Source organism: Exiguobacterium acetylicum (assembly GCF_022170825.1).
In the GTDB taxonomy this organism is placed as follows: Bacteria; Bacillota; Bacilli; order Exiguobacteriales; family Exiguobacteriaceae; genus Exiguobacterium_A; species Exiguobacterium_A acetylicum_B.
This window is the reverse complement of record NZ_CP081878.1, coordinates 784,387-899,729: the sequence shown is the minus strand read 5'-3', so window position 1 is coordinate 899,729 and position 115,343 is coordinate 784,387. Positions and strand designations below refer to the sequence as shown.

107 protein-coding genes and 1 pseudogene (2 of these 108 only partly in view) are annotated in these 115,343 nt (G+C 46.0%); 18 read left to right on the top strand and 90 right to left on the bottom strand.

The features are described from left to right. From K6T22_RS04595 to K6T22_RS04575, 5 genes are all read right to left on the bottom strand, one after another. Window positions 1-476: the 5' portion of a hypothetical protein gene (locus K6T22_RS04595; RefSeq protein WP_238239143.1), read on the bottom strand. It extends 142 nt beyond the left edge of the window; only the first 476 of its 618 coding nucleotides appear in the window; it begins with the start codon at window positions 474-476; its stop codon lies beyond the left edge, outside the window. A gap of 21 nt (window positions 477-497) precedes the next feature. After that, entirely contained in the window at window positions 498-1,400 is a 903-nt protein-coding gene (locus K6T22_RS04590) for a deoxyribonuclease IV (protein WP_238239141.1), read from the bottom strand. 98 nt (window positions 1,401-1,498) lie between these two features. Further along, window positions 1,499-2,851: a DEAD/DEAH box helicase gene (locus tag K6T22_RS04585; RefSeq protein ID WP_238239140.1), complete on the bottom strand. Its 1,353-nt coding sequence runs from the start codon at window positions 2,849-2,851 to the stop codon at window positions 1,499-1,501. 47 nt (window positions 2,852-2,898) lie between these two features. After that, the gene (locus tag K6T22_RS04580) at window positions 2,899-3,852 is read right to left on the bottom strand and encodes a sugar ABC transporter substrate-binding protein (RefSeq protein ID WP_238239138.1); all 954 of its coding nucleotides are present in this window, start codon (window positions 3,850-3,852) and stop codon (window positions 2,899-2,901) included. Continuing rightward, complete coding sequence (locus tag K6T22_RS04575) at window positions 3,849-5,612, bottom strand: two-component system sensor histidine kinase NtrB (protein ID WP_238239137.1); 1,764 nt, start codon at window positions 5,610-5,612, stop codon at window positions 3,849-3,851. The genes K6T22_RS04580 and K6T22_RS04575 overlap by 4 nt, the downstream gene beginning before the upstream one ends. Window positions 5,613-5,757: 145 nt before the next feature. Here K6T22_RS04575 and K6T22_RS04570 point away from each other — a divergent pair, with 145 nt between their 5' ends. After that, on the top strand, window positions 5,758-6,705 hold the full coding sequence (locus K6T22_RS04570; RefSeq protein WP_238239135.1) for a 4-hydroxy-3-methylbut-2-enyl diphosphate reductase: 948 nt from the start codon (window positions 5,758-5,760) through the stop codon (window positions 6,703-6,705). Between the two features lie 88 nt (window positions 6,706-6,793). Here K6T22_RS04570 and K6T22_RS04565 read toward each other — a convergent pair whose 3' ends face one another. The 21 genes from K6T22_RS04565 to rpsU form a co-directional block, all read right to left on the bottom strand. Further along, a complete protein-coding gene (locus K6T22_RS04565) occupies window positions 6,794-7,906 on the bottom strand; it encodes a Nif3-like dinuclear metal center hexameric protein (protein ID WP_238239133.1) in 1,113 nt (370 codons plus the stop codon). Then, window positions 7,906-8,625: a tRNA (adenine(22)-N(1))-methyltransferase gene (locus tag K6T22_RS04560; RefSeq protein WP_337927107.1), complete on the bottom strand. Its 720-nt coding sequence runs from the start codon at window positions 8,623-8,625 to the stop codon at window positions 7,906-7,908. Before K6T22_RS04560 ends, K6T22_RS04565 begins: the two co-directional genes overlap by 1 nt. Before the next feature lie 117 nt (window positions 8,626-8,742). Then, entirely contained in the window at window positions 8,743-9,084 is a 342-nt protein-coding gene (gene cccA / locus K6T22_RS04555; RefSeq protein ID WP_238239132.1) for a cytochrome c550, read from the bottom strand. A gap of 153 nt (window positions 9,085-9,237) precedes the next feature. After that, entirely contained in the window at window positions 9,238-10,323 is a 1,086-nt protein-coding gene (gene rpoD / locus K6T22_RS04550) for an RNA polymerase sigma factor RpoD (protein WP_023467512.1), read from the bottom strand. A 34-nt stretch (window positions 10,324-10,357) separates the two neighbouring features. Next, a complete protein-coding gene (gene dnaG, locus K6T22_RS04545) occupies window positions 10,358-12,154 on the bottom strand; it encodes a DNA primase (protein ID WP_238239131.1) in 1,797 nt (598 codons plus the stop codon). A gap of 146 nt (window positions 12,155-12,300) precedes the next feature. Beyond that, complete coding sequence (locus K6T22_RS04540; protein ID WP_053452749.1) at window positions 12,301-13,110, bottom strand: pyruvate, water dikinase regulatory protein; 810 nt, start codon at window positions 13,108-13,110, stop codon at window positions 12,301-12,303. Window positions 13,111-13,122: 12 nt separating this feature from the next. Further along, on the bottom strand, window positions 13,123-13,752 hold the full coding sequence (locus tag K6T22_RS04535) for a transcriptional regulator CcpN (protein WP_029341036.1): 630 nt from the start codon (window positions 13,750-13,752) through the stop codon (window positions 13,123-13,125). A gap of 21 nt (window positions 13,753-13,773) precedes the next feature. Continuing rightward, window positions 13,774-15,834, bottom strand: a complete 2,061-nt coding sequence (gene glyS, locus K6T22_RS04530) for a glycine--tRNA ligase subunit beta (protein ID WP_238239130.1) — start codon at window positions 15,832-15,834, stop codon at window positions 13,774-13,776. Then, a complete protein-coding gene (gene glyQ, locus K6T22_RS04525) occupies window positions 15,827-16,717 on the bottom strand; it encodes a glycine--tRNA ligase subunit alpha (protein WP_029341034.1) in 891 nt (296 codons plus the stop codon). Before glyQ ends, glyS begins: the two co-directional genes overlap by 8 nt. 288 nt (window positions 16,718-17,005) lie before the next feature. Beyond that, window positions 17,006-17,755, bottom strand: coding sequence for a DNA repair protein RecO (gene recO, locus K6T22_RS04520; RefSeq protein ID WP_238239129.1), 750 nt, complete (start codon window positions 17,753-17,755; stop codon window positions 17,006-17,008). A 3-nt stretch (window positions 17,756-17,758) separates the two neighbouring features. Further along, complete coding sequence (gene era, locus K6T22_RS04515; protein ID WP_023467500.1) at window positions 17,759-18,667, bottom strand: GTPase Era; 909 nt, start codon at window positions 18,665-18,667, stop codon at window positions 17,759-17,761. Further along, window positions 18,660-19,058 (bottom strand): cytidine deaminase, encoded by a 399-nt coding sequence (locus K6T22_RS04510; RefSeq protein WP_023467498.1) that lies wholly within the window; start codon window positions 19,056-19,058, stop codon window positions 18,660-18,662. The genes era and K6T22_RS04510 overlap by 8 nt, the downstream gene beginning before the upstream one ends. 49 nt (window positions 19,059-19,107) lie before the next feature. After that, entirely contained in the window at window positions 19,108-19,458 is a 351-nt protein-coding gene (locus K6T22_RS04505) for a diacylglycerol kinase family protein (protein WP_283205700.1), read from the bottom strand. Further along, a complete protein-coding gene (gene ybeY / locus K6T22_RS04500; protein WP_238239127.1) occupies window positions 19,455-19,931 on the bottom strand; it encodes an rRNA maturation RNase YbeY in 477 nt (158 codons plus the stop codon). Before ybeY ends, K6T22_RS04505 begins: the two co-directional genes overlap by 4 nt. Further along, window positions 19,928-21,985, bottom strand: coding sequence for an HD family phosphohydrolase (locus tag K6T22_RS04495; protein WP_238239126.1), 2,058 nt, complete (start codon window positions 21,983-21,985; stop codon window positions 19,928-19,930). The genes ybeY and K6T22_RS04495 overlap by 4 nt, the downstream gene beginning before the upstream one ends. Before the next feature lie 36 nt (window positions 21,986-22,021). Next, a complete protein-coding gene (locus tag K6T22_RS04490) occupies window positions 22,022-22,984 on the bottom strand; it encodes a PhoH family protein (protein ID WP_053452742.1) in 963 nt (320 codons plus the stop codon). A 170-nt stretch (window positions 22,985-23,154) separates the two neighbouring features. Further along, window positions 23,155-23,625, bottom strand: a complete 471-nt coding sequence (locus K6T22_RS04485; RefSeq protein ID WP_238239125.1) for a hypothetical protein — start codon at window positions 23,623-23,625, stop codon at window positions 23,155-23,157. 13 nt (window positions 23,626-23,638) lie between these two features. Next, window positions 23,639-24,622, bottom strand: a complete 984-nt coding sequence (gene floA, locus K6T22_RS04480; RefSeq protein ID WP_053452740.1) for a flotillin-like protein FloA — start codon at window positions 24,620-24,622, stop codon at window positions 23,639-23,641. Further along, a complete protein-coding gene (locus K6T22_RS04475) occupies window positions 24,619-25,128 on the bottom strand; it encodes an NfeD family protein (RefSeq protein WP_238239123.1) in 510 nt (169 codons plus the stop codon). The genes floA and K6T22_RS04475 overlap by 4 nt, the downstream gene beginning before the upstream one ends. A 180-nt stretch (window positions 25,129-25,308) precedes the next feature. Then, entirely contained in the window at window positions 25,309-25,755 is a 447-nt protein-coding gene (locus tag K6T22_RS04470; protein ID WP_238239121.1) for a GatB/YqeY domain-containing protein, read from the bottom strand. Window positions 25,756-25,776: 21 nt separating this feature from the next. Then, on the bottom strand, window positions 25,777-25,950 hold the full coding sequence (gene rpsU, locus K6T22_RS04465; RefSeq protein ID WP_012369719.1) for a 30S ribosomal protein S21: 174 nt from the start codon (window positions 25,948-25,950) through the stop codon (window positions 25,777-25,779). Window positions 25,951-26,263: 313 nt separating this feature from the next. Between rpsU and K6T22_RS04460 the strand changes: the two genes are divergently transcribed. Then, complete coding sequence (locus K6T22_RS04460) at window positions 26,264-27,523, top strand: dicarboxylate/amino acid:cation symporter (protein WP_238239120.1); 1,260 nt, start codon at window positions 26,264-26,266, stop codon at window positions 27,521-27,523. Between the two features lie 69 nt (window positions 27,524-27,592). On the opposite strand, the gene pulA is transcribed toward K6T22_RS04460, so the two are convergent. The 13 genes and pseudogenes from pulA to K6T22_RS04395 form a co-directional block, all read right to left on the bottom strand. Then, a complete protein-coding gene (gene pulA, locus K6T22_RS04455; protein WP_238239118.1) occupies window positions 27,593-30,505 on the bottom strand; it encodes a type I pullulanase in 2,913 nt (970 codons plus the stop codon). Between the two features lie 226 nt (window positions 30,506-30,731). Then, window positions 30,732-31,658, bottom strand: a complete 927-nt coding sequence (locus K6T22_RS04450) for an LCP family protein (RefSeq protein ID WP_238239116.1) — start codon at window positions 31,656-31,658, stop codon at window positions 30,732-30,734. A 13-nt stretch (window positions 31,659-31,671) separates the two neighbouring features. Continuing rightward, window positions 31,672-32,847: a DHHW family protein gene (locus tag K6T22_RS04445; RefSeq protein WP_238239115.1), complete on the bottom strand. Its 1,176-nt coding sequence runs from the start codon at window positions 32,845-32,847 to the stop codon at window positions 31,672-31,674. A 15-nt stretch (window positions 32,848-32,862) separates the two neighbouring features. Continuing rightward, the gene (locus K6T22_RS04440) at window positions 32,863-34,251 is read right to left on the bottom strand and encodes an MBOAT family O-acyltransferase (protein WP_238239114.1); all 1,389 of its coding nucleotides are present in this window, start codon (window positions 34,249-34,251) and stop codon (window positions 32,863-32,865) included. Beyond that, a complete protein-coding gene (locus K6T22_RS04435) occupies window positions 34,241-34,726 on the bottom strand; it encodes a hypothetical protein (RefSeq protein ID WP_238239113.1) in 486 nt (161 codons plus the stop codon). The genes K6T22_RS04440 and K6T22_RS04435 overlap by 11 nt, the downstream gene beginning before the upstream one ends. Continuing rightward, entirely contained in the window at window positions 34,723-35,823 is a 1,101-nt protein-coding gene (gene wecB / locus K6T22_RS04430) for a non-hydrolyzing UDP-N-acetylglucosamine 2-epimerase (RefSeq protein ID WP_238239112.1), read from the bottom strand. Before wecB ends, K6T22_RS04435 begins: the two co-directional genes overlap by 4 nt. A gap of 112 nt (window positions 35,824-35,935) precedes the next feature. Then, window positions 35,936-36,676, bottom strand: a pseudogene (locus tag K6T22_RS04425) (ABC transporter ATP-binding protein); the annotation flags it as partial. A gap of 11 nt (window positions 36,677-36,687) precedes the next feature. Further along, window positions 36,688-37,488, bottom strand: coding sequence for an ABC transporter permease (locus K6T22_RS04420; protein ID WP_238239110.1), 801 nt, complete (start codon window positions 37,486-37,488; stop codon window positions 36,688-36,690). Then, window positions 37,485-38,777 carry a nucleotide sugar dehydrogenase gene (locus tag K6T22_RS04415; protein WP_238239109.1) on the bottom strand — a complete coding sequence of 431 codons (1,293 nt, stop codon included), beginning with the start codon at window positions 38,775-38,777 and terminating at the stop codon, window positions 37,485-37,487. Before K6T22_RS04415 ends, K6T22_RS04420 begins: the two co-directional genes overlap by 4 nt. 278 nt (window positions 38,778-39,055) lie before the next feature. Beyond that, entirely contained in the window at window positions 39,056-40,309 is a 1,254-nt protein-coding gene (locus K6T22_RS04410; protein WP_238239108.1) for a glycosyltransferase, read from the bottom strand. Continuing rightward, a complete protein-coding gene (locus tag K6T22_RS04405; protein ID WP_238239106.1) occupies window positions 40,306-41,622 on the bottom strand; it encodes a glycosyltransferase family 4 protein in 1,317 nt (438 codons plus the stop codon). Before K6T22_RS04405 ends, K6T22_RS04410 begins: the two co-directional genes overlap by 4 nt. After that, the gene (locus K6T22_RS04400) at window positions 41,517-42,521 is read right to left on the bottom strand and encodes a class I SAM-dependent methyltransferase (RefSeq protein ID WP_238239104.1); all 1,005 of its coding nucleotides are present in this window, start codon (window positions 42,519-42,521) and stop codon (window positions 41,517-41,519) included. The genes K6T22_RS04405 and K6T22_RS04400 overlap by 106 nt, the downstream gene beginning before the upstream one ends. Next, entirely contained in the window at window positions 42,518-45,142 is a 2,625-nt protein-coding gene (locus K6T22_RS04395) for a glycosyltransferase (RefSeq protein WP_238239102.1), read from the bottom strand. Before K6T22_RS04395 ends, K6T22_RS04400 begins: the two co-directional genes overlap by 4 nt. 287 nt (window positions 45,143-45,429) lie before the next feature. Here K6T22_RS04395 and K6T22_RS04390 point away from each other — a divergent pair, with 287 nt between their 5' ends. Next, window positions 45,430-45,594, top strand: coding sequence for a hypothetical protein (locus K6T22_RS04390; protein WP_238239100.1), 165 nt, complete (start codon window positions 45,430-45,432; stop codon window positions 45,592-45,594). A 56-nt stretch (window positions 45,595-45,650) separates the two neighbouring features. Here the strand turns inward: K6T22_RS04390 and K6T22_RS04385 are convergent, their stop codons facing one another. Continuing rightward, window positions 45,651-46,646: an NADP-dependent oxidoreductase gene (locus tag K6T22_RS04385; RefSeq protein ID WP_238239099.1), complete on the bottom strand. Its 996-nt coding sequence runs from the start codon at window positions 46,644-46,646 to the stop codon at window positions 45,651-45,653. Window positions 46,647-46,834: 188 nt separating this feature from the next. On the opposite strand from K6T22_RS04385, the gene K6T22_RS04380 reads away from it, so the two are divergent. Then, on the top strand, window positions 46,835-47,893 hold the full coding sequence (locus tag K6T22_RS04380) for a PTS sugar transporter subunit IIC (RefSeq protein WP_238239097.1): 1,059 nt from the start codon (window positions 46,835-46,837) through the stop codon (window positions 47,891-47,893). 88 nt (window positions 47,894-47,981) lie between these two features. Here K6T22_RS04380 and K6T22_RS04375 read toward each other — a convergent pair whose 3' ends face one another. The 3 genes from K6T22_RS04375 to K6T22_RS04365 form a co-directional block, all read right to left on the bottom strand. Beyond that, entirely contained in the window at window positions 47,982-48,614 is a 633-nt protein-coding gene (locus K6T22_RS04375) for an HAD family hydrolase (protein WP_238239095.1), read from the bottom strand. A 13-nt stretch (window positions 48,615-48,627) separates the two neighbouring features. Beyond that, window positions 48,628-49,191, bottom strand: a complete 564-nt coding sequence (locus K6T22_RS04370; protein ID WP_238239093.1) for a DedA family protein — start codon at window positions 49,189-49,191, stop codon at window positions 48,628-48,630. 135 nt (window positions 49,192-49,326) lie between these two features. Beyond that, window positions 49,327-49,761 carry a YkvA family protein gene (locus K6T22_RS04365; protein WP_238239091.1) on the bottom strand — a complete coding sequence of 145 codons (435 nt, stop codon included), beginning with the start codon at window positions 49,759-49,761 and terminating at the stop codon, window positions 49,327-49,329. A gap of 137 nt (window positions 49,762-49,898) precedes the next feature. On the opposite strand from K6T22_RS04365, the gene K6T22_RS04360 reads away from it, so the two are divergent. Together K6T22_RS04360 and K6T22_RS04355 are read left to right on the top strand one after the other, a co-directional pair. Further along, entirely contained in the window at window positions 49,899-50,648 is a 750-nt protein-coding gene (locus K6T22_RS04360; protein WP_238239089.1) for an SDR family NAD(P)-dependent oxidoreductase, read from the top strand. A gap of 343 nt (window positions 50,649-50,991) precedes the next feature. Next, window positions 50,992-52,251: a murein hydrolase activator EnvC family protein gene (locus tag K6T22_RS04355; RefSeq protein WP_238239087.1), complete on the top strand. Its 1,260-nt coding sequence runs from the start codon at window positions 50,992-50,994 to the stop codon at window positions 52,249-52,251. Window positions 52,252-52,315: 64 nt separating this feature from the next. On the opposite strand, the gene K6T22_RS04350 is transcribed toward K6T22_RS04355, so the two are convergent. From K6T22_RS04350 to lepA, 16 genes are all read right to left on the bottom strand, one after another. Further along, entirely contained in the window at window positions 52,316-53,965 is a 1,650-nt protein-coding gene (locus tag K6T22_RS04350) for a methyl-accepting chemotaxis protein (protein WP_238239086.1), read from the bottom strand. Then, window positions 53,962-54,936 carry a BMP family lipoprotein gene (locus tag K6T22_RS04345; RefSeq protein ID WP_058704806.1) on the bottom strand — a complete coding sequence of 325 codons (975 nt, stop codon included), beginning with the start codon at window positions 54,934-54,936 and terminating at the stop codon, window positions 53,962-53,964. The genes K6T22_RS04350 and K6T22_RS04345 overlap by 4 nt, the downstream gene beginning before the upstream one ends. Before the next feature lie 137 nt (window positions 54,937-55,073). Beyond that, the gene (deoC, locus tag K6T22_RS04340; protein ID WP_023467449.1) at window positions 55,074-55,739 is read right to left on the bottom strand and encodes a deoxyribose-phosphate aldolase; all 666 of its coding nucleotides are present in this window, start codon (window positions 55,737-55,739) and stop codon (window positions 55,074-55,076) included. 76 nt (window positions 55,740-55,815) lie between these two features. After that, entirely contained in the window at window positions 55,816-56,700 is an 885-nt protein-coding gene (rarD, locus tag K6T22_RS04335; RefSeq protein WP_238239085.1) for an EamA family transporter RarD, read from the bottom strand. Between the two features lie 16 nt (window positions 56,701-56,716). After that, a complete protein-coding gene (gene rarD / locus K6T22_RS04330) occupies window positions 56,717-57,598 on the bottom strand; it encodes an EamA family transporter RarD (protein WP_238239084.1) in 882 nt (293 codons plus the stop codon). Between the two features lie 47 nt (window positions 57,599-57,645). Further along, on the bottom strand, window positions 57,646-58,341 hold the full coding sequence (rluF, locus tag K6T22_RS04325) for a 23S rRNA pseudouridine(2604) synthase RluF (RefSeq protein WP_023467446.1): 696 nt from the start codon (window positions 58,339-58,341) through the stop codon (window positions 57,646-57,648). A gap of 136 nt (window positions 58,342-58,477) precedes the next feature. Continuing rightward, entirely contained in the window at window positions 58,478-58,642 is a 165-nt protein-coding gene (locus K6T22_RS04320; RefSeq protein WP_238239083.1) for a hypothetical protein, read from the bottom strand. Between the two features lie 224 nt (window positions 58,643-58,866). Then, complete coding sequence (gene mtaB / locus K6T22_RS04315) at window positions 58,867-60,201, bottom strand: tRNA (N(6)-L-threonylcarbamoyladenosine(37)-C(2))-methylthiotransferase MtaB (RefSeq protein ID WP_023467445.1); 1,335 nt, start codon at window positions 60,199-60,201, stop codon at window positions 58,867-58,869. Window positions 60,202-60,206: 5 nt separating this feature from the next. Beyond that, window positions 60,207-60,953, bottom strand: coding sequence for a 16S rRNA (uracil(1498)-N(3))-methyltransferase (locus K6T22_RS04310; protein ID WP_238239082.1), 747 nt, complete (start codon window positions 60,951-60,953; stop codon window positions 60,207-60,209). 4 nt (window positions 60,954-60,957) lie between these two features. After that, window positions 60,958-61,905, bottom strand: a complete 948-nt coding sequence (gene prmA / locus K6T22_RS04305; RefSeq protein WP_238239081.1) for a 50S ribosomal protein L11 methyltransferase — start codon at window positions 61,903-61,905, stop codon at window positions 60,958-60,960. A gap of 25 nt (window positions 61,906-61,930) precedes the next feature. Continuing rightward, window positions 61,931-63,037 (bottom strand): molecular chaperone DnaJ, encoded by a 1,107-nt coding sequence (gene dnaJ / locus K6T22_RS04300; RefSeq protein WP_023467442.1) that lies wholly within the window; start codon window positions 63,035-63,037, stop codon window positions 61,931-61,933. A 132-nt stretch (window positions 63,038-63,169) separates the two neighbouring features. Continuing rightward, complete coding sequence (gene dnaK, locus K6T22_RS04295) at window positions 63,170-64,996, bottom strand: molecular chaperone DnaK (protein ID WP_238239080.1); 1,827 nt, start codon at window positions 64,994-64,996, stop codon at window positions 63,170-63,172. 52 nt (window positions 64,997-65,048) lie between these two features. Beyond that, window positions 65,049-65,606 carry a nucleotide exchange factor GrpE gene (gene grpE / locus K6T22_RS04290; RefSeq protein WP_238239078.1) on the bottom strand — a complete coding sequence of 186 codons (558 nt, stop codon included), beginning with the start codon at window positions 65,604-65,606 and terminating at the stop codon, window positions 65,049-65,051. Between the two features lie 24 nt (window positions 65,607-65,630). Beyond that, on the bottom strand, window positions 65,631-66,665 hold the full coding sequence (hrcA, locus tag K6T22_RS04285) for a heat-inducible transcriptional repressor HrcA (RefSeq protein ID WP_053452709.1): 1,035 nt from the start codon (window positions 66,663-66,665) through the stop codon (window positions 65,631-65,633). A 646-nt stretch (window positions 66,666-67,311) separates the two neighbouring features. After that, complete coding sequence (gene hemW / locus K6T22_RS04280) at window positions 67,312-68,451, bottom strand: radical SAM family heme chaperone HemW (RefSeq protein ID WP_238240021.1); 1,140 nt, start codon at window positions 68,449-68,451, stop codon at window positions 67,312-67,314. A 64-nt stretch (window positions 68,452-68,515) separates the two neighbouring features. Then, window positions 68,516-70,339 carry a translation elongation factor 4 gene (gene lepA / locus K6T22_RS04275; protein ID WP_029340997.1) on the bottom strand — a complete coding sequence of 608 codons (1,824 nt, stop codon included), beginning with the start codon at window positions 70,337-70,339 and terminating at the stop codon, window positions 68,516-68,518. 232 nt (window positions 70,340-70,571) lie between these two features. Here lepA and rpsT point away from each other — a divergent pair, with 232 nt between their 5' ends. Next, window positions 70,572-70,832, top strand: coding sequence for a 30S ribosomal protein S20 (gene rpsT, locus K6T22_RS04270; RefSeq protein WP_023467434.1), 261 nt, complete (start codon window positions 70,572-70,574; stop codon window positions 70,830-70,832). Window positions 70,833-70,958: 126 nt separating this feature from the next. Here the strand turns inward: rpsT and K6T22_RS04265 are convergent, their stop codons facing one another. Together K6T22_RS04265 and holA are read right to left on the bottom strand one after the other, a co-directional pair. Continuing rightward, window positions 70,959-71,399 (bottom strand): GNAT family N-acetyltransferase, encoded by a 441-nt coding sequence (locus K6T22_RS04265; RefSeq protein ID WP_238239076.1) that lies wholly within the window; start codon window positions 71,397-71,399, stop codon window positions 70,959-70,961. 16 nt (window positions 71,400-71,415) lie between these two features. After that, window positions 71,416-72,417, bottom strand: a complete 1,002-nt coding sequence (gene holA, locus K6T22_RS04260) for a DNA polymerase III subunit delta (RefSeq protein WP_238239075.1) — start codon at window positions 72,415-72,417, stop codon at window positions 71,416-71,418. Window positions 72,418-72,517: 100 nt separating this feature from the next. Between holA and K6T22_RS04255 the strand changes: the two genes are divergently transcribed. After that, complete coding sequence (locus K6T22_RS04255) at window positions 72,518-72,679, top strand: YqzM family protein (RefSeq protein WP_023467431.1); 162 nt, start codon at window positions 72,518-72,520, stop codon at window positions 72,677-72,679. Between the two features lie 36 nt (window positions 72,680-72,715). Here the strand turns inward: K6T22_RS04255 and K6T22_RS04250 are convergent, their stop codons facing one another. From K6T22_RS04250 to K6T22_RS04180, 15 genes are all read right to left on the bottom strand, one after another. Continuing rightward, window positions 72,716-74,878 (bottom strand): DNA internalization-related competence protein ComEC/Rec2, encoded by a 2,163-nt coding sequence (locus K6T22_RS04250; RefSeq protein ID WP_238239073.1) that lies wholly within the window; start codon window positions 74,876-74,878, stop codon window positions 72,716-72,718. Continuing rightward, window positions 74,878-75,486, bottom strand: a complete 609-nt coding sequence (locus tag K6T22_RS04245) for a helix-hairpin-helix domain-containing protein (protein WP_238239071.1) — start codon at window positions 75,484-75,486, stop codon at window positions 74,878-74,880. The genes K6T22_RS04250 and K6T22_RS04245 overlap by 1 nt, the downstream gene beginning before the upstream one ends. A gap of 228 nt (window positions 75,487-75,714) precedes the next feature. After that, on the bottom strand, window positions 75,715-76,443 hold the full coding sequence (locus K6T22_RS04240; protein ID WP_238239070.1) for a class I SAM-dependent DNA methyltransferase: 729 nt from the start codon (window positions 76,441-76,443) through the stop codon (window positions 75,715-75,717). Continuing rightward, on the bottom strand, window positions 76,443-76,790 hold the full coding sequence (gene rsfS / locus K6T22_RS04235; RefSeq protein WP_053452701.1) for a ribosome silencing factor: 348 nt from the start codon (window positions 76,788-76,790) through the stop codon (window positions 76,443-76,445). The genes K6T22_RS04240 and rsfS overlap by 1 nt, the downstream gene beginning before the upstream one ends. Further along, window positions 76,787-77,362, bottom strand: coding sequence for a bis(5'-nucleosyl)-tetraphosphatase (symmetrical) YqeK (gene yqeK / locus K6T22_RS04230; RefSeq protein ID WP_238239068.1), 576 nt, complete (start codon window positions 77,360-77,362; stop codon window positions 76,787-76,789). The genes rsfS and yqeK overlap by 4 nt, the downstream gene beginning before the upstream one ends. Continuing rightward, window positions 77,352-77,921: a nicotinate-nucleotide adenylyltransferase gene (gene nadD / locus K6T22_RS04225; RefSeq protein WP_238239066.1), complete on the bottom strand. Its 570-nt coding sequence runs from the start codon at window positions 77,919-77,921 to the stop codon at window positions 77,352-77,354. The genes yqeK and nadD overlap by 11 nt, the downstream gene beginning before the upstream one ends. Beyond that, window positions 77,918-78,211 carry a ribosome assembly RNA-binding protein YhbY gene (gene yhbY / locus K6T22_RS04220; protein ID WP_023467424.1) on the bottom strand — a complete coding sequence of 98 codons (294 nt, stop codon included), beginning with the start codon at window positions 78,209-78,211 and terminating at the stop codon, window positions 77,918-77,920. The genes nadD and yhbY overlap by 4 nt, the downstream gene beginning before the upstream one ends. A 2-nt stretch (window positions 78,212-78,213) precedes the next feature. Then, window positions 78,214-79,002: a shikimate dehydrogenase gene (aroE, locus tag K6T22_RS04215; protein ID WP_238239065.1), complete on the bottom strand. Its 789-nt coding sequence runs from the start codon at window positions 79,000-79,002 to the stop codon at window positions 78,214-78,216. Continuing rightward, on the bottom strand, window positions 79,002-80,111 hold the full coding sequence (yqeH, locus tag K6T22_RS04210) for a ribosome biogenesis GTPase YqeH (RefSeq protein ID WP_023467421.1): 1,110 nt from the start codon (window positions 80,109-80,111) through the stop codon (window positions 79,002-79,004). Before yqeH ends, aroE begins: the two co-directional genes overlap by 1 nt. 143 nt (window positions 80,112-80,254) lie before the next feature. Beyond that, entirely contained in the window at window positions 80,255-80,839 is a 585-nt protein-coding gene (locus K6T22_RS04205) for a YqeG family HAD IIIA-type phosphatase (protein ID WP_023467420.1), read from the bottom strand. Between the two features lie 136 nt (window positions 80,840-80,975). After that, window positions 80,976-82,325: an ArsB/NhaD family transporter gene (locus K6T22_RS04200; protein WP_238239064.1), complete on the bottom strand. Its 1,350-nt coding sequence runs from the start codon at window positions 82,323-82,325 to the stop codon at window positions 80,976-80,978. 51 nt (window positions 82,326-82,376) lie between these two features. Beyond that, window positions 82,377-83,156: a phosphatidylserine decarboxylase gene (locus K6T22_RS04195; RefSeq protein ID WP_238240014.1), complete on the bottom strand. Its 780-nt coding sequence runs from the start codon at window positions 83,154-83,156 to the stop codon at window positions 82,377-82,379. After that, window positions 83,149-83,637, bottom strand: a complete 489-nt coding sequence (locus tag K6T22_RS04190; RefSeq protein ID WP_238239063.1) for a thioredoxin family protein — start codon at window positions 83,635-83,637, stop codon at window positions 83,149-83,151. The genes K6T22_RS04195 and K6T22_RS04190 overlap by 8 nt, the downstream gene beginning before the upstream one ends. Window positions 83,638-83,650: 13 nt before the next feature. Then, window positions 83,651-84,784 carry a beta-aspartyl-peptidase gene (iadA, locus tag K6T22_RS04185; RefSeq protein WP_238239062.1) on the bottom strand — a complete coding sequence of 378 codons (1,134 nt, stop codon included), beginning with the start codon at window positions 84,782-84,784 and terminating at the stop codon, window positions 83,651-83,653. 63 nt (window positions 84,785-84,847) lie between these two features. Further along, complete coding sequence (locus K6T22_RS04180) at window positions 84,848-85,042, bottom strand: YjzD family protein (protein WP_238239061.1); 195 nt, start codon at window positions 85,040-85,042, stop codon at window positions 84,848-84,850. A gap of 198 nt (window positions 85,043-85,240) precedes the next feature. Between K6T22_RS04180 and K6T22_RS04175 the strand changes: the two genes are divergently transcribed. Further along, window positions 85,241-86,050: a Cof-type HAD-IIB family hydrolase gene (locus tag K6T22_RS04175; protein ID WP_238239060.1), complete on the top strand. Its 810-nt coding sequence runs from the start codon at window positions 85,241-85,243 to the stop codon at window positions 86,048-86,050. A gap of 47 nt (window positions 86,051-86,097) precedes the next feature. Here K6T22_RS04175 and K6T22_RS04170 read toward each other — a convergent pair whose 3' ends face one another. The 7 genes from K6T22_RS04170 to K6T22_RS04140 form a co-directional block, all read right to left on the bottom strand. Beyond that, on the bottom strand, window positions 86,098-86,949 hold the full coding sequence (locus tag K6T22_RS04170; protein WP_238239059.1) for a YitT family protein: 852 nt from the start codon (window positions 86,947-86,949) through the stop codon (window positions 86,098-86,100). A 188-nt stretch (window positions 86,950-87,137) separates the two neighbouring features. Further along, complete coding sequence (locus tag K6T22_RS04165) at window positions 87,138-89,438, bottom strand: glycoside hydrolase family 65 protein (protein WP_238239057.1); 2,301 nt, start codon at window positions 89,436-89,438, stop codon at window positions 87,138-87,140. Between the two features lie 228 nt (window positions 89,439-89,666). Continuing rightward, window positions 89,667-90,698, bottom strand: a complete 1,032-nt coding sequence (locus K6T22_RS04160; RefSeq protein WP_238239056.1) for a LacI family DNA-binding transcriptional regulator — start codon at window positions 90,696-90,698, stop codon at window positions 89,667-89,669. A 35-nt stretch (window positions 90,699-90,733) separates the two neighbouring features. Further along, window positions 90,734-92,257, bottom strand: coding sequence for an alpha-amylase family glycosyl hydrolase (locus tag K6T22_RS04155; protein ID WP_238239054.1), 1,524 nt, complete (start codon window positions 92,255-92,257; stop codon window positions 90,734-90,736). Between the two features lie 22 nt (window positions 92,258-92,279). After that, on the bottom strand, window positions 92,280-93,113 hold the full coding sequence (locus tag K6T22_RS04150; protein ID WP_238239053.1) for a sugar ABC transporter permease: 834 nt from the start codon (window positions 93,111-93,113) through the stop codon (window positions 92,280-92,282). 1 nt (window position 93,114) lies between these two features. Beyond that, window positions 93,115-94,470, bottom strand: coding sequence for a carbohydrate ABC transporter permease (locus tag K6T22_RS04145; RefSeq protein ID WP_238239051.1), 1,356 nt, complete (start codon window positions 94,468-94,470; stop codon window positions 93,115-93,117). A 126-nt stretch (window positions 94,471-94,596) separates the two neighbouring features. Beyond that, a complete protein-coding gene (locus tag K6T22_RS04140; protein ID WP_238240012.1) occupies window positions 94,597-95,853 on the bottom strand; it encodes an extracellular solute-binding protein in 1,257 nt (418 codons plus the stop codon). 455 nt (window positions 95,854-96,308) lie between these two features. On the opposite strand from K6T22_RS04140, the gene K6T22_RS04135 reads away from it, so the two are divergent. Next, window positions 96,309-98,096 carry a glycoside hydrolase family 13 protein gene (locus K6T22_RS04135; protein ID WP_238239049.1) on the top strand — a complete coding sequence of 596 codons (1,788 nt, stop codon included), beginning with the start codon at window positions 96,309-96,311 and terminating at the stop codon, window positions 98,094-98,096. A 140-nt stretch (window positions 98,097-98,236) separates the two neighbouring features. After that, complete coding sequence (locus tag K6T22_RS04130; protein WP_238239048.1) at window positions 98,237-99,388, top strand: cation:proton antiporter; 1,152 nt, start codon at window positions 98,237-98,239, stop codon at window positions 99,386-99,388. Window positions 99,389-99,445: 57 nt separating this feature from the next. Here the strand turns inward: K6T22_RS04130 and K6T22_RS04125 are convergent, their stop codons facing one another. Then, on the bottom strand, window positions 99,446-100,219 hold the full coding sequence (locus tag K6T22_RS04125) for an enoyl-CoA hydratase/isomerase family protein (protein WP_238239046.1): 774 nt from the start codon (window positions 100,217-100,219) through the stop codon (window positions 99,446-99,448). A gap of 193 nt (window positions 100,220-100,412) precedes the next feature. On the opposite strand from K6T22_RS04125, the gene K6T22_RS04120 reads away from it, so the two are divergent. From K6T22_RS04120 to K6T22_RS04090, 7 genes are all read left to right on the top strand, one after another. Beyond that, the gene (locus tag K6T22_RS04120) at window positions 100,413-101,795 is read left to right on the top strand and encodes an MATE family efflux transporter (RefSeq protein ID WP_238239045.1); all 1,383 of its coding nucleotides are present in this window, start codon (window positions 100,413-100,415) and stop codon (window positions 101,793-101,795) included. Continuing rightward, the gene (locus K6T22_RS04115) at window positions 101,755-102,222 is read left to right on the top strand and encodes an aminoacyl-tRNA deacylase (protein WP_238239043.1); all 468 of its coding nucleotides are present in this window, start codon (window positions 101,755-101,757) and stop codon (window positions 102,220-102,222) included. The genes K6T22_RS04120 and K6T22_RS04115 overlap by 41 nt, the downstream gene beginning before the upstream one ends. A 21-nt stretch (window positions 102,223-102,243) precedes the next feature. Continuing rightward, entirely contained in the window at window positions 102,244-102,990 is a 747-nt protein-coding gene (gene pssA, locus K6T22_RS04110) for a CDP-diacylglycerol--serine O-phosphatidyltransferase (protein ID WP_200904889.1), read from the top strand. Between the two features lie 136 nt (window positions 102,991-103,126). Continuing rightward, entirely contained in the window at window positions 103,127-103,882 is a 756-nt protein-coding gene (locus tag K6T22_RS04105) for a carotenoid biosynthesis protein (RefSeq protein ID WP_238239042.1), read from the top strand. Next, entirely contained in the window at window positions 103,851-104,552 is a 702-nt protein-coding gene (locus K6T22_RS04100) for a lysophospholipid acyltransferase family protein (RefSeq protein WP_238239040.1), read from the top strand. Before K6T22_RS04105 ends, K6T22_RS04100 begins: the two co-directional genes overlap by 32 nt. Then, window positions 104,549-105,625 (top strand): glycosyltransferase family 2 protein, encoded by a 1,077-nt coding sequence (locus K6T22_RS04095; RefSeq protein WP_238239038.1) that lies wholly within the window; start codon window positions 104,549-104,551, stop codon window positions 105,623-105,625. Before K6T22_RS04100 ends, K6T22_RS04095 begins: the two co-directional genes overlap by 4 nt. A gap of 15 nt (window positions 105,626-105,640) precedes the next feature. After that, entirely contained in the window at window positions 105,641-107,113 is a 1,473-nt protein-coding gene (locus tag K6T22_RS04090) for a phytoene desaturase family protein (RefSeq protein WP_238239037.1), read from the top strand. A 421-nt stretch (window positions 107,114-107,534) separates the two neighbouring features. On the opposite strand, the gene K6T22_RS04085 is transcribed toward K6T22_RS04090, so the two are convergent. The 6 genes from K6T22_RS04085 to K6T22_RS04060 all read right to left on the bottom strand — a co-directional run. Next, on the bottom strand, window positions 107,535-108,368 hold the full coding sequence (locus tag K6T22_RS04085) for a phytoene/squalene synthase family protein (RefSeq protein ID WP_238239035.1): 834 nt from the start codon (window positions 108,366-108,368) through the stop codon (window positions 107,535-107,537). Next, window positions 108,328-109,809, bottom strand: a complete 1,482-nt coding sequence (locus K6T22_RS04080; RefSeq protein ID WP_238239033.1) for a phytoene desaturase family protein — start codon at window positions 109,807-109,809, stop codon at window positions 108,328-108,330. The genes K6T22_RS04085 and K6T22_RS04080 overlap by 41 nt, the downstream gene beginning before the upstream one ends. Next, a complete protein-coding gene (locus tag K6T22_RS04075; RefSeq protein WP_238239031.1) occupies window positions 109,806-111,296 on the bottom strand; it encodes a phytoene desaturase family protein in 1,491 nt (496 codons plus the stop codon). Before K6T22_RS04075 ends, K6T22_RS04080 begins: the two co-directional genes overlap by 4 nt. A 106-nt stretch (window positions 111,297-111,402) precedes the next feature. Beyond that, the gene (locus K6T22_RS04070) at window positions 111,403-112,401 is read right to left on the bottom strand and encodes a class I SAM-dependent methyltransferase (protein ID WP_050677169.1); all 999 of its coding nucleotides are present in this window, start codon (window positions 112,399-112,401) and stop codon (window positions 111,403-111,405) included. Between the two features lie 139 nt (window positions 112,402-112,540). Continuing rightward, window positions 112,541-112,921, bottom strand: coding sequence for a DUF1516 family protein (locus tag K6T22_RS04065; protein WP_023467392.1), 381 nt, complete (start codon window positions 112,919-112,921; stop codon window positions 112,541-112,543). Window positions 112,922-113,005: 84 nt separating this feature from the next. Further along, window positions 113,006-115,343, bottom strand: partial view of a HAMP domain-containing sensor histidine kinase gene (locus K6T22_RS04060; protein WP_238239030.1) — the 3' portion only. The gene runs 206 nt beyond the window's last position; 2,338 of the gene's 2,544 nt are visible here — the last part of the coding sequence; the start codon falls outside the window, past its right edge — the gene reads right to left on this strand; its stop codon occupies window positions 113,006-113,008.

The following is a 115,343-nucleotide window of genomic DNA, read 5'->3' as shown; positions in this document are numbered from 1 at the left end:
CAATGAATACATTGATCTGCAACCTGTTCCGAATGATTCCGTTCCTTGAATCGCTCGATCCGGCGTTGTTTTGCTTGTTCGAGTGTCAAAACATCCGTTTCAAAATATCCGTACTGCCACGAATCAAGCAGTCGTGTGCGGAATACTCCTTCTATTGGCCCCGTTTTAAGGCCAAGTTGACGGAGCGGTTGACCGAGTAAGGGGTGACGCAAATCCACACTGATGAGATCGAGACACACATATGACCCTTCTGAATCGTCAGCAGTCGTCAACCAAAACGGGTCTTCTGGACGTGTCGTGTACTCCGTAAACAAAGCTTCTGCATACGCAATGACTCCATCGGTCGTCGCAAGAAAAACCTCTTCTCCCTCAGCCAGTTCCCCCGGCAAATAAAACGGTTCCTTTGTTTCATAATAGTGGACAACAGCTTGTCGTATCGCGAAACTTGACTCATCGACGACGAATAGATGACACATCACAGACACCCCTTTATGAGTTTATTCGACCGATGCACCTAGAATCGGCAAACGCCAATCCGCATCAAATGCACCAGAGCGTAACATCTCGATTTCTTCTTTATATGGCGCGACTTTTTTCTTTGGATCGAGACCAATATAAGGTGTTTCTAAAATTTTTGGTAAATGAGCAAGTGCAGGATGATGAACGATACGGTGTAACGTATCAAATCCAATCTCACCAAAGCCGATATTTTCATGACGGTCCTTCCGTGCACCGCGGACGTTTTTCGAGTCGTTTACGTGAATGACTCCAAGGCGATCAAGCCCGACGATCCGGTCGAATTGTTCGAGGACACCATCTAAGTCATGTACAATGTCATATCCCGCGTCATGTACGTGACAAGTATCGAGACAAACGGATAGACGATCCTGATGCGTGACGCCTTCGATAATTTGCGCAAGCTCCTCGAATGTCTTTCCGATCTCCGAACCTTTGCCAGCCATCGTCTCAAGCGCAATCTTGACCTGTTCTTCGCCTGTCAGTACTTCGTTGAGTCCTTCAATGATACGTTTGATCCCGACCTCTTCCCCGGCACCTACGTGTGCACCTGGATGTAATACGATATGCTGTGCCTTCTCTAACGCCTCTGCTCGTTTGATCTCTGCTGCTAAAAACGAGACCGCTAGCTCGAATGTTTCTGGTTTCGTTGTATTTCCTAGATTAATGATATACGGCGCGTGCACGACGATCTCTTCAATCCCGTTTGCGCTCATATGCTGAAGTGCTTCTGGAATGCGTAACTCTTCCATCGGCTTACGGCGTGTATTTTGAGGTGCCCCTGTATAGACCATCATCGTCGTCGCGCCATAAGACGCTGCTTCCTCGCTTGCACCTAACAACATTTTTTTCCCCGAAACGGAGACGTGTGAACCTATTTTCATGTTTTATTCCACCTTTCTCTTTTATCAGTGTACCAAATCTTGAAAACGACAAGACACCCGAAAAATGTTTTTTCATTTCACGGGTGTCATCGATGGTGTTATTTTGATTTACGTGCGTTTTCTTTACGTTGCGCGCGACCGACACCACGTTGTTCTTTGATGCGTTCACGTTTTGCTGTTTCTTTTAATTTATATTGGTGCTTCTTCTTATAACCTGGTTTAACGCGTTTTTTCGCTTTTGCTGCTTCACCAGACAGACGACTATGTGCCGTCTTCGAGACAGCAGTCTTCATATGCGGTTTCGCACGACGACGTTCTTTAACTTCCATGATTTGAGTCCCTTTGACATCAACGTTTGTAAATTGAATGCCGCGATCCTCTAAGCGATTGATCATGCCGTTCTCGTGATCTTCAAACAGTGTATATGCCAATCCGTCTTGATCGACACGTCCTGTCCGACCGACACGGTGAACGTAGAAGTCTAAATCTTTCGGAATGCCATGGTTGATGACGTGTGAGACGCCTGAAATATCAATTCCGCGTGCAGCAAGGTCCGTTACGATGACGTATTGATACTTCGCATCATTGATTTCTTTGATGGCTTGCTTACGACGGCGAGCTGGAAGATCTCCGTGAAGAGAACCAACATTGAGTCCTGCTTCTAAGAACAACGCTTCGACTTCGATTGCTTCCGCTTTTGTGTTCGTAAAGATCAAACAGATATACGGATTCAGCGCTTTTGCGACTTTCAACGTCAGTGCTGAACGCTCACGGTGCTTGACTGGAATCGTATGATGAACGATTTTCTTCGCTGTCTGTTGTTTTGGATCCACATGCGCATAACGCGGGTTGTTCATGTACTTTTTCAAGAACGGTTGTAATTTCTCAGGAATCGTTGCTGAGAAGACCATCATCTGAAGCTGTTCTGGAAGAGCTTGCGCAATCCGGTCAACTTCTGGCAAGAAGCCCATGTCGAGCATTTGATCCGCTTCATCGATGATGTAGTGCTTCACGAAATGCGGTTTCAACGCCTGTTCTTTGAATAAGTCTAGAATACGTCCCGGTGTTCCGATGACGATTTGTGGTGAAACCTTCACACGACCGATTTGACGTTCGCGATCCATTCCACCTGTAATGAGACTCGTCTTGATGAAGTCTGGTTCCTTGACGAGTAATGATTTCAATTCCTCGTGAATTTGCCAAGCGAGTTCACGTGTTGGCGCAACGATGATCGCTTGTAATTCTTGAAGCTTTGGATCAACGTTCTGAACGATTGGAAGAAGAAACGATAACGTTTTCCCTGTGCCGGTTTGTGATTGACCGATGATGTCACGTCCCTTTAATGCAGCTGGGATGATTCGTGACTGAATATCGGTCGGTTTTGTGATGCGGGCGTCATCGAGTGCTTCGATGACGAACGGGTGTAATTGATAATGGCTGAATCCATTCATGAATTGACACCGTCCTTTCCTTATTTGCTGAGGCATCTGCCTCTCGATTAGTTCAACATGGTTATGGGTCTACTACCGTCATACAGATAGGAGTACGTATAAAAACGAGTTGGAATCTTTTTGTTTTTCGTATGAAGCTTCAATGCACTGAAGGCGACTTTCATCATCTCATCAGCACTCTGGACGACCGTCGCATCCATCGATTTCATGTCAACAGCTTCTAATATAGCACGATTCCCGTCAATGCCGACAACTATTTTTCCTTTCATGCCTGCTTTTTTCAATGCTTCAAGGACACCAAGCGCAATATCATCATTGTGACAATACACGGCGTCAAACGGAATACCCGACTCAATGACCTGTGTCATGACCCGTTCCGAAGTGACGGGATCGTAATCACCGTTGACTGATTCAACGATTTTTAGATTCGGCTCCCGCTCAAGACCCGTCATGAATCCCCGGTGCCGTTCATTCGTCGTATTGACGTTTGCCGTACCTGCGACTTCAATGATGTTGGCAGTTGCCTGTCCCGTTTGTTTGATACGTTCATGTTTGATGAACGAGGCGAGTTGTTCTCCAATCAATTGATTGTTCGAAGTAATCGAACTGACGACTGCATCAGAGCGAATCAATCGGTCAATCGCGAAAACCGGAATTCCGGCACGCGCTGCCTCGTCTAACGTACTAGCGATGTAGACATCATCAAGCGTTGTCACAAAAATTGCATCGACCTTCATTCGAATGAACTCTTGAATCTGTTCGCGTTCATTAATGCGTGAGTTATGCGATGTCGCAACGACGGCTTCATATTTATTTAGTTTTGCTTGCGTCTTGAATGCATCAACGAGCCGTTGAGCAAATTCATGTTTATCATTCACGATCGTAAAACCAACAAGATGACGCCGTGGACTTGTGTCTGGATTAACGAACAGATTGGAGATGAACAGAACGGATGAAATCCAGACAATTAAGACGAATAACCAAGCCTTATTGAATTTCATTCCGTTTGCTCCTTTCGTGGTAAGTGGACTTGAATCGTCGTACCAACGCCCGGCTTACTATCGAAGATCATCTTTCCTTTATGATCACGAACGATTTGTTTCGACATGAAGAGTCCAAGACCATTTCCGTCCACTTTCGACGTCTTAAACGCTTGACCGACGTAATCAATCTGGTCTCCGTCCATCCCTACCCCGTTATCCTGAACAATGAAGACGACTTCTTCCGGATAGACGTGGACATGCAGATGACATATGCCATCTGGTCCCTTAAACGCAACAGCTTGAAGGGCATTTCGGACACAGTTTGCTAAAATCTGCAAGATGCCCTCTTCCGATGCATAAATCTTTGGCATGAAGGACGGCGTATAAATCTTGCAGTCCGCCTCGTAATGATGAGCTTCTGCTTCAAGAATATATGTTAGCTTCTTCATTAAATCATTCATGTCGATCGTCGTTTTTTGAAGCGCATTGTTTTCGCCTTTTGACAAATCAAGCATCGTTTGGATCATACCATTCGCCCGATCAAGTTCTGATAAGGCGAGAATCAGCATTTCCGGATCACGATCTTTTTCTGCTGCTAATAACTGTAATGTCATCTTGACCGGCGTTAATGGATTACGAATTTCATGAGCAATCCCTGCTGCTAATTGACCAAGTGATGCTAGTTTTTCTTGATGTAACATCGTTTGTTGTTGACTCAATTGCTCAAGTCGCGCGTTTTCCATCCGCTGTGCGTACTCGTTATACGCGGCAACGAGTGTCTTGACCTCGTTTGATCCGGCACGCTCGAGAACAATCGGTTTAGGGGAGGTACTTTTTTCAATCTTATGCACAAGTTCAAGCATTGGCGCTGTCAACTGCTTCGACATCAAATAGCCGACAATCAAACTGAGGACGAGTGTTAATGCCGCGATGATCAAATACTGCTGTCGTGTCGTATAGACAGGTTCATAAAAGACGCTTCGTGGTGTTCGAACGAGAATCTTCCAATCCGTCACTTTTAAATCTTTCGCAAAATAATACATATCTTGATTCGTACTAAAAATCTCGGAAGGTTCTATCGACTGAAAAGCACGTTCAATGACACTTTTCGATAATACACGCTCTTGATCCGTCACGAGGTTACTCGATGTTGCTAATAGTTCTTTTTTGCTATTGAAAAGATAGGCGATGGTCTGATCGTCAAATGATTCAAGTGAATTCCGAAAGACGACTGAATTCATGACACTTAATCCACCACCAAAGACACCTACTCGCTCATTGCCATCTCGAACCGGAACGAACATATAAGTGACAGCATCCGATTCCATCGTATACAACTTGCTCATATGAAAATCCGTACTCGTCAATGCTTGTAAGAATTCATCATCTTTCAAGATGAGACTGTCCTTTATTTGACGATCATCACTTGAGAACCAAGTAATTTGTTTCGTCTTCCGATCAAAATAGAAGAGGCTCTTAAACCCCGTATCAATATCTAACAGGTTCGATTCCTCAATTTTTTGTTTTAGCTTTTCAGGGTTTTTGACATTCAGCTGCAAGCTCATGATCTCTTCATGCAAATTCCCGATATTGTCGCGAATCGCATTTCCTGAGACCTCGACACTTTTTTCGCTTTGTTTCTCTGTTTGTTGTTCGACCCGGGAAATCGTAACCCGGTCCGCAGTGAAGGCAAGCGCTGATATGACAAGACAAATCAGGATGAATAAAACGGCAGTAATTTGGAAAAAATACGACCGCATCATTTTCTTAGACTCCATCCCTTCGCCTCCCTTTTGAATAATTGACAACTTCATTAGTATAGCATGTTCTGTTGTTCAAACAGACTCCTCTATTTTCATTCAGCTTCAATCAATGGTACACTCTAACTAATCATTCTTTTTCACAAAGGGAGAATCTACAACTATGCTAGTAAAAAAAATCAGCCCCCGCGGCTATTGTTACGGTGTCGTCGATGCAATGAAACTTGCACAACAAGCGGCATTGAATAAAGACCTGCCACGCCCGATCCATATTTTAGGGATGATCGTCCATAATGCTCACGTTACGCGTGAGTTTGAAAACATGGGTGTCGTTACAGTTGATGGTCCCGATCGTCTTGAAGCGTTAGAGACGATTCAAGAAGGAACGGTCATTTTCACTGCACATGGTATCTCACCTGCTGTTTATGCTCGTGCTGCCGAGAAGAACTTACACGTCGTCGATGCAACATGCCCTGACGTGACACGTACCCACGACTTGATTCGCCAAGTCGTCGCAGACGATTATGAAGTCATCTACGTCGGTAAACACGGACACCCGGAACCCGAGGGAGCTGTTGGTGTAGCACCAGAACACGTTCATCTGATTGAAAAAGTCGAAGATATCGATGAACTCCCACCTCAGCTTGCTCACAAGAAAATCATCGTCACGAACCAGACGACGATGAGTCAATGGGACGTCCAAGCGTTGATGGAACATGTCCGTAAAAAATATCCGCATGTTGAAGTACACAATGAAATCTGTAACGCCACACAAGTTCGACAAGAAGCAGTTGCCGATCAAGCAGGAGACTGTGAGCTCGTCATCGTCGTCGGTGATCCGCGTTCAAATAACTCGAACCGTTTGGCACAAGTATCTTTCGATATTGCTGGTACTCCGGCGCATCGAATTGGTGATTTAACAGAACTCGACTTGTCTTGGCTCGAAGGTGTCACACAAGTTGGTGTCACGTCTGGTGCATCGACTCCAACACCTATCACGAAAAAGGTCATCGATTTCCTACAACAATATGATCCAGCTGATATTAGTACGCATGACAAAACACCATTCCTTGAACTACGACGGATTTTACCAAAAGTAAAAATTCTTTAATCTGAATATGGTAGAAGTAAGAATAAAACACCGGACAGCGAATCTTCGCCGTCCGGTGTTTTATTCTTACTTTTTTCTACTTCACATATCATAAAAATTGAAATGGATTCGTATTGGCGGTCGAGACGATGAGCTCTACATCGATCTTCTTCTCTTTGAATCGTCTGCTTAATTCGTTGACGACGCCTTCTTTCATGACTGATTCGACATGGTGTCCTGGGTCAACGACAGCTAACCCGAGTGCCATCGCGTCATGAGCAACATGGAAATAAAGATCACCCGTCACAAGAACATCTGCTCCAGCAAAAGCAGCAGTCGAGACGTACTTATTCCCGTCACCTCCGAGAACAGCGACCTTTTTGATTTCCCGCGCTTCATCTCCAACAAAGCGTAAGTTCTGTACACCAAACGATTTACGAACATGTTCTGCAAATGCCCGTAACGTCATCGCTTCCGGCAATCGTCCGATCCGTCCGAGACCGAGGGGTGCTGCCGCGCGTTCTTGACGAATGAGATCATACGCGACCTCTTCATATGGATGGGCTTGTTTCATTGCTCGAATAACTTGTTTCTGATTCAGTTCCGTCACGATCGTCTCGATCCGAACTTCCGAAACACGCTCCAGTTGTCCTGCTTCTCCAATATACGGGGTCGCGTCCGTCGAAGGTCGGAATTGACCCGTTCCGTTGACATGGAATTGACAATCACTATAATCGCCGTCTTTTCCTGCTCCCGCCTGTGCAAGTGCTGTTGAAACGCGTTCTACAGCTTCAGTCGGTACGAAGACACTTAATTTATATTGCGTATTTTCAAACGTTGGCGCTAACACTTCACAGGACTCAAGACCAAGTGCTTCTGCCATCCAGTCATTGACCCCTCCTGGTGTGACGTCAAGATTCGTATGCGCAGCATAAACGGAAATGTCGTGCTTGATACATTTTGAGACAATCCGTCCCGTCGCGGAACGATCCGTTACATTCGCTAATTTACTAAAAATCGGTGGATGATGCGCGATGATAAGATCTACTTTCTTTTCAATCGCCTCATCGACGACAAACTCCAGGACATCAAGTGTCACAAGTACGCGCTTGATTTCCTTGTTCAGTGTTCCAATTTGTAGACCAATCGGATCTCCCTCGAGTGCGAACTTTTTAGGAGCAAATGCTTCAAACTGCTCAATGACATAGTTACCATTCGCCATTAGTTCGTCACCTCTTCCATCTTTTGAATTAATTGTTCGATGGCTTCGATTTTTTCAGATAAAACCTCCGTTGCTTGTCCTTGTTTCATCTGAGCTAAAATATACTCCCGCTTTTGTTTTTCAAGTTGCCATTTTTGGATGAACTCAGGTGCACGTTCCCGCATTAACTGCGGTCCAAAGAATAGCTCCCATCGACGTGTTATATCGTCCTCTGAATATAGTGTTTCTTCTCCACGTTCCGCAACGAGGATCTCGTAAATCTTTCCATTCTCCTCAACGATTGCTTCTGATAACAACGCATACGAGTTTGCAAGCAACCAGTTCCGAACATCAACTGCATCAACATTTGGTTGAAGAATCAATCGTTCCTCTCCTGACAGTCGATCTTTGCCTTCTTCAAGAATTGAAGCAATCAGTGTTCCTCCCATCCCTGCAATCGTAATCGCTGTAGCTTCGCCCGGATTTAAGACAGATAATCCACTTCCGAGACGGACATCGATTTGTGACTCAAGTCCTACAAGCGCCACTTGCCCTTTTGCTGCTTCCATCGGTCCTTCATTGACTTCCCCTGCAATCGCGCGTTCAACTTTATTTTGTTGAATACAAAAACACGGTACGAATGCATGATCTGATCCAATATCTGCGAGGATGGCTCCTTGTGGAATATACGACACGACTTTTTGGAGTCGTTGATCCAATACGACGTTCATTTGCATCATCTTCATCCTTCCTATTTTCCGAAAAACTCTCTTTTAAAAATAGCGGATTTACGATAAAAAAGATACCGTACACCACAAAAAAACATCCATCTCGTAGCGAGATAGATGCCCTTGTTCTTATTTCTTAGCAGCTAACCATTTGGCTAGAACAGCTGCTTCTTCATCATTCGCAAGACCGCCAGGCATTTGCCCTTTACCGTTCATTGCGATGTCTTTAATTTCTTCTTCTTTCAGCTTCGCACCGATCTTTGTTAAGTTCGGACCTGTTCCGCCTTCTAAGTTTCCGCCGTGACATCCTGTACATCCTTTAGATGCAAACAAGTCTTCTGGCTTCATTTCTGCAGTTGACGGCCCTTTACGAGCTTCCTTCACCTGATCGACCCCAAAGTAAGACAATGAAATCATAGCGATGATGGCGATGACTGCGATCGCCGCGAACGGTACTAATGGATTACGCATTTGGATTCCCCCCATATTCTATACCCAACCAAGTTGGTGACTGAATGGTATTCCCCGTTACTATTCTACTGTAAAAAAAACAGGGAAGGAAGAAAAAAACGAAACTTTTTTCTTCCTTCCCACTAAAATTTCATATATTCTTCACACTTTGAATTAATCGAGGAAATCTTTCAAGCGTTTTGAACGACTTGGATGACGCAATTTCCGAAGTGCCTTGGCTTCGATTTGACGAATACGCTCACGTGTAACGCCAAATACTTTCCCGACTTCTTCAAGTGTCCGCGTCCGACCATCGTCAAGTCCGAAACGAAGACGAAGAACGTTTTCTTCACGATCCGTCAACGTATCGAGGACATCTTCGAGCTGCTCTTTTAAGAGCTCGTATGCAGCGGCATCTTGTGGTGCCGTCGCATCTTGATCCTCGATGAAATCTCCGAGGTGTGAATCGTCCTCTTCCCCGATTGGCGTTTCAAGTGAAACCGGTTCTTGAGCAATTTTCAAGATTTCACGGACTTTTTCTGGTGTGATCTCCATCTCTTTTGAAATCTCTTCCGGTGATGGTTCACGTCCGAGATCTTGCAAGAGTTGACGCTGAACACGAATCAATTTATTGATCGTTTCAACCATGTGAACTGGAATTCGAATTGTACGCGCTTGGTCAGCAATCGCACGTGTAATCGCTTGACGAATCCACCATGTTGCATACGTCGAGAATTTATAACCCTTCGTATAGTCGAACTTCTCGACCGCCTTAATCAGACCCATGTTCCCTTCTTGAATCAAGTCTAGGAACAACATACCGCGTCCGACATAACGTTTCGCAATCGAAACAACGAGACGTAAGTTTGCTTCTGCTAGACGTTTTTTCGCTTCCTCATCGTTTTGTTCGATTCGTTTCGCGAGTTCAACTTCGTCTTCTGCATTCAACAAATCTACGCGTCCGATTTCTTTTAGATACATCCGGACAGGGTCATTGATTTTGACACCAGGAGGAACTGACAAATCGTTTAGATCTGCCTCTTCTTTTTCGTCTCCTGTACCGTCATTGTTGACTTTAATGCCTTCCGTTTCCAGCAACTGTAGGAATTCCTCAAATTGCTGAGCATCCATCGATTCGAACGAACTCAGCTTGTCTTCGATTTTTTGGTGTGACAATTCACCATTCTTATGTCCGAGCGCGATGAGTTCCTCTTTCGCGAGACGGAGTAATTCAGCTTCTGATCTTGCTTTTTCTGCCATCGAACCATACACTCCTTCCACATCATGCAGCAGGTCATCGATCTTTTAAACGACGCTTCCGTTCTATGATCGCCTGCATCAGTTCCGCTTGGGCACGGATATCTGTTTGTTGATTCAATCGTGACTTTTCTTCTTCTAACAATCGACGTTGCTGTTCATTTTGGACGGCACGAATGTAATGACTGAGCAAATCAGGATCATATTCAGGCATCAACATGAACTCTAAATCTGCTACGATTCGTTGCAAGGAGGCATCGTGCAACATCGTCAAAAAACGATCTGGACTTCCTTGCGTACCTGTCCCGTAAAATTCATATAACTTGCCGGCAATCAATTGGTGTGCCGGATCATTGAATTGGACACCTAGTTGCTCTCGCACTTCAAGACTGACTTCTTCTGAACGGATCATGTAGGCAAGCAAGAAGCGTTCTGCCTTTTTCCAGTTCGCAAAAGTTCGATCAGGAGGTGCTGTCGGTACAGCAGCTGGGCGATCGGAAACGATTTGTTCTCTCTTCGGTTGTTGAACGGTTGGACGCACTTGTGCAATCAAGGAGTCTTTCGAAAGTTTGAATTCCTCGGAAAGTTTCCCTAGATAAATGTCCCGTAACAACGGATTGGATGTTCGACCAATCTCTTCAAGCATAGTTTCAATATATCGAACGCGTTCTCCTTCTAATCGCAAGTTTTTTCCTTGTCGAAAATAAAAAGATTTGAATTCAAGACTTGAAACCCGTTCTTGTTCGATCCATTGTAAAAACGTCTCTTCTCCCTGATTTCCAATGAAGGAGTCAGGGTCTTCACCATCCGGTAAACGGATGACGGAACAGTCGACGGCAACTGCTTCGAGCAACTGTAAGGCTTTTAGCGTCGCAGCGCGTCCTGCTTTGTCTCCGTCATAACAAATTATGACTTCATCGACGATCCGCGCTAAATTTTGTGCGTGAACAGGTGTTAAGGATGTTCCTAAAGAAGCTACCGTATAAGGTATACCCGCTTGAGCGACACGCACAACATCAAGATTCCCCTCAACGAGGACAACTTGCTTGATTTTACGCATTGCTCCTCGTGCTTGGGCGAATCCGAATAACAGTTCACTTTTATTGAACAAAGGTGTTTCGGCTGTATTGACATATTTCGGATCACGACCATCAATCGATCGTCCACTAAATCCGACAATCGTGCCATCACGATCAGAGATAGGGAATACGACTCGACCATTGAATCGATCTCGATAATCGCCATCGCGTCCGATTGAAATCAATCCCGCTTCGACCATCTCATCTAGATCAAACCCTCGACGCGTCAACGAATCTACAGTAAAGCGGTCTTGATCCGGTGCATAACCAAGTCGGAACTCGCGCATCGCACCTTCCCGGATACCACGATTCTCTAAATAGATTCGTCCCGCGTCACCCGCTTCCGTTTGAATCAACACTTCATGATATAACTCAGTGACGATCCGATGCGCTTCGCGCATCCGGAACTTCTTTTCTTGTTCTGGTGTCGATTCCGACTGTTCGAATCGGTCCGGCTCCAGTTCAGGAAGTGTGACGTCGCTACGGTCTGCTAATTTGGAGACGGCTTCTTTGAAACTCATTCCTTCTGTTTCCATGACAAAAGTGATGGCATTTCCTCCTGCACCACATCCAAAACAGTAGTACATCCCTTTATCAGGAGAAACAGAAAAGGAAGGTGATTTCTCAGAATGAAACGGGCAAAGCCCTGAATATCGATTCCCTTGTTTTTTTAATTCTACACGTTCTGAAATCAATTCGACGATGTCCGTAGCTTGGCGGACCTGATCGACGACCTCATCAGGAATTCGCTTCATTCCGTCCTCTCCCCTTTCCTTGAGAACTTATCCTTACATGACCATACCCGCAATGAAACGGAACGATGACTCGTTCCGTTTCATTAGAAAAAGGGCATTATCTCATTTATCAGCTAAACAAGTATACTATGTTCCTGACTGCTTGACTAGTCATGCGCCTTCCCGGAAATTCCGGTCAATATTAGGTTTGCTGTTTCCTCGACTGCCTTATTCGTCACGTCGATGACTTGGCATCCGATTCGTTCGTATAAGTTACGTGCATATTCGAGTTCACGGTTGATTCGGTCCATCTGCGCATAGGCCGCTTCTGGCTTGAGTCCTAAAGAACGCAATCGCTCCATGCGAATATCAATCAACTTTTCAGGAGAGATGAGTAATCCAAAACACTTTTCTTTTGGAATATCGAACAACTCTTCCGGTGGGATCGATTCGGGTACGAGTGGCACGTTTGCTACTTTATATCGTTTCAAGGCCAGATACTGTGAGAGTGGCGTTTTTGATGTACGCGATACCCCGATCAAGACGATATCCGCCCGTTTGATGCCTTTTGGATCACGTCCATCGTCATATTTGACAGCAAATTCGACCGCTTCGATTTTCCGGAAATACTCCTCATCCAAGCGATAGATCAATCCCGGTTCTTCCTTCGGTTGCATCTGCAAACGATCTTCCATCGTATCGAGCAATGGACCAAGAAGATCGATTGCTTTTACACCGTGCGCACGCGCTGTATCTGCAAGCAGACGTCGATGCGTCGCATGGACGATCGTAAAGGCGATCGTCGCTTGCTCTTCCTTGGCGTGGAGGACCAAGTCATAAATGACTTGATCATCGTCGACGAACGGGACTCGGACTGTTTCGATGGCTTGCTCCGGGAACTGGATAGCGGCTGCGCGGACGACGAGCTCACACGTCTCTCCGACAGAGTCACTCACGACATAAATCCGTTGACGCATCAGGAACCCTCCTTAAATTTCTTCATCACGTGCTAAAGCGACCAATACTTTCGTCATATTCGTTTTCGTCATTCGACCAACGACTTTTAAGACTCCGTTCTCTTCTTCGACGACAGGCATTGAATCAATCTGCTTTTCAATCAATTTCATACCAGCACCAATCAACGTCTCCGACTTCTCACAAACCGTTAAATTCGGCATCCGTGTCATGATGATATTGACAGGTAACGAGTCGAGTTCTTGATTACCGATTGCTGCACGTAGAAAATCCTTACGTGACAAGACACCGACTAAAGCGTGATCCTTACTGACGACGAAAAGGGAACCGACATCTTCTAAGAATAAGTGGACGATCGCATCGTACACGGTCATCCCTTCATGAATGACCTTTGCCGACGACATGAATTCCCCGACGGTCAAGGTGTCGAGTTTCTCGTGAAGCATGGAAGCATTTTTCTTCCCAACGTACATATAGCCGACGCGTGGACGTGCTTCTAACATGCCGGTCATCGTTAAAATAGACAAATCGGGTCGGAGCGTCGCCCGTGTCAGGGAGAGCGCTGCAGCAATTTGCTCTCCCGTGATTGGACCATTCTCTTTAACGATTTGGAGTATCTTTTTTTGCCGTTCATTTAACTTCATCGGCTCATCCGTCCTTTTTCTTTACGCTAAAGTAAGTGCATTGAACCGAGCGACTGATTCGATGGCTTCCGCAAATCGTTTCATTTCGTTAAGACGGTTCGTACGGACCGTTTCGTCGTCCGTCATGATCATCGTACCGTCAAAGTATGCCGTGATCGACGGAACAGTTGTCTCGAGCGCTGTCAGTGCTCGTTCGTAGTCGAGTGTAGCGATGGCTTGATCGACTTCTGGTAACGCCTTCTCGATTGCCTCATGCAACGCACGTTCTGCATCATTTTCAAAGAGCGCTGGATCGACAGCTGTTACATGCTCTGCCTTTTTCGAGATGTTCAAGACACGACTTAGTTGTTCGACCGTTTTCTTGAATGACTCTTTTTTCGTCGCGTCTTCAAGCATTGCAGCACGCTGTTCATTCGCTTCGACCGTTAACGTATGATCAAGAGCGGCTTCGACGACATCATGACGGAAGTTCATTTCCGATAGACGGTACTTCAAGCGTTGGGCAAAGAAATCTTGTAGTGCCGCTTGAACTTCTTCGGCATCCTTCGCATAAAGACCTGCTGCCACCTGTTCTGAAACGACGAAGGCAATCAGTTCAGTTAAGGTTAGGTTCAACTTACGATCTGATAAAATCTGAACGATCCCTTGTGCTTGACGACGTAATGCATATGGATCCGCTGATCCACTTGGAATCATGCCAACACCAAAGAATCCAGCGACGCTATCCATTTTATCGAGAATTGCATAAAGCGTTCCAGTTGGCGTTTCCGGACTTGCATCACCCGCGAAGCGTGGCATGTAGTGTTCCCGAATCGCAGCAGCGACTTCCGAGTCCTCGTTTTTCATGTTCGCATAACGCTCACCCATCAGCCCCTGTAATTCCGTAAATTCATAGACCATTTGGCTGACGAGGTCGAATTTATAGATTTGTCCTGCTCGTTCGACACGTGTTTTATCTGCCCCGACACGATCGGCAAGTGCGAGTGCCATCTGACGCACGCGACGGACTTTTTCACCTGTTGTTCCTAATTTTTCATGGAAGACGATTTTATCAAGACGTTTCGCTTGTTCATCGATGTCTGCTTTTTTATCTTCTTCATAGAAGAACTGTGCATCTGCCAAACGGGCACGGATGACTTTTTCGTTTCCGCGTGCGACGTTTTCAATGTGCGTCGCATTTCCGTTTCGTACCGTTACGAAGTAGTTAAGCAACGTATCGTTGCGTTTGACCGGGAAGTAGCGTTGGTGTTCTTTCATCGTCGTGATCAAAACTTCTTCTGGTAACTCAAGATATGCTTCATCGAATGCGCCAAACAAGGCTGTCGGATACTCGACGAGGTTCGTGACTTCTTCAAGTAAAGAGGCATCGATTGGCACTTCGAATTGCTCACGTGCTGCAAGTGCTTCGATTTGTTCTTCAATCAACTGGCGACGTGCTTCGTAACTAACGATGACGTTTTCTCCAGCAAGCGCTTCGACATAGGCGTTTGGACGCAGAATCGTGATATCTTGCCCGAGGAAACGATGTCCACGTGACGTCCGCCCTGTCTCAACAGATGCGACTTCAAACGGGATGACTTGATCATCAAGCAAGGCGATCAACCAACGAATCGGACGCATATAACGCAGTGATTGTGTGCTCCAGCGCATGTTTTTCGGGAATGTCATCGCTTCAACGACTTGTTTTAGCCCAGGAAGTAGATCGGCTGTCGCTTGTCCGACTTCCTTACGCGTCGCATAGAGGTATTCGACTCCTTTTTCTTCCCCAAGGAAGAGATCGTCCGTCGTTAATCCTTTACCGCGTGCAAATCCTTCTGCTGCTTTCGTCCAGTTCCCTGCTTCATCCATTGCGATGCGTTTTGCTGGTCCTTTTAGTGTCTCTTCGAGGTCACTTTGACGTGCTGCGATACCTTTGACGTAAACCGCTAGACGGCGTGGCGTCGAGAATGATTCGACGCTTGCGAACTCAATCCGAGCTTCTCCGAGGAAACGCGTCACGCGCTCCTTGAGTTGTGTTTCCGATTGAAGGACGAATCGAGCCGGCATCTCTTCTAAACCGATTTCAAGTAATAATTCATGCATGTGACTCACCTGCTTTCGACTTGATCAATGGGAAGCCAAGACGCTCCCGTTCTTCGATGAAACTTTGCGCACAACGACGCGACATGTTTCGGACACGATGAATGAATCCTGTTCGTTCCGTAACAGAGATTGCTCCTTTTGCGTCGAGGAGATTAAAGGTATGTGAACATTTCAAGATGTAATCATATGCTGGGAAAACGAGGTTCTCATCCAAAGCACGATTCGCTTCTTTTTCGTATTGATCGAATAACGTAAAGAGCAAGGCGACATCTGATGTTTCAAACGTATACTTCGAGTGTTCAAATTCTGGTTGATAGAAGATATCACCGTATTTGAAACCATCTGTCCAAACAAGATCAAACACACTCTCGACATCTTGAATGTACGAAGCGAGACGTTCAATTCCGTAAGTGATCTCTACTGCGATTGGATTACACTCGATTCCACCGACTTGTTGGAAGTACGTGAACTGCGTGATTTCCATTCCGTTCAGCCACACTTCCCAGCCGAGACCAGCAGCACCGAACGTTGGGTTCTCCCAGTTATCTTCTACGAAACGAATATCGTGTTCGAGTGGGTTGATGCCGAGTAACTCGAGACTTTGTAAGTATAATTCCTGAATGTTATCAGGCGATGGTTTCATGATGACTTGGAATTGATGATGTTGGTACAGGCGGTTCGGATTTTCTCCGTAACGACCATCCGCCGGACGACGTGATGGTTCTGTATAACAGACGTTCCATGGTTCTGGTCCGAGACTCCGTAAGAACGTCATCGGATTCATCGTACCGGCTCCTTTTTCTACGTCGTATGCTTGCATTGTCAAGCAGCCTTGTTCTGCCCAAAATTTTTGTAATGTCAAGATCATGTCTTGTACTGTCATCTTCACGACTTTCACCTCCAAAATGATTAGGGAACGCAAAAAACGCCCCTATGTACAACAATCGTTGCACATAGGGACGAGACAAGCCCGCGGTTCCACCCTACTTGCATGCATCGCATGCCACTCTTTTTGACAAAGAACACTCCGAAACGCCGTTCGCGCCCCTCTCACTTCCAGCTCACACCACCCTGGAATCGCTTGATTGAGAAAAAGACGGTACTCCTTTTCGTCATCGTGTTCATTTAGTTGCTTCTTCCGCATTCATTCTACCGAACCCGCTTGTTGCTGTCAATCGTTGCCGAAATCAATCAACTGGTCGAGGACGCGTTTTGAACGCAGACGTAACCCACTGTAGCGCTCCATATAGGCATCCATGATTTGACGCAATAGACGCTTCGTTTCTGGCTTCACCGTCACGGTACCGATTCGTGAAAAATCGTAGACGGAAAACACATAGAGCATCTTCGCGACTGCTTCTGACATGAAAATAGCGTGTTCATCCTCATGGCGATGCCGGCGACAGAGTAGCCCCCCGTGGTGCAGCGAAAAAGCGAAAGGTGCTTCAGCACTCCCGCAGATCGTACATCCATTTAAGTGAGGAGCAATCCCTAGATGGCGCAACAGACGTAACTCGATGATGAAGGAAACGACGTCTGGATCGAGTCCGTCATCCATCGCCTCTAGCCCTTCGACGAATAAATCATACAGCGCCGGTTGTGGCACTCGTTCATCGAGCGCTTTGTCCGCAAGCTCAAGCAGATACATCGCATATGCCATCAAGACGACATCTTGCCGGATATGCGCATGGCTCGTGATAACATCTGCCGATTTCAACTGACCGAGACCTCGTGACCGTGGATAGATATAGACGCCTCGGACGAAAGGCTGGCTCGCCGCGTTAAAGCGGCTGCCCGGCTTTTTCGCTCCACGTGCCATGACGGCGAGCTTGCCGAATTCACGTGTCAGTAGCGTGACGATCTTATTCGATTCACCATATACGACCGTTCGTAATACAAGCCCTTCCGCCTTATCGATCATCGCTTAATACTCGTCATCGCGGAAGCCGAGTTCACGCAATTGACCTGCCTTGTTGCGCCAATCCTTTTGGACTTTGACCCACAAGTTCAGGTAGACTTTCGTCCCGAGTAACATCTCGATGTCCGTTCGTGCTTCAGAGCCGATTTCTTTTAGAAGTGCTCCGCGTTTTCCGATGATGATTCCTTTTTGGGAATCCCGTTCAATTAAGATCGTCGCATGGACATCGACCATGTTCCCGTTCTCACGCGTCTTGATTTGATCAATCGCGACCGCGATCGAGTGCGGTACTTCATCACGTGTCTTTTGCAAGACTTTTTCGCGGATCATTTCCGAGATGATGAAACGTTCCGGGTGATCGGTCACTTGATCCGCTGGATAATACATCGGTCCTTCTGGTAAGATCTTCGCGATTTCTTCAAGTAATGGTCCGACATTGTTACCTTGAAGCGCCGAGATCGGAACGACTGCCGCGAACTCGAGTTCATTTTTATATGACTCGATGATTGGCGGAATATCATTCGGATGAATCAAGTCAACCTTATTCATGACGAGAATGATCGGTGTATCGAGTTCCTTCAGTTTTTCAATGATGAAGTCGTCACCTTTTCCTTTTGGTTCCGTCACATTGACCATGAACAAAATCGCATCGACTTCACGTAAAGCGTTCGTCGCGACCTTCATCATGAAATCGCCGAGCTTGTGTTTTGGCTTGTGGATGCCCGGTGTATCAATGAAAATCGTTTGAACGTCTTCCGTCGTGTAGACACCTTGAATTTTGTTGCGCGTCGTTTGTGGTTTATCAGACATGATGGCAATCTTTTGTCCGATGACACGGTTGAGGAATGTCGATTTTCCGACGTTCGGGCGTCCGATGATCGAGACGAAGCCCGATTTGAATCCTTCTTTAAACATGTAAATCCCCTTTCGTGAATGCTCCTGGTAAGAGGGCGCCCACTGTTGTTTCAGTGACGTCTCCTTTGAGGTTCGTCAAATAAATTGGCATATCCGCATCGCACATTTCAGATAACACTTGGCGACATTGTCCGCATGGTGCGACCGGTCCTTCCGTGTCGGCAACGACAGCCATCGCTGCATACTCGCGCGCATCCTGTGCCCATGCTGAGAAGATAGCTGTCCGTTCTGCGCAGTTACAAAGACCATATGCGGCGTTTTCAATATTACAGCCATGGAAGACTTGTCCGTCCTTCGTTAGTAGAGCAGCACCGACTTGAAATTTCGAATATGGAACATACGCTTTTTCGCGTGCACGTTTAGCTTGTTCGAGTAATTGTTCTGTTTTCATGTTCATTTTCCCCTTTTTAGGAACGGTATTGGCCAAAAAGGCCGGATTCTTATTGTACCAAATATGGGATGAAGATGCATAGTGCAATTGCAATAGATGTAAGCGCCAACACAAGAACGGCTCCACTTGCGATGTCTTTGACTGCTTTTGCGAGCGGATGCCACTCCTGCGTCACGAGATCAACGATACGCTCAAACGCTGTGTTGAACATCTCAGCACTGATGACCATGCCGACCGTCAAGAATAGAATCGCCCGTTCAACAGCAGTCAACGGCAGTAAAAAGGCGACCAGTAAGACGATGCCGCCAATGATAACATGAACTTTCATATGTCGTTCTTCTCGAATCGATTGAAACAAGCCATCTATAGCATGCCGAAATGGTTGCCACCAACTCTTCACAATGTGCCTCGGAATAACTCGAAGTGGTGCAGGATCTCCTCCTGTCGCTTCGTCATGACTTCCTCGTCTGCTTTTTCAATGTGATCATAACCGAGTAAATGGAGGAACCCATGAACGGCAAGGAAACCGAGTTCTCGCTCGAAATGATTCCCGTATTCAGCTGCTTGTTCGCGACACCGTTCAACCGAGATGATCAAGTCTCCAAGGACGATTGGTTCATCTTCAAGTAATCCAAAGTCAATCTCATCTTCTCCGAGTTCTTCCATTGCGAAGGAGATGACATCTGTCGCCTGATCTTTCCCACGCCATTCACGGTTGATTTCTTGAATCTCATCGTTTGAGACGAAGGTTACGGACAACTCACTATTTGGATCGACTTCTTCTTGTTGCGCTGTATAGATTAAAATCGATTCGACAAGTTGTTGCTGCTTTTCCGTTAGACGATTGTTTTCATCTGTCATATAAATATTCATGTCGTTGCCTCTTTCTTTAATTCTGGATACTCGATTCGTTCATGGAACAAACCGGATAAGGTATGGCACGCACTCTCACCGACACGGTAAATCTCACGCGTCGTAATGTCACATTCCGCAAACTGATCATCCATCATCTTTTCACGAATGATTTTCGCGACCAAGTCCCGAATTCCTTCTTCCGAAGGAGCTTTCATCGAACGAACAGCCGCCTCAATTGAGTCGACGATCATGATGACCGCTGCTTCACGCGTTTGTGGTTTTGGTCCCGTATAACGGAATGTCTCTTCATCGACCTCACCCTGTTCTGCTGCCTTGACATAAAAGTACCGAAGCAGAGAGGTGCCATGATGCTGACGACAAATATCGATGATTGCTGCAGGAAGTTTTGCGTCTTCGAGCAGTTCAACACCGTCCTCCGTATGTGCCAAGATGACACGTGCTGACTCTTCGGGCTGAAGTCGATCATGCGGATTACGTCCATGCTGATTTTCAATGAAGTAGAGCGGTCGTCGCGTTTTCCCTAAGTCATGATAATAAGCTCCGACTCGTGCAAGTAAGCCATCTGCCCCGATTGCTTCGCAAGCGGTTTCCGCTAAATTTGCGACCATCATGCTGTGATGGTACGTTCCAGGCGCTTCGACCAAAAGCTTTTTCAGCAGTGGATGCGTTGGATTGAGTAGTTCAAGTAATCGCGTCGGCGCTAAGATGCCGAATGTCATCTCAAGAAACGGTAACAACCCAATCGCAAGAACGGCACTCAAGATACCACTAGCAATCGCAAAGCCGATTAAAATCAGGGTTTCTCGCGGTTCAAACGTACCACTTCGTAACAAAACGAACGCTAAGAAAATCGCGATATTTGCTCCAGCAATCGAAATACTGCTCATGAAAATACGACGCCGTGACAAACTAGAGCGCAGGAAAAACGTCGCGACTAAACCACCAACTAATAAATAGATTGCAACATTAAAGCTGAAGTTTTGATTCGTACTATAGAAAAATGTTCCGGCGAGTGCCGTAAAGAGCGTACTCGATAACGCAATCCGTTCATTCAACAAATTTCGTAGAACGAGCGCAGCAAACGCTGTCGGCGTTAGTAAGTAAAGAGCCGGATTGATATCGTCTGCCAAAAATGCCATACCATACATGACGAGTAATTGGAGACTGACGACGAGATAGACGAGTCCGAACAAGCGGATCCGCCCCATCTGAGCGTAGCGTAATTTCGAACGATAGATGAAACCAAACAAAAAGGCAGTCATCAGCGCACTGACAAGCATCGCACCGAGTAACGGTTTCAACGACTGACGGTCGGAAATCAGACCGACGAGTTGGAGCTGGCGATAGGCGTCTTGTGAAATGACCTCTCCCCGCTTGACGATCACTTCTCCCTCAGAAATAATAACCGGTTCGACTTTATCACTCGTCTGTTTTCGGAGCTGCTCCGTCTTTTCCGGGTCATAAACATAGTTCGTTACGATCAGTTGATCGGTCAGCGCTTTAGCAACCGCTTTTAAAGAAAAAGACAACGGCGAACGTTCGATATCAGTTCGAGCATTCTCACGTGCCTCAGCTACTTCACCACCGTCGGACGAGATGCGTTGACGCATCGCTTCTTCAATCGCTGTGATGACGACATCTCGCGTCGTATCTCGGGATGATGTGGTAGATGTCGCGAGCAAGCGTAACTCATCATCCTTTAAAAGAGTTGCTGCCTCCGTTCCGCGGAGTCGCTGTTTGATTTTGCTAATTTCATCCGCTTTTTTTATACCGGATAAACTAGCAAAAAGTTGTTCGACTTTATCAATTTGCTGTGCTGCATACTCTTGCTTGATCGTATATTGACTCTCGATTGCAGCAATCGAATTTTCCTTAATTTGATTCGTCGCTGTCCGGTCTTCAATCGTTAAAGGTGACCGGATATCTTCTTCTGCAATTGAGAATGGTTCTGCGGACAAGGCTTCTGGTCGAACACTGACATACATCATCGTTGATACGACGAGATAGAATACTACTGTCAAAAGACCGACCCAGACCCCAACCTTGCGCATATCATCTCCCCCTTTTCCCTCTATTTCCGTAACGGCTTAGGTCAAATCTTGACTGTAAGCATCAACGATTTTTCGGACAAGTGGGTGACGCACGACATCAGCTGAACCAAAATGTTCAAAATGGATACCTTTGACATTTCCAAGCAGATGCAAAGCTTCTTGCAGACCAGATGTTTTTCCACGCGGGAGATCGACTTGTGTTAAATCGCCCGTAACAATCATCTTCGAATGGAATCCGAGACGCGTCAAAAACATCTTCATTTGTTCACGTGTCGTGTTTTGTGCTTCGTCGAGAATGACAAAAGCGTGTTCAAGCGTCCGTCCTCGCATATAAGCAAGCGGTGCAATTTCAATGACACCACGTTCGAGCAAGCGTGCCGTATGTTCGACACCAAGTACGTCATGCAATGCATCATACAGGGGACGTAGGTATGGATCGACTTTTTCTTTTAGATCCCCTGGAAGAAATCCAAGGTTTTCTCCTGCTTCTACGGCCGGACGGGTCAGGACGAGTCGTTTAACGTGCCCTTCCTTCAGTGCTTTTGCCGCCATCACGACTGCGAGGTACGTTTTACCGGTTCCTGCTGGTCCGATACCGAATGTTAAATCACAGCGATCAATTCCTCGAACGTAGCGCGCTTGACCAAGCGTCTTCGCACGAAGTGGTTTTCCTTTATGATTCGTATGAATGACCGTGTCGTAAAGTTCTAGAAGTTCATCTACCCGATCTTGACGCGCGAGTTGAATGGCACTCGTCGCGTCACGCTCCGTTAAAACAGCTCCACGATTAACAAGTTGTTTCAAGACACCAACGACTTGTCCAGCTAAGATTACAGACTGTTCCTGTTCGGATTGTGCCAACAGCTCATCTCCACGATGCGTAAGCTGAACTTCAAGTTCTGCTTCCATCGTACGTAAGACTGCGTCATTCGGACCGACAAATGCTTGAATCTGTTCTGAATTCGAAAATGCAAATGGGATTCTTTCATTGAATATCACGTTGTGAATGGCCTCCTAGTCATGGATAACAAGTTGTCATCGCTTCATATCTAATCTCTTCCACTTTAGCACTTCCGCCGAAAAGATGGAAAGAAAAACCCGTTTCCACCATTTAGGAAAGAAAAAGAGTCGATCCTCTTGGTTCTTAGGATCGACTCACTATACAACTATTAGCGTTTGCGCTTGGAAACAGGCGCACCAAGCACTTCACTCCAAACGATGGCACGTCGCATTTCATCCTGTGAAATCGTCGTTGCTGACGCTGAACGACTAGACGATCCAATGGCACCATCCGCTACGCTATCTTTGATTTCACCAATCGTCGAAGAGGACATCCCTTTTTTCGAATGTTTCTTTTGACGTTGATCGAGCTGCTTTTGTAAATCTGTTCGTTCATGAACCGGTCGAACTTTCGTCTGAGTCACTCCCGGTTGTTTCTTCGCGGGCGCTTTTTTTCGAACGACCGGCGGAGGTGTCGCCTCTTGTCGCACTGTATCTACTTGTTCGACCATTTGTTTCACATATTCACCAAACTCCTTTGAAGGAGTCCGGTTTGTCTGCTTCGGTTTTTTATCCGCTGCTTTTGAGATGACGGAGATGACACCGAATGCGATCATCAATCCGACCCATATGATATCCATACCGTCTCACCCTTTACTGCGAGTCATTTGATGATGATTGTCCACCGATTGCTTGGCGCATTTTTGTATCTGCCGTCACGTTCAAGTAGTTCGCATAATCCATGACACCAAAGTTACCGTCACGCATCGCTTCAGCGATCGCAAGTGGTACTTCAGCTTCAGCAGCGACGACTTTCGCACGCATCTCTTCAACACGTGATTTCATCTCTTGTTCGCTCGCAATCGCCATCGCACGACGCTCTTCCGCTTTCGCTTGCGCAATGTTCTTATCTGCTTCTGCTTGGTCCGTTTGCAGAACCGCACCGATGTTTTTACCGATATCGATGTCTGCAATATCGATCGAGAGAATCTCAAACGCTGTACCTGAATCGAGTCCTTTTGCAAGAACCGTCCGCGAGATCATCTCTGGGTTTTCAAGCACTTCTTTTTGGTCATTACACGAACCAATCGTTGAGATGACACCTTCACCAACACGTGCAATGACGGTTTCTTCGCCAGCACCACCGACGAGACGATCAATGTTCGCACGTACTGTGATCCGAGCCTTCGCTTTCACTTCAATCCCGTTCATTGCAACACCGGCAATGAATGGTGTTTCGATGACTTTCGGGTTAACTGACATCTGGACAGCTTCAAGTACGTTACGACCCGCAAGATCGATTGCTGCTGCGCGTTCAAAACTCAGTTCGATATTCGCACGATGTGCTGCAATCAAAGCATTGACGACGCGGTCAACGTTACCACCGGCGAGGAAGTGACTTTCTAGTTGGTTCGTATTCAAGTTCAATCCCGCTTTAACTGCCTTAATCAATGGATTGACGATTTTAGATGGTGTAACTCGACGTAGTCGCATCCCGACTAATGTAAAAATCGATACACGTACGCCTGCCGCAAGCGAACTGATCCACAATGGAATCGGAACGAGTGTGAAGAAGATGGCGAGGAAAATCAAAATTCCTCCAGATATGAGTAATACGGTCAATAGTTCAGGTGTCATGTGTGGGACTCCTCCTTCGTATGTTGGACTCTAACAATAACGCGTCCATGCGTCACTTCTTTTACGACGATTGTTTCCCCCGCTTGAATGAAGGTCCCTTCCGTTACAGCATCGATTCGATTTCCATCGATTTCAATCGTTCCTGATGGACGGAGAGGCGTCAAACTGACTCCTTCTTGTCCTAACAGTTGTACTTTTTCTTGATGAGAGAGATACCCTTTCTCAGACGATGTCGAATCCGTCAAAATCAAACCTCTCCACAGTAGTGACTGATTTGATTTAATTCTGCGATATGCCCAATAGCCGGCCGCAAGTGAGAGAAACACAGCAAGTCCAATCGCGATACCTACTTGACCAACTGTAGCGCCTGCCATGATCAGACTAGCAAGGACAGCACCGATTCCGAGGACTCCAAAGATACCGAACCCCGTGACGAATATTTCGACCAGTAACATGAGGACCCCAATCATGAAGACCGCCAAAATCATTCCTAAGCTAAACGTCATGCGTACGTTCACCCCTTTTCATTCGTGTCAGAAGCTGCTTCTTTTGCACTTTGATTCGTTACTATAATTATATACGCTTTCAAAACAAAAAGGTTTCATGACTATTCTGAATTCATGAAGAAACTTTAAATTGTGACAGGAACGACAAAAAAAGGTGCCCCGAGGGACACCTTTTTTGTATTAAGCGAGACGTTGTTTGACGAGTCGATTAATTAAAGCACCGTCTGCCTTGCCTTTAAGCTGCGGCATGACGATACCCATTACTTTCCCCATATCCGAAGGAGCAGAGGCACCCGTCTGCGCAATAGCTGCGTCGACGATTTCCTGTACTTCTTCCTCGGAAAGCTGTTTTGGCATATAAGCTTCGAGCACGACAATCTCTGCTTGAATTTTCTCGACGAGATCGTGACGACCAGCGCTTTCGAATTCTCGGAGGGAGTCGTTGCGCTGCTTCATTTCACGTGAAAGAATCGTTAATTCTTCCTCGTCCGTCAATTCTTGCTTACCGAGTTTGATCGTTTCATTTTGCAGCGATGATTTCACCATGCGAATCGTCGTAAGACGATCTTTTTCGCGAAGACGCATGGCATCTTTCATATCCGCTGTCAAACGCTCCTGAAGACTCATGAGGATACACCCTCTCTAACGTTAGAACTTCTTACGCTTACGCGCAGCCTCCGATTTAAGCTTACGTTTTACACTTGGCTTTTCGTAGTGTTTACGTTTACGAACTTCAGCAAGCGTACCATCTTTTGAAACACCACGTTTGAAGCGACGAAGTGCGTCTTCAAGTGATTCATTTTTACGTACACGAGTTTCCACTAGTTTTCCCTCCCTCCGATATTACCGACTAAAGGAAACGTGTCAGACACGTCATACAACATTATAGTAGGAATATACAATTTGGTCAACAGTTGATTCAAGCGACTTTTCTGTATCCTACGCTGTTCCTTTTTGTTCCTTTCTATCCTCTCATGGTTGCATCCGTTTGACAACAAAATCTAGTCATTCCTGCATCAAAATCCAGAAACTTTTTTGTAAGCGTTATCATGTATTTTTTAAAATGTTTTGTCAAAATGGGTGATGATGTGTCAAAATATAGACAATTATCAAATAAAGGAGTGTGACATCACTTATGAAAGAAGCAAAGCGCATCATCTGGGGATTGATTCTCGGGGTGATCCTCGGAATCATTCTTGCAACCTTACCGGATAAGTCGATTTATGAGGGATTGAATAAATATGCTTTACAACCTATCGGGACAATTTTCCTGAACTTGATTAAGATGCTCGTCGTACCGATCGTCTTCTTCTCGATCACTCTCGGCGTCATGGGTCTTGGGAATCCAAAAGAGCTCGGTCGTGTCGGCGGAAAGGCAATCGGCTACTTCATGACGACGACGGCTGTTGCGATTGTCATTGCTCTCGGTTTGTCATTACTGATCAAACCGGGTACTCTCGGGAGCTTCTCTACAAATAATCTTGAATATGATAGTGGAAGTCTTCCCGATACAAGCTTGATTAATACAATCGTCGGTATGTTCCCGACGAACCCGATCACCTCGATGGCGGAAGGTAATATGTTGCAAATCATCGTCTTCAGTGTCTTTATCGGTTTCGGAATTACGTTCCTCGGTAAAAAGGTCTCGACGTTACGGACATTCGTCGAACAAGGAAACGAATTGATGACGTATCTGATCACGCTCGTCATGAAGATGGCACCACTTGGAGCATTTGCTTTGATTGCTTCAGCCGTCGGTTCACAAGGTTGGGAATCGTTAAAAGCGATGTTCTTCTATATGCTTGTCGTTGTTCTAGCGTTAGTCGTCCATTCTTTATTGACATACGGTTCGACTGTTTCGTTACTCGGAAAAATGAATCCGTTCTTCTTCTTTAAGAAGTTTGCACCTGTCATGCTGTTTGCTTTCTCGACATCTTCGTCGAACGCAACACTTCCTGTTGCGATGCAAACGGCTCAAAAAGAGTTGAAGGTTCCACGCTCCGTCTCAAGTTTCGTCCAGCCACTCGGTGCGACGATCAACATGGATGGAACAGCGATCATGCAGGGTGTTGCGACTGTCTTCATCGCACAAGTCTATGCTGTTGATTTAACACCTGGCCAACTCGCGACAGTCGTCTTGACAGCCGTTCTTGCATCAGTTGGAACAGCCGGTGTACCGGGTGTCGGTCTCGTCATGCTGACGATGGTTCTTCAATCGGTTAATCTTCCGGTCGAAGGGATTGCGTTGATCATCGGTGTCGATCGTCTTCTTGATATGATGCGGACAGCAGTCAACATCACAGGTGACGCAGCATGTGCCGTCATCGTCTCGAAATCGGAAGAAAGTAACCTGAAAGAAGAAGATAGTGAAGAAACGGACGAGCGTTACGCTTGATTCTCGCTTCTCGCCTAACGAAAAGGACGTTCCGCCAATCGGCAGAACGTCCTTTTTCGATGCTTTTAGTTATTTTGCTAAGACAAACGAGCTGAGTCCCTCAACACGAACCGTACCTGAAACGGTGCGGATTGCTTTTGTTCCTGCTTGTTTACCGTCTACGAGCAGCTTCCACTTTCCTTTCGGTAGCTTCATGTCGACTGTTGTTCGATTCGCATTGTGAATGATATAGAGATCGTCCTTCTGCTGTGGCGCAGCGTCATCTAGTCGATACGCGATGACTTGTGCTGGTGCTGCTTCAAACGTCACGTAACGACGAATGTCTTTTGCTGTTGCTAAATGAAGCACTGGATTCTTCTTACGTAAAGCAATCAATCCTGTCATATAATCGACGTCTTGTTGACGATCCATCTTCCGTTTCCAATCGAGTTGGTTGACGGAATCCGGTGATTTGTACGAGTTATGATCGCCACCTTTTGTCCGCATGAAATCCTGTCCTGCATGGATGAACGTCGTTCCTTGAGACGTTAGCAAGATGCTTGAAGCTAGACGATGCATCTTCGTCTTCGTTGCGTCATTATCTTGCGGATTCGTTAGGTTCAACTTATCCCACAACGTATGGTTATCGTGTGCTTCAACGTAAGTGATGGCTTGATCTGGTTCTTGCGTAAATCCTTGGATGTCTTTATCGTATGCAATCTCACCGACGATACCGCGTTTGATGCGTGTTTCAAGACCAGTCGTTCCGTTAATGAAACCAGCATCTGAATCGATGAAGACACTCCCTTTGAGCGCATCGCGCAGGTTGTCGTTGAAATGACCGATTCCTGGCATTTGTTTCGTATTCGTTTGGTTTGCTTTCTCTGAATCCGGAAGCGGTGTTCCAAGGCTCCACCCTTCTCCGAATACGAGAATCGACGGATCAATACGTTTTGTCGCCTGTTTGACGGCGTTCATCGTTTTGACGTCGTGAATCCCCATTAAGTCAAATCGGAATCCGTCCCAGTGGTATTCTTTTGCCCAGTATGAGACAGAGTCTACGATTAATTTATGCATCATTTGACGCTCAGAAGCCGTATCGTTTCCGACACCAGTTCCGTTCGCTAAATCGCCGCCTTCTGTATAACGGTAGTAATAACCAGGGACGATTTTATCAAGATTTGATGCCTTTGCATCAAACATATGGTTGTAAACGACGTCCATGACAGCACGCAGTCCATTGTCATGTAGTCCTTGAATCATCTGCTTCATTTCTGTGATTCGGACTTTTGGATCATATGGATTTGTCGCATACGATCCTTCTGGAGCGTTATAGTTCTTTGGATCGTAACCCCAGTTATAGCTTTTAAGCGGATTCGTCTCATCGACGGACGCTGTATTGAAATCATAGACAGGAATGAACTGAACGTGCGTGATGCCAAGTTCCTTCAGATGATCAAGACCCGTCTTCGTCTTCGTTTTCTTACCATCCTTCGTCAAACGTGTACCAGGTTCGATAACACCAAGATATTTTCCTTTTTGTTTGATGCCTGAATCGTAACCCGAGTTCGTCACATCAAACATTGATAAATCACGGACGTGTGATTCATAGATGATTGCGTCTGTCGCATGGCGAAGTGGCATTTTTCCATTCGTCCAGCGTTTTGGATCCGTCTCGCGTAAGTCGACGACGACACCTTGGTCTCCGTTAACAGCGACTGCTGTCGCATACGGATCAACAGCACGCGTCGATTCTTTTGCGTGCTTGACTTCGTATGTGTAACCGACACCATCAAGATCCCCCTTGACCGTCACTTGATACACACCGCGATCCGTTCGTGCCATCTTGATTTCACGCGTGATATCCTCTGTCGTAGCAGCTTTTTGTTTCGGTAAACGATATAACTCGAGCTCGACGGCTTGCGCTGTCGGTGCCCAGACCTTGAACGTCGTCTTCGATTTCTGATAATTGACGCCAAGTTTACCATCGTAGGCATACTTTTGATCGAATGCTTTCGAACGGAGTACCTTACCTGCTTCAAGGACTGCTTCTCCAAAAACAGGATGGGACACTCGGACGACTTTTGCTAAATCAATATCAGAAGTGACTTCGACTTTCACTGTTTTTGCATCGATTGCTGACACGACCGGATTCGTCACGCCTTCAAACGTAAATGTCTTTAAGTCTTCTTCCGTCAACGGTGCATTCGTTTTTAACGTCATCGTCCGGAAGTCATCAGCTAAAAAGCTCGTGATTTTCGGTGTCCGATCAATTTCCGGTTTGCTGTAGTAAACCGTTTGATCCCCTTCGATCAACCAGATATCCTTCGCTCCTGCATAGAAGAAACGATCGGCTCCGTCTTTTTCAGACCATCCCTCAAGATGAGGAATAACGCCTGCGAGACGTGCTTTCGTTAGATTATCGAGTGTCACTTGGGCGATGGCACCAAAATCATCTTGCTGGTCGAACTCGAAACGCTTGCCATCTTGCTCTTCCGGCCAAGACCAAACACCATATTTCTCATAATCATTGTCATACCGGTAATAGTGGATGTTCGTGTCGATTTTTTCGACATCTGCTCCGTTACTTGGATTGACAGTTGAAATATCCTTACTGCCCGACTCAATCCAAATTTCAGCAACACCATTTTTAATCATGTCTTTTGTGATGAAACGATCGTTTTCAGATCCTCCATCTTTGTTCCAGTTATCATCTCGAACGATGAAGCCGATTTTTTCTGGCTGATCAACTGGAAATTCGTAGGCTGCCACTTTACCGTAAGCATCCTCACCGTTAAAAGCGTGGGCTTTATTCGGAAAATAATCCGGACCATTTGCCCATAACCACAGGTTCCAATCCTTTGTGGCATTCGGGTCTTCCTTGTAATGAATGATGACCAATGTAGACTTCCCTTTTTCCAGTGCTTGACCGGACAATGACAATCCACTAAATATTAGTGCAAACGTTAGCGCAACGATACAAACGGATCTCATGCGTTTCATACGGTAGCCATCCCCTTTGTTATGTAATCGTTTTCATTTTGCATCCATTTACAAGTCCTGTCAAAGCCTATTTCATCGATTGGATGGAAAATAAGACTTTTGAACCAAGCACTTTTTTTCAAAAAAAATGATGTGTGACTTAAGAGAAAGACAGTCAAAAGCGCCCCCGCCATCATTTGCTGGAGACGCTCATTCTTATTTGATTGATCGTGATACTAGCTATCGCTTACGATTGTGCGAGAAGTTTGGCGATCTTCTGCTTCGTCTGTTCCATCGACTCATCCGACGCAAAGAAATACCAGACACCATCACTTGCGATATATCCTTCCCCGTCAATTTTTAGTGGTTTCAACTGCTCGAACCCTTGTTGATTTTCCTGCGCTAGCTGCGCTGCGACATCAAGTCCGATATTCGTCGTAAAATTGTTTTTCATGACATCCGTAATTTTTTCGAGTTGCGTCAACAACTGTGGTCCGGCAAGCTTCGTTCCGACGGCTTCTAATACTTGACGCTGACGAATTTGTCGTCCCATATCACCGAGCGGATCTTGCTTTCGCATCCGTGCATACCCGCTCGCTTCAAGACCATTTAGATGGATTTCTCCTTTAGTGTATTCCTTTTGAAGGCGTCGGTCGTTCCAACTAAAGGCAGATGGATTGTCGACCGTAACACCTCCAACAGCATCGACCAACTCAATCAAGCCATCCATATTGATCTTCGCATAGTAAGGGACGTCAATCTCAAACGTCTGCTCGACCGTTTCGACTGTCTCTTTCACACCACCATACGCATACGTATGATTGATTTTTGTCTTTTCACCGGACGGCACAGTTACCTGCATGTCTCGTGGAATGGACAGCGACGTCGCTTGTTTTGTTTTCGGATTGAATGACAGAAGCATGATGGCATCGGCACGCCCCTTATCATTTTTTCGCTCATCTACACCAAGTAACAAAACGTTGACCGGTTGCATCGATTCGAGTGGCTTTGGCTGCTTTCCCTCTAACGGTGTCAAGAACGCGTCTGCCGTTTGCTTCACTTTTAAAAAAGCTAAACCGGCCGATGTACTAGCGATCAAAACGACCCCAAGCAGGAGCGCACTCAATACGCGCCAAACAAGACGCGGTTTTTTTTTCGCCATTCGGGATCTCATGTCATGAACTCCTTCATAGTGTGTTTTCATACGTCTTCATCAATCCAGCAATGTTCGAGTTATGCAGGAACAGCACGGAGTCGACTTGTTTTTGTTTAGCAAACTGCGACACATCAAAAGATTTTGGTACGTAGCGTACGTCGACGACTTCTAGGTTGGCACTTTTAGCAAGAAACGGTAAGACTGGATTCGCGAACGAATCCTTTAAGACGAGAATCGTCGGTCGCTCGTTCTTCGTCTGCTCCTTCATCGACATGATGCCATGGTTCCCGCGTAAGAACACTTCATACCGATCGACGTAATCTCCCTCTTGCTCGACGAAGGATTCATCGATGACTGGACGATCGCATGCACCGTCATAACAGACATCGATTCCTTTGAAAAATGCTGGTTCATAATAGGCTAACTGATCACTAGACGTTGCGTACGCAAGCGTCGTCTTTCGTGCCAACGAGCCATAATACGCATGTTCATCCTCTTTACGATTTGCATTTGATGGCATGACTGCCTGTAAATCCATACCTTTCGTAATCGTCTGATACGCGGACGCCGCTCCATCAATATTCCAGTGATGGTCCGTCTTGAAGTAGTCCGTTAATTGTAGTTGATCAAGTGACAAATTCGTCATCCCCGCAGCCTTGAAATCACGAATCATTCCTGCATATCGTGTACGCGCGTTCGAAGCAACATACGATGGAATCAACTGATCGCGTTCAGCAATGACCGTCTTTGATGGAGCTAGCGCCATATAGACAGGACGATCGACTTCTTGAACGAATTGTTGAAAGGCGCTTGGAACCTGGACTTGTGTTGAGGCACTTGGTTCAATCATATAACCATTTTTAGCTGTATAGATTCCGTTTCGAAACGGTTGCCGGAAGACATCTTTTGATAACAATGCCTGCATTTCAACGAATGTACCTCGCAAGAGCAGTTGATCCGTGAAATACGTCTCCATTTTCAACATGTCTTTTCCGGTAGCGATTCCTTCGATTGTCGGTTCGACCGATTGGGCGAGTGTACGATTTTCTAGCTGTGAACGTACACGGTCCTCTCGGACGATTGTTCCGATCCCAATCGTTAACAAGACGAGTAGAAAACTAATCGTCGTCACCCACATCATGATCCGTTCAAAAGAAGTCGCCCGTTGTTGTTCCTGTTTATTTTTTGTTTCAAGTGGCTGTGCCATCAGTAGACCTCCTTTTTAGAAGCGGAAATAAATGAAGGGGTTAAACGTACTTGCAACCAGTGCTGATGTCGCAAGGAACAGCATCAACATCGCGTACCCATACTGCATTGTCGTCCCGATTTTTCCGAGTGAGACGACTAACCGTTCTCCAATTATTTTCGGAATTGGTGTCGCTGCGATACACGCGACAAGGAGTAGAACACCATTTTGCACAAGCTGGTAGCTTGCGCGCTCATCCCAGATCACATCTGGTACGAACATTGCTTGAATATAAGTGACAGCTTCTGGGAATGTTTCTGAACGGAAGAACACCCACCCGACTAAGACGAGTACGAGTGTCCAAATGGTCGAGACGACCGGCATTTTCTCCAACCATTTCCCGAGAAATGCTTTCTCAAGCATGATCCAGATTCCGTAATAAGCTCCCCACGCAACGAACGTCCAACTTGCACCATGCCAAAGTCCCGTCAACATCCAAACAATCGCTAAGTTACGATACTGTCGCCACGGTGAAACGCGATTTCCTCCAAGCGGGATATAGACATAATCCCGGAACCAAGACCCGAGCGAGATGTGCCAACGACGCCAAAACTCAGAAACAGACTTAGAGATGTAGGGATAATTAAAATTCTCAAGAAAATGGAATCCGAACATCAAAGCTAGTCCAATCGCCATGTCGCTGTATCCTGAAAAATCAAAATAGATTTGTAAGGCGTAGGCAATGATGCCAATCCAAGCAAGTCCCATTGAGAGATCCTTCATGTTAAAGATGGCATCTGCGACCTGACCACACCCGTTGGCAAGAATCAGTTTTTTAGCTAAACCAATCGTAAATCGACGAACTCCTCGGGCAAAATCGGAAACCGTCTCTTCTCGTGACTCAATTTGGCTCGCGATCGTGTTGTAGCGAACGATTGGTCCCGCGACGAGTTGAGGGAAGAACGCGATATAAAGGGCAAGGTCAAGCGGATTCTTTTGCACCGCTTCCTTCCCTTTATAGATATCGATGACATAACTCATCGCATGGAACGTATAGAACGAGATACCGAGTGGCAAGACGACTTCCGGTACGAACCACCCTAACCCAAGTGTCTCGTTGACTGAACGAACAAAAAATCCGCTGTACTTGAACCAGCCGAGTAACCCTAAATTAACAGCGATCATACTGAACATGATCCATTTGACGCCAATTCGGTGTCGATACAGGTCGACGAACAAAGCGAAAAAGTAGTTGATCGTGACGCTCAGTAACATCAGCAATGCAAATCGAGGTTCCCCGAATGCGTAGAAGAACAGACTCGTCACGAGTAACCAGCCATTTCGGAAGCTACGTGGCAGTAGGTAATAGACGAGCAAGACAGTCGGTAAGAATAGAAATAAGAATATCGTCGAACTAAATAGCATACGTCGCTTCCTCCCCTGCCGTGACATGTTGCACAACCTGAATGTCCCGAAGATGGACCCGGAAGTTCCCCTCCTGCAAGAACTTCCATGCCACCTTGAAATACTTCGCTCCTGGTACTCGTTTCATCTGTACATGCACGATTGTTTCATTCGTCAGTGTGACGGTTTCTGTTTCCGACCCCATCCGTTTCTTCTGACCATATTGCATCTTGAACAACTGAACGACACATGGTGTATCGACTTCGAAATGACAGATTACCTCGATGAGATCTCCTGTAATCGTGGCGTCTGACCGGTATAACTTTGAGGGCGGATGTTGGAACCCTTGATCAAATAGCTGAATGTACAATTTGTCATCTGCTGTCGCTTCTTGAAAATCAAAATAGACGCCATCTGTCGCATCCTCAAGCAAGATTTTTTCCTGCGTTCCGAATGGAAAGAACTGATAAATCGCTGGAGGAATACGTTGTTTCATACGGGTACCTCACTCATAATGGCATCGACGATTCGCTCTGCTGCTTGACCATCTCCATAAGGATTTGCCGCTTGTGCCATTGATTGATAGAACTCCTGATCCGTCAACAATCGATGACTCATCTCATAAATCATCTCTGGATTCGTTCCGACGAGCTTCAACGTCCCGGCTTCGACCCCTTCAGGACGTTCCGTCGTCTCCCGCAAGACAAGAACGGGAACACCAAGTGAAGGTGCTTCTTCTTGAATGCCACCTGAATCCGTCAGAATGAAGGACGCTCGAGCTGCGAGATTATGGAAGTCAAACACATCGAGTGGTTCAATCAATTGAATACGCGGATGGTGTTCTAGACGTGCGGCTGCATCTAAGACGACCGGATTCGGATGGACAGGATAGACGATTTCGATTTCTGGATGCTCGTTCGCCAGTCGTTCGATCGCATCAAAAATCGTTGCCAACTGTAAATGATTTTCACGACGATGAACCGTTAAAAGAACGAGTTTCCGACCTGATTTCTCAAGACGGGATAGAACAGGATGCGTATAAGTCGGTGAAACAGTCGTCTTCAACGCATCGATGACCGTATTACCCGTCACGATGATCGGTGTCTGTTTATTTTCGGCACGTAAATTCATCGCGGCTTGTTCTGTCGGTGCAAAATGATAATCTGCTAGTACACCTGTCAATTGACGATTCATCTCTTCTGGGAATGGTGCATACTTTTCATATGTGCGTAGTCCTGCTTCGACATGACCGACTGGAATCTGTTGATAGAACGCCGCTAAAGAAGCAGCGAACGTCGTCGTCGTATCCCCATGGACAAGGACGAGATCCGGCTGTTCCTTTTCGAGGACCCGACGCATCGCGTTTAGAATGCGCGCTGTCATTTCCTCTAACGTTTGACGCGGACGCATCAAATCCAAGTCATGGTCCGGAGTGATTTCGAACAATTCAAGTACCTGGTCGAGCATTTCCCGGTGTTGCGCTGTCACGACGACGATTGGTTCGACATCCTGACGATTTTCAAGTGCTTTGACGACCGGCGCCATTTTGATTGCCTCTGGTCGTGTTCCGAATACAAGCATGACACGTTTCATTTACTTCATCCCCTATCTCATTTCATGACGATCGTTCAATCGTCTCGCCTATCATCTGCTGATCCACGGAACCAATCCGTTCCGTTCGTTTTTTAGCTACATAATGGGAAGCTTGCTTTTTCGATAACTGTTTGTACCAATATAAATATTTATTGTATTCAGCCAATGTTTCGTTCGTTGGACCAAATAGACGTACTTCCCCGTATTCCAACCAAAGGATTTTTGTACAAAAACTCTTTACCTGACTGAGCGAGTGGCTGACGAAAAAAATCGTTTTCCCTTGATCGCGGAATTCGCGCATCTTATCGAGACATTTTTCAGTGAATGTTTGATCTCCGACTGAGAGTGCTTCGTCGATGATCAAAATGTCTGGATTGATGTGAATCGAGATCGCAAAACCGATGCGAGCTCGCATGCCGCTCGAGTATGTCTTGACTGGCTGATCGATGAACTCTCCGATATCAGCAAACTCTAGGATTTCTGGAGTAATCGTATCGATTTGGCGCTTCGTCAAGCCCATCATCAACCCTTTAAGTTCAATGTTATCTCGTCCTGTCAGTTGACTATTCAAACCGCTAGAAATGGCAATCAATGCTGACTTCCCACCCAACGTGACTCGACCGTACGTCGGCGGCGTCACATTAGCAAGTAGATGGGAGAGTGTCGATTTCCCACTTCCGTTGATACCGACAACACCGACGATTTCGCCCTCTTCAACAGAAAAAGAGACGTTCTTTAGAGCATAGAACGATTTTCCATTCACCTTACCGAACAACACTTCCTTTAACTTGTCGATCGGTCGGGCATAGAGCATGTACCGTTTCGATACATTCTCAAACACGACATGACCCATCGGTCTCCCTCCTATACATAATCGATGAAATAGCGTCGGAATCGAATGTGAATCGATGCTCCAACAAGTAAGATTGCAAGCGTGATCGACCAGAAGTACACCCCGTACCACATATGATCGAGCAGATAACCGGTTCCGATGAGTGCTGAACGGTATCCCTCAATCAAATAAACGAGTGGGTTTAACATCAACAACATCTTGAATAACGAGTGATCTGGCGGAATCCACATGATTGGCGTCAAATACATCAACATGCGGATCGCAGATGTGACCATGTTTTGTACGTCTCGGATCATCGTCGCAAGCGCCGATAACAATAAGGAGACCGCATAGAGGAACACGACACCTGCCGGTACGATATACAACAGTTCAAACGTATGCCATCCTGGGAAATAACCGAAGGCACACCCTAAAATAATCGTCAAGGCAATCATCGCGAGGTGGCGATAGAATTGTGCCAAAATGACGTACGCTGGAATCGTACTCAGTGGAAAATGCATCTTCGAGACGAGGGCGACCCGACCATAAATCGATCGAGATCCACTTGGAATCGTACTTCCGATGAAGAACCAGGCAATCAATCCACTGACGAGCCAAAAAACGAACGGAATCCCTTCAACCGGATGTCCCCCACGAATCCCGAAACCGAAGACGACCCAGTAAACACCGATTTGGAGAAGTGGCGTCATGATCTCCCAAAACCAACCAAGGTATTGCATGCTGTATTGACTCTTTGTTTCATAAAGCGAGAGCCGAAAGATCAGATATAGATGATCTTTCAACTCTCCTCCAATCGTTCGTAACGCGTTCATATCGCTTTCGCATCCACTTCCGTCACGCCGTGCGTATGCAAATTGCCGAAGTTCAGGACTTTGACGACATCGAGTTCATTAACGATTCCTTTCGTATCGAAGAGTAACGGTGTCCGCATGTAATTTGCGAGACGACGCGAATCGAATTGTTTGAATTCATCATGGTCAACCAAGACGAGCGCTAAATCAGCACCTTGAATCGCTTCTAGCTCATCGACGAGTTCGAAACGTGTCGAGATCGAGCGTTCGACGTGTGGATCACAGACAGCGACATCTAGTCCGCGATCGAGCAACTGTTCAATGACTTCAACAGCTGGACTCTCGCGCATGTCGTCAACATTTCCTTTATACGTAACACCAAAGACGGCGATTTTTGGACGGACACGTGAACCGACGAGACGTGCTGCTTGTTCAGCAACGAACTGTGGCATCTGAACATTCGTTTGACGTGCTGTATGAATGATACGCGCGAGCGATGGAGCTTTTGCGACGATGAAGTATGGATCTACTGCGAGACAATGACCACCAACGCCCGGTCCCGGATGATGCAAGTTCACTCGTGGGTGCATATTCGCCATCTCGATCACGTCGAGTACATTGATTTCAAGCTGATGACAGACTTGCGTCAATTCGTTCGCTAGTGCGATGTTGACATCGCGGAACGTATTTTCCATCAACTTCGACATTTCGGCTGTTTTCGCATCCGTTCGAACGATCTCACCTTGAACGAATGTTTCGTAGACGGCAGCACCTGCTTCTGCACACGCTGGCGTCAATCCACCGACGATGCGGTTATTATGGATAAGTTCATGTAAGATTTGTCCTGGCAAGACGCGCTCTGGGCAATGGACGACATAAATGTCTTCGCCGATCGTAAATCCAGCTGCTTCAATCAAAGGACGGACATGATCATCCATTGTTCGTGGCGCAATTGTCGATTCGACGATGACGACATTTCCTTTTTCAAGGAATGGCAACATATTGTTGACGGCTGAAATGACATATTTCAAATCGCATGATTTGTACGTATCGTTTAAGTTTGGTGTTGGAACGGCGATTAAAAAGACATCTGCTCGTTCTGGCGTGAGTGTCGCTCGGAATTTTCCGTTTGCGACGACTCGTTTGATGACATCCTCGAGTCCTGGTTCTTCAATATGAATCGTTCCCGTGTTCAGAAGATTGACGATTTGAGGATCGATGTCGACACCTACAACTTCCGTGCCGTGATCCGCGAACATCGCAGAAGAAGGTAATCCAATATATCCTAGTCCAATTGTGCAAAGTTTCATTTTGTCATTCCTCCATCGAGTTAGTCATACTAGCCAACGAACGGTCTGTGGCTTGGCTGTACCTAGACCATAACGACATTTCCTTTGCTTTCCAATACTTCTAACCATCTCTTAAACCATTCTTCACAGACCTTACATTTCCAGTGTTTTCTATTGTTTTTGTAAATCTTATGAAGCTTTCGCGAATCCTTCATGTCGGTTTTGCTAAAACAAAACGACTCGTCAGAAATCCGCCTTTATTGCACGTGGATTTCCCTTCGAGTCGTTGACTATTTTTCTTATTTTGTCCTAGATTCCATAAAAATTGAGTCGTAGACAGCAAGAAGTCGTCCTTTTTCTTGCTCCCAGTTGTATTGTCTCCTTGCTATGATTGCGCGTTCCTGCATCGCTCGTTGCAGGCTCTCATCCTTCACTAGACGGTTGACTGCCTCGGCGATGCTTTGCGGTGATTCGACATCGACAATCAAACCAACCCCTTCTGTTTCGACGACCTGACGGATTTCTGGCAAATCGGCTGCGACGACAGGCGTTAATGCTGCCATGTATTCAAACAGTTTATTCGAAGAAGCAGAATAATGATTGAAACAGACGTTCTGGAGGACTTGGAAGCCGACAGTCGCCGCTGCCGTATAACTTGGTAATTCGGCAAGCGGGACTTTCCCGACGAATCGAATACGTGATTTTTCCGTTGATTGTGAAGCAAGTTGCATCAGTTTTCCTTTTAACTTACCATCTCCGACGAATACGAGTGTCCCTCGTTCGATATATGGCATCGCTTCAACTAAACGTTCCAATCCGCGTCCTTCCTGGATTCCTCCCTGATATAGCAGAATCGGTTCATTCTCGACGAGTTTTAATTCTTGTCGTAACGGGCGTGGTTGCGGAACGTCCGGTTGATAAAACGGATAATTGTGCAAGACGGATGGTCGTGTTCCGTATAACTTCAGGTGATAATCGGCACGTGTATCGTTTTCAACGATCGTCCGATCAACGAATCGAAGTAACCAACGTTCTAGTTTCCCCTGCATGCTTCCATATCCCGTTCGATCGGTCTGGACTTCATGTGAGTCATAGACGATTGCCGCACCACGTGACGCACCAATCGCTTGCGGTAACGTATTCACATCATTCGCATGCATGACGTCATACTGATGTTTCCGCGCAGCACGCGTCATGCGTAGAATTCCGAAACTATTGTACAAGGCGTAACGGACAAAACGGCTTCGCATCAACAAAAAAAGTACAAGTCCAAATGGAATCAACCAGGGTGCGACAAGTGCGCCGAGTAATCCGACAGCGAGCGTTAGTTTCTTTCGTTTTCGAAAGAATGGCAATCCCTTCGCAAGAGGTGGCGTCCGGTTGATTCGAATGACGCGAAATCCAGATACCGGATACTCAATTCCGGGCAATGTTCCGTCATTTAAGCAATATAAATCAACACGATGTCCTGCTTCGACGAGTGCCGTACATTCTCGTAATACCCGCGCATCGTTCGTAAACGTATTCCAGACGAACATGCCGATTCGCTTCATTTCGCCACCTCCACTTGTGATCGTGTTTGTTGGATCGCCGCAAAGAGACGCTGTTCATTTTGTTCCCAGTCAAAATGTTCTTGAACATAAGCCACTCCGGCTCGTCCCATCGCTGCACGTTTTTCCGGATTTCGAGATAGCTCGAGGATATGATCGACGATTTCCTCTTTTTTACGCTGAACGGAGACGTAACCGGCTCCGGCTTCTTCGATGACATGCGCAGCATGCCCCGATACCGCTCCAACAATCGCGCATCCCATCGCCATATAGTCGATGATTTTTCCAGGTGTGACCGTATCGAATGCTGTACTTTCGACAAGGGTCGCAAACGCAATGTCGCTCTTCGCGAGTTGTTTTAATGCATCCCAGCGCGGCATCGCGTCAAGGAACTCGATATTTGTCAATCCACGCTCCTTAACTAGCTTCTCAAACGTCTGCTTATGGTAACCGTAACCGACGACTTGAAAACAGATATCTTGTTCCTTTTGAAGTGCTTCTGCAACGTCAAGCAACAAGAAGACATCTTGTGCGAGTCCGATGTTCCCTGTATAGACGACACGGACTTGGTCCGATACTTTACGACGCTTGATCAACCATTCGTTCTCCTCGATCGAGTTTGGGATGTAATGAATTTTTTCCGGAGCAATACCACGACCTTCGATATATGACCGAAATCCTTCACTGTTGATGACCAATTGATCTGCCTGTCGGTACATCCACTTTTCAAGCCAGTAAAGTGGTGTGAGTAATAACCGTGACTTCGTAATTCCGACACCAATCAGTGATTCTGGCCATAAATCACGTACATCCAAAATCAAAGGTGCCCGTTTGACGTGTTTTGCGACGACACCAACGAGCCCCATGAAAATCGACGGAGTCGTCGCATAAATATAAGCATACGTATTCGAGTCATGACGCACTTCTTGGACAGCGAGTACGAACTGTTCGACGAATAAACGTAGACGTCGCCAGAGGTTCGTCGTCGCTCGCACGTCTCGCGGTTGAATACGTGTCACATGTGCTGTATCAAGACTCGGTTCATCCCAAAACATCGAGTCCGTATAAAGTTCTGCCGTTGGATAAAGCGGTTCTGATGTTAGCACGTGGACGTCACTGCCTGCCTGCTCGATTCGTTTGAAGATGTTTTTCATCCGATTCGCAGCACTACCGATTTCTGGATAGAAATTCTGGCAAATCATGAGAACGTTCATCGACGACTCCGGCGTTGCTTGAGCTGGCGCCGGAACTTCCAGTAGCGAACGACGATTTTTCCGAGTTTTGACCGCGCGAGAGAGCGGTATTTTGATTTCCATGATGCATTCGCCTCCAGCAATTCTAGATTTGATACCAGTGACCCTTCGAATCGATCGAGCAATACCATATATTGTTCTTCGAGCACTTTAGTTTGCTCTAGTTGTTCCTTTAGTTGCTGTTCACGGAGGAGGACTTCCGCTTGCGCGTCTTCTAATTGATTTGTCTGCTCCTCTAAACTGTGAACTTTCCGCTCCAGATGTTGCTGTTTACGTTTTAAGTCAATGATGGTTGCAAGATGCAATCGTTCCACTTCTTCAAACGCCTTCTCCAACCATTCGACTTCCGATGGCTGAATCGATCGAGCAGCTTTAGGTTCTCTGTATACTTGAATCGTAATTCCAAGCCATTTATCGATTCGCTCCACCGTCTCGACCTTTCCAAACGGTGTCAATTGCTCAAGTAAACGATTTAAATAATACGTCCGTTTATGATCCGCATAATCATTGACGCCAAACGGGACGGTAATGACGAGGCGTCCTTCCGGCTCGATGAAGGAAACGGCGCGAGCAATGAATCGTTCCGGTTCTCCTATATGTTCAAGTACCTCAGTCATCAAGACGGTATCAAATCGTGTTTCTGTCGAATAGGTCATGAGATTCGCTTCAACCAACTCGACCTTTGCTTTTACAGACGCTGGTTCCTCGAGCAACGCTTGTTTCGCTTCAATGATTGCTTCCGGTAGCACGTCGATTCCGACGACATGTTTCCCTTCTCGTCCGAGTAAAATCGGAACGACGCCACCAGAACAACCGATATCTAAAATTCGCTCACCTTTCGCTTGGCGCACGATCCAGTGCACACGGGCGCGTACTCTTTTACCAAAAGCGCCACCTAACTGATCGTAGTAAGCAGCTCGGATTTCGTCTTTTGGTCGTGCTGTTTTGATTGATGCCGTCATTTCTGCACCTCCTCGAGTAATAGATGTTGAAGCCGGTCCGTCTTTTGTTGATCCGCAAGGTCCATGAATTGGCGGATCAACGGATTCGTTATCGTAATCGGTTCATAGAAACCGATGATCGTGCGCAACAAGGCAACACTCGGTGCGAAATCCTTATCACTGCAGTAGCGCAACTTGACGAGGTACCAATGTTCAAAGAAGTGCTCGAATCGTGTCTTTTTATATTCTTCCAATACACCGTATCGAGCGAATTTTTCCGACCGTGCCCGTTCCCGGACGACACTTCGTTCGAAGAATTTCACCGTCAATGCATTAACCGTCGACCCTGCCACTGCTGCATAATAATAATGAATGACTCGATTGACGAGTAAGACACGCTCTGCACGTAGCATCAGTTCTTGGAAGAACAGCGAGTCCTGACCGACCGCACCAACGACTTGCTCCAATTGATGTTCAAGAAGGAACGTACGACGTACGACAAGTGCTTGAATGCTTTGGACAGCAAAACGATGTTTCAACAAGAAGGCTTTCGGATCTTCACACACCATTCGTCCTTGTTTACGGATCGTCGGAAGAGCGATGATACTCGTCTTTTCCGCGAGTTTTTTCATATGCCCGACAGCAAAATCAAGTGTTGAATCTTTTTCTAGTTCATCAAGCAACAAGGCATAACGATCACTGAGCACCTCGTTATCCGGATCAAGAAAAGTCACATATTCAGCTCGAGCCATTTCCACCCCTTTATTACGCGGACGTGAGGCGCTGCCACTTCCTCCAGTCTCGAAGAAATAGGTTCTGACGTTCTCATGTCGTCGAGCAAGACGTTCTACGGCTTGACGCGTCGCTAAATCCGTCGATCCATCATCCACGAGTAGAATCTCAGATTCCGTGAATCGATCCATTCGTTTCAAACTTGCAAAACATTTATACGTGAGATGCTTGCCGTTATTATAGATTGGCACGACGACGGACAATTGTGGCGATGGATCAATCGGAATTACCGCTTGCTCATTCCATTCAAACGTATCAAGTAGGAGCGTCTTCCCACTCAGTTCTCCTACTCGGAACATGTCATAGGAAATATCTGCTCGCCAGACGATGGCACCATTTCGACTTCCGCTTTCTTCGAGAAGTTGATATGGATGTTGACTCCCTTTTCGGACGATGCTTGCATCACTATATTTAAAGCCATTAACGAGATCCTCTAAATAATATTCTCCGTATGATTCCTGTCCATCCATAAATGCGACAAGGTCGGCTTGATTATAGACTTGTTCCGTCAATGCATCCGCTGAGATGATCTCGTCTGGGGTAAGACTTTGACCGTCAATCGTCTGTTGAAGGTCTTCTCCGTCTCTATCGACGACAACGAGCAAACGACGTTTCTGTGTCGTAGCCACTTGTCCGATGAAGGCTAAAATCTGATCAATCCGTTCGAAGACCGTGTGATTGGTCATGACAGCGCGAAGTCCTTCTGCCCGTAACCGTTCGATGTCTTCTTGTGATGTCCGTTCTAAAATTGCTGTTGCTTCCTGTGCATCGTGAACCGTAAAGATATTCGGAAATTCATTATTCACTGCGATGCTATAATTCGACAGGATCAAATTTCCGAGTGCTTGCGATTCATAGACACGTCGGGCACACATTGTTTTACTATATTTGATGCTATTCAGGTTCAAGACCCAGTCATAACATTTACTGACTTGTTGTAGCGCATCATACGGAATCGCTGGAGCAACCCGTGATTGATAACGTTCTGGAAACTGATAGGCTGGTAAATCAAGATGATAATTCCGATCTACGATATCGAGTTCATGCGTCGACTGCATCACACCATCAAACAACATCTCCGTATCCTTGACACGATCAGGATATTTCGCCATCCAGCTACCGGCAAACAAAACACCTTTTTTCCGACTACGTGTTGCTCCAACTGGATTATGAATAAGTGGATTGACACCGAATGGCATCGACATGATTCGGTCGTGCCCACATAACACGCGATATTCAGGAATCATCGCTTCATCCGAAGTCAATACGTAATCAGCAGCTTGCGCCACATCTTGAAAACGTTCATGGTTGCTCGGATCCTCTGTTGATTGAAAGACGACTGGTATCCCTTTAGCTTTGACTTCTTGCATCATCGAAAGTAATCGTTGGCGTTTTTTCGAGTTCGGTGTTGCGACCCCCTTCCAATCGTCACCACGTAATCCTTTCCAAGAAGAGACGACTAAAAAGAGATCGATTTCGCGTTCGAACACTTCTTCGAATGTATTCGTATTGACGTAATGGAGATGAACAGCGTCTTCATAATAGGCATACATGAATTCCGAACAGACGATAGCCATCTCGATTGGGCGTTTATCATAGTAACGTGTTGTCGTCCTCACAGGGATCCGCGACACATCTACCTGTTCTAGTAATGATCTTTGGCTATTTTGTCGATAACGTGTCGTCGTGTTTTTTGAAGGTTGAACCGTTGGAATACGCAAGACGTCCAGCTGACGAAGTTTTCCCAGCGCTTCTTTACTTGCTGTCGTTTCGTTTCCAAGCCGCTTTTTCTCTTCGCGAACCCAGTTTAGTTGTTGCATGATTTGTCGTTTCCATTTTTGATCGCTCACACGTAAACACCCTTCCTCTTTTCAACTCTTTCTTAGTCTACGGAAGCAGTTCAAAGGCTACTTGAAGGACTTGCAAGGTTTTTGTAAAGACTTCATGAAGCTTTTTTGGATTTTCCTTACATTCCATTTCAGTCAACCTGTATTTCCTAGGAAATCGACAAGTTTCGCTTTCTTGTTCGTGGAAGTCATCCATATCCATTCGAAAATAGATGCCTTACACTCGTATTGTTTTGGAATCAAAAAACGGGGAAACATTATTACGTACTGATAAAAGGAGATGACGGAACATGTTAAATGAAAAAAATAATGAACTACCAGATGAAAAAGCAGATGTCGGTCTTCACCCCGACCCTGATCCAGCAGAGACATCCGATCCTGGGATCAAACCAGCAGAGACACAACATCCGGATCCTGACCCAGAAGAACTTGAGCGCGATCGCAAAGAGTCGTGAATGTTTAGCCATACCAAAAGAGGTTGCGGAATTTTCCGCAACCTCTTTTGGCATATTTATTTGACTTTTACTAATAGTTTTCCTGTATTTGATCCATCAAACAGTCCGAGGAAAGCATCTGGTACGCGATCAAATCCTTCAAAAATCGTTTCTTCGTATTGCAATTTACCTTCACTGACCCATTGTCCTAGTTGCTCCGCTGCCTCTTTGAAACGTTTGCCATAGTCACCGACTAAGAAGCCTTGCATGCGTGCACGCGCAATAATTAATTTAGACTGAACGCGTGGACCGATGTCCTCTTGTGCGTTATAACCTGAAATCGCACCGCAAACTGGTACCCGAGCAAATGGATTAAGGCGATCAAGCACGGCATCACCAATCTCACCACCAACGTTTTCGAAGTAGACATCGATTCCGTCTGGACATGTCCGGTCTAAAGCTTCCCGAATGTCTTCTGTTTTATAGTTGATGACTTCATCAAAGCCAAGATCTGATTTTAAGTGCTGTAACTTTTCATCACTTCCTGCAATTCCGACGACTCGTGCCCCCTTGATCTTCGCAATTTGACCGACGATCGAACCAACAGCCCCTGCTGCTGCCGATACGACGACCGTTTCCCCTGGTTGTGGATTACCGATATCAAGCAATCCGAAGTATGCTGTCATCCCTGTCATTCCTAAAACACCGAGCGCCGTTGAAATCGGTGCGATCTGCTCATCGATTTTACGGACACTTTTCGCGTCGACGACTGCTTTCGTCGCCCAATCAAGCATCCCGACAACAACATCACCTGATTCAAGTATCTCACTTTTAGACTCGATGACACGCGCCACGACTCCTCCGTGAATCGGTTCATCAATCTCAAACGGTTGCGAATAAGAGCGTGCATCATTCATACGTCCCCGCATATATGGATCGACCGAGATATAGAGTGACTCCAGCGCTACTTGCCCCTCTTGTAATTCTCCTAGCTCAAATGATTCATAACGGAATGTTTCCCCTGTTGGTTTTCCGTTTGGTCGTGCTGCTAATACGATACGTTGTTCTGACATGATTCATGACCTCCTCATTCAATGTACTTCTTCACTGTAACAATTCCGTTTCTGAAAGACGAATCCTTTGCTTATTTGGAATTTTCCAACTTTTTCTTGACGCCTCTCTTTTCTTGCCGTAAGATAAAACACAATTCATAACTTTTATACTGTTATGCACAAAAGCGTTACATAAGGAGAGGATTTGTATGGATTCATCTATTTTGCGCGAGCCCCGTCAATTTGCAGTTCATGTGTTAAACGGACTTAGTATCGGCATCCTCGTTGCTCTTATCCCGGGTGCATTGCTCGGTGAACTTGCTAAAGCATTATTACCATACGTTTCTGGCGCCCAACACGTTTTGGACGCAACGACACTTGCGATGCGTCTTTTACCGATGGTGATTGGTGTAGCCGTAGCCATGCAATTTAAAGTGACACCAATCGCCACCACGTCGATTGGACTCGCGACGGTCGTTGGATCAGGCGTTGCGACTCGTGCAGATGCGACGTTCGTCTTCGTCGGTACGGGAGACGTCATCAATGCTGGTCTGACGGCAGCTGTTGCGACGGCAATCGTCTTATTGATCGGTGAACGTTTCAAGACGTATACGGTGCTTGTCATGCCAACGATTTTGATTGTCGGTGCCGGTGCAATCGGCGTCTTGACGTATCCGTTCGTCACGCGGATTACAACCGCAATCGGACATATCATCTCAGACTTTACGGTACTTCAACCCGTCTTGATGGGTATTCTGATTGCCGTCGCCTTTTCTGTTCTCATCGTTTCTCCGCTTTCGACGGTCGGCATTGCAACAGCGATCAGTTTATCGGGTGTTGCTGCCGGAGCTGCCAATCTAGGTGTCTGTGCCGCTGGATTTGGTCTTGCGATTGCCGGTTGGCAAGCAAATTCACGCGGAACGTCGATTGCTCATTTTCTAGGTTCTCCTAAAATCCAGATGGCGAACTTCATCCGAAATCCATTGATGATTTTACCTGTCATGTGTAGCGCCGCTATCCTCGGTGCATTAGCAGGTATGCTCGGTGTTCAAGGTACACCGTTTAGTGCTGGATTTGGAATGTCTGGTTTAATCGGTCCAATCAATGCGTTACATCTGATGTCAGGTGGCTGGACATTATTTAATATGACATTCGTTCTTGGGCTGTTCATCGTCCTGCCTGTCATTCTCTGTTTATTGTTCCATCTGCTATTCCGGAAGTTCCGTCCATGGATGAGTGCAGAACCATATCGACTCGATTTTGAGTAAGTGCATCTTGATTGATTTTTTTAACCACCAAAAAAGCCAAGCCGACCGTCTGAAAAAATCGACGAGTCTAGCTTGGCTTTTTACTTCTTTATTTTTCGAGCAATGCTAATAAATCAAGCGGTGTCTCGATGACATGATCTGCCGAATCCCACTCGGATGGCGTCCCAAAACCATATTGACATAAGACGACCGGCATATGTTCCTTACGAGCCGCTTCGACATCAGAAGACCGATCTCCAATCATCCAGTAAGACCCTTCTCCAAACTCCTCGCGGTGAGCCCGTAAGATATCTGCTTTTTCTTTACCATTGACGGATTCCAAGCATTTCGGACTTGTGAAGAACGAGCGAATTTCCTGACTATCAAGCACAAGGTTTAGATAGTGATTGCCGCAATTACTTGCTGTCGAGACCGTATGTCCCGCTGAAACCAGAGCTTGTAATAGTGATCGAATCCCGTCAAATAAGACATTCTGTTCAACCATCGTCGCTTCTAAATGACCATGTCTCTTTTTTCGAATTAAACGAATATCCTCTTCCGAAGCTTCCGGAATCGCTTTGCGCCAAAAGGCACTTCCTGCAAGACCATAGCTTGCCTGAACACTTGCCTGCGAAGGTTTTGGAAGATGCGGCATATCATCCATCGCCCGATGAATCGCTTCTGTCATTTGTTCCGTTGAGTCAATCAATGTACCGTCAATATCGAATAAGATAATTGCCATGATGCCACTCCTTTTACATCTCTTTTTTTACTTTTTTCTTTTTTTGGATCAAATAGATTACAGTAATGAGTATCCCTAATCCAATCCAAACTACAGGATGGTTGAGGTGATGCAGTTTTCGCCATTCATGACCAACGGCTTTCCCGCCCCAAATGAAGATCGATGACCAAAGTAAGAAGGAAATCGTTGTCACAACCGTGAACGTCCAACGCGAAACACCCGTGAGACCTGCACCAATCGCAAATCCGATTCGCCACATCGGAGACAGAAGTAAAATATAACGTCCCTTCGTCTCCATTTGTGTTTGAAACTGAAGCATTTTTGTTTCTGAAATCCGAAACCATTTGAATAAACGATTCAATAACCGTTCACTCCCGAACTGACCAATCGTAAAGAAGAGGTTTTGACTAATGACGAAGCTCACTACAGCGAGGAACAACATGAATAAGAGATTTGCCTGTGCCGTGTGCACAAGATACCCTGCATACGCCAGCGGTACTTCGCTTGGTATGAAAGGAAACATGAGTGTCATCATGATTCCGATATATCCGTAGGATTCCATCCAGTGATGTCCCATCTTCGCCCTCCTCTCTCTTTACCAACTATTTCTAGTGTATCGAAATTTCAAGAGGGCGTACAGGAAACGGCTCTTTGTACATAAGAAAGAGCGACTTCGTATCGGAAGTCGCCCTGGTTATGATTTACGTACGAATTAATACGCATCTTCACTTTGTAATGGTTGTGTGCGACGTTTTTGTTGCTCATCTTGCCAGTCACTGAAACGTGTCAATTCTTCGAAGATCGTTTTCGTAACAAAAAGAATGACCGCGATATCGTCTGCGAAACCAAATCCGAGGACGAAATCAGGTACGAGGTCAATCGGTGATACGAGATAAATCAATGCTCCGATTACCTTTAAAATCGTCGTACGACGAATGTTACGGTATTCACCTGACTGGTACGCGCGAATCATATCGACGAACAGCGTCAACGGCGAGAAAATGACGGACAAACGAGAGTTCCCGTTCACTTTAGCAGTGGCTCGTTGTAATAGCGAATTCGTCTTTTTCGGACGATCGATGTAATCTTTTGCTTCTTCGGCATACTGATTTTGCTGTTTCTCTAATTGTTGATTCGAAAATTTCATGTCCTGTTTTCCCCCATTCTAAAGTAACTTCAACGCTTTTCTATTTCCCTATTCCTACGTATGATAACCCTGTCAGGTTTCAGGACGCGATGGAACGGTAAAAAAGGGAGAGAAGCGCTACAGAAAGGATGATTTTTATGAATCATGTCAATCAAACCGTTATCATCACCGGAGCTGCCAATGGGATTGGAGCTGAACTGGCGCGAACTTATGCCGCTCAAGGTGCAAATGTTGTTCTTGCCGATATCGATCAGATGACCGGAGACGAATTAGTTCAACAAATTGAAGAAGATGGAGGTACGGCTTACTTCTATCACCTCGATATTCAGCACGAAAAAGACGTGCAACTATTGATTGAAAAAGCAGTTGAACATACAGGTCGAATCGACATCGTCATCAACAATGCCGGTATCATGATCCGAAAACCGTTACTCGAACTATCACTTGAAGAATGGGATCGGGTTCATCATACGAACCTGCGTAGTATTTTCCTGACAACGAGAGCAGCAACCCCCTATTTGAAACAAAGTAAAACCGGTGGTCGGATTGTCAATCTCGCTTCGACCCGTGCTTTTATGTCAGAACCGCACACGGAATCCTATGCCTCGACGAAAGGTGGCATTTTTGCATTGACGCATGCACTCGCTGTCTCACTCGGAGAAAATGGTATTCTTGTCAACGCGATTGCTCCTGGTTGGATCGAAACCGGTGACTATCAAGAGCTGTCACCTGAGGACCATAGTCAACATCCAGCCGGTCGCGTCGGAAAACCAAGTGATGTCGCGCGTGCCGCTCTTTATTTGACGCATCCAGATAACGACTTTTTGACGGGAGAAACACTCGTCCTAGATGGCGGTATGACACGAAAAATGATTTACGAAGAGTGACTCATGAAGAGTGCCTGACCTAGGCACTCTATTATTATTTTCATTTCACAAAAACTATATCTATACCTTTTTCAATTCTTCTTAAACCTTCTCTTTATATGATGTTACAAAAATATATCTTCTGACATCATTCGGAATCAATTAATTATCCAATCAATTTTCCCTTCATATCAACGGTTTGTACTTATCCTGATCTTAACCAATCGTTATTTTCATAAATTCTTCATCTTTTCCGCTAGTTTCTCTTGCACTTTTTTAAAAGAATTGTAAAATTGAATTTCCGATTTTCCTGTTAGAGTGGGAAAGGTAACACTTCACAAGGGAAAGGAATGACGCTTAATTTATGAAACGACCTTTCGGAAAGTCACTTGGGCTATCGCTCATGACACTTACTTTACTCGTAAGTCCGCTCATGACGACGACTCCCGTCGATGCGGCAAATTCATATAAAGAAAAGCAGCAGCAAAACCAACAACAACAATCGAAACAACGCGAGGCGTTGTCTCAAAAAAAGAATCAATTATCTAAAGCACAGCAACAAGTCTATGCCCTCGATCAACAGATCAATGGACTAACGTTACAAGTCGTCGAGAATCAAAAGAAGATCGACGAAAACACGAAACAAATCGCTCGTCTAGAAGATAAAATCAAGAAGTTACAAAAGAAAATCAAGAAACAAGAAAAAATGCTCGGTGATCGCTTGGCAGTTCGTCAGTCGAAAGCCGATAACGCTCCGTTACTCGAAGCCGTCTTCGGTGCAAAAGATGTCGGTGATATGATTAGCCGCTTCAATGCTTTCAATACGATTGCGGAAAGCGATGCTTCTTTATTAAAAGATTACGAATCAAACAAAAAAGAACTGGCAGCTGCAAAAGAAGAATTAAAGCAGACACGTCAAGACTTGATTGAAGATCGTAATGTTTTAAAAAAGAAACAACGTGAACTCAAAGAAGAAAAACAAAAACGAACAGCGCTATTGAAACGTCTGACGTCGCAAAAGAAAAAAATCGAATCGAACATCCTCAGCCTGAAAGAGGCATCGGCCCAACTGAAGGCACAGGAAGAGGCAGAAAAAGCTGCAGCACGTGCGGCGAAAGCAGCTGAAAAGGCAGCCGCCGCAAAAGCTGCAAAACAATCGCCAGCGCCAGCTTCTGTTAGCAAGGCCAGCACAAAAGTCATCTCAAAAGCAAAAGGTAAATTCATCAAACCTGCTCAAGGCTCCGTTTCGCAAGGAATGGGTGCAGCAAGCGGAAGCAATGGTTATGCGTACCACAATGGTACAGACTTCGCTGGTCCACTCAACTCGCCAATCGTTGCGTCTGCAAGCGGGACAGTCATCTTAGCAAGTTCAGGTGGTCCTTACGGCAATCACGTCTATATCTCTCATAATATCGACGGGAAAACGTATACGACCGTTTATGCTCATATGAATGCCTTGAATGTTAAACAAGGACAACAAGTCAAACAAGGACAACAAATCGGCGTGCTTGGAAGTACCGGTAACTCGACTGGTCCACACTTGCATTTTGAAATCCACGATGGTGGGTATCAATACGATGCAAATGGACGGACGAATGAGCTCGACCCAGAAAGCTTCTTCTAAGTCGATTCAAGAAAAAGTGCACTTCTTCTCTTCCCGAGAAGGAGTGCACTTTTTGCTGTGTTCATTAAATTTTGAATTGATGTGTCTGACTGTCAAGCGACGTCGTCGTCGACTCGAGTTCTTGCATCAATTGATGAATCTGTTCAAACGAGGCCTGTTGATCACGCATCGAAGCTGCGATCTCTTCATTCCCGGCTGCAAGTTCTTCCATGACACCACTGACTGTACTGACTTGACCAACGACATGGCGAGCTTGTTGCTTCGAATGAACGAGTTGCTTCGTCACATAATCTAGTGTTTCCGTCACGTTCGCTACCTTTTGACGCGTTTCACCAAAAGCTTGTTGGACGTGTGTAAAGTTCTCGACCTGGTTCGTCTGTTCTCGCTCCGCTTGCATGAGTGCTTCTTGTAAGACGGCACCGTCCTGACGAATCGAACGGACAAGCGAGAAGATCGAACGTGTCGCTTCGTGTGTCTCATCTGCTAACTTTTTGACTTCACTTGCCACGACGGCAAATCCTCGGCCAGCTTCTCCAGCCCGTGCCGCTTCGATTGCCGCATTAAGTGACAATAAGTTCGTCTGCGCGGAGACTCCCGCGACGAGTTGCGCCATCTGCTCGATTTGTTGCGTCTGCTCAAGGAAACCTTCCAGTTTCTGACCGAGTTCGCGGTTTTGCTCCGTTGACGCACGAAGTGACCGTGCTTGCTGTTCCATGACGGAACTACTTTGAACCATCACGTGATCAGCCGCCTGCCCTTCTGCATAAGCGGTTTGTGCGCGTTGTTCACTCTCTTCAAAGAGCTGTTGCATATCAGACATCGTACTGACCGTCGTCTGGATATCGTCCGACACCGTTTGAGTACCACTCGCCATCTCATTGATCGCATGGGTCATGTTGCCAGAAACTTCAACGATATTTGCGTTCTCTGTCGTCGCTTCCGTACTCATCTGACGAATCGTGTTCGACGAACGACTGATCGTTCCAATGACTTCATGTAAGGTTCCTTGCATCTGCGCAACCGCTGTCTCGAGTCGACCAATCTCATCTTTTCGACCGGATACGACTAATTCCTGCGATAAGTCTCCGTCCGAAATCTGTTCTGCCGTCCGGACGACACGGCTGATCGGTCGCGTGATGCTACGTGCGAAGTACCAGTTGTATAACGCAAGACCAATCAGGAGAATGAATGTCGCGATCAAGACAGTCCGCGTCAGATTTAATGTCTCGTCTTTTGCTTCACGTTGTAAGACATCATAAAACTCTCCATTTTTCGTATGTAACGTGTAGAGATCACTGAGGACACCCTCAATCTGTGCAGCGTGCGAGCGAATTTCAATCGGATTCATCGCGTCCGTCAGTTCTGTCCGCTTCGTTGCAAGCGTCTTATACTTCATATCCGCCCGGTTCAACTCTTCTTGAAATGCAGGAATCAAATACGTCTTCTGTAATTCGTTTAATGCTTGTTCGTTCTTTTTACTAAGTGCCTGTACTTGCTCCGCCTGACTCTCAGACGGTTGGCTTGCCAGTCGGTTCCAGGCTGCTTGTTCGTATAAGAGCTTCGTTTCAAGTTCTGAGATCTCAACGAGCTGTTTCCCATAATCTTCGTTGTAGGACTGAATTTGACGGAGCTGGAACAAAGTCCATCCCATCAAGATGACGACACTCAAAATCGTCACTAACGTTGAGAGTAAAAATCGTTTCCGTAACGTCATTGGATCGTCACCTTACCTTCGAGCACATCTTGCTGCAGCTGCTCTAATTTTTTTCGTTCTCCGTCCGTAAAGTTCGTGTTTCGGATTGGAGCCAACTGGATCGCTCCTTCTTTGACGCCAAGGACGACTTGTCCGGACTGTAGACCTTTCGCAGCTACATCTTGTCCGATTTTCGTAATCGCAAGATCAACTTGTTTTAGCATTGACGTCATGACGGCGTCAGGTGCAATCGCGGTCTGATCGCTATCGACACCGATGGCTTTTTTCCCCTTCGTTTGTGCTGCCTCAAGGACACCACTTCCCGTCAATCCAGCAGCTGCGTATAATACGTCTGCCTTTTTCTGCATCATTTCGTTTGCGAGCGTCCGTCCCTTTTCGGGCGCTGCAAAGTCTTCAGCATATTCGACGAGTACTTTTGTTTTTGGATTGACGGCTTTTGCGCCAGCTATGTATCCTTTTTCGAATTTTTCGATCAGAGGTGACTTCATCCCACCGACGAAACCAATCGTATTCGTCTTCGTTTGGATCCCTGCCGCAGCACCGGCTAAGTAACTACCCTCATCTTCCTTGAATGTAACCGAGAGCACGTTCGGTAACGTCGAAACAGCATCAATCAAGGCGAATTGTTGTTTCGGATATTTTTTAGCAACCGTTTCAAGATCCGTCTGTCCCATAAAGCCGAGTCCGACGATAACGGTCGGCTTCTTTTTCGCTAACGCTTCGAATGCTGCTTTATAAGTCTTCGTTTCATTCAATTCTCGGTAATCGATCGACCAGCCTTCCTTCTCGCGTAACAACGCCATACCACTCATTGCCGCATCGCTGAACGACTGATCGCCAAGACCCACATCAGACAAGACGACTGCCATTTCCTTTCTTTCCTTGACTGCTCGTTCTGGATCATCGATGACACTACCGCACCCTGCGAGGCTAAGTGTCGATGCCAGGATGATTCCACTCCATCGTTTCATCTATTCCACACCCTTCCAACATTCTACATCTGATTATCGGAAGCGATGTCTGACTTCTTAATACAAAATTTAAAATCAGAATACTTTCATAACAAAAAAACATGCCCCTCTTAAAAAGAGGGACATGTCAGATATTCTTAGTAGTCGCTATCAGACGTACCGCCTGTAACGATTGCAATTCCTGCTGATGCACCAATACGCGATGCACCTGCATCGATCATTGCTTTTGCACCTTCGAAGTCGCGAACACCACCAGATGCTTTAACACCGATGTCAGGACCAACTGTCTCACGCATGAGACGGATGTCTTCAACTGTAGCACCACCAGTTGAGAAACCAGTCGATGTCTTCACGAAGTTAGCACCTGCTTTAACTGAAAGTTCAGCAGCTGTTTTGATTTCTTCTTTTGTAAGAAGGCAGTTTTCGAAAATGACTTTAACGAGTGTACCGTTTGCCGCTTCGACAACCGCACGAATGTCACGTTCAACTAACTCAAGATCGCCATCTTTTAATGCGCCGATGTTGAGAACCATATCGATTTCTGTTGCACCGTTTTGGATCGCATCTTTTGTTTCAAATGCTTTCACTTCTGGTGTGTTTGCTCCAAGTGGGAAGCCGATGACTGTACATACTTTGACGTCGTCATCTGATTTTAAGAGTTCTGCTGCTAACGCGACGTATGTTGGGTTAACACAGACGCTTGCGAATTTGTATTCTAATGCTTCTTTACAGAGTGTTTCGATTTGAGCACGTGATGTTTCTGGCTTTAGTGCCGTATGGTCGATCATTCCTGCTAAATTCATGTTTGTTGTCCTCCTTAAGGGTATCCCTTAGACTCTGTTTTTATTCTATCACGCAAGAGGTCAGACTTCTATCTTTTTACGCGACTTTTCGGAGCTGTTTTTTCCGAATCCAGACACCATTGAGCGTAAAGATGATTGCTGCTGTCCAAATACATGTAAACGCCACCATGTGTGTTTTAGTAAATGGTTCGTGATAAAGCAATACACCGAGTCCGAGCGACAAGGTCGGTGCGACGAATTGGAGGAATCCGACCCACGTGAATGGAATCCGTTGTGCCCCAAATCCGAATAACAAAAGTGGAACGGCGGTGACGATCCCGGTCAAGATGAGTCCGGTCGTCGTACCAACGGATTCGGTCATCGAAGACGTCCCTTGCACCTGCCAATACCCGAGAAAAATCAAAGCAAGCGGAAGCGGCGCCATCGTCTCAAGCGTCAGACTAACCGTTGATTCGAGCGGTCGCCGCTTTTTGACGACGCCGTAAAAGCCGAAGCTTAAGGCAAGTGCGATCGAAATCCATGGAAACTCGCCGTAGCCAATCGTTAAAATCAAGACACCGATTGTCGCAAGGACAATCGATACCCACTCGATCCGTGAGAGTTTTTCACGAAAGAATACGACACCGAAGACGATACTGACGAGCGGGTTGATATAATAGCCAAGCGATGCCTCAACAATGAATTGATGATTGACGGCCCAGATATAGATGAACCAGTTCAGACTGATGATCAGTCCGTTTAAGAAAAAGAGTCGGCGCGTGAACGGATCGCGCAGCGCCGTCTTCCACTTCCCAAGCGCTTTTTGAAATGATAATAGGATGAGCAGAAATAAGAATGACCAGATGATGCGGTGTGCCAGTATCTCCTCACTCGGTACATTGGCGAGCATCTTCCAGTAGAGCGGTAAGAGTCCCCAAATGATATACGCGACAAGTGTCGCAAAGAATCCTGGTAGATTCACGTAATCCCTTCTTTCATTATGATACCTTCTTCATTCGCATCTTTCCTGCCGATAAACCGCTGATCGTAAATAGAGCAACAGCAATCCAAATGAACAGGAAAGCGATGAAGTGAATCGTCGTAAAGACGTCATTAAATAGATAAATTCCAAGGAGCAGCGTCAGCGTCGGGGCAATGTATTGGAGAATCCCGACGTAGACAAACGGGATTTTCGGCATTCCGTATCCGAATAACATCAATTGGACTGCTGTTGCGATTCCGAGCATGATGATCGCAATCAATGCACTCGTCGGCATCGCAAGCGGTTGACTATCTGTCACACCAAGCGTCAAGAGAGCGAACGGAAGCGTGACGAGTGTCTCTAAAAATAATCCGGATAATGGTTCGGCTGCTGCCTTTTTCTTCAGCACACCGTAAAATGCGAACGAGACGGCAAGTGAAAAGGCGATAATCGGAAATTGACCATAACCGAGCGTTAAAATCATCACACCGATGATTGCTGATAAAATTGCAATCACTTGCGGACGCGTCAATCGTTCCTTAAAAAAGATCAAACCGAACAAGACGCTGACGAGCGGATTGATGTAATACCCGAGTGACGACTCAACGATATACCCTTCCCCGATGGCGTACAGATAGAGCGACCAGTTCCCGCCTAATACGAGCCCTGCCGCAAGAACGGTATAGCGCTGGCGTTTGTTTTGCCATAATTGACGAACGAATTGGAATTTCTTCGTCAGGCGTAGTAACAACGTCACGAAGATGAACGCACTCAATATCCGAATTGAAACGACCGTCCATGCTGGAATACCAGCAGCAAATACTTTGTAGATCGGCAACAGTCCACCAATCACGTAGGCGACGAATGTCGCACTCATACCCCGTTTATCCACGGTCATCCCCCTTATGTATGAAGAAAGCCGCCAGTGGCGACTTTCATTGAACCTTATTGCCCGTCAAGCGTCGTAAACAACTCGCGTAATTCCTCTTCTGTCAAATCACGCCAAGAACCAATCGGTAAATCGCCAAGCTCGATGTTCATGATCCGAACGCGTTGGAGACGCTTAACTCGGTAGCCGAACTCTTTACACATACGGCGAATCTGACGATTTAACCCTTGCGTCAAAATGATCCGGAATGTCCGTGTCTCAAGTGGTTCAACGATGCATTCCTTCGTTGTCGTACCGAGAATGTCAACACCACTCGCCATCCCTTGAATGAACGTATCTGTAATTGGTGCATCGACGGTTACGATATATTCTTTATCGTGATTGTTTTCTGCTCGTAAGATCCGGTTAACGACATCACCGTCATTCGTCAAAAGAATCAAGCCGTCTGAATCTTTATCGAGGCGACCGATTGGGAAAATCCGCTTCGGATGATTGACGAAATCGATGATGTTTCCTTCGATATCAAGCTCTGTCGTACACGTGATGCCGACTGGTTTATTTAAGACGATGTAGACAGGTTTTGGTTTTGTCTGGAGCGGCTGACCGTCGATTTCGACGACGTCCGTTTCTTCAGCTTGCGAGCCGAGTTCTGCTGTCAGACCGTTGATCGTCACACGACCTGCATCGATCAGTTTATCGGCAGCACGTCTTGAGCAAAAGCCCGTTTCGCTAATGAATTTGTTGATTCGCATGAATGATATCCTCTTTCCTTAATTGAACTGTATTCAGTGTAGCGCATTCCTGAAATGAAAACAAAATAACATGCGATGCTCCTCTATGTAAGAAAAGCAATGCATGTCGTCTTTAGTCTTCAATTCAATGATCGATTCATTGTTTTTTCTTACCTGTGTTCAAAAACGTCAAACAAGTAATACTTATTATTAGGACGATTAAAATAATCGAACTATACGCAAATGCCTCTTGATTAAATAAAACGATGAACATCAATACTGTTAAGATGACTGATAGAACTGATAATCCGTTTGTTTTCATTTTGAAAAATCCCTTTGTATGTGAAGTGTTATGCTCATATCATGAGGTCTTGTTTCTGGTAATAATCTACTTATGAAAACCATAACATAAAATCATTTTCTAAAATGAATCGATCAAAAGTTGTTTTAAAAAACTAAAGCACCCTACATAGTAACGTAAGAAAACAGCCCCTATTTCGAGGCTGTTTTCTTATATGCGTATATCGAGATCGCTTTTACGAATCATTAGACTGCAGCGTCTTTAAGTGTCTGCATGATTCGAACGAATTGACCATCATTCATCGGATAGCCGGCTTTCGTGATTTTGACACGAACGAGTTGTCCGATCATCGACTCGTCGCCTTCGATTGCAACACGTAAATAGTTATCTGTGTAACCGACGAGACGACCACCTGCTTCTTCCGAGAATTCTTCCGGAATGATCTCAAGCAATTCTCCCTCGTATTTCGAAGCGTATTCCTTCGCGAGTTGATCCGATAAGGCGATCAAACGCGCGACGCGTTCTTCCTTGATTGATTCCTCGACTTGATCGTCCATCATCGCAGCCGGTGTACCGGTCCGTTTCGAGTACGGGAATACATGCAATTCACTGAACTTATGATCATTAATGAAGTTGAACGTTTCCATGAACTCTTCTTCCGTCTCACCTGGGAAACCAACGATGACATCTGACGTGATTGCACAGTCAGGCAGAACTTCCTTCAGACGTGTGATCCGTTCTCCGAATTCCGCCATCGTATACTTGCGGCGCATCCGGCGGAGGACCGTATCGGATGCAGACTGGATTGGAACGTGCAAGTGACGAACGACGATTGGTGAATCCTTCAGGACATCGAGTACCTCGTCCGTGATTTGACTCGCTTCGATCGACGAAATCCGTAAACGTTCAAGTCCATTGACGGATTCGAGTGCTTTAAGTAATTTCGCTAAATTGTAGTCTTTCAAGTCTTCTCCGTATCCACCTGTATGGATTCCCGTTAAGACGATTTCTTTGTAACCCGCATCAACAAGCTGTTGTGCTTGCTTCAAGACATCTTCCGGTTGACGAGACCGCATGAGACCACGCGCCCATGGGATGATACAGAACGTACAGAAGTTGTTACAGCCTTCTTGAATTTTCAGAGAAGCTCGTGTCCGGTCCGTAAAGGCCGGTACATCCAGTTCTTCATAGACTTTTGCTTTCATGATGTTTCCGACCGCATTGATTGGCATGCGTTCTTCACGGAATTGTTCGATGTATCCAATCATTTTATGCCGATCTTGTGTTCCGACGACGACATCGACGCCAGGAATCGCCATGATTTCAGCAGGAGATGTTTGGGCATAACAGCCCGTTACGCAGATGACACTATCCGGATTTTGGCGAATCGCTCGTCGGATGACTTGACGACTTTTCTTATCTCCGGTATTCGTGACCGTACATGTATTGACGACATAAACGTCCGCATGATCCGCAAAATCAACGCGTGCGTAACCAGCGTCTTTGAACAGTTGCCAGACAGCTTCTGTTTCGTAGTGGTTGACTTTACAGCCAAGCGTTTGAAAGGCAACAGTTGCCATTTCGTTCACCCTTTCAATTCAAAATGATACGAGACGGCGGAAAGGACATAAAATGGAGCCGTTTCCGTCCGTAAGATGCGGCGCCCTAGAGCGGCTTGTTTAAAACCGGCATCCGTCAAACGTGCGATTTCCGCTTCTGCGAACCCGCCTTCAGGTCCGATCACAACAAGAAGAGAATCTCCTTCTTGTAGCTCAGCAAGCGTCGTAGCAAGGACGGAAGCCTCCCCTTGTTTTGCTGATTCTTCATAGGCAACCAGACAAGCCGTGTAGTTCGATGCATCCTGTAAGACTTCATCATACGCCACGAAGTCAACCGTCGGCAAGTGGGCACGATACGATTGTTCCGCTGCTTCCTTGACGATTTTTTCGAGTCGCTCCAGCTTCTTTGGAACTTTCTTCTGATCCCATTTTGAGACGGAACGATCAGCTTCGAAAATCCGTAGATGATGGATCCCAAGTTCCGTTGCTTTTTGCGCAACGAGTTCGATCTTATCGCCCTTTGGTAATCCATGGGCAATCGTCACACGAATCGGTAGTTCTGTTTCAATCGGTAAAGTCTCTTCAATCCGTGCAGATGCCGCTTGCTTATCGAGTGCTTCAAGACGACACCGATAAAGACCTGTTCCGTCAAGTACGAGAATCTCTCCGCCGACTTCCATTCGCATGACGTTCTTCATATGGTGTGCGTCGTCTTTTGGGAGATGAAAGACATCTCCCTGACGCATCGAGGGTTCGACGAAATACCGTTGCATGCGTTTACTCCTCCCGTTTTGCGATGATCGCGACCCAGTCTTCAAGCTTCGTCGTCTCAACAATCGTAAAGCCTGCTTCTTGCATCGCTTGGACGACCATGTCTTTCTTCTGACTGATGATACCTGAAGCGATGAAATGTCCGCCAGGTAACGTCAATGTATAGGCATCTTTGACGAAAAGGAGAATGACTTCCGCTAAGATGTTCGCGACGATCAACTCGACCGGTTCACTCAATTCCTTCATCAAGTCTCCTTGACGGACTGTGATCTGCTCACTGACTTCGTTCAAGGCGACGTTTTCTGTCGCTGATTTGACAGCGACTTCGTCTAGGTCAAGTGCAAAGACATCTTTTGCTCCTAGCTTCGCTGCTGCGATCGCTAAGACACCGGATCCCGTTCCGACGTCGACGACACGGTCCTCCTCTTGTAAGTAGTTTTCGATTGCTTGAATACAGAGGACCGTCGTCGGGTGTGTTCCCGTTCCGAATGCCATGCCTGGATCGAGCTCGATGATTTTTTCATCTGGCTGTGGTGTGTAGTCTTCCCACATCGGAACGACCGTCAAATGACGGCTGATCTTGACCGGCTTATAGAATTGTTTCCATGAATGAGCCCAGTCTTCTTCATCTACTTGAGTCAGCGTGACAGCACCCGTACCAATCGACAAACCGAAGTTCGTCAACTGTTGGATGTCATGTTCGATGCCTTTGATCGTGTCCGTCAAATCGCTGCTTTCTGCAAGATACGCCTTCACGAGTACACCTTGAGTCGGGTACTCGTCCCGTTTCGTCTCATCCCAAATTTCACCGAAGTTATCCTCACGGTGGGACATCATCTCGAAATCTTCGACGTCCTCGATGACGACTCCGCTTGCTCCCGCTTCATGTAAGATGTTCGAAACTGCTTCGATGGCTTCTTGTGTCGTATGGACACAGATCTCTGACCATTTCATTTCTTGTCACGCTCCTCTGTAGTGATCACCCTGTGAAGAATGTCTTAATCCGGCTGAAGACACCTTCGTGCTGCTCTTCAACACCTTTTTCATCGCTAATTTCATTGAATTCGCGTAATAGTTCTTTTTGACGTTCCGTCAGATTCTTCGGCGTGATGACGACGACGTTGACGTACTGATCGCCATGATGACCAGACCGGACATTCGGCATCCCTTTTCCGCGTAGACGGAATCGCGAACCTGTCTGTGTGCCGGCTGGAATCTTCAGACTGACCTTACCGTGAACGGTTGGTACTTCAATCTCATCTCCAAGTGTTGCTTGCGCAAACGTCAGCGGCATGTCCATGACGATATGATCGTCGACGCGTTCGAACAGTTCGTGTGCTGCAACACGAACGACGACATACAAGTCACCTGCTGGTCCACCGTTGACGCCGGCTTCCCCTTTTCCTGCTAAGCGAATTTGTTGCCCATTGTCGATCCCTGCTGGAATTTTGACCCGAACATCTTTGTTTTTACGGACACGACCGGCGCCACGACATGTTTCACATGGTTCCTTGACGATTTGTCCACGACCATGACACGTCGAACATGTCGTTTGGTTGACGACACGACCGAACATCGTGTTTTGTTCGACGTTGATGTGACCCGAACCACCGCATCGTTTACATGTTTCCGGATGTGTTCCTGGTTTAGCACCAGAACCGTGACATGTACCGCAATCTTCTTCGACTGGGATTGTGATCGTCTTCTCAACGCCTGTGACCGATTCCATGAAGTCGATTTCTTCGACGTATTGTAAATCCTGTCCTTTACGTGGTGCGTTTGGATCTTGACGACGTCCGCCACCGAAGAACATGTCGAAGATGTCTCCGAATCCTTCTGCGCCACTGAACCCACCACCACCTTGTGATGGATCTTGGTGACCGAATTGGTCGTAACGTGCTCGTTTATTGTCATCGGATAACACTTCATACGCTTCCGATAATTCCTTGAATTTCGCATCCGCATCTGCTTCTTTATTGACGTCCGGGTGGTACGTCCGGGCAAGCTTACGGTACGCGCGTTTGATTTCCGCTGATGAGGCATCGCGCGCGACGCCTAATACTTCATAATAATCGCGTTTTTCCACGTGCAGTCTTCCTCTCTCTATTCCGATTCATTTCATACTGTTTGATTTTACCGAACTTCGTGCGACATGGAAAGAGCCAAAGCGCGGATACGCTTTGGCTCTCTCTAGCGCCCGAAAAATCGGTCGGATGAATTACTTGTTGTCTTTCTCGTCGACTTCTTCGAACTCTGCGTCCATGACGTTGTCGTCTTGGCCACCAGCTTGTGCGCCTTCAGCGCCGGCTTGTTGCTGTGCCATGTTCTCGTAGACTTTTTGTGTCAACTCTTGAACGACTGTCGACAATTCGTCTTTTGCAGCACGGATTGCTTCGATGTCTGTTCCTTCGAGAGCTTTTGTTACTTTTTCTTTTGCAGCTTCTGCTTTTTCTTTGTCAGCGTCAGAAACTTGCTCACCAAGATCTTTGATTGCTTTATCTGTTGCGAAAACGAGTTGGTCTGCTTCGTTGCGTAATTCAACTTCTTCTTTACGCTTGTTGTCAGCGTCCGCATTTGCTTCTGCATCTTTGACCATTTGCTCGATGTCTGCTTCAGTCAAGCCGCTTGATGATTGGATCGTGATTGATTGTTCTTTGTTTGTTCCAAGATCTTTCGCAGAAACGTTAACGATACCGTTCGCATCGATGTCGAATTTAACTTCGATTTGTGGCACGCCACGTGGTGCTGGTGGAATGTCCGTCAATTGGAAGCGACCGAGCGTTTTGTTATCTGCTGCCATTGGACGTTCTCCTTGGAGGACGTGGATATCAACAGCTGGTTGGCTGTCTGCTGCAGTTGAGAAGACTTGTGATTTCGAAGTTGGGATCGTTGTGTTACGGTCGATCAATTTCGTCATCACGCCACCCATTGTTTCGATACCGAGTGAAAGTGGAGTTACGTCGAGAAGAACGACGTCTTTAACGTCCCCTGTCAATACGCCACCTTGAACTGCCGCACCGAGGGCAACGACTTCATCCGGGTTAACCCCTTTGAACGATTCTTTGCCAGTGAAGTCTTGGATTGCTTTTTGAACTGCAGGAATACGAGTCGAACCACCAACGAGGATGATTTTATCGATTTTGTCAGGTGTCAGACCTGCATCATTCATAGCACGGCGTGTTGGTTCCATCGTACGTTCAACGAGATCTGCTGTGAGATCATCGAATTTCGCACGTGAAAGCGTCATTTCCAAGTGAAGTGGACCTGATGCGCCAGCTGTGATGAACGGAAGGCTGATTTGTGTTGAAGAAACACCTGAAAGGTCTTTTTTCGCTTTTTCAGCTGCATCTTTCAAACGTTGAAGCGCCATTTTGTCTTGAGCAAGATCGATGCCGTTTTCTTTTTTGAATTCTGCTACGAGATGGTCGATGATTTTTTGGTCGAAATCATCTCCACCGAGACGGCTGTCACCAGCAGTTGAAACAACTTCAAAGACTCCGTCACCGAGTTCAAGAATCGATACGTCGAACGTACCACCACCAAGGTCATAGATGAGGATCGTATGGTCTTCGCCTTTTTCGAGACCGTATGCGAGTGCTGCCGCTGTAGGCTCGTTGATGATCCGTTTTACGTCAAGACCAGCAATCGTACCAGCGTCTTTTGTCGCTTGGCGTTCTGCATCATTGAAGTAAGCTGGTACTGTGATGACAGCTTCTGTGACTTTTTCACCGAGGTAGTCTTCCGCTTGTGCTTTTAATTTTTGAAGGATGATTGCAGAGACTTCTTGTGGTGTGTAATCTTTGCCTTCTACTTCTACTTTATAATCCGTACCCATGTGACGCTTGATCGACATGATCGTGTTCGGGTTTGTGATTGCTTGACGTTTTGCGACTTCCCCTACTTGACGCTCGCCGTTTTTGAATGCGACGACAGATGGTGTCGTACGGTTTCCTTCTGCGTTAGCGATGACGACTGGTTCGCCACCTTCCATTACTGCAACACATGAGTTCGTTGTACCTAAGTCAATACCAATGATTTTTGCCATGATCTATTTCCTCGCTTTCAATGATTGGAATATTCAAATGCCTACTTGCTGATTACTCAGCTACTTTAACCATACTTGGACGAATTACACGATCGTGTAATTTGTACCCTTTTTGGAATTCGGCAGTGACGATGCCTGATTCGTGTTCTTCACTTGCTTCTTGAACGACTGCTTGGTGAAGGTTCGGATCGAACGCTTCTCCAACGGCAGGAATCGCAACGACACCTTCGTTTTGAAGTGTTTCAACGAGTTGACGTTTTACCATTTCAACGCCAGCTAAGACGGATTTTGTCTCATCGTTTTCTGTTTCGATTTGGAGCGCACGGTCCAAGTTATCGACGAGCGGCAATAGCTTTTCGACGATGGCTTGTGATGAATACTTCGCGCGATTCTCTGCTTCGACACGGTTGCGACGTTTGAAGTTTTCAAAATCTGCACGGAGGCGTAACTCTGAAGCTTTTGCTTCTGCGAGTTGTGCTTCGAAGTCTGGTTTCTCGTCTTCGACGAGATCCGCTTGGATGACTTCTTCTTCTGTGACTTCGACTGTGTCAGTCGACTCTGTTACGTTTTCTTCTTGTTGGAGGTTTTGATTCTGTTCTTTTTCTTCCACTCTGAATCGAGCCCCTTTCTATATTCAATCCAAATTGTTCTTATGCAATTCGGCTTGGAATGCTTGGAGTAAATGGATAATCGAGTTGATTCCCCGATTGTAATCCATCCGTTTCGGTCCAATCAATGCAAGTGTTCCGATCGAGACACCGTCGACCGAATAGTGAGCTCGGATGACGCTACAATCTTTTAATGCATCGACGTTGTTCTCGCTACCGATCGTAATCAAGATTTGATTATCAAGATTTGGTCGTAGAAAATCGAGAACGGCTTCTTGTTGTTCGATCAACTCGAGCACCGGTCGTAGTTTTGCAACGTCCTGAAATTCGGGCTGATCGAACATGTTGGCTTTCCCGCCCAAATAGATGAACGGTCGCTCCTCTTGATCCGTCAAGACGAGATCAAGTGCTTTTGAGAGCAAGACCGTCTGTTCAGAGTGCTCCGAACGGAATCGGCGAATCTCTTCAAGCAATCGACTGCGTAAGGCTGAGAGCGGCGTACCGCGTAACGTCTGGTTCAGACGTTCCATCAGCCGGCTCGCTGCTTCCTGGGATAACGCTTGATTCAATTGCAACGTCTTGTGTTCGACATGTCCCGTCTCGGTGACGAGAACGATGACGACACGACCCTCGGCAAGAGGAATCAATTCCAGATGATGCAGACGTTGCCCTTCTTCTTTTGGTCCAAGTACAAGCGTCGTGTAATGGGTTAAATCGCTCAACAGGTCTGCTGTGTGCCGAATCAACCGATCATTCTCATTCACGGAATGGGCAAAGAGTGATTTCAATGCCTGTGCTTCTTTTGGTGTGATGCTTTCCGGACGAATCAGATGGTCGACATAAAAACGGTATCCGAGTTCGGAAGGAATCCGACCTGCGGAAGTGTGTGGCTTTTCAATCAGACCCATCTCTTCGAGGTCCGCCATCTCGTTACGAATGGTCGCGGAACTGAACGTCACGTCGTCTCTTTTCGAGAGCGTCCGTGAGCCGACGGGTTGAGCAGTCTTGATGTAATCATCGACGATTGCACGTAAAATCAACAATTGACGATCCGTCAGCACCTTCTTCACCACCTTATTTTGTTAGCACTCACTTTTAACGAGTGCTAATTACATCTTTTACTATAAGGAATTGTCCGTCCGATGTCAACCGAATTGCGTGACCCTTTGAACAGTTTCCCATTCTACGATACAGTGAAACAAAGAACAGAAAGGATGAATCGGATGATTGAATTATTGGCAATGGCAGGAGTCTTTGTCTGGCTGTTCATCGCGGTCATCGGAACGACTGCTTATTTTTTAAGGAAATCAAAAAAATGACGGAAACATGGACTGATATTCTGATTTAGATTCTGTTTTAGCAATGAACGTTTCTGTCATACTCGCTTTTAAAAGACGGGAGGTAAGTCGCGACACTTCGCATCCAATGCGATCTGTCGGGTCTTACCCATCCCTGACGAAAGCTTTCTTTTCCTTTAGGAGTCGAGTACGGACTGTCACGTCCTAGTTCTAACAAAAAAAGAATGACTCGTCACACGTCACTCCTACAGGAAAAAGTGCATTTTTGCGCTGTTAGAGACAAACAAGACCCGCTTTCCTGCTTAAATGAAGCAGGAAAGCGGGTCTTGTGTTTCGCCTGAGGAAAGGGCGTGAAAAGACGAGTCATTCTTATTTAAGTCAGTCCTTTTTCTTTTCAATGATTTAAGACTCATTGAACCTGCGCTTCACCAATAAACTCTGCGAAGACTTCATTCGCTAGCGGAATTCCGGCTGGCGTCAAACGAATATGTGTCTCCGTTTGTTCGACAAGACCGTTTGGCAACAACCGTTTCATGACGTCACCAAAGACATCTTCAAATGCTACTCCATACTTCGCTCGGAAACGTTCGAGTGATACGCCGTCCTTCATTCGAAGTCCAAGGAACATCTCTTCTTCCATCCGCTCGACGTTCGTCAACGGCGTCTCTTTTCGAACCGGTAACCCTTCCGCTTTAATATAATGCGGAATCGGTGCGATGTTCGCACGACGTGTCTGATTGATGTAGCTGTGTGAGCCTGCACCGAACCCGTAGTATTCATCATTTTCCCAGTAGACACGATTATGCCGACTCTCTTTACCAGCTTCCGCGAAGTTCGAGATCTCATACTGCGCATATCCACCCGCTTCTATCGTTTCGATCATTACTTGATACATCTCTGCCTCGAGATCTTGCGTCGGCAGTGGTAGCTTTCCTTTTCGCTCTTGAATCGCAAAGACTGTATGCGGTTCTAAGATCAATGAATAAGATGAGATATGTGTAATCGGCAGTTGAAGTGCCCGCGTGACGTCGTAGCGGACCTGATCGAGCGTCTGATTCGGTAACCCGAACATCAAGTCGACGGAGATGTTATCAAACCGTTTCGCTGCTGCGTCGAGCGTCTGCGCGACTTTTGCTTCCCGGTGCGTCCGACCGATGCGTTCGAGCAATCCGTCATCAAATGACTGGACACCAAAACTGACGCGGTTGACGCCACCCGCCTTCATGATATCGAGTTTCTCTTCTGATACACCATCCGGGTTCGACTCGACCGTGTACTCTAAATCGTCACCTGTTAGTGGTAACAAATGCTTCTGAATGATTTCCATTAAACGTTGCATCTGCGGTTCATTCAAAGCGGTCGGTGTGCCGCCACCGACGAAAATCGTCTCGAGATAATCCGTCGGGTATTGTTTCAGCGTCAGTTCGATTTCGCGTTCGAGTGCATCGAGATATTCATCGACGGGCTGATTCTTTAAAAAGACTTTATTGAAATCACAGTAATAACAAATATGTTCACAAAAAGGGATGTGGACATATGCGGCGCGTATTCCCATTTCGCCTCATCCTTTCTCTATAAAAACCAAAAAGGGGACGCAAGCGCCCCCCACCTGTTTAATCTTCGTCCATGGATAGAACGGACATGAAGGCTTCTTGCGGTACCTCTACTGAGCCTACCATCTTCATGCGTTTCTTACCTTCTTTTTGCTTCTCGAGCAACTTCCGTTTCCGAGAGATATCTCCCCCGTAACATTTCGCAAGAACGTTCTTCCGTAATGCCTTGATCGTCGAACGCGCGACGATCTTCGTTCCGACAGCAGCCTGGATCGGTACTTCGAACTGCATCCGCGGAATCAATTCCTTCAACTTATCAACGATGACTTTCCCGCGTTCGTACGCGAAGTCACGGTGAACGATGAAGCTGAGCGCATCGACGTTCTCGTTGTTGAGTAGGATGTCCATCTTGACAAGACGCGACTGTTGATAGCCAATCAATTCATAATCAAGTGACGCATAGCCTTTCGTACTTGATTTCAACTGATCGAAGAAGTCGTAGACGATCTCAGATAACGGTAACTCATACGTGATTTTGACACGTGTCGTATCGATGTATTGCATATCGACGAATGTTCCGCGTTTCTTCTGACACAACTCCATGATCGCACCAACGTAATCATTCGGTGTCATGACAGCAGCCTTAACGAACGGCTCTTCGATGAATTCAACTTTTTGCTGATCCGGCATCTTCGATGGGTTATCGACGTGCAAGACTTCACCTGCTGTCGTCGTCACGTGATAGATAACGGACGGTGCCGTCGTGATCATATCGATGTTGAACTCACGTTCGATCCGCTCCTGAATGATCTCCATATGGAGCATCCCGAGGAATCCACAACGGAATCCGAATCCGAGTGCTTGTGAAGTCTCTGGTTCGAATTCAAGGGCCGCATCACTGAGTTGTAGTTTTTCAAGCGCTTCTCGTAGATCGTTGTACTTCGCAGCATCGATTGGATAGAGTCCACAGTACACCATCGGATTCATTTTCCGGTAACCTGGCAGTGCTTCAGCAGCCGGCTGTTTCGCAAGCGTGATCGTATCCCCGACACGCACATCGCCAACCGTTTTGATCGAAGCCGACAACGTTCCAACATCACCGACCGTCAATTCTTGCTGACGTAACGGTTTTGGTGTTGCGACAGCGAGTTCAAGGACTTCAAAATCCTTACCTGTTGACATCATCCGGATCTTATCGCCAACCTTAACTGTTCCGTTGACGACTCGAATCGATGCAACGACACCACGATAAGCATCATAGTAAGAGTCGAAAATCAATGCTTCAAGCGGTGCAGATGGATCACCGGTCGGAGCTGGTACTTTCTCGACGATTTGTTCTAAAATTTCTTCGATTCCGATTCCGGCCTTCGCAGATGTCGGAACGGCTTCAGACGCATCGAGCCCGATGACATCTTCGATTTCTTGACGGACGCGTTCAACGTCTGCAGAAGGCAAATCGATTTTGTTAATGATCGGAAGGATTTCGAGATCGTTGTCGAGTGCTAAGTAAACGTTCGCAAGCGTCTGCGCTTCGATTCCTTGCGCCGCATCGACGACGAGGACAGCTCCTTCACAAGCTGCAAGTGAACGCGAGACTTCATATGTGAAGTCGACGTGTCCCGGTGTATCAATGAGGTGAAGAATGTAGTCTTCCCCATCTTTTGCTGTATACTTCAATTGAACAGCATTCAGTTTAATCGTGATTCCACGCTCACGTTCGAGATCCATGGCATCAAGTGTCTGGTCTTTCATTTCGCGCGATGTCAACGCGCCAGTTTTTTCTAAAATTCGGTCAGCGAGTGTCGACTTCCCGTGATCGATATGGGCAATGATCGAGAAGTTACGAATACTCTTCTGCCGCTTTAAACGGTCTTCATTCGTCATGTTTAGAGTCACCTTACCTTATTTTCAAACGTACATACGGTTCATTATACCAAAAAGCGCTTCACTGTACTATCTCGTTTTGTTTTACCCGAAAAACAAAATGTGAAGATTCCCTAGACGTCGTATTGCTTTTAAGAAAAACGTTTGCTACAATTGTGTTTGTTCTGTTGAACGATAACTGCAGATATGCGAATATAAATCTCGAATGAGTTTTATTGGAGGTGAATCATCCATGGCTAACATTAAATCAGCAATCAAACGCGTTAAAACAGCTGAAAAACGCCGCGTCGCTAACGTACAACGTAAATCGGCAATGCGTTCAGCGATTAAAGCAGTCGAAACTTTCGCAGCTGAAGGTAACAAAGACCAAGCGGTCCTTGCTTTCGCTACAGCTTCTAAAAAAATCGACAAAGCTGCTGCTAAAGGTCTCATCCACAGCAACAAAGCTGGTCGTGACAAATCACGTCTCGCTAAACTCGTAAACGCACTTTAATTCTTTCCGAAGAATACGGTGATGGGTCGCCACTAGGAGGTATCTCCGGTGGCGATTTTTTATATGATCTGAAATGGCGGAAGAAGGAATCGTTCGATACGATTCTCTCTTCCGCCATTTGTCATATTAATTGTCATTCAGACGATCGATCATTACATAATGAAGACCGATTCCTTCGATCATGAAAGGTTCTCCTACGCGCTCTAGTCCAAGACGCTCATAAAAAGGAAGTGCCGTGACGCGAGCGTTACACCACCACGCAGCGACTCGTCTTTCCTGTAAGACTCGACGGGCTTCTTCAATCAATGCCCGACCGTACCCTTCACCACGTACTTGTTCACTCGACGCCATTCCACGAAGCTGATACGTCGCTCCTGGCGCTTGTTCATGTGATTGTTCAGAAAAGCTACCAATCGCGACGACTTGATGCTCTTTTATTCCACCAAGATGGAATGTCGATGCAAGCGCATCGTCTGGGTAGATGCACGCTTCACGTGGTTGATGGGGACGCAACACTTCATGCCGTAGAGGGATGACTTCTTCTGCTGTAATGAGCTGAACTTTCATGATTGATTTCCTCCTCTTATAACGTCGCTAAACGAACAATCAACGCATCAAATAAAATCTTCTTATCACCGCGTCCTGTTTTCATGCCTTCATCCGTCGTCGTAATGGCAACGAGTGCTTGCTCGAGCTGTGCAAAGGTAAAACGCTTCGCAGACTGCAAGGCCAATTTGATTGCATACGGATGAGCACCAACTTTTGATGCGATTTGTCGTTCTCCGTACCCTTGCTCCGCTAATCGTTTCGACAACAGCATCATCCGGTATTGACGTGCCATCAGTCCAAGAAGTGCCAACACTTCTTGTCCTTGTTTCTCAAGGTCACGAATCAAACGGATCGCCGGTTCGAGTTGACGTTTCATCAAGTAATCCGTTAATTGAAAGACGTTATCCTCTAATGTCCGCGGAACAAGCAAATCGACATCCTCGATTTCAATCGTCGGTCGATCCCCCGCAAATAACATCAACTTCTCCAGTTCGTGCGCTAATGTCCCCCACATCTCAGCAGTCAGGAAAATCAGACGCTCGATCGCCGGACGTTCCATCCGGTATCCTTTATCATTGACCGCATCTAGAACGAAGTGGAACAGCTCTTCAGTCGTCGGTTTTTTCGCCTCAAGCACCGTCGCCCGCTCTTTCAATCGTTTGACGACGGTTTTTCGTTCATCGAGTTTTTCAGCTTCGACGATCAAGACGACGACCGCGTAATCTGCTGGTTGCATGACATAGTCCGCTAGGCGCTCGAGGTTATGTTGTTTTTTATCTTTTGCACCGGTCAGAAACGTTGCTGGTTTTGCAACGACGACACGGTAGTCACTTAAGAATGGCACGGTCTCCGCTTCATCCAGCACCGCGTCGAGCGGTTGATCGTTCAAATCAATTTTCATATAATCAAACCGCTCTCCGTCCGGTAGAGCCGCTTTTACGATTTCACGTTCCCATTCTTCTAACAAGTGTCGTTCGGTTCCATATAATAAGTATAAATTCGCTAATTTTCCGTTGACGAGCCAAGGAGTTTTCATCATTCCCACCACATTTCACAGTTTGTTCTTAACTTCATCATAGATAATCCTCTTTTATTCCGCTATACTAGAAGCGGAATCTATTAAGGGGGAATGCAGCATGGCACATTCAGTACGCCCACCAAGTGAAAACGCGTTCGAGAACGATATTCAATCAAAACGCAACGATGCGCTCGACTCTGCCGTTGGTTTTGGTGCATCATTCGGCTTCTTCGCAGTCTTGTTCATCATCGGTGTCGCAATTAAGTTCTTAAGTCTATAATCAGTAAAACAGCAACCTTGGGGGGTTGCTGTTTTTTTATTTTATCATAGGTTCACAGCCCGCTGAAGAACAAGTTATACTCCCGTCTTGATCCGTCCGAAAGACGATTCGTTCTGTTCCGATTCGCTCGAGCACGTCCGGATGCGGATGACCGTACCGGTTTTTTTGTCCGACCGACAAGATGACGATCTTCGGATTCGTCTTTTGCAAGAGTTCTTCGCCAGTTGACGTGTTTGATCCATGATGACCTGCTTTTAAAATATCGACCGGACCAATACTTAACTTATCCTCAATTGCTACTCCGGCATCGCCTGTCAGTAGGACACGTTGCTCTGCAATCTGCGCTTGTAACACGACGGATCGATCGTTTTCTTCTTCTTCTCGTTCAGTCGGCGCAAGTACTTGTAACCAAGGACGAATCATGTCCCCACTCTTGATGAATTGGACGTTTGTTCCTGTTGCTTCGATTGAGTGAATTAACGCACGTCGTTTGTCATCCGTGTTGTCATACGTACCTAAATAAACTGTTTTTACGCGAACTTGACGCAGTAACCCGAGTAGTCCCCCCACGTGGTCATGATCAGCATGCGTCACGATGAGACCATCGATTTTTGCTTCGCCTCGTGTGAACAAAAACGGAGCGACGATATGACTACCTGGATCGAACGGACGCATTAGTGGATGTGTCGACTGTTGATAAACACCACCAGTATCCACTACGAATGTCTCTCCTGCTTTTTCAAGTACGATGCTGTCACCTTGACCAACATCTAAAAACGTAATTTGATCAGGTGCACGCCATTCTGTATAGCCCCATGCCGTCAGCAAAAGGATGATCGGAATGAGATGACCCCACCATCTTCGCTCAGCGATGAACCACGCAAGACCAGTTCCAGTAACGATACACGTCAAGATGATGGAAGAAAATGCCGGAACAGCAACCACTGCCAATGGTAAATGCTCAGCTAGTCGTAACGCTTGATCCATCCACTGAATCGCGTGTTGATGTATTGTTTGAAACGTCGAGCTGATTGGTAAAAAAGGAATCATCGCAAGAATGAACGATCCCGGTAGAATCACCCATTCAATCCAGCCACCAATCAATAGGTTCAACAATGGCGACCAAATTGAAACAGTCGTTTGCTCAATGCCTTGTAAAAATAAAAGAGTGCCGAATTGCGCCCAAGCACTGATAAGTAGCCAGTTCCAAGGACGACGAACCGAACCCATTAGTCGTCTCGACAGTACAAGAAACAATGTCAATCCGACTGTCAATTGAAACCCGATATCATAAATCACAGTCGGTTGAATCGCTAATTGAAAAGCCGCAACTCCCGCAATGACCTCCACCGGATCCAACGGTTTGTGGAAACGACGACTGAATAAAAGAATCATCGCAACAAGAACGGCGCGTGTGACAGGAGGACTCCACTCCGTCAACCATCCGTAAATCGGCAGTAAGAGAAGAACGGCGTCGAGCCGTTTTTCTTTAGTGATTCTGATTTTGCGTAAGACATACAACAGACTGAGAATCAAAAAAGCGATGTGTGATCCTGAGATGACGATTGCATGTAATAAACCGAATTTCTTAAACCGTTCGAGCGTCACTTGATCCATTAATCGATCCTCACCAAATACAAGTGCTTCGACATAGAATGCTTGTTTTTGTGGTAGCAATCCTTCAATCCGCGTCAACCAAGCTTCGCGCACCCGTCTCCCTTCAGCCGCATAACCTGGTGTCGGATGACAGGATTCAAACGAACGGATTTCCCACTTTCCACCGTAACGATGCGTATGCATGAATTGCTGTTCGTCAAAGCCGCCTGCATTCGATTGTTGCCGGATATCGAGCGGTTCGGTCTTTACGCGACAGGAGTGACCGATTCGTTCATATCCCGTCTCATCTTCTGCGACCGTCGCTGTCAACAAGACGGGTTGACCGTTGCTTTTTGCCTCATAACGGATGCGATCCCCGTTACGCTTTCCCGATAGGATATCAACAGAAGAAACGGCATGCGGTTCAGGTGACAAATGTCCCATTCCGATGAACAGACAACTCAGAATGAGCAAAAAGAAGAAACGATTGATTGAAAAAGACCATGACTTCATGACAGAGAAAATCATGAGGAACACTAACCACCAGATCGATTCTTTGATTGCGACAATCAATAAGAGGATGAACAGCGCATGAAGCGGCATCAGTAGACAATCAGGTAGGATTTAAGCGACTCTAACGTCTTTTCCCCGAACCCCTTCACTTCTCCAAGTGATTCGTACGTCGCAAATCCTCCCTTCTCCTCACGATAAGCTAATATTGCTTCCGCTTTAGCAGGACCAATCCCCGGAACCTCCATCAATTGCTCTGCTGTTGCCGCATTAAGATCAATCAATCCTTTAGGTGCCTCTGCTTTTGAGCGTTTCGTTGATTTTGGCTGATTTTTTCCTTTTTTTACTGGAACGATGACTTCCTGTCCATCAACTAGGCGTGCCGCAAGATTCATTTGTCGAATATCGGCTTTTTCCGTCGCCTTTGCTTTTTCGATTGCATCTTTCACTCGATCACCGAGGTGGAATTGATAGGGTCCAGGTGCTTCTACCGCCCCTTTTACATCGACCATGATGAGTTTATCGCGAATCGAGGTGTCTTTTTCTGCCGGCTCTGCTTTTGCTTCTTGTTGTTTGTCCGTTAAAGATGGTTGATCGACCATTGCTTCTTTCGAACAAGAGGGTAGTGGCACGAACAATAGAATGATGAGTAGCAGGACGACGACGAGACCTGCGATCTGTTGTAAACGTGGAACGGTCAAGACGAATCCCTCCTTTTCCCACGACTCTAACAGGTCGCTACGGACTTCAGGAAACGAAGGAATGCGCACTAACCACTCTTTACAGCACGACACTGTGGTGTTATGTCGAATGAAAGTCATATCATCCATACCGTTATTTTGAATTAACATCTGTTTCACGAACAAAAAATCCGTCTTCTTCAAGCAACACGAATGTGTATCGCTTAAAAAAGACGGATGAGATCACTTTTACATTTTTTCAGCGACGAAGAAAATTCGTTCAGCTGTTTCAGAAGGCGCACCCGGTCCAAAGTCACCTGTGACAGCGAGCACTCGGAATCCGGCTTCGCGTAACCAGGTCACATATTGTGCCGGAGGATACGTCCGCTGATGATGTGTTTCATCAACACGCTCATAGCGACCGTCTTCTTCCTCGATGAAAAACGTCAGTTCATGGACGACAGAAAGAGGGGTCTCTCCTGGGTCCGCGAACCAGATGTACGAACTTTGTTCCGCATGTGTAGCGTACGTCTTTCCATTGAACAACGTCTCCATCTTGTAAGGAGAATGTGTATCGAATAAGAGACGTCCACCATCTTTGAGGATCGCTGCTACGTGCGTAAACGTCTGTTTGACATCTTCTTCCGCCCGAAGATAGTTCAAGGAGTCGCATAAGATCGTCACGGCATCGACAGGTGTCGGTAGTTCGATTTCACGCATGTCTTGCGCCCAGAATTGAATGCTCAATCCTTCTTCCATCGCTTTTTCTTGCGCGACTTCAAGCATCTCTTCCGATAAATCGATCCCGAGCATCTCATAATGTTCCGCTAACGCAAGCGTCGCCGTACCCGTTCCACAACCGATATCAGCAATCGTACTTCCAGTCGGAACGTATGCTTTAACCCAGTCGACCCATTGATCGTACGGGACGTCCTGCATCAATTCATCGTAGATGTAGGCGAACTGTTCGTATGCCATTAGTTGACCTCGACTTCAACCTTTGGAGCATCTGCCCAGAGTTTTTCAAGGTTGTAGTAATCACGATCGTCGCGGTGGAAGACGTGAACGACGACGTTTTCAAGATCCGCTAGTACCCAACGTGCTGCATCGAATCCTTCGAGGCGTTTGATTGGTAGATTATTTTCGTGCGCGATTTCTTTGAGTTCACGTGCGATTGCCTGTACTTGTTTTTCTGAATTTCCTTCACAGATCACGAAATAGTCAGCAACAGGTGAGATGCTTGACATATTTAGGACGACGATATCTTCAGCACGCTTATCGTCGATAGCATTTACGATTAATTGTAATTCTTGTTCGACTGTCATAGGACGGTCCCCTTTCGTTTGGCCGCGACGAAGGCATTATAGGTCTCAATCGTTCGCGGAAAGATGATAGCTTGTTTCTTACATAAAAAATGAATCGTTTGACTGAGTGTCGCGATGACAGCGTCCGTCAAATCCTGCTCCGCTACTTCGCGAAGCACTTCGACACCGGGATAACTGCGATTCGGTTCAATCGCATCCGCGACGAAGATGATTTGGTCAAGCAACGGCATACCCGGCGCACCTGTCGTATGGTTCGCGATGGCCTGATAGATCACGTCCGAATCAAGACCAAGTTCTCGACGGACAAGCTCCGCACCCACTGGCGCATGAAGCAGTTCGTCATCATAATCGAGTAAAACACGTTGATCTAACTCAACGGCAATCGAACGCATCTCATTCGTATCGCGGTATTTCGCATAATCATGGAGCATGGCAGCAAGTGTTGCTTCTTCTTCGTCAACACCATATTTAAGAGCCAAATGTCGCGCTGTCTCGACGACACCTAGCGTGTGCACATATCGCCGCTCAGGCAACGTGTTTTCGATGATTTGACGTGCTTCTTCAAGGCGCATATAGATTCCACTCCTCAATCCGTTGTCGAACGGCTTCCGGTACAAGGTAGCGAATGCTCCGTCCGCGCGCGACCCGTTGCCGGATATCTGTCGAAGAAATTTCTAGCAATGGCATATCAACCGCTTTCACATGGGCACCATGCGGAATCAGATACCGACTTCCCGGTCGAGCGACGGCACCAAAGACGACTTCCTCGTATAACCGTTCTGCTTGGTACCACGTATCGAGACTAACCAATGAATCTGCGCCGATCAGAAACAGAAACTCATGCTCTGGGTACCGGTGCTTGAGTGCACGAATCGTATCATACGTATAGGAAGGCTCTTCTCGTTCAAACTCAATTGCTGAGACAGAAAAAGTCGGATTTAATGCAATCGCTTCTTCTACAAGACGTAGACGCTTTGATGCTTCTGTGACAGTACGTTGTTTATGCGGTGGCACATTCGCTGGTACGAACCAGACCGCATCGAGTTCGAGTTGTTCCTGCGCTTGTTCGGCAATCAGGAGATGACCGATATGCGGAGGATCGAACGTTCCGCCCATCAGTCCGATTTTCATCGTGGCAATTCGAGCGTTTTATTTTCTTTAGATTCTTTATAGAGAACGATGACTTTTCCGATGACTTGAACGAGTTCAGCATTCGTTCCTGCGACGAGTTCTTGTGCAACATCCTTCGGTGCATCTGCGCAATTTTGTAATACTTGTACTTTTAAGAGTTCCCGTTTTTCGAGCGCATCCATCAAATCAGCACACATTGCTTCTCCGACTCCATTTTTACCGACTTGGAAAATCGGGTTTAAATCGTGAGCTGTCGCGCGTAAAAAACGTTTTTGTTTACCTGTTAACATGATTAAAATTCCTCCAATTGCTTTCGTATCACCTGCTCGCCAAGTGCGAGGTCAGGTGCTTTTCCGGTGAAGCGTTCAAATGCTTCAGCCGCTTGTAAGACGAACATCGGGACGCCGTCAAGTGTGTCGAGACCTTTTTCGGTCGCTTCATGCAATAGACGGGTCGGCGTCGGTCGATAAATAATATCACAAATTAAGGCGTGCGTCTCGGTCAATTCGATCGGACGTGCTTCGACATGTGGTGCCATCCCGACAGAAGTCGTATTAATGATGACGTCGTAACTTGTTAAATCAAAGGTTTCTTGCCAAGGCAGAACATGTGCTCCAAATTCAGCAGCAACTGTCTCGGAGCGTTCCTGTGTCCGATTCGTAATCGTCACATCTCCAGGCAAAGCAGCAATGATGCCTCGCGCTGCACCACCCGCACCAAGAACGAGTGTCTTTTTAAATGATGGACGACGCGCCGTTAATGCACGAACGAATCCAATCCCATCCGTATTCGCACCAATCAACTGCCCATCTTTACGGTACACCGTGTTCACGGCTCCTGCTTTTTGAGCTGCTGGTTCCAATCGATCCAGATACGGAATGATCGCTGTCTTATGCGGAATCGTCACATTGATCCCGTCCAGCTGACGTGTGCGTAATTTCGTAATGATCTGCGGCAATTCTTGCTCTGTTACATCGATGAGGTCATAACAGCCGAAAAGCCCAGCCGCTCTCAGCCAAGCTGTATGCAGCTCAGGTGAAAGTGAATGGGCAATCGGGTGACCGATGACGGCAAAGCGCATCAGACGAGCGCCTCACGTAAAGATACAGCGACACCTTTTGGGGCATAAGCAGCGACACGTCCACCTTTTCCATGAACTGCAACCCAACCGAGTCCACTGAAGACGATATCCGTCTTCATGTTGTCGCGGAGGCTGAATTCATGACGAACGAGCGGCGGTAGCATCTCACGCGTCTTTTCGTTTGGTGGAGACAACAGCTCACCGTTGTGGTTCGCATATAAATCGTCTGCCTTTTCAAGCTTCGTCCGGTGAACTTTCAATTCGTTCGACATGTAGATGACGAATGAACGCTTGTTCCCTTCCATATAGTCCAATCGTGCAAGACCTCCAAAGAAGAGTGTCTGTTGCGGATGGATTTGGAAGACTTGTGGTTTGATCTCTTTTTTCGGTGTGATCAATTTCAAGTCCTTCGCATCAACATAGTGAGCCATCTGATGATGATTGATGATTCCCGGTGTATCATACAGGTTACAGTTATCGTCGAGTGGGATATCAATCAAATCAAGTGTTGTTCCCGGGAAGTGACTGACTGTGATGACAGCTTCATCCTCTTCACCAAAACGTTTGATGACTTGGTTGATCAATGTCGATTTTCCGACATTCGTACAACCGACGACGTAGACATCGCGCCCTTTACGATAATAGTCGATTTTTTCAGCGAGTTCATCAACACCATGACCTTTTTTCGCACTGATCAAATGAACGTCAACTGGACGTAATCCGAGTTCTTTGGATGCTTGACGCATCCAGTTCATGAGGCGATTCGGGTTGAGTGACTTCGGTAATAAATCAGCTTTGTTCCCAACGAGTAATACATCGTTTTTACCAACGAACCGATGTAACCCTGGTAACCAGCTTCCATTAAAATCGAAGATATCGACGATTTTAACGACAAGTGCATCTTTTTGACCGATTCCGTCTAAGATTTTAACGAAATCATCGTCCGATAATGATACATCTTGAATTTGATTGTAGTGCTTTAATTTAAAGCAACGTTGGCAAATGACCATTTCACGGTCAAGTGCAGATTTAGGTGCGTATCCTGGTGCTTTTGTGTCTTCCGTTTGAATGGCGACACCACAACCAGCGCAGTGGATTTCTTCGATCATATTATGTTGAGCCGCATGCGGGAACGATGCCCCTTCTCTTTTCACCGTAGCGCCCTGCTCGCTACTCCAAGAGCGTAACTTCCGACCTCTCGCCGTACATGTTGCGACTGCTGCCTTCCCTTTCATCTACCGATCTGACAGGGTTATTGTTGCTTATCCTGACGAAGTGTTTCGATCGGATGTTCAAGCGCTGAAGGATCTTCTTTGACGCGTTGTGTCAACTTATAGATTCCTTTGCGTTTCATCCGGCGGAAAATGACACGTTCCATCAGGCGATTGAATTTCGTGACGACACCGTCCGTCTTAACGACGGGTTGAACATGGATGACTTCGATTCCAACGGAGTTTGCACCGAGTACATCCGTGAAGAGTTGATCTCCTAAGAAGACGACTTCTTTCGCGTGATACCCGAATTCCGTTAGGGCTCGCTTAAAACCGATAGGTAACGGTTTTCGAGCCGGCGCAATATAGTGCAGTCCGAGTGGATCCGCGAACTTCTTGACGCGATCTCCATTGTTGTTCGATACGATGATGACGTCGAAACCATATTGATTATTCACCATATCCAGCCAAGCAACCAATTCGTCTGGAGCATCTGCGATATTCCATGCGACGAGCGTATTATCAAGATCGGTCAAAATGGCTTTGACACCGTTTCGTTTGAGCATTTCAAGGTCGATATCGTAGATCGAAGCCACGAAATGTTTCGGATAAAGTCGTTTGAACAAGAATAAAACCTCCAGATAATGGTCTAGCTCTATAGTTAAGTTTAAGAAACAGTTATGCTCTTATCGTTCGATTATAGCACAATCAGATAGTAAGAGCGACGCACAAAAGAAAACGGAAGGCGGACCTCCCGTTTTCTTAATAATAGCGAATCCATAGATAGAGTTGTGATAAAATCAACGTCACGATTGTAATCGGTGCTCCGTAAATTAAAAAGCGCATATAGGTGAATTTTTCGCCTTGTCGTGTTGCGAGACCAGCAACGATGACGTTCGCTGACGCACCGATGAGTGTTCCGTTCCCTCCAAGACATGCACCAAGTGCGAGCGACCACCATAAGACATCCACTTTCGCATCTGCAGGAGATAATCCGATTCCAGCAGCTACATCATTGATGAGCGGAATCATCGTTGCAACGAACGGAATGTTATCGATCGTCGCACTGGAAATGCCTGACAACCATAGGACAGCCGTTGCCGTCGTCTGAATGTCGCCACCTGTCAGGTCAATCGTCTTTTCAGCGAGATAGCGAATGATACCCGCTTCTTGAATTCCACCGACGAGCACGAACAATCCGGCGAAGAAGAAAATCGTCGTCCATTCAATCCGAGCAAAAATGCCCTCGAGCTGATGATCGTTTTCGATTGTTAGCACCATCAGAACCGTCGCTCCAAGAATCGCGATGGCTGGTGCTTCAAGATGCAACCCAATCCGGTCAAGAATCGGGTGGAGTACGAACAACGCAATCGTACTGATGAGAACGATACTACTCCGCGTAACCAATTTTCGACTAACGATATAACTCTTTTCGTCGATTTCCATCAATTTTTGGCGATCTTCTGCTTCGACGTGTAGTTGCTTCCGGAAGACAAAATAGAGAATACCAATCGTCACAATCGTGATAATGAGAATGATCGGTGCGAGATTCCATAAGAAGGCGTTAAACGTCAAGTGTGGATTCGCTGCACCGATCATGATGTTCGGGGGATCACCGATCAATGTCGCCGTTCCACCGATATTCGCGAACAAAACTTCCGCCAGTAAGAACGGAAACGGCGCAATCTTAAGTATTTTCGTAATCGAAAACGTGATTGGAACGATTAGTAAAACGGTCGTGACATTATCAAGGAAGGCAGAACCAAGTGCCGTCAAGGCAGACAATAGAATCAGTACCTTGATTGGGTCTCCTTTTGTCGTCTTCGCCGCACGAATCGCAATGTATTCGAACAATCCAGATTGATTGGCAATCGTGACGAGAATCATCATTCCAATCAACAAGACGATCGTTCCCCACTCGATGTATTCAAATAATGCAGTCTCGAGATCCACGATGCCGATGATGACCATCGCGAGCGCTCCAAGTAAGGCAACGATTGCTCGACTTACTTTTTCACTGATGATGAAGCCATAGGTCACTAAAAAGATGATGAGTGCGATATACGTCTGGACCTGCGTGCTTCCGATTTCTGCTAATGCCAATGCCGGCATGATTCATTCCTCCCTAAACGTAAGGAGACGCCCAAAACGGGCGTCTCGCTCTCATGAATGCCATTGTCCGAGGCGTTGCCCCATTAAAACTGGTCCAATCGCTTGGGTATCTAAGGTCAATGCATCTTTCGGACAAATCAGTACAACTGTTGAACCGAATGAGAAGTAACCGAACTCGTCACCGCGTCGAAGATCTTTTGCTTCGTTCGTGCGAACAATCGAGTTGACGTTCAGTGCACCGACCATGACATGTTCTAAAGCATGTTTTCCTTGGACGATACGCGTCACACGACGATAGTTCCGTGTCAATGGACGAAGTGCATGCGTCAAACCAATCTCATTCACCGGTGCCGAATCGCGTCCGAGTGTATAACTCGTCCGAACCGTCCCATCCATTGGAACGTGGACACGGTGATAGTTTTGCGGACTTAGATAAAAGATCATCACACGCCCCCCAACGTATTGCTGTGCTTCATGATGGGAACCGAGTAATTCTGATACTGTATACGATTGTCCTTTGACGGTAAAGCGACTATCAGCAGTCAAATCGTCAACGACAGACAATACACCGTCACAAGGACTAACGAATGCGCCTTCTGCTTGATCGATCGGTCGCATTTCTGGTTTGACATGACGAACAAAGACGTCATGTAAACTCGAATACTCCTCAAGGCTCCGAGTCGCTTCTGCCATATTTAAATCATATGCCTGAACGAACGGACGAATGAACGGACGACTGATACGGCTCATCGCAAAACGTTTCAGTTGTTTGGCAACAAGCGGGTGTCCATTTAATTCGAACACACGAGAGTAGAACCATTTTTTAATCATTGAGATCACCAGATGATTCTTCTTTTGAGTCCTTTACGTCTTTTCCAGCGAAGAACTCTTTATAGCTGTCTTCCGTTTGCTCTCCTGCTACCCGTCCGACTTCCTTACCGTCCTTAAAGTGAACGACAGTTGGTGTTCCTTCAATGCCAAACGTATCCCAAGCCGATTGTTCAACAGCAAGATCAATCTGTTCGAATGGAATATCTTGTTTTTCACCGAGCGGTACGAGGTATGGTTTTACTTTTTCACAGTGGGAACAACCCGTTTGATAGAAATACGTATAGAATTCATCGCCAGATTTCACTTTATCTGCGACTTGTGTAGCCGTTAAATTGCCATTCTTTGATGCGGAATCTTCTCGGTCCGTAAAGACAAGCAGTAATCCCCCAATCAATACGATCAAGGCAATGACTCCCGCTGTAATCCAATTCGCCTTGGATTGCGGTTTTTTCGTATTTTTTCGTTTCGATTTCTTTGACACGTCTATCCCTCCGTCATTCTGGTATTAGCCATTTTTTCTGAACCATTATAGCATGACCATTCGCAAGAATCGTATCGATTTGCAAAGCGTCATCAATCAGTAACAGATCAGCTCGTTCTCCGACCGCTATCTGACCACCTGTGACACCATAAGCATCTGCGACATGTCGCGTGATCGTCGCTATCGCGCTATCGAAATCAACACCATGCGTCACCGCATCGCGTACGGCTTGCATCAAAGAAGACGGTTTTCCTGTGTCGATCCGGACTAGTCGACCTGCATCGTCAAACGCTGGAAGACTGGCGCCAGCATCGCTCGACATCGTAATCTGCTCGAGTCGAATTCCTTCTGCCAGAGCACGAGCAACTGCCTCACCTGCTGGAATCTCGCCTTCTGCAATGAAGCTTTCCGTCGTACACGTCGTGAAATCAATCCGTCCCCCTCGTTTCGCCCACGCGAGTCCAGCTTCAAAGATTCGTTCACTTCGATTGATATGCGTCGGCAGGAATTGTCCGATTGGCAGGTCTGTCGTATCCATCACCTCATGTAACAGATCGAGCTCTTGTTTCCCGTCTCCGATATGGACGTTCATCGTTCCCGACACTCCTTTGACCATTCCGGCAATTCGCGCTTCTGAGGCTAATCGTGCGAGTTCATGGGCTGTCGGTTGTGTCGATCGGTGATCATTGATGGCAATTTCCCCGATACCGATCACTTCATTGATGAGGACGATATCATGTCCTGTCGATTGCGTCAGGAAGACCGGTGGAACCATATAACTTCCGCTTAATAGAAAGGGGCGGATACCAGATGCAGCATATCCTCGTATATGTGCCAGTAGATCGATTCCCGTTCGTGTCCAACCATCCGTTCCGAGTAATCCAACGACCGTCGTGACACCACCTTCGAATATGTCTCGAACAGTCAACGGTGCCGTTCTTGTGGCGAAACCACCTTCTCCACCCCCACCGATCGGATGTAGATGTCCGTCAATGAATCCCGGTACTAACCGTTTGCCGCGACCATCGATCCGTTGCGTGATCAGTGCTTGATCGATCGTGTAGGAACCAATCCCGATAATCTGATTTCCTGCTATGTAAATATTTTGAGGCGTTTGCTGCCACAAGACTTGTTCGATGACAATCATTGATTTTTCCTCCTTAAGACAAAAAGCGAGCCTATCGTCCTTATGACGACATCTCGCTTTTTCTTATTCTGCCTTAGTCCCTTGACCAAGACCTAAATCTTCATTGACGGCATCGAGTGCGAAGACGACAAGTGAAGTGACGACAGACATCGCTGTCGCGAATCCGAAGCTATACGGTACTGCATCAACCGCTGATACGATGAACACAGCTGTGTTCACGAGTAAGAACGACCAAAAGAATGTAACGAGAAAACGCATGATTTCCCCTCCGTTTCCATAACGTACTATAGTGTTGTCCTACGATTTGTAGTATACCATTTTTTAATCCAAGCAACAGCCTTTCTCTAATTTTTTCAAGCGCTTTCTTTTACTTGAAAAACTTAATCGTTTCATACAAAGGACGATCACTTCATGTGCTACAGTAGAATTAACGAAAAGAAAGCGGAGGATTTCATCATGACCCGTCACTTAATTGCTGTCGATCTCGACGGCACCCTTTTAAAAGATGATAAAACAATCAGTGCTGCGAACATCAGTGCACTTCAGCGCGCACGTGCGAACGGTCACGAAGTCGTCATCGCAACAGGACGACCATTTCGTCATGCCCGAAAATACTATGAACAGCTTGGCTTGACGACACCAATCGTTAATTTTAATGGAGGTCTCGTCCACCACCCGCAAGATGCCCACTTCGAAGTGCAGCATCATCCGATTCCATTAAAGACTGTTCAACATATTTTGGAATCCGTCGCTGAAACAAAGACACAAAATATTGTCTGTGAAGTCACGGATCATGTCTATTTTCAATATGACCCAGTCGGTATCTATGAATTTTATACCGATCACGCTTTATCTGTTACAACTGGTGATTTACGCAAGGTGCTTCTTCACGAGCCAACTTCTCTTCTGATTCATGCGAAGGGTGAACATGTTGATGAGATTCGCTCCGAACTATCCGGTGTCCATGCCGAAACCGTTCTCAATCGCCAATGGGTGAAACCTGAATTCATGGTCGAAGTGATGCGAAAAGGGACAAGCAAAGCAGTCGGACTCGCACATATCGCGCGCCACCTCGGCATCGACTCAAAACAAATCGTCGCTTTCGGTGACGAGGAAAACGACCTAGAGATGATTGAGTATGCGGGTCATGGAGTCGCGATGGGAAATGCAATTCCTGCGCTAAAACATCTCGCGAACGGTACAACAAAGCGAAACGAGGACGACGGGATTGCTTACTACTTGAGACACGTATTAGGACTCGCTTGAAGAACGAAAAAGCACTTGCCTGCATTTCGCAGAGCAAGTGCTTTTCATTATCCTTTTCGGAAATATCCAACGACTGAATCCGTCGCGACGACGTTGATGAAGACTGTTTCATCTGCATCCCGACAAATTCGTTCGATATCCCGCAATTCGTGACGCTCGATGACCATCATCAGCGTCGCTTTTTCAGCTCGTGAATACGTACCAATTGAAGGAATCTGCGTGATTCCGCGAATGATATGCTGGTGCAGCGCAGTCGTGATGTCATCCGCATGATTCGTGACGATGAAAATCGTCAAACGCTGATTGCTTGTATGGATCTCATCGACGACCTTAGACGTCACATAGATGAAGACGATCGTATACAAAGCAGTCGACCAACCGAACAATGCGCCTGCTAACAAAGCGATCAAGAAGTTCAAGACGAACAGGTACAATCCGACGCTACGATCGGAGAAACGGGCGAAGATCAAAGCCACGATGTCAAATCCACCTGTCGAAGCACCAAACTTGATCGTGATCCCTGTACCGATCGCAAGCAAGACCCCTCCGAACACTGCGTTCAGTGTTTGGTCACCAGGTATGACAGCATATTGAGGAATCAAACCAATGAAAATCGTCGTTGCTAAAACCGAGACTAACGTAATGATTGTAAAACTCCGACCTAGCATGATCCATGCGAGTACGATCAGAGGAATGTTCAACGCTAAGAACCAAACATTTTCACCAAACGCAAATGCTGTATTTTGAAGGACTTGCGTCAAGATTTGGGCAAGTCCTGTAAATCCAGTCGAATAAACACCACTTGGAATCAAAAACCAGTTCATGGCGACGGCGATGACGAATCCTCCAATCGAAGCCACGATCACTTTTAACATACTTTCCTTTACTACTGCTGTCACACGCCGTTCTCCTCTCATTCATAACTATCTTGAAACACTTTAGCACATTCAAATGTCATCGGATAGTCAAGATTTCCAAAGATTGATGTTCTTTTTCATGATGGCGTTTTCATTTGTGACAAAGGTGTCTTGATTCTGGTTACACACAAAAAAAGAACCGACTAAAAAATCGGTTCTTTTTATCTTTCTTACACTGTCATTGAAGCAGGAACCGTAATCTGTCCTCCTGCTGGAACTTCTACAGTCGTTCCGTGGACGTTTAGGCTAAATGCCTCGCCTTCTGTTTGAGCGATTTCGACGGCATTCGGCTGCACGTGGACCTGGATATGATGACCGCGCCATTGCATCCGGAATGTATAGCTCGTCCATCCTTTTGGCAACATCGGTTTAAAGGATAGCGTATCATTTGCTACTCGTAACCCAGCGAACCCGTGAACGATCGACATCCACGATCCAACCATCGACGTGATATGCAACCCATCTTCTGTGTCGTTGTTGTAGTTGTCAAGATCAAGTCGCGCCGAACGTTGATACAATTCGACCGCTTTTTCCTCATAGCCAACTTCTGCTGCGATAATCGAATAGATACATGGTGATAATGATGATTCGTGAACCGTACGTGGTTCATAGAAATCGAAGTTTGCTTTTTTCTCTCCTAGACTGAAACGATCCGTCAAGAAGTAAAGACCTTGTAAGACATCCGCCTGTTTGATGAAGACAGAACGAAGGATCCGGTCCCAAGACCAATTTTGGTTCAACGGGAGATGCTTCGGATCAAGTTCAGCGACTAGGATTTGTTCCTTATCCATGAAGCCATCTTGTTGCATGAAGATACCAGGGGCTGCCTCATCTTTTGGATAATACATCTTCGCATCGATATCCGCCCATTTTGCGAGTTCCTCATCTGTCAACGCTAATTGATGCATCAGTTTTTGCAGACGTTCTGGCTCTTCTTGTGCTAAATGACGGTGAACGGTCTGTGTATATTCGAGACACCATGCCGCAATCAGATTCGTATACCAATTGTTGTTGACGTTATTCTCATATTCATTTGGTCCCGTCACGCCAAGAATCATGTAGACATCTTTATGTGGCACGTAATTGACACGACTTGCCCAGTAACGAGCAATCTCAACTAACACTTCGAATCCGTATTGTCCGAGGTACGATGTGTCTCCCGTGTAGTTCGTGTAATTATAAATCGCATGTGCGATTGCGCCGTTGCGGTGAATTTCTTCATGTGTGATTTCCCACTCATTGTGGCACTCTTCTCCGTTCATCGTTACCATCGGATAAAGGGCACCTTTCATGCCGACATTCTTATCCGCATTTTCTTTCGCTTGCGGCAATTGATTGTGACGATACTTGAGTAAATTCCAAGCCACTTCCGGTTTCGACGTCGCAAGGTAGAAGTTCAAACAGTACGCTTCTGTATCCCAATACGTCGCACCACCATACTTTTCGCCCGTGAATCCTTTTGGACCGATGTTCAAGCGTGAATCTTCGCCTGTGTAGGTCTGGAACATATGGAAGATGTTGAAACGAATCCCTTGCTGTGCCTCGACATCACCTTCAATCTTCACGTCCGCTTCTTCCCAGTGGTGCAACCAAGCTGCTTCATGTGTCGCAAGCAATGGTTCAAAGCCTGATTCGAATGCGACGTGAACACGTTTCATCGCTTGCTCCAGTAACGCATCAATTTCATGATCACGATTCGTTACGAGTGCGACGAATTTTTCGACTGTGACTCCTTCACCTACTGCAGCTTGTTTCGTGAAACGATTCGCGACGTACTGCGTATTGCCATCGACGACTTCACACCGTGCGCCTTCGACATCCGTGATCATCGCTGCCGTCACATGCCAATCGAGCTTTTTCGTTTTTGATGTCACATAACCGAACCGTTCTTCAATTCCGTGTTCGACAGGAAGCCAGAACTTCTCATCATAGTTCGAGTCTTCATTTTCAACATCCGCATCGAGATACGATTCAATGATGATTTCTGCTTCAAAATTGACAGGTGTCACCGTATATTGCAAGGCAGCGATTTCTTTATCGACGATCGAGAAGAAACGTTTGGATTCAACTTTTATCTCTTCTTCTCCATGCTTCAACAACATTGCCCGCGTCAACACACCGTGTTGCATATCAAGTTCACGTTTAAAGTCAACGACTTCCCACGTATTCAAATCAACAGCTTTTCCGTTGACAGATACTTTCAAACCCATGATGTTAACAGCATTGAGTACTTTCGCGAAATACTCTGGATAACCGTTTTTCCACCAGCCGACACGTGTCTTATCTGGATAGTAAACACCTGCGACATACATGCCTTGATGCGTGTCCCCTGTGTATTCTTCTTCAAACGTCCCGCGCATTCCCATATGACCGTTTCCGATCGATGTCATCGATTCTGCCAATCGATTATCTTCTGGATGAAAACCAAGCTCTGTAATTTTCCACTCATTGACCTCAAAAAGTCGTTTCATCGTCAAGTCGCTCCTTTTTATGCTACGCATGTCGGTTACCCCTGATCATGTAAGCGTTTCATCTATACTCTACATTCTTTATTGTACACATAAAAAGCTTCAATGCAATCGTTTGCACGAAAATAAATTTCTTTTTCTGCAACCGCTTCCTTTTACTAGAAATAGATGTCGCGTTGAATCAAAAAAAGCCTATTTTCAAACCAACCGGCTTAAAAATAGACTTCTGTTTCATGCTTCAGATTTCCCACCACACGACTGACGGACAACGAGATAATGCGGAACGATGACGCGTTTCCCATAAGGTGTCGCATCTTCGTTGATTTGTTCAATTAGACAATTCGTCGCTTCAAAACCAAGTCCAAAGATATTGATTTCAACAGAAGTCAACGGTGGACTTGAGAACTCTGCGATAAACAAGTTATTGAAACTGACGACGGCCATTTGATCCGGCACACTGATGCCCATCTCATTGAGCGTACTCATGACACCAAGTGCCATCATGTCGTCACTGACAACGACGGCAGTCGGTGGATGTTCAAGTGACATCAATCGTTTAACCGCTTCGGCACCACCTGTCGTCATGAACGGTGCGCTGACGATGTATGACTCGTGAATCGGAATGCCCTCTTCCATCAGAGCTGTCTTGTACCCACCAACACGTTCTTGTGTCACGGCTAGGTCCTGCGCTCCTCCAACGAATGCAATGCACTCGTGTCCAAGTTGATGTAGATATTTTGTCACTTCACGTCCTGCTAGATAATTGTCCGTATCAACATACGTAACGTGCGATGAATCACTGAATGGTTTTCCGACAACGACGAACGGAAACTTCGAGTCTTGTAGAAACTGGACGACTTTATCATCCGTACGTGAATAAAGAACGACGACACCATCGACGCGACGACCCTGAACCATCGAGACGACACCTTCATACACTTCTTCCTCTGAAACACCTGTCGTCATATAGAGTGAATAACCATTTTGGTGCGCTTTTGTACTAATTCCTCGGAGGACTTCCGAAAAGAATGGATTTTGAAGCGTTTTTGTTGCAGCACTTGGCATGACGAGACCGATTGCCTGTGTCGTCCGATTCGCTAGACTGCGTGCATGAACATTTGGATAATATCCAAGTTCATCCATCGCTTGTCGAACACGTTCTTTTGTCTTTTGACTGATCCGTGAACTGTTCGCAATGACGCGTGATACCGTCGAGGGTGCGACATTCGCTTCCCGTGCTACATCCTTGATTGTTACCTGCATCCCCTTCACCTCACCATTTCCCCTACTTGAGTATTTTATTTTGTTTGACGTTGCATGCGTTTACGGTGAACGAGAAGAAGAACGAGCGCTAAAATTGGCGCAATTGCACCAATTGCGATGATCGACCACCAGTTGACTTGTGATTTTTCAATGACATAGCCATTTGCGCTATTTGCATCGAGCGTAACTTCATAGGCGTCACCATCTTGACGTACTAAGTCTGAGAACAAAAGTCCTCTTAGTCGCTGATCATCACCGATTTCTTTCGCAGATACGCGTAAGCTCGTTTTTTTCTCTCCCAGATTGATGGCGTAAACGACTTGTTGTTGTTTTGTCTCCCGTGAGTAGACTGCCATATGATCGGTCTTTGCAATCAAGCGTTGCTTCCCTGTTGCAAACGCTGGGTAGTCCTCTCGCATCTCATTCAACGTCTTGACATACTGTTGCATCTTCTTGTTTTGATCAAATGTCATCATCATCCGGTTTCCAGGATCCTCACCGCCTGGCATCGCGATTTCTGTCCCTTGATAGACGATTGGCATACCCGGTGCAGCATAAAGTGCGAACAGCGCTAATCGTAACTGACGCTCCTCTTCCTCTGCCCCACCAATCTTCGCTTCCGTGATGAAACGTTTAACATCATGATTGTCAATGAAGGTGGCAAGTCCCTTAGCACTCGGATTAAACGTAGTATCTCGATTATAAACTGAATCAAGCTCTTCCGCCGAGCCATTTTTCCGAGCAAATTGATCCTTCACGCCATAATAAAACGGGAAGTTCGTCACGGAATCAAAACCTAATTTTGAATAAGACGCGATTTTTCGTGGATCGCCATCAAAGACTTCTGCTAACAGGAATAAGTCTGGGTGCTTTTCCTTGACTGCCGGAATGAATGTTTTCCAAAATGCGGCTGGCACATGGCGAACCGTATCAAGTCGATAACCGTCTATACCCGTTTCATCGACCCAGTAGTTCGCAACATCGACTAAGTAATTCACGACTTCCGGATTTTCTGTATTGAAGTCTGGTAAATCGAACAACCAATTATTTTCAACTTCCGATGCATTATTCCAGTTCATGATTGGTTGATTTTTATGGAACCAGTCCGGTTTTTCTTTGACCATCGGATGGTTCGGTCCTAAATGATTGACGACAAGATCGAGGACGACCTTGATATCCCGCTCATGTGCTTCTTTGACGAGACGCTTGAACTCTTCTTTTGTTCCGAAGTGCGGATCAATCTCGTAATACTCATCTGTCCAATATCCATGATAGCCGTTCGGACGGTTCTTGAAAATTGGCGTCAACCAAATCGAAGTGAAGCCTTTTTCCTTGATGTAATCAAGACGTTTCGTCACCCCTGCTAAATCCCCACCTTGGAAGGCTTTCGGATTTTCAGGGTCCGCCTCTTTATCATTGCTCGGATCACCATTTTCGAACCGATCGACCATGATGAAGTACATCCGTTCTTTTTCCCAACTTGCTGCTTCTCCGGTCATCGGTTGAACTCCGATAGACAAGAGAAGCGGCAAGAGGAGAAGCATTATGCCTCGTCTCATGCCGCTGATTTCCCCCTTATGATTATCCTTTCGTTCCACCAGCTGTCAAACCAGACACGAAGAAGCGCTGGAATGCGAAGAAGAGAAGAACGATTGGAACTGCTGATAATACGGCACCTGCCGCAAATAACGTGAAGTTATTGTCGAATTGCTCCGACACCATGTTATACAACCCGACCGCAAGCGTCTGTTTCTCAGGAGAACGCAGGACAAGCGATGCTAAGATGAAGTCGTTGAATGGCGCCATGAAGTTGAACAACGCGATGACGGCGACCATCGGTTTTGCGAGCGGTAAGATGATTTGCCAGAAGATTCGTAAGTGACCAGCACCATCCATCCGTGCTGCCTCATCGAGTTCTTTTGGAATTGTATCAAAATACCCTTTAGCAAGATACGTATTCATCGGAATCGCACCACCCGAGTAGAGTAGGATGAGCGCCAGATGCGTATCAAACAATTCTAACATATTAAGCAGGACATAAATCGCAATGATCGCAACGAATTGTGGGACCATTTGCAAGACGAGGAACAAGATCAGTGAGTTTTTCCGACCGACGAAACGATAACGTGAAAAAATGTATCCTGTTAACGTAATCAAGGCGACGGAGACGACCATCGTAATGACGGCGATCTTAATCGTGTTCAAGTACCACATGCTATAATCCGTTTTTGCTGGATCAAACAAATCGAAATAGTGAATCAAGGTCGGATTACTTGGGAAAATATCCGATGTAATGCTTTTCCCTGGGTTGAGTGAAGTACCCACGACCCAAAGGAGTGGATAAACGATAATGATGGAGGCGATCGTCAAAATGAGATATGACAACGCCATGTTGATTCGGTTTTGTTTTCTCATATTAGATCATATCCTCATCTTTAAATGATTTTGAACGCTTGAACTGAATGACGGCAATCGTCATGATGAAGAACGACAACACAAGCGTGATGGCTGCCGCAAATCCATACTGCGGGTTCGAGCCGAGTGACAATTTGTAAATCCATGAAATCAAGATATCCGTTCCGCCAGCCGATTGTCCAGGTACTGCCGGACCACCGTTGTTGAAGAGATAAATGATATTAAAGTTATTGAAGTTGAACGTATACTGTGTGATCAAGATTGGTGCCGTTGCAAACAAAATCATCGGCAACGTGATTAAGCGGAATTTCTCACCCGAAGTTGCCCCATCGATTGTTGCAGCCTCATAAAGATCTTCAGGAATCGACTGTAAGATCCCCGTCGTCAGCGTCATGATGTACGGGAAGCCTAACCACCACTGAATGCCGATTAATGCGAGTTTCGTATACGTCGGATCCGTCATCCACTCGATACCATTATTAAGACCAATCGCTGGTAGTAATGTCGTATTGAAGACACCAAATGTTTCATTGAACATCGAGCGGAAAATCAAGATTGTGATGAAAGCTGGTACTGCCCATGAAAGAATCAAAATCGAACGGAAGAATCGTTTCCCTTTGAGTCCTTTTTGATTCAGTAAGACAGCAAGTCCAATCCCGATCGCGATGACTCCTGTCGTTGAAGCGACTGTCCAGACAAGCGTCCAACCAAGAACGCTAACGAACGTATCGCGGAAAATATCGACCGTGAAAATGTTCAAGAAGTTTTGAATCCCAATCCATTCGACTAACTTTGCTGGTGGTGAGTTGTTGAATTTATAGTTCGTAAAGGCAATCAAGAAAGTAAAGATCAACGGTAAGACGACCGTGAACACTAAAAGTACTAACGAAGGAATCAACATCGCGTACGGGAAACCGTTATCGCGGAAGTTCCGTAGTTGCATCTTCAAAGACGGTACTTCGAGGTTCATGTCACGTAACTTACCGATTCGATACGCATCGATAAAGTTCCAGACGTAAATGGCGATACCAAAGATAAGTAAAAGCAAGGCAATGATGCCCTCGACCATTAGAAAGATCGAGTGATCCCCTCTTACGCCTGGTACCTCACCGAGTGTAATCAAGCCCCAGATCGCTCCGCGATCCCCAGGACCATTTCCGGCTCCTTTAAAGAACAATTCAAAATTGACGAGGAAATATGAAAGTACGACGACAAAAAACGTCGCGCCTTTAAGGAATTGTTTATTGTATAGTTGTCCCACTCCTGGAATGATCGACATCAGCGCCGCAATCGTGCGGTGGTTCGTCTTTTTTTCAGGCGTTGGATTCGTAGGGTGTGGTGTTGCAATCGCAGCCATCGTCCGTTCTCCTTTCCAAAGGTCATGTCTGACCTCAGGCTTCTCTTCCAACCATAAAGATGAGGGGGAATCAAAGATCCCCCTCTCTTTATCTCTTTGTCATGGATTCACGCGTTCCACTTACGCTTATTGATTGTTTGCTTCGATTTGTTGCTTGATTTGTTTGACAGCATCATCAGCTGATTTTTGTGCGTCTTGTTTGTTCGTTGCAACAAGCTGAAGTGCTGCTGCCATTGGTTCCCAAACTTGACCCATCTCAGCGATGTTCGGCATTGGTACACCGTTTTTCGCTTGTGCGAAGACTGCTGCTGCGACTTCGTTATCCTTGATTGTTGAATCTTCTTGAAGAGCAGTAACCGGTGGGATCTCGTTGTATTTTTCGAACATTGTCTTAGCGTTTTCTTCACCTGTGAGTGATGCCAAGAACTTCTCAGCCCACTCTGCATTCTCTGAGTATGCTGAAATCGCGTATGTTTTTACACCAACGAATGTTTTGATCGGCTCACCGTTTGGAAGTTTCGGAAGCTCAGACGCTCCGAGGTTGATGCCTTTTTCTTTATATCCTGCAACAGCCCAAGGACCGTTCATGACAGCTGCTGCTTTTTTATCACCGAAGAGTTGGTCCATGGCTTGACCACCGCCACCACCGATGAGACCTTTCGGGAAGAGACCTTCTTTGTACCATTTACCGATGTAATCCATACCTTCGACTGCGCCTTCATTGTTCAAGCCGATATCCGCTGGATCCAATTTGCCACCGTTGTCTTTGAAGACATAACCACCGTATCCACCAATTGGACCGTGTGCGAAGTAGAAGTTATCCCAAAGTGCGAGGAAACCGTACTGACCATCTTTTTTCTTTTCAGTAGAAAGTTTGTATAGGTCATCCATTGAAGTTGGTGCTTCTTTTAATTCATCTTTATTGAAAAGGAGGATTGGTGTTTCAACTGCTTTCGGATATCCGTAGACTTTACCGTCAAATGTAACTGCCGATTTTGCAGTATCGATGAATGGTTCAAGTGCTTTTTCGCCGTCTTTGAGTTCAGCGATCAAACCTTGGTCAACGACTGTTCCGATTTGGTCGTGAGGAAGAAGCATAATATCTGGTCCCTTACCTGCTGGTCCGTCAAGTGCTACTTTCTTTTGCTGATCCGTCATCTTGACTTCTTTGACTTCGACTTTGACGCCTTCTTTTTCTTCGAATGCTTTAGCTGCCGCTTTAGTTGTTTCAGCTTTGTCAGTATCTTCCCAGATGACGATTTTAGATGGTTTTTTGCTACCTGATTCTGAAGATGATGACTCAGAGTCTGATCCACCGCCACAAGCTGCAAGAGCACCGATTGCCATGACAGATACCGAAAGACCTGCTACGAATTTTTTCATTTCCATGATTGAAATTTCCTCCCCAAGTTAACTTATGAATGATAAGTTTTAATGCACAACGTTTGCATAAAGGCACAACCATTTTCTCATGATAACAACCGAGTGGTTGTAAGCGTTTTATGAAAACGTTTGCATCACCTTTACATTTTTATTATACAATCTAAAATCCTTTTGACAAGTCCTTTTATTCAATTATTTTCTTACATTTCAAAAACTTTTTATTTCTGATTTCATTATTTGAATCAAATGCTAGAGAGAATAAGTGCATAAAAAGAAAACGTTTTCATTTTTATCTTTTGCACAACATTATGCAAACGATTGCATTATACTCTCGACTTTTATCAGGAATCCTTGATTTCACGGGATTGTAATTGACTTTAAGAAAGCGCTTTACTATTCTTAGGTCGAAGACATAATCAATACAATGCAAGCGATTGCGTTAAGGAGTGACTGCCATGTTTAAAGAAGCTGTGTTCCACCGTGCGATGTCTCCCTTCGTCTATAAATATGACGAGCGAACGATCCACATCCGTTTACAAACGAAAAAAAATGACGTTGATCGCGTCGACCTGATTTGGGGTGACCCATATGATTGGCATACTGAAAACCCAGATGCTGCCGATTGGAACTTCGATCCTTCGAAATCTAACTACTGGAATACATTCGAAACACCGATGAAGCGAAGTGGCTCAGATGAATTATATGATTATTGGTTCATCGATGTCGTTCCTCCCTTCCGTCGTCTACGGTACGGTTTCCGTCTCCATGACGGTGCGACGAGTCTAGTGTTTACGGAACGTGGCTGGTTCGATGAAAAACCACTTGATGATACAGGTTATTATTTCTGTGTTCCTTTCCTTAACGCAGTCGATGTATTCTCTGCACCCGATTGGGTCCAGGATACGGTCTGGTATCAAATTTTCCCGGATCGCTTCGCAAATGGTGATACGACGAACGACCCTGCCGGTACGCTTCCATGGAACAGTACAGCACCGACGACGACGAATCTTTTCGGTGGAGATTTTCAAGGTGTCATCGACCATATCGACTACCTCGTTGAGCTTGGCATCACTGGAATTTACTTCTGTCCGATTTTCTTAGCAAAATCGAATCATAAATACGATACGATTGATTACTTAGAAATTGATCCACAATTCGGTACGAAAGAAAAATTCAAAGAAATGGTCGATTTGTTACATGCACATGGCATTCGCATCATGCTGGACGCGGTCTTTAATCACGCTGGCTTCCACCATAAAGCTTTTGCTGATATTCGTGAACATGGTAGCCATTCAACCTATAAAGAATGGTTCCATCTGCGCGATTTCCCACTCGTGACCGAGCCGCTACCGAACTACGATACATTTGCTTTCGTACCTGAGATGCCAAAATTCAATACTGAGAACGATGAAGTAAAGTCATACTTACTTCATGTTGCTCGTTATTGGGTCGAAGAATTTGGAATCGATGGCTGGCGACTCGACGTCGCCAATGAGGTCGATCACGCATTTTGGCGTGATTTCCGTCAAGTCGTCAAGGAAGTAAACCCTGACACGTATATCCTTGGTGAAATTTGGCATGACTCACAGGAATGGTTGCTCGGTGACCAGTTTGACGCCGTCATGAACTATCCATTTACGAATGCTGCCTTGAACTTCTTTGCCTTAGATAAGACTAAAGCAACCTCGTATGCGAACGATATGTCACACGTATTGTTCTCAAACACGATGAATGTCAATGAAGTGACTTTTAATTTGATCGGTTCACACGATACACCACGTGCGTTGACGCGTGCTGGAAATAACAAACAGAAGCTTCGTCTTCTCTTGTTATCGATGTTGACGTTCTCGGGTAGTCCCGTCATCTATTATGGTGATGAAATCGGTCTCGATGGAGATCAAGATCCAGGCTGCCGGAAATGTATGCCATGGGATCCAGAAGAGCAGGATCAAGAGTTATTCGCCTATACGCGACACTTGTTGCAACTTCGCAAGCAACACAAAACACTTGCGAACGAAGGACATATCTCGTTTGTTCATGCAAATGACGAGACGAATACGATCATCATGCGCCGTATGAGTCAGGACGGATTGTATTACATCTACTTTAACAATTCAGATGTTGCCGTCTCCTTGACTGCTCCACAAGCCGGTCGTGGACTCGATTTATTGACGAATACACATCAGCAGACGCTTGACGTCTCACTCCCTGCTTACACGGGAACCATCGTTCAAGTTTTATAACCATCTAAAAGCCTGTACACTTACCTTCTAATAGAGAAGTTTGTGTCCAGGCTTTTTTCTGTATCCGTTTTACAGGATAGAAACGAGTTAATGAATGTCAGCAAATTAGGGTATAGGGTACAGAAAGGAGGACATCCTCCATGGAAATTTTCTTTTACGCCGGTCTCATCCTCATCGGCTTGTTTACGATCAGTTATTTGAGTGAGCGGTTCCATATTCCGAGTATTCTGGCCTTCATCCTCATCGGAATCGTTCTTGGACTATACTATGATCCACCAGAAGCTCTGAAGCTCGGTGGCGAAGCGGGCATCATCGTTTTATTCTTTTTACTCGGTCTAAAATTTTCGGTTGCGGATTTACTCATTCAACTACGTTCGATTTGGAAAGCGGGCATCATTGATATCATACTTTCCTTCGGTGGAACCATTTTATTGACCCTATCATTCGGTTTTTCCATCGCTGAGTCATTTTTGATTGGTTGTGTTTTATATGCAACGAGCTCTTCGATTTCTGCCCGATTGCTCGATCGCGAACCGGACAAACATCAAGACGTGAATCGCTTCGTGCTGTCCCTACTCGTATTTGAAGATTTAATGGCACCCATCCTGCTGACAACTGCACCATTCGTTTTAGGAACTGAAACATTTTCCGTTGCGAAGATCAGCATCATCTTTATCGGATTTGTCTTCTTTTTTACTGCATTAATAATCATGACGTTATTCATCCGAAGACGAAAACGTCTCGTTGATTCACTCTATCGACATCCCGATGCCGGCATCGGGATCATCGGCTTGATCTTGTTGTTTTCAGGAATCGGTATTTTATTTGGACTATCGGAAGTACTCGGTGCTTTCATCATCGGTATTTTGTTGACCGAGCTTGATGAAACCCGTTACCTTAGACGATTAGTTACTCCGTTCCAAGATTTATTGTTACCATTGTTCTTCATCACATTCGGAATGTCGTTCGAGTTGACTGACGGATTACCGATTGATCTATTTTTCTTTGCACTTGTCATTTGGGGTGTCCTCTCCAAATTTCTCGTCGGTTACTTCGGGGGAAAATCATTTGGTCTCTCGAATTATCACGCAATCGAATCTGGCTTTTGCCTTGGTCCACGTGGTGAATTTTCAATTCTTTTCATTACGCTCGCCAGTGGCGCATTCGTGACACTAACCGGAATTTACATTTTTGTTTCCGCTTTTCTCGGAATTCTACTATTTCGTATTTCTACTGCCTTAACGGATCGTACACACGCTACCGCACGAAAAATCAAAAAGAAATTGAAGTAAAAAAGACGTCGGCGCATAGTGCGATTCCGACGTCTTTCTTCTATAGATGTGATTGGTTCATCGACCGACAAAAACAGGACGCTTTTTTTCAATAAACGATTCCACTGCATGACGATGATCTTCTGTCTTTCCTGCACGTGACTGGTAGATGATTTCTTGAGCAAGCATCTCTTCTAAGTTATTTTCATAGCTCGCGGCTTGAAGTTGTTTGATATATCCAATCACCTTCGTCGGACGATCCGCAAGTTGACGAGCAAAAGCTGTGACCTCTTCTACAAATTGCTCTGATTCGATGCTTCGTGTCGCAAGATTGAGCGAAACGGCTTCTTCTGCTGAAATCGTATCCCCGAGTAACGCAAGCTCCGTTGCTTTGGCGGCTCCGATTAAACGAGGCAAGAAATACGGCGCACCTGCATCTGGGACAAGACCAATATTGATGAAACCGAGTGATAATTTCGCTTCCGCATGGACTAAGCGAAAATCACAAGCCAGCGTCAAGGATAAACCAGCACCTGCTGCCACACCATTGATGGCAGCAATTGTTGGTTTTTTCGATTTAGCTAACGCACGAACGACCGGATGATAGTACTGCTGGAGATATTCACCGTGATCGAGTTCAGGTAAAACCGTCTTTAAGTCTTGCCCTGCACAAAAGCCTCGTCCTTCCCCTGTCAGAACGATGACACGTACTTCCTCATCCTGATTCGCTTCTTCTAAGGCGTCTGCGAGTTCTTCTAATAAGTTCGAGGTTAAGGCATTCAGTTGTTTTGGTCGAGCAAGGGTGAGTGTTGCAACCTGATCCTTGACGACATAAGTCATTTCTCGTTTCATCGGATTCCCCTACCTTTTAAAAATGAATGATTGTTCATTATGATGTATTCGTGATATTTTATGAAAATCCTTTTAAATCTCTTTTTTTTTAATGAAAGACAAAAAAGCCTCTTTCATTATGAAAATCGAAGGCGTATAGTTTCAAAAAGATAAAGAAACACTATTCGTTTTATGAAACAAAGGGGATTTATTTATGAAAACAGTCAAGCAACCAAGCTTATTCCACATTACGTGGCCACTATTCATTGAAATCGCATTGCATATGAGCCTCGGGATCATTGCAACGTTGATTTTAAGTTATTACTCAGATAGCGCTGCTGCGGCAGTTGGTGTATCCAATCAAATTTTGAACATCTTCATTATTCTATTTAACATCACCTCGGTCGGTGCAACGATCATCATCGGTCAGTACCTCGGTGCTAAAAAAACGCAAAACGCTCGTCAAACGGCTCGTTCTGCTTTTGCGATTAATTTGTACACTGGTCTGATCGTTTCTCTGACCGTCGTGTTGTTCGGAAGACAGCTCCTTGGATTTTTCTCATTAGAAGGAGAGACACTCGTCTATGGCGAAACGTTCATTAAGATTGTTGGTCTCTTTCTCTTCTTAGAAGCAATCTCATTGACACTCGGTGCGATTCTCCGGAGTCATGGATTCACTAAAAATGCTATGTACGTCACGCTACTCATGAATTTTGTTAGTGCTTTTGGTAACGTCATCGCTGTTCTTGGACTTTTCGGCATTCCTGTTCTCGGTGTTGCCGGTGTCGCTTGGTCGATCGTCATTGCTCGGACAATTGCTGTCCTTGTCTTGTTCTTTGTCGTTTACCGCAAACTTTCTTTACGTTTTACAGTAAAAGATTTGATTCATTTCAACCGTGAAGATGTGAAACGGATCATGAACATCGGAATTCCATCTGCAGGTGAAGGGATTTCGTATCAGTTTTCTCAACTCATCATCACTGGCTTCATCGCAACAATCGGTGAAGCGGCATTGTCGGCACGCGTCTACGTATCAAACATCACGATGCTTTGTTTCCTATTTACGCTTGCGATCGCGCAAGGAACACAACTTCTAGTCGCGCGTCAGGTAGGTGCACAACAATTTGAACAAGCATATGGACGTGCTGTGAAGACATTGAAAATCGCAGTCTTCGCCAGCTTCATCTCTGCCGTTGCTCTTGCTTCATTCGGTTCTTCGATTTTATCTGTGTTCACATCGAGTCCTGAAATCATTGCAATCGGTATCCCACTACTCTGGGCAAGTGTCATTCTTGAACCAGGACGTGCAATGAATATCGTACTGATGGGAACTCTTAAATCAGCAGGAGATGTTCGTTTCCCTGTCGCGATCGGTATTTTATCAATGTGGGGAATCGCGGTCGTCCTAAGTTATACGCTTGGTCTCGGTTTTGGTCTTGGTTTACTCGGAATCTGGATTGCCTTCTCTGCTGACGAATGGTTCCGTGGCATTTTCGCCATGAAACGTTGGCACGGACGGAAATGGGTCCAATACTCACTCGTCAAAGGAGAAACACATGAGCAAAACGAACGTCGAGAGGCTTCTGAAGCAGTCTAAGATTGACTTTGAATCTCTCACTTACCCTGTTGATCTCGAAGATTTATCTGCTGAAGCCGTCGCTAGAAAGATTAATTACCCCCTTTCGACCATTTTTAAAACCCTTGTTTTGAAAATGGTCGAAAATAAATATGCCTTCGTCGTCATTTCGGGGGAAGAAGAACTCTCTCTAAAAGCAGCGGCTAAAGCATTGCATTCGAAAAAAGTCGCACTCGTTCCGATGAAAGACTTAGAAGGATTGACTGGTTATGTTCGAGGTGGCGTCTCCGCCATCGGTGCCAAAAAGAACTTTCCGGTCCTCCTATCGGATCGTGCTACCCATGAATCATTCATCATCCTATCCGCCGGCAAGCGTGGACATCAAGTTCGGTTGAGCCCTCATGATTTTTTAGCTTTTACTCAAGGGATTCTCTTTACGAACGGCTGAATTCCACCTCCTAACTATGATATGATGAGTAGTATCGATGAAGTGGCAGGAGGAATCATTTTGTGGAAAGATCGTGTTCGTAATTCAATACCCAATCTATTTACGTTCGGAAATCTGTATTGTGGTTTTTTAGCTATCGTCATGGCAGCAAAAGGTGATTTTCAAAATGCCACCTTACTGATCGTCATTGCGATGATGCTTGATAGTCTTGATGGACGTCTAGCTCGTATGCTTGGTGTGGCAGGCGACTTCGGAAAAGAACTGGACTCATTGGCAGATATCGTAACATTTGGTGTCGCACCAGCCATGATGGCCTATTATACGTATTTTTATGAATTCGGAGAAATTGGTTTACTGATTTCAGCTTTGTTCCCACTGTTCGGTGCCTTTCGTCTTGCCCGGTTTAATTTATCGGCAACGAATGTCGCTTCCGCCTATTTTTCTGGCGTACCGATTACGGCTGCTGGGGGTATTCTTGCCGTCGTCACCTTGTTCAGTGGACGAATGAATGATTTGATGGTACCACTCGTCTTCACAGGTCTTGCTTTCTTGATGGTCAGTCGCGTTAAGATTCCAAGCTTCAAAGACATTCCCGTTCCACGTCATACATTCGTCATTACATTTACGCTACTGTACGTAACGTACGTCATGATTGCCCGTAACAATGAGTGGTCAACGTTTTGGTTCGTTGCTGTTCCGTTGTATATCGCGTTTCTTCTCTTCTCTTTCATTAAAAAGAAGAAACAAAAACAACATTCAAACGGATGATGATTTCAAGTGGTCTAGTTCCTCTCATGAGAAGCTAGACCACTTTTTTAATTAGACCGCTTCTGCCTCGCTCGTTTTTAAGATATATGGGTATACTTATGACAGAAGCTATCTTTGAAATGGAGGAATGTCACGCATGGAACAGTTTCATAAACGTCTTTGGATTTTTTTCTCGATCTGGTTCACCATCGGTTTGATCCTAGTCGGTTTTTCTTTACTGCCCCCTTGGCTCGAATGGGCAAATGCCGTCTTTCTATTTGCTTCCGGCTTATACGCAGCACTCTACTTTTGGCACGTCTTACCAAAAGGACGTCTCGTCATCCCATTCATCTTCTTTGGTTCGATCATCATCGAATCGATTGGTGTTCATACCGGTTGGCCGTTCGGAACGTATCGTTATGAGTCTGATTTTGGGGTTCAATTACTCGGTGTACCGATTACGATCGGCGCAGCATGGCTTTCTGTCATGGGGGCGAGTCTCGCCTTCTCTCGACTGTTCTCGTTTCGTTATAGTACGCTGATTCTCGTACCGTTATTTGCCGTCTGGCTCGATTTAGCGATCGACCCCGTCGCTGCCAATGTCAAGTCGTATTGGCTCTGGCAAGACGGTGGCTGGTATTACGATATTCCGACTCAAAACTTCTTCGGGTGGTACGGAACAGCGCTCGTTTTTTCAATTTTCATCCATCGTTATCAAGTAAGAGCGACGGACGCCGCACTCGAGCAAAACAACCAATATCTTTTCTTGATGTTACACACTTTATTTGGTGTAACGGCAGGGGTTGCCGGTCTCTATGGCGTCACTTTGATCAGCTTAAGTGCATTCATCATCTATTTCATTGTGAAACGAGGGGTTATCGTTGAAAGAAGCAAACAAAAGCAAATTAGCTGAGTCCGTATTTCATACGTATGTGAATCACGCCTTGATCCGTCGTCACTTTCATCGTGTTTTGTATCGTGCAGACGATTTGCCGCTTCCAGGACTTATGCTTGCCACCCATGCTTCTTGGTGGGATGGCATGATTTTATTCCATTTGGATCAGACCTGTTTCCGCCAGGATCCATACGTCATGATTGATAAGGCGGGACTTGCTCGCTTTCCATTCTTCTCACGCTTAGGAGCATTCTCTGTTGATCGGACATCATTCGCTGATATTAAGACAAGTCTCCATTATGCAAAGGAACAACTACTAAATGGTAGTAGCGTCTGGATGTTTCCTCAAGGTGAGGAGCGCCATCAAGAGGAACGTCCACTTCGCTTAGCGAGTGGCGCGACACATTTAACGCGTCATACAGATCACGTGTCTCTTGTCGCCTTTTATTATTCCTATGGACATGAACAGCAACCGGATGTCTATATCCGGACGCGACGCTTTTACCCTGTGCCTAACGAACGCTCGAGTGATCAGGCAAAACGTCTGACAGCTGAGCTAACTGCCCTTTACGACGACATTCGATCGGATGCAATCGCAGAACGCACTGATCTATATCGTTGTGTTACGACACGAAGGGAGCCACTCCCCGCTCGAACGGAGCGCTGGTTACGGGCACTCCGCTCATGAGTTGGTTCTTTCTTTTCTTCGCTCTAGCTGTCTGTCTCTATACATGGGTCAATTTAGCTTTCTTACCACGATTGGCGGACCCTGTTCAACCAGATAGTCTAGCAATCTGCATCCCCTTACGTAACGAAGAGCGCAATGTACAAAAATTATTAAACGCACTAGAACCCGCACTGACACAAGGAATGCACGTCTACTTATATGAAGACCGATCGACCGATCGAACACGTGAGTTACTGATAGAACGAATTGGTCAAGACGACCGTTTTACGATGATTGACGGTCTTCCTTTACCGGAAGACTGGGCCGGAAAGGTTCATGCGTGCCATCAGCTTGCGCAACGAACGACGGAAGATCATCTGTTATTTCTTGATGCGGACGTTACTTTAAAACCTGATGCGATTCGTCGATTGTACGGAACATTACGAGCAGAACGAGCTGTGTTTCTTTCCGGTTTCCCATCATTTCCTGTACCGACGTTTCTCGGGAAATGTCTGATTCCGATGCAACATGTTCTCATTGCACAGCATCTCCCGATTCCTTTTCGCAAGGTGAAACATCCAGCGTTTGCTGCTGCTAACGGAATGGTCGTCCTCGTCGAGCGACAGGCGTATGAACAAGTCGGTGGACATGAAAGTATTCAATCCGCTCTCGTTGACGACTTGGAACTTTGTCGTACGTTTAAACGACACGGATTGACGACGACGCTCGTTGAAGTGGCTCCAGCAGTCTCTTGTGATATGTACGCAACGAACGAAGAAGTCTGGCAAGGTTTTTTAAAGAATGTCTTTCGTGGAATGAACGATTCTTACGTCGTCGGATTATACTTTCTACTTTTTTACCTAGTTCAAGCAAGTGTTCTACCTTATCTGATCCTTCAACCTTCCTGGCAGATGGGTGGCGCACTGATCCTTCTTTACTTAGCTCGATTCCGGATTGATCTTGCTGCGCGGATTCGACATGTTTGGTGGCTCCATCCGCTGGCGACACTCCTGTATGTCGTCTTGTTAGCAAGTGCGATGATTCGAAGCTTCAGGAAACGGGAAATCACTTGGAAGGGTAGGACCTATTCATAAGGAGGAATCAGTACCATGAAACATATCGCTGTCATCGGAGCCGGTCTCGGTGGGCTCAGTGCTGCCATTTCATTAGCAGCAAAAGGGTTCCGCGTTACGGTCATCGAGCGCAATACACATATTGGTGGCAAGATGATGCCAATCGTTACGGAAGGACACCGGTTCGATTTTGGTCCGAACACGATTACAATGCCGGAAGTCTTTCAGTCGGTCATCCTCGAATCTGGCGCGGATCCCGATGAATACTTTACGTTTACGAAACTCGAGCGCCATACGGTCAATCACTTTTCAGACGGACGCACCTTAACTTTTTCGTCTGGACGCGAAGCGATGCGAACGGAAGTAGATCGCTTTACAAACGGTCAGTTGGCGAAAAACGATATTACAGGTTATCAAGAGGAAGTGTCAAAGTTGCATACGATCGCGAAACGACAATTCTTTACGAATATCGATTCGTTTGTCCGCCCTTCTCTTTGGCGAGACATGTTGAAAGTGCATCCATTTCAGAGTCTCCATAGCCTTCATAAACATTATTTTAGGGACAAAGGGTTGATTCAAGCCCTTGATCGTTACGCTACGTATATCGGTAGTAGTCCATATCAAACGCCAGCTACTTTCAGTTTAATCGCTCATTTAGAGCTGAACGATGGTGTTTATTTCACGAACGGCGGCAATACAGCAATCGCAGAAGGGTTCGCCCGACGTGCAAAAGAACTCGGCGTCGTCTTCCGACTCGGAGATGAGGTGACGCAGATCGAAGTCGTCGATGGACAAGCAACGGAAATTGAATTGAATCATTTAGAGTATCTACCTGTTGATTTTGTCGTCATGAATGGTGATTTGTTGACACAATATCCGCGTCTCATCTCAGAAACCGTACGACCGGACTTTAAAAACCCAACACCTGCACAAGTCGAACCTTCGATTTCTGCTTACGTCCGCTGTATTGGTCTTTCGCGGCGTATCGAAGGACTCGCCCATCATAACGTCTTCTTCTCTTCTGATTATGAAGCAGAGTTCAAGGCACTATTTGATGAAAAACGTTACGCGGAGGAACCGACGATCTATATTTCAAATTCTTCTGTTACAGCACCGGAAATGGGACAAGCGGGTGACAATTTATTCGTACTCGTCAATGCGCCGGCAACGGATACTGGAAATGCGATTGATTTTGATACGTATGACCAACTCATCAATCAACGACTCCAGTCATTTGGAATTGATATTTCGTCTGATGTCGTCTTCGAACAACGTGTCACACCACAGGATATCGAACAAACCTTCTTTGCTTATCACGGTTCTTTATATGGCTTGTCTTCCAATGGCATACGCTCGTCTTTCCTCCGTCCTAGCAACCGTTCAAAGAATGTACACAATTTGTTTTTTGCCGGTGGATCGACGCATCCTGGTGGCGGTAGCCCAATGGTGACGCTTTCAGGAAAACTAGCAAGTGAACGAATTGTATCTGCTGTCGCTGCTACCCTGTGAACGTTATGTGAATTGCATATCAATCACTTGTACGGACAACTAAGATTTGATACGATTACTTCGAGTTCAAGAGGTAGTGATTGACCCCACATCCTCAATCAAGCGCAAGGTGACTTCCCCGAGTCAAGAGCGTTTAAGAACTTACTTTTTCTAACCAGCGGAATCAAATGGGACCCACCCATTTCATCACGTGACTCATCGTGTGTCCATTCGCATGACTTACGACGTTCCCCCTTAGATCGTCTCATCCGAATGGACCACAGATAGCTCGATAAAGAAAAGACCATCCCCGTGGTCGAAACAGACCTATCTCGTAGTCTAGATGTTCGCTCTGGTGTAGAAGTAATCTGAGACTCCCCGGTCTCAGACCATAGAAAAAAGACCTTGGTCCCCGCCGAGGTCTTTTTTCTATGGTCTGATATTAAATCGTTGCGAGTAACTTCATTTTTTGCCAACGGCTGACATAAGCACGTTTCGTAAAGACATCATAGTGATTGTCCCGCGCTGCATCAAGAATGCCGCGATATAGGAATGCAGCAGCTTTTAAAGCACGCCGGCTCTCACGTGGATATCGTTCAAACGATGGAATCGCAGCATCGTACAGATGCTCCGCTCGAAGTGCGACCTCTTCCCAGAGTCCAATGAAGTCTCCCGAAGGATGACCCGCGAGTAACGATTCCGATGTGACACCGTACGTTTCCATCCAAGAATGTGGTAAGTAGATACGACCACGTTTGGCATCTTCACCGACATCACGTAAAATATTCGTCAGTTGCATCGCAATTCCAAGATCAATCGCAGATTTTCGAAGATCTGGTTGTTGCGGCGCAAGAATCGGTAATAACATCAAACCGACGGTACTCGCTACGTAATAGCTGTATTGCTCCGTCTCTTCGAGCGTCTGATAGCGATTCTTCTCGATATCCCAACGCATGCCTTCCGCAAGTTCGAGGAACGGCGTCTCATCCATTTCATAGCGTTCAAACACATCTGCTAACGCGATCCACAATGGCTTATCGAGTACTTCTCCATCACGGAAACGTTTGAATTCATCTAAGAAAGCCATCAAGCTTTCTTTTGGTGTCTCCGATTCATCGACGGTATCGTCGAGGAATCGGCAAAATGTATAGATGGCATAAACCGCTTGTCGATCTGCTTTTGGTAAGAGTGAAAAGGCTTTATAGAACGTCTTAGATCCGGACTGAATGACTTCCTCACATTTGATATACGCGTTCTGGATCGTCACTGAATTCATGTTTCCACCCCATCTCTTGTTCCATTCGGTCTACGAGTATCGTTGCGCCCATCATGACGACTGGTACCCCTCCACACGGGTGTACCGATGCACCAACGGCATACAGTCGATCAATATCAGGATACGGTTTTGCTTGTGTCTTTAAGGCAGCCGATTGACGAATCGTCGGAGCAATCCCAAAACTACCTCCTTGGTATAATCCAAAGGCCTGCGCATCATTCGGTGTACGAATTTTCATTTCTTGTATCTTTTCCCGGAATCCCGGATGATGATGCTCAATTTTTTCAAGTACAGTCTCGATGAAGCCAACATTTTCATAATCTTCTACACCGTAACCACGCGGAGAAGGTATCAATGAGTAGACGACGCTATCCTCAGTCCCTGTCAAACTAGAGTCAATCTGACTCGGATGGAATAGGTATACTGCCGGATGATCTGGTAAACGTCCTTTTTTAAAGATGTTTGTCATGAGGGGTTCTAAATCATTTGGCATCAAGAATCGATGCACCGGTAAATCGACTTTCCCCTTCATTTTGAAATACAGCAATAGCGTTCCGCCTGAAGGAGCATACGTTTTTGGTTTTTTACCTTCCACAAGACGTTCCATCAATGGAAACTCACCGTTTAGTACGATTTGATCGAATGCTTCATGCGTCCCATTTTGTAAGACGATTTCCTTTGCCTGTCCTCGATCGACGACGATTCGTTCGACTGGTGCTTCAAACACGAATCGAACACCGCGCTCGATCAACGTGTCACGCATACGCTCAGCAAGCGAAAAATAGCCGCCTTTTACATACCAGACACCTTCTGCTTGTTCCCGGTACGGAATTAAACCATAGATTGATGGTGTCGTATAGGGGTTCCCACCGATATAGAATGTCGGGAAGCTATATGCCATCCGTAAATATTTACTTTTGAAATAACGCTTCAAATGTTCATGTGCAGTCTCTAAAGCATGCATCTGTAATAATGGACGCATCATTTCTGGATGCAACAACTCCGTTTTACGATGATATCCGCGTTCTAAAAATTTCGATACACTCGTCTCATAATCCTTTTCTTTTTGATGCATGAATTCATAAAATCCACGACCTTCACCGAATTGACGTTCAATCGCGATCGCTTGATCCACGATATCGGCTACTTTCGTAACAACGGTACCATCGTCAAAATGAAGATCATATAGTGGATCGACCCGCTCAAGTTCTACTCCTGTCACACCTGCTTCTGCCAATTGCTCTTTTAACTTACCTGGCATTAAGACGATCGTCGGTCCTTCATCGATTCGTCCACCCGATTCAAAATCGACGGATTGTAATCGTCCACCGACGCGTGATTCTTTTTCAAAAATCGTAATCTCCACTCCAGGGTGTCGTGACGTCAGCAAAAGTGCTGCATGCAACGTTCCAACACCCGCTCCTACGAATCCTATCTTCATGTCCGCACCCCTTCTTTTTTGAGCACGAGTTCTGCTGTGATACGAGCGGATTCGAAAATCGTCGGTAAGCCGCTCCCCGGATGTGTGCCTCCTCCGACCAGATACAAGTGATCGAGCTCTTCGAACTTGTTGTGCGGTCGGAAATACATCATTTGCGTTAACTGATGACCGAGATTAAATGTTGCCCCTTGATGAATCCCCATCGCTTCCCAGTCATCCGGTGTGAACATCTCTTCGACTTCGATCGCCGCCTCAATCCCTTGATACGGCGAACGCGTCTCAAGTGCGTCAAGGACACGACGGCGTAGTTTTGGTCCTTCGATCGACCAATCGAGTTCGGAGTAATTGTTCGGCACTGGCACTAAGACGTACATAGCAGACTTGCCTTCAGGTGCTAGCGTCGGGTCAAGGACGGATGGATTTTGAACATAGAATGAAAAATCATCCGATAATTCTAAAGTCTGTGTCATCTCACGAACGTTTTTCTCATAATCTTCTGCGAAGTAAATTGTATGATGCGGTGCATCGAACGTTCGGTTGACGCCAAGGTATAACATGAACGTCGAACACGAGAATTTTTTACGATCAATTTTTGGTCGGGACCATTTTTTCAACACACCTTCCGGCACAAGATGATTCATCGCATGTGCAAAATCAGCGCCGATGATGACTTCATCGAATAACTCATGCTGACCTGACTCGAGGATGACCCCTTCGACGGCTTTCCCGTTTAAGATCAATTGTTTGATACCCGCACCTAACTGTACGGTTCCACCGAGCTCTTCAATCGCGCGTTGCATCGCAAGCGGTACTTGATGCATCCCACCAATCGGATGGTGGACGCCGTAAGCATGTTCCATGTAAGACAAGATAGAAAAACCACCCGGACATTCCCAAGCTGACATCCCTAAATACTTCGCTTGGAACGTGAAGGCATACTTCAGTTCTTCGCTCGTGAAGTAATCGGATAACACGTCATAGAGCGATCGTCCGAGTGAAAGACGCGGAAGCGCCGTTAAGACACGCGGTGATAAGTAATCCGTCAGTCGATCGTGACGTGTTTGTAAAATCGGCATCAGTTTGCCAAGCTTAAGCGCTTGCTCTGCCATGAATCGATCGTACCCCTCTCCGTTTCCAGGAAAGTGTTGCTCAATCGTCTCTTTCATCCGGTCCCGGTCCGTCGTCATCGTGAAATGCTCCGTCCCGCCTTTAAAATAGAGCGTATACATTGGATCAAGTGCCTTTAGATCTAGATAGTCTTCTAACCGAAGACCAGCTTCTCGAAAAACATTTTCTAAAATATGCGGCATATTAAGGAATGTTGGTCCTCGATCAAACGTGTAGTCACCTAGCTTGACGGCAGAAGTTCGTCCACCGACTTGCGTTTGTTTTTCGTAAACGGTGACGTCTACTCCTTTTCCTGCTAATAACAAGGCACATGCAAGTCCCCCAGGTCCTGCACCTATCACTGCTACGCGTCGCTTCACCCAAATCTCTCCTTTTTATCTCTCATCGTTTCAACTATTATACTAAGCACATAGTAAAAGCGACAAATTTAAACTGTCTTCTAACTGTAAAAACGCCAGACTTCGCTTAGGAAGTGGCGTTTGCAGTGACGATATACCAGGCACCTTCTTTTAGGAACGGTGTGATCGAAATGTTTTCAAACCCAGCTTTCGATAAATCCTCTTTCAATTCTTCCTTACTCGGTAACGGATACAAATTCTCATGCAACGTCATAAATGCATTAAATGCTGCCGAGAATGGTGCGCCATGTGAACTGTCTCGTAATGGTGTAACGAGAATGACTGTTCCATCATCCTTGACGAAACGACGTACTCCTTCTAGTAGCGCAAGACGTTCCGGTTGCGGGAAGTAGTACAAAATATTATTCATCATGACGCCGTCATAGGTCTCTTTGACATCGAATGTTTTAATATCCCCGACTACGAAATCGATTTCACCACTTGTATCGCGTCGCTTCGCTTCCGCAATGACTGACTCTTCGATATCAATTCCGGCAAGTCGCAAGTCAGGCAATGCCTCATGAATTTTGCGGAGATATCCACCGTAAGCGCAACCGATGTCGAGAAGTGATGTTAGATTACGACTCCGAATGATATGGCGTACGGCTGGGAAAGCGACCGTTTCAACAAGAGCTGAAGTTTCAGCTACGATGTCTCCATGTTCCTCTCCATTAAAAGTCTTCTGTTGTCCCTCTTCTAAAAACTGAGGATAAGAGAATAGCGCTGGTAAATGTAACTCCATCATTTCGGACAACATAAATCCGATACTACGGTCGTCTGATTGAGAGAGTTCTGGGAGAACATGGCGCGTCGCCGTATAGCGCAAATCTTTTTTCTTCAAGTGACCGACTGCGACGCCGACTTCGAACCATCGGGATAACGCTTCCTGTGTCAGCGGACGTTGCATCCGTAGCTGTGCCTCTGCTTGTGTCGCTCCCGTTTGAAGAGCATCGAATAATCCATATTTATAACCGATATATCCATGCCAAAGTGGTAACACCGGTTCTGCACGTTTCATCCATTTTCGTGCCCGAAAAACTTTCGTCCATTCCTTCAACTGTGCCACAAGCGTTCCCCTCTCTACTGTGTAATACATCCCTTTTCCCAAATAACAACCACTTGTAAACAAAAATTACTAACAGACATGACAAAAAGAGTCCTTTCCACCTATGAGGTCGAAAAGGACTCTTTGATTTCGCATGAACTTAGAAGAATTTCATGCCGTATGGGAGTGAATAACCGAGGAATACGGTAACGAGGACGAGCACGATGAATCCGATGACGAAACCGGAATAGGCTTTTCCTTTTTTAAGCCGAACGAGTGTCAACTCTCCGAAAATGAGCGACAATAATCCGAGTGTGATCTTCGCATGGTAGAGTGGGTCTGGATTTTCAGACATCCCCATGATTTTGATGTACAGATAAAGACCTGTTGCGAACGTCAATAAAAGCAAAAGACGGAACGCCATATGAATGCCTTTTGCGGCTTTCTTGTTGTTCTTGTACATTGAAAATGCGACGAAGAACGTAACCAATAAAAGTACCCAAAGTAAGACGTGTGTGTGAACGAATGCTGTGATTGGCATTTCATTTCCTCCTTTCTTTTCCTATTTCATCGTATCTGATTTTAGGACGAACACCTAGTCTTATTTTGTTGATATATGGTTTTTTCAGGAGATTGTCACATGTGTAGACTGGACAAGTGGAAATTTGACAGTGAAGAGACTACCTTCCCTGACGACCGATTCCACGTGAATGTCTCCACCATGACCGGTGACGATTTCCTTACAGATGGCTAGACCTAGACCGGTACCACCAATCTTCCGACTATCCGAATTATCAACGCGGTAGAATTTTTCAAAAAGACGACTGAGCGATTGTTCTGGAATCCCGATTCCCTCATCTCGAACTTGAAGAATGACTTGATCAAGTGATGTCGTCAGTACGACATCGATCGCACCGCCAGATGGTGAATATTTCACCGCATTATTCAATAAATTATTGAGCAACTGTCTAATTTTTTCTTCATCTGCTTCAATGATAGGTAACTGATTTCCCTCGTGACGGAATGTAATCTGATGGGCCTGTGTCGAAGCTGCATAAAACTGTGTCGTTTCTTCAGCAATCGTATAGATGTTCACGGATGCTTTTTTATATGATTGTGTCCCTGACTCCATGCGCTGAACGTCTAAGAAATCGTTGACGAGATTCGCAAGACGTTCCGTCTCAGAATGAATCGTTCGTAAATATCGGTCTTGGCGCGACTCTTCGATATCTCGATTGAGCATGAGCTCTGTAAAACCGTAAATCGAGGAGAGTGGTGTCCGAAGTTCATGCGATACGGTTGAAACAAGTTCTGATTTTAAGCGATCCATTTCCGTCTCTTTCGTCACATCACGCATGACGAGCATCGTTCCTTTATGCACGTGATGGATCTGGATCACCTCGACATAAAATTGAATGAATACCGTTTCGTTTCGAATCGAAAACTGTAAACTATCCGTCGGTAATTCTCCACGCAGAACTGAATCAACGTATCGACTGAAGACTTCCGGTTCATCGACGACGGATCGAATGACTTCTAAGCACGTTTGCAATGTCTCCTGTTCAGTTTGAACACCAAAGCGTAATTCCGGGAATAAGTCGTATAATGGTCGATTGACGAAGACCTCTTCTTTACCCGGTTCAAGATAGATGACGGCCTCTCGAATCGAATCGAGAATTCGCTCCGTCTTCGCCTTTTCTTTCGTCATCTCGTCAAACAATCGCATCCGTAGAAGCGATAGCGATAATTGACGGGAGAAGGACATGACATCACGCATCTGTTCGTTCGTGAACTGATCGCGGTAACGAACTAAGTAGATGTACGCGATGATATCATCTGCCGTTGGATCGAGAATCGGCACAGCCGTTTCGTACATATAGTACGGATACGGTAATGGATGATTGCTTGCGACTTGTTTAGAAGAATGAACTGGTGTCTTAAGCGATTCGGCTCGTTTTAGCAGTGACGCATCATTTTGGAGCAACTGCTCTGCCAGTTCATCCGTCATCCCGTAAGTGACGACAGAATAACTATCTTCTTCATCCACGAACACTAATGCACCGATCTCCGAATCCGTGATCGTAACGAGCTTCTCGATGATTTCAGGATAGGCGGTCAACGATTCACGTGCCGCTAATGTCTCCGTCAAATCATTACGATACTGGAGATGTTGCTCATTGCGCATCGTCAGCTCGAGTGCTTCTTCGAGCTCTTCTTGCTGGGCTTGAAGTTCTTCTTGCTGGGCCTGTAGTTCTTCCTGTTGTGCCTGTAATTCTTCATTTTTCGCTAATAAGTGTTGTTTGTTCTCAGAAATTGAACTTGCCATTTGATTAAAGGATAACGCGAGAATACCGATTTCATCTTTACGATTTGGCACCTTTACGCTCGAAACATCCTCACCATTTGCAAGTCGTTGACTATTTTTGACGAGAGATAGCAACTCCATCGTAATCCGGCGAATGAACGGATAGATAAAGAAAATCAAGACGGCAAGCAAAACGACGATGTTCGCTAACCAAATCAGCTGCGTTGTCCGGATTTCTCGCTCCAACTGGTCACTCGTCCGCTGTGCCCAATCTTCTAAAAATTCACGATAGCCACCAAGCGCTAACTCACTTTTATTGATTTCTGACAGTACATCAATATTTCCTTGAGCATCTAACTGAATCTGACCTTCAGCTAATAATTGCTGACCGAGCGGTAAATCAGCAAGCGTTGTTCCTTTTAAGAAGGATTCTGTGACGTCTCCTGACTCTTTCGCTTGGACATAGGATTGAATCAGCGGCAAGATAGCATCGAAATAATACTCATACAATTCTCTCGAGGACTGGGCGAATGCCTTTCCTTGATCGTAGATAGCATTTTTTTCGAACCATTCTGTCTGTTGATCAATCTTGTCTTGTTGGGCCATGACTTGATTGTACAATTCTCCATTTCCCATCAAGGCGTATCCACGCATGTTG

What these genes read in the sequence shown, in the direction of transcription:
- pssA (WP_200904889.1), top strand. Translation starts at nt 102,244, where the DNA reads ATGATGAGTAGTATCGATGAAGTGGCAGGAGGAATCATTTTGTGGAAA.
- rsfS (WP_053452701.1), bottom strand. Translation starts at nt 76,790, where the DNA reads ATGACAGTCGAACAAGAATTACAATTAATCGTAAATGCTATCGACGAT.
- K6T22_RS04200 (WP_238239064.1), bottom strand. Translation starts at nt 82,325, where the DNA reads ATGCCGGCATTGGCATTAGCAGAAATCGGAAGCACGCAGGTCCAGACG.
- K6T22_RS04080 (WP_238239033.1), bottom strand. Translation starts at nt 109,809, where the DNA reads ATGAAGATAGGATTCGTAGGAGCGGGTGTTGGAACGTTGCATGCAGCA.
- K6T22_RS04115 (WP_238239043.1), top strand. Translation starts at nt 101,755, where the DNA reads ATGAGCAAAACGAACGTCGAGAGGCTTCTGAAGCAGTCTAAGATTGAC.
- K6T22_RS04120 (WP_238239045.1), top strand. Translation starts at nt 100,413, where the DNA reads ATGAAAACAGTCAAGCAACCAAGCTTATTCCACATTACGTGGCCACTA.
- K6T22_RS04130 (WP_238239048.1), top strand. Translation starts at nt 98,237, where the DNA reads ATGGAAATTTTCTTTTACGCCGGTCTCATCCTCATCGGCTTGTTTACG.
- dnaG (WP_238239131.1), bottom strand. Translation starts at nt 12,154, where the DNA reads ATGAAGCGAATTCCTGATGAGGTCGTCGATCAGGTCCGCCAAGCTACG.
- glyQ (WP_029341034.1), bottom strand. Translation starts at nt 16,717, where the DNA reads ATGACAGTACAAGACATGATCTTGACATTACAAAAATTTTGGGCAGAA.
- K6T22_RS04180 (WP_238239061.1), bottom strand. Translation starts at nt 85,042, where the DNA reads ATGCGTTTTCTCGTTACATTCTTTTGGTCGTTCTTACTCGTGAACACA.
- K6T22_RS04540 (WP_053452749.1), bottom strand. Translation starts at nt 13,110, where the DNA reads ATGCGTCAACGGATTTATGTCGTGAGTGACTCTGTCGGAGAGACGTGT.
- K6T22_RS04250 (WP_238239073.1), bottom strand. Translation starts at nt 74,878, where the DNA reads ATGCCGCTTCATGCGCTGTTCATCCTCTTATTGATTGTCGCAATCAAA.
- K6T22_RS04385 (WP_238239099.1), bottom strand. Translation starts at nt 46,646, where the DNA reads ATGTCAGAACAACGTATCGTATTAGCAGCACGACCAAACGGAAAACCA.
- K6T22_RS04135 (WP_238239049.1), top strand. Translation starts at nt 96,309, where the DNA reads ATGTTTAAAGAAGCTGTGTTCCACCGTGCGATGTCTCCCTTCGTCTAT.
- K6T22_RS04255 (WP_023467431.1), top strand. Translation starts at nt 72,518, where the DNA reads ATGGCACATTCAGTACGCCCACCAAGTGAAAACGCGTTCGAGAACGAT.
- K6T22_RS04445 (WP_238239115.1), bottom strand. Translation starts at nt 32,847, where the DNA reads ATGGCACAGCCACTTGAAACAAAAAATAAACAGGAACAACAACGGGCG.
- K6T22_RS04265 (WP_238239076.1), bottom strand. Translation starts at nt 71,399, where the DNA reads ATGAAAGTTCAGCTCATTACAGCAGAAGAAGTCATCCCTCTACGGCAT.
- K6T22_RS04510 (WP_023467498.1), bottom strand. Translation starts at nt 19,058, where the DNA reads ATGAAAACAGAACAATTACTCGAACAAGCTAAACGTGCACGCGAAAAA.
- K6T22_RS04435 (WP_238239113.1), bottom strand. Translation starts at nt 34,726, where the DNA reads ATGAAACAACGTATTCCTCCAGCGATTTATCAGTTCTTTCCATTCGGA.
- K6T22_RS04380 (WP_238239097.1), top strand. Translation starts at nt 46,835, where the DNA reads ATGGATTCATCTATTTTGCGCGAGCCCCGTCAATTTGCAGTTCATGTG.
- K6T22_RS04165 (WP_238239057.1), bottom strand. Translation starts at nt 89,438, where the DNA reads ATGAAACGACTTTTTGAGGTCAATGAGTGGAAAATTACAGAGCTTGGT.
- glyS (WP_238239130.1), bottom strand. Translation starts at nt 15,834, where the DNA reads ATGCATGAATTATTACTTGAAATCGGTTTAGAAGAGATGCCGGCTCGA.
- K6T22_RS04175 (WP_238239060.1), top strand. Translation starts at nt 85,241, where the DNA reads ATGACCCGTCACTTAATTGCTGTCGATCTCGACGGCACCCTTTTAAAA.
- K6T22_RS04360 (WP_238239089.1), top strand. Translation starts at nt 49,899, where the DNA reads ATGAATCATGTCAATCAAACCGTTATCATCACCGGAGCTGCCAATGGG.
- dnaK (WP_238239080.1), bottom strand. Translation starts at nt 64,996, where the DNA reads ATGGCAAAAATCATTGGTATTGACTTAGGTACAACGAACTCATGTGTT.
- K6T22_RS04355 (WP_238239087.1), top strand. Translation starts at nt 50,992, where the DNA reads ATGAAACGACCTTTCGGAAAGTCACTTGGGCTATCGCTCATGACACTT.
- K6T22_RS04390 (WP_238239100.1), top strand. Translation starts at nt 45,430, where the DNA reads ATGTTAAATGAAAAAAATAATGAACTACCAGATGAAAAAGCAGATGTC.
- iadA (WP_238239062.1), bottom strand. Translation starts at nt 84,784, where the DNA reads ATGATTGTCATCGAACAAGTCTTGTGGCAGCAAACGCCTCAAAATATT.
- rarD (WP_238239084.1), bottom strand. Translation starts at nt 57,598, where the DNA reads ATGACCGTGGATAAACGGGGTATGAGTGCGACATTCGTCGCCTACGTG.
- K6T22_RS04415 (WP_238239109.1), bottom strand. Translation starts at nt 38,777, where the DNA reads ATGAAACTTTGCACAATTGGACTAGGATATATTGGATTACCTTCTTCT.
- K6T22_RS04470 (WP_238239121.1), bottom strand. Translation starts at nt 25,755, where the DNA reads ATGAGTCTTCAGGAGCGTTTGACAGCGGATATGAAAGATGCCATGCGT.
- K6T22_RS04310 (WP_238239082.1), bottom strand. Translation starts at nt 60,953, where the DNA reads ATGCAACGGTATTTCGTCGAACCCTCGATGCGTCAGGGAGATGTCTTT.
- rpoD (WP_023467512.1), bottom strand. Translation starts at nt 10,323, where the DNA reads ATGGCAGAAAAAGCAAGATCAGAAGCTGAATTACTCCGTCTCGCGAAA.
- K6T22_RS04370 (WP_238239093.1), bottom strand. Translation starts at nt 49,191, where the DNA reads ATGGGACATCACTGGATGGAATCCTACGGATATATCGGAATCATGATG.
- K6T22_RS04420 (WP_238239110.1), bottom strand. Translation starts at nt 37,488, where the DNA reads ATGAACGCGTTACGAACGATTGGAGGAGAGTTGAAAGATCATCTATAT.
- rluF (WP_023467446.1), bottom strand. Translation starts at nt 58,341, where the DNA reads ATGCGAATCAACAAATTCATTAGCGAAACGGGCTTTTGCTCAAGACGT.
- K6T22_RS04475 (WP_238239123.1), bottom strand. Translation starts at nt 25,128, where the DNA reads ATGACGTTTAGCTTAGGAATGATTTTGGCGGTCTTCATGATTGGGGTC.
- K6T22_RS04065 (WP_023467392.1), bottom strand. Translation starts at nt 112,921, where the DNA reads ATGCCAATCACAGCATTCGTTCACACACACGTCTTACTTTGGGTACTT.
- recO (WP_238239129.1), bottom strand. Translation starts at nt 17,755, where the DNA reads ATGATCGATAAGGCGGAAGGGCTTGTATTACGAACGGTCGTATATGGT.
- K6T22_RS04590 (WP_238239141.1), bottom strand. Translation starts at nt 1,400, where the DNA reads ATGAAAATAGGTTCACACGTCTCCGTTTCGGGGAAAAAAATGTTGTTA.
- K6T22_RS04195 (WP_238240014.1), bottom strand. Translation starts at nt 83,156, where the DNA reads ATGATTAAAAAATGGTTCTACTCTCGTGTGTTCGAATTAAATGGACAC.
- K6T22_RS04345 (WP_058704806.1), bottom strand. Translation starts at nt 54,936, where the DNA reads ATGAAACGATGGAGTGGAATCATCCTGGCATCGACACTTAGCCTCGCA.
- K6T22_RS04375 (WP_238239095.1), bottom strand. Translation starts at nt 48,614, where the DNA reads ATGGCAATTATCTTATTCGATATTGACGGTACATTGATTGACTCAACG.
- K6T22_RS04440 (WP_238239114.1), bottom strand. Translation starts at nt 34,251, where the DNA reads ATGCTATTTAGTTCGACGATATTCTTATTTCTATTCTTACCGACTGTC.
- ybeY (WP_238239127.1), bottom strand. Translation starts at nt 19,931, where the DNA reads ATGAATATTTATATGACAGATGAAAACAATCGTCTAACGGAAAAGCAG.
- lepA (WP_029340997.1), bottom strand. Translation starts at nt 70,339, where the DNA reads ATGACGAATGAAGACCGTTTAAAGCGGCAGAAGAGTATTCGTAACTTC.
- rpsT (WP_023467434.1), top strand. Translation starts at nt 70,572, where the DNA reads ATGGCTAACATTAAATCAGCAATCAAACGCGTTAAAACAGCTGAAAAA.
- holA (WP_238239075.1), bottom strand. Translation starts at nt 72,417, where the DNA reads ATGAAAACTCCTTGGCTCGTCAACGGAAAATTAGCGAATTTATACTTA.
- K6T22_RS04450 (WP_238239116.1), bottom strand. Translation starts at nt 31,658, where the DNA reads ATGAGATCCCGAATGGCGAAAAAAAAACCGCGTCTTGTTTGGCGCGTA.
- wecB (WP_238239112.1), bottom strand. Translation starts at nt 35,823, where the DNA reads ATGAAACGTGTCATGCTTGTATTCGGAACACGACCAGAGGCAATCAAA.
- K6T22_RS04105 (WP_238239042.1), top strand. Translation starts at nt 103,127, where the DNA reads ATGGAACAGTTTCATAAACGTCTTTGGATTTTTTTCTCGATCTGGTTC.
- yqeH (WP_023467421.1), bottom strand. Translation starts at nt 80,111, where the DNA reads ATGATCGAAGAAATCCACTGCGCTGGTTGTGGTGTCGCCATTCAAACG.
- K6T22_RS04460 (WP_238239120.1), top strand. Translation starts at nt 26,264, where the DNA reads ATGAAAGAAGCAAAGCGCATCATCTGGGGATTGATTCTCGGGGTGATC.
- K6T22_RS04155 (WP_238239054.1), bottom strand. Translation starts at nt 92,257, where the DNA reads ATGAGACGAGGCATAATGCTTCTCCTCTTGCCGCTTCTCTTGTCTATC.
- K6T22_RS04320 (WP_238239083.1), bottom strand. Translation starts at nt 58,642, where the DNA reads ATGAAAACAAACGGATTATCAGTTCTATCAGTCATCTTAACAGTATTG.
- K6T22_RS04575 (WP_238239137.1), bottom strand. Translation starts at nt 5,612, where the DNA reads ATGGAGTCTAAGAAAATGATGCGGTCGTATTTTTTCCAAATTACTGCC.
- mtaB (WP_023467445.1), bottom strand. Translation starts at nt 60,201, where the DNA reads ATGGCAACTGTTGCCTTTCAAACGCTTGGCTGTAAAGTCAACCACTAC.
- K6T22_RS04145 (WP_238239051.1), bottom strand. Translation starts at nt 94,470, where the DNA reads ATGGCTGCGATTGCAACACCACACCCTACGAATCCAACGCCTGAAAAA.
- K6T22_RS04485 (WP_238239125.1), bottom strand. Translation starts at nt 23,625, where the DNA reads ATGGATATCATATGGGTCGGATTGATGATCGCATTCGGTGTCATCTCC.
- aroE (WP_238239065.1), bottom strand. Translation starts at nt 79,002, where the DNA reads ATGCGCTTTGCCGTCATCGGTCACCCGATTGCCCATTCACTTTCACCT.
- era (WP_023467500.1), bottom strand. Translation starts at nt 18,667, where the DNA reads ATGTTTAAAGAAGGATTCAAATCGGGCTTCGTCTCGATCATCGGACGC.
- K6T22_RS04125 (WP_238239046.1), bottom strand. Translation starts at nt 100,219, where the DNA reads ATGAAACGAGAAATGACTTATGTCGTCAAGGATCAGGTTGCAACACTC.
- K6T22_RS04400 (WP_238239104.1), bottom strand. Translation starts at nt 42,521, where the DNA reads ATGACGGCATCAATCAAAACAGCACGACCAAAAGACGAAATCCGAGCT.
- K6T22_RS04570 (WP_238239135.1), top strand. Translation starts at nt 5,758, where the DNA reads ATGCTAGTAAAAAAAATCAGCCCCCGCGGCTATTGTTACGGTGTCGTC.
- K6T22_RS04350 (WP_238239086.1), bottom strand. Translation starts at nt 53,965, where the DNA reads ATGACGTTACGGAAACGATTTTTACTCTCAACGTTAGTGACGATTTTG.
- floA (WP_053452740.1), bottom strand. Translation starts at nt 24,622, where the DNA reads ATGACACCTGAACTATTGACCGTATTACTCATATCTGGAGGAATTTTG.
- yqeK (WP_238239068.1), bottom strand. Translation starts at nt 77,362, where the DNA reads ATGCGCCTTGAAGAAGCACGTCAAATCATCGAAAACACGTTGCCTGAG.
- K6T22_RS04535 (WP_029341036.1), bottom strand. Translation starts at nt 13,752, where the DNA reads ATGAAGTTAAATGAACGGCAAAAAAAGATACTCCAAATCGTTAAAGAG.
- yhbY (WP_023467424.1), bottom strand. Translation starts at nt 78,211, where the DNA reads ATGTTAACAGGTAAACAAAAACGTTTTTTACGCGCGACAGCTCACGAT.
- K6T22_RS04495 (WP_238239126.1), bottom strand. Translation starts at nt 21,985, where the DNA reads ATGCGCAAGGTTGGGGTCTGGGTCGGTCTTTTGACAGTAGTATTCTAT.
- K6T22_RS04160 (WP_238239056.1), bottom strand. Translation starts at nt 90,698, where the DNA reads ATGCAGGTAACAATCAAGGATGTAGCACGGGAAGCGAATGTCGCACCC.
- deoC (WP_023467449.1), bottom strand. Translation starts at nt 55,739, where the DNA reads ATGAATTTAGCAGGAATGATCGACCATACGGCACTAAAGCCAGAAACA.
- K6T22_RS04405 (WP_238239106.1), bottom strand. Translation starts at nt 41,622, where the DNA reads ATGGAAATCAAAATACCGCTCTCTCGCGCGGTCAAAACTCGGAAAAAT.
- K6T22_RS04580 (WP_238239138.1), bottom strand. Translation starts at nt 3,852, where the DNA reads ATGAAATTCAATAAGGCTTGGTTATTCGTCTTAATTGTCTGGATTTCA.
- K6T22_RS04090 (WP_238239037.1), top strand. Translation starts at nt 105,641, where the DNA reads ATGAAACATATCGCTGTCATCGGAGCCGGTCTCGGTGGGCTCAGTGCT.
- cccA (WP_238239132.1), bottom strand. Translation starts at nt 9,084, where the DNA reads ATGCGTAATCCATTAGTACCGTTCGCGGCGATCGCAGTCATCGCCATC.
- K6T22_RS04240 (WP_238239070.1), bottom strand. Translation starts at nt 76,443, where the DNA reads ATGGCATACGAACAGTTCGCCTACATCTACGATGAATTGATGCAGGAC.
- prmA (WP_238239081.1), bottom strand. Translation starts at nt 61,905, where the DNA reads ATGAAATGGTCAGAGATCTGTGTCCATACGACACAAGAAGCCATCGAA.
- K6T22_RS04565 (WP_238239133.1), bottom strand. Translation starts at nt 7,906, where the DNA reads ATGGCGAATGGTAACTATGTCATTGAGCAGTTTGAAGCATTTGCTCCT.
- K6T22_RS04095 (WP_238239038.1), top strand. Translation starts at nt 104,549, where the DNA reads ATGAGTTGGTTCTTTCTTTTCTTCGCTCTAGCTGTCTGTCTCTATACA.
- K6T22_RS04140 (WP_238240012.1), bottom strand. Translation starts at nt 95,853, where the DNA reads ATGAAAAAATTCGTAGCAGGTCTTTCGGTATCTGTCATGGCAATCGGT.
- K6T22_RS04560 (WP_337927107.1), bottom strand. Translation starts at nt 8,625, where the DNA reads ATGATGCAAATGAACGTCGTATTGGATCAACGACTCCAAAAAGTCGTG.
- K6T22_RS04085 (WP_238239035.1), bottom strand. Translation starts at nt 108,368, where the DNA reads ATGAATTCAGTGACGATCCAGAACGCGTATATCAAATGTGAGGAAGTC.
- K6T22_RS04150 (WP_238239053.1), bottom strand. Translation starts at nt 93,113, where the DNA reads ATGAGAAAACAAAACCGAATCAACATGGCGTTGTCATATCTCATTTTG.
- K6T22_RS04585 (WP_238239140.1), bottom strand. Translation starts at nt 2,851, where the DNA reads ATGAATGGATTCAGCCATTATCAATTACACCCGTTCGTCATCGAAGCA.
- K6T22_RS04410 (WP_238239108.1), bottom strand. Translation starts at nt 40,309, where the DNA reads ATGAAGCGAATCGGCATGTTCGTCTGGAATACGTTTACGAACGATGCG.
- pulA (WP_238239118.1), bottom strand. Translation starts at nt 30,505, where the DNA reads ATGAAACGCATGAGATCCGTTTGTATCGTTGCGCTAACGTTTGCACTA.
- K6T22_RS04365 (WP_238239091.1), bottom strand. Translation starts at nt 49,761, where the DNA reads ATGAAATTTTCGAATCAACAATTAGAGAAACAGCAAAATCAGTATGCC.
- nadD (WP_238239066.1), bottom strand. Translation starts at nt 77,921, where the DNA reads ATGAAAATCGGACTGATGGGCGGAACGTTCGATCCTCCGCATATCGGT.